General features: G+C 42.8%; 91 protein-coding genes (2 of these 91 cut by a window edge). 48 read left to right on the forward strand and 43 right to left on the reverse strand.

Annotated elements, in window-relative coordinates:
* Both argJ and xthA read right to left on the reverse strand, forming a co-directional pair.
* On the reverse strand, positions 1 to 848 hold the 5' portion of the coding sequence (gene argJ, locus DFP82_RS06360) for a bifunctional glutamate N-acetyltransferase/amino-acid acetyltransferase ArgJ (RefSeq protein WP_110922897.1). 376 nt of this gene lie to the left of the window's left edge; only the first 848 of its 1,224 coding nucleotides appear in the window; it begins with the start codon at positions 846 to 848; its stop codon lies off the left edge, out of view.
* Positions 849 to 1,026: 178 nt separating this feature from the next.
* Positions 1,027 to 1,848: an exodeoxyribonuclease III gene (xthA, locus tag DFP82_RS06365; protein WP_110922898.1), complete on the reverse strand. Its 822-nt coding sequence runs from the start codon at positions 1,846 to 1,848 to the stop codon at positions 1,027 to 1,029.
* A gap of 576 nt (positions 1,849 to 2,424) precedes the next feature.
* Here xthA and DFP82_RS06370 point away from each other — a divergent pair.
* The 5 genes from DFP82_RS06370 to DFP82_RS06390 all read left to right on the forward strand — a co-directional run bounded on the left by DFP82_RS06370 (position 2,425) and on the right by DFP82_RS06390 (position 9,201).
* Positions 2,425 to 2,982 (forward strand): thioesterase family protein, encoded by a 558-nt coding sequence (locus DFP82_RS06370; RefSeq protein WP_181416260.1) that lies wholly within the window; start codon positions 2,425 to 2,427, stop codon positions 2,980 to 2,982.
* A 60-nt stretch (positions 2,983 to 3,042) separates the two neighbouring features.
* Positions 3,043 to 3,882, forward strand: a complete 840-nt coding sequence (locus tag DFP82_RS06375) for an ABC transporter ATP-binding protein (RefSeq protein WP_181416261.1) — start codon at positions 3,043 to 3,045, stop codon at positions 3,880 to 3,882.
* 86 nt (positions 3,883 to 3,968) lie between these two features.
* Positions 3,969 to 4,760, forward strand: a complete 792-nt coding sequence (locus tag DFP82_RS06380; protein ID WP_110922901.1) for an ABC transporter permease — start codon at positions 3,969 to 3,971, stop codon at positions 4,758 to 4,760.
* Positions 4,761 to 5,224: 464 nt separating this feature from the next.
* On the forward strand, positions 5,225 to 6,922 hold the full coding sequence (locus tag DFP82_RS06385) for an AMP-binding protein (RefSeq protein WP_110922902.1): 1,698 nt from the start codon (positions 5,225 to 5,227) through the stop codon (positions 6,920 to 6,922).
* 578 nt (positions 6,923 to 7,500) lie between these two features.
* Positions 7,501 to 9,201 (forward strand): AMP-binding protein, encoded by a 1,701-nt coding sequence (locus tag DFP82_RS06390; protein WP_110922903.1) that lies wholly within the window; start codon positions 7,501 to 7,503, stop codon positions 9,199 to 9,201.
* Positions 9,202 to 9,473: 272 nt separating this feature from the next.
* Here the strand turns inward: DFP82_RS06390 and DFP82_RS06395 are convergent, their stop codons facing one another.
* The 5 genes from DFP82_RS06395 to sohB all read right to left on the reverse strand — a co-directional run bounded on the left by DFP82_RS06395 (position 9,474) and on the right by sohB (position 15,438).
* Positions 9,474 to 10,346 carry an SDR family oxidoreductase gene (locus DFP82_RS06395; protein ID WP_110922904.1) on the reverse strand — a complete coding sequence of 291 codons (873 nt, stop codon included), beginning with the start codon at positions 10,344 to 10,346 and terminating at the stop codon, positions 9,474 to 9,476.
* Positions 10,347 to 10,545: 199 nt separating this feature from the next.
* Positions 10,546 to 11,301: a histidine phosphatase family protein gene (locus DFP82_RS06400; RefSeq protein ID WP_110922905.1), complete on the reverse strand. Its 756-nt coding sequence runs from the start codon at positions 11,299 to 11,301 to the stop codon at positions 10,546 to 10,548.
* A gap of 48 nt (positions 11,302 to 11,349) precedes the next feature.
* Complete coding sequence (locus tag DFP82_RS06405; protein ID WP_110922906.1) at positions 11,350 to 12,594, reverse strand: phosphotransferase family protein; 1,245 nt, start codon at positions 12,592 to 12,594, stop codon at positions 11,350 to 11,352.
* A gap of 249 nt (positions 12,595 to 12,843) precedes the next feature.
* On the reverse strand, positions 12,844 to 14,094 hold the full coding sequence (locus DFP82_RS06410) for an acyl-CoA dehydrogenase family protein (RefSeq protein WP_245905667.1): 1,251 nt from the start codon (positions 14,092 to 14,094) through the stop codon (positions 12,844 to 12,846).
* A 363-nt stretch (positions 14,095 to 14,457) separates the two neighbouring features.
* A complete protein-coding gene (gene sohB / locus DFP82_RS06415; RefSeq protein WP_110922908.1) occupies positions 14,458 to 15,438 on the reverse strand; it encodes a protease SohB in 981 nt (326 codons plus the stop codon).
* Positions 15,439 to 15,817: 379 nt separating this feature from the next.
* Here sohB and aspS point away from each other — a divergent pair, with 379 nt between their 5' ends.
* The 7 genes from aspS to DFP82_RS06450 all read left to right on the forward strand — a co-directional run bounded on the left by aspS (position 15,818) and on the right by DFP82_RS06450 (position 23,751).
* Positions 15,818 to 17,644, forward strand: a complete 1,827-nt coding sequence (gene aspS, locus DFP82_RS06420) for an aspartate--tRNA ligase (RefSeq protein WP_110922909.1) — start codon at positions 15,818 to 15,820, stop codon at positions 17,642 to 17,644.
* A gap of 68 nt (positions 17,645 to 17,712) precedes the next feature.
* Complete coding sequence (locus DFP82_RS06425; RefSeq protein ID WP_110922910.1) at positions 17,713 to 18,678, forward strand: lysophospholipid acyltransferase family protein; 966 nt, start codon at positions 17,713 to 17,715, stop codon at positions 18,676 to 18,678.
* Between the two features lie 204 nt (positions 18,679 to 18,882).
* Positions 18,883 to 19,599: a glycosyltransferase gene (locus DFP82_RS06430; protein WP_425450598.1), complete on the forward strand. Its 717-nt coding sequence runs from the start codon at positions 18,883 to 18,885 to the stop codon at positions 19,597 to 19,599.
* 20 nt (positions 19,600 to 19,619) lie between these two features.
* Positions 19,620 to 20,618: a Stealth CR1 domain-containing protein gene (locus DFP82_RS06435; protein ID WP_110922912.1), complete on the forward strand. Its 999-nt coding sequence runs from the start codon at positions 19,620 to 19,622 to the stop codon at positions 20,616 to 20,618.
* Between the two features lie 56 nt (positions 20,619 to 20,674).
* Positions 20,675 to 21,841: a nucleotide sugar dehydrogenase gene (locus DFP82_RS06440; RefSeq protein ID WP_110922913.1), complete on the forward strand. Its 1,167-nt coding sequence runs from the start codon at positions 20,675 to 20,677 to the stop codon at positions 21,839 to 21,841.
* Positions 21,841 to 22,854, forward strand: coding sequence for an NAD-dependent epimerase (locus tag DFP82_RS06445; protein ID WP_110922914.1), 1,014 nt, complete (start codon positions 21,841 to 21,843; stop codon positions 22,852 to 22,854). Before DFP82_RS06440 ends, DFP82_RS06445 begins: the two co-directional genes overlap by 1 nt.
* Before the next feature lie 129 nt (positions 22,855 to 22,983).
* The gene (locus DFP82_RS06450; protein WP_110922915.1) at positions 22,984 to 23,751 is read left to right on the forward strand and encodes a hypothetical protein; all 768 of its coding nucleotides are present in this window, start codon (positions 22,984 to 22,986) and stop codon (positions 23,749 to 23,751) included.
* Here DFP82_RS06450 and DFP82_RS06455 read toward each other — a convergent pair.
* The 6 genes from DFP82_RS06455 to glnE all read right to left on the reverse strand — a co-directional run bounded on the left by DFP82_RS06455 (position 23,748) and on the right by glnE (position 32,074).
* Positions 23,748 to 24,884 (reverse strand): glycosyltransferase, encoded by a 1,137-nt coding sequence (locus DFP82_RS06455; RefSeq protein ID WP_110922916.1) that lies wholly within the window; start codon positions 24,882 to 24,884, stop codon positions 23,748 to 23,750. The genes DFP82_RS06450 and DFP82_RS06455 overlap by 4 nt on opposite strands.
* A gap of 52 nt (positions 24,885 to 24,936) precedes the next feature.
* Positions 24,937 to 26,028, reverse strand: a complete 1,092-nt coding sequence (locus tag DFP82_RS06460) for a glycosyltransferase (RefSeq protein ID WP_110922917.1) — start codon at positions 26,026 to 26,028, stop codon at positions 24,937 to 24,939.
* A 66-nt stretch (positions 26,029 to 26,094) separates the two neighbouring features.
* A complete protein-coding gene (locus DFP82_RS06465) occupies positions 26,095 to 26,961 on the reverse strand; it encodes a glycosyltransferase (protein ID WP_110922918.1) in 867 nt (288 codons plus the stop codon).
* A gap of 108 nt (positions 26,962 to 27,069) precedes the next feature.
* On the reverse strand, positions 27,070 to 27,906 hold the full coding sequence (locus DFP82_RS06470) for a glycosyl transferase (RefSeq protein WP_110922919.1): 837 nt from the start codon (positions 27,904 to 27,906) through the stop codon (positions 27,070 to 27,072).
* Positions 27,907 to 28,015: 109 nt separating this feature from the next.
* Positions 28,016 to 28,945 (reverse strand): branched-chain amino acid transaminase, encoded by a 930-nt coding sequence (locus DFP82_RS06475; protein WP_110922920.1) that lies wholly within the window; start codon positions 28,943 to 28,945, stop codon positions 28,016 to 28,018.
* 261 nt (positions 28,946 to 29,206) lie between these two features.
* Positions 29,207 to 32,074: a bifunctional [glutamate--ammonia ligase]-adenylyl-L-tyrosine phosphorylase/[glutamate--ammonia-ligase] adenylyltransferase gene (glnE, locus tag DFP82_RS06480; RefSeq protein ID WP_110922921.1), complete on the reverse strand. Its 2,868-nt coding sequence runs from the start codon at positions 32,072 to 32,074 to the stop codon at positions 29,207 to 29,209.
* Positions 32,075 to 32,291: 217 nt separating this feature from the next.
* Between glnE and tusD the strand changes: the two genes are divergently transcribed.
* The 4 genes from tusD to DFP82_RS06500 all read left to right on the forward strand — a co-directional run bounded on the left by tusD (position 32,292) and on the right by DFP82_RS06500 (position 33,834).
* Positions 32,292 to 32,708: a sulfurtransferase complex subunit TusD gene (tusD, locus tag DFP82_RS06485; RefSeq protein ID WP_110922922.1), complete on the forward strand. Its 417-nt coding sequence runs from the start codon at positions 32,292 to 32,294 to the stop codon at positions 32,706 to 32,708.
* Between the two features lie 88 nt (positions 32,709 to 32,796).
* Positions 32,797 to 33,120: a hypothetical protein gene (locus DFP82_RS06490; RefSeq protein WP_110922923.1), complete on the forward strand. Its 324-nt coding sequence runs from the start codon at positions 32,797 to 32,799 to the stop codon at positions 33,118 to 33,120.
* Between the two features lie 22 nt (positions 33,121 to 33,142).
* Positions 33,143 to 33,472 carry a hypothetical protein gene (locus DFP82_RS06495; protein WP_110922924.1) on the forward strand — a complete coding sequence of 110 codons (330 nt, stop codon included), beginning with the start codon at positions 33,143 to 33,145 and terminating at the stop codon, positions 33,470 to 33,472.
* Positions 33,473 to 33,498: 26 nt separating this feature from the next.
* Positions 33,499 to 33,834, forward strand: coding sequence for a TusE/DsrC/DsvC family sulfur relay protein (locus DFP82_RS06500; protein ID WP_181416267.1), 336 nt, complete (start codon positions 33,499 to 33,501; stop codon positions 33,832 to 33,834).
* Between the two features lie 245 nt (positions 33,835 to 34,079).
* Here the strand turns inward: DFP82_RS06500 and DFP82_RS06505 are convergent, their stop codons facing one another.
* Positions 34,080 to 34,652, reverse strand: a complete 573-nt coding sequence (locus DFP82_RS06505; RefSeq protein WP_110922926.1) for a tRNA (cytidine(34)-2'-O)-methyltransferase — start codon at positions 34,650 to 34,652, stop codon at positions 34,080 to 34,082.
* Positions 34,653 to 34,912: 260 nt separating this feature from the next.
* On the opposite strand from DFP82_RS06505, the gene DFP82_RS06510 reads away from it, so the two are divergent.
* Positions 34,913 to 35,053, forward strand: a complete 141-nt coding sequence (locus DFP82_RS06510) for an entericidin A/B family lipoprotein (RefSeq protein WP_110922927.1) — start codon at positions 34,913 to 34,915, stop codon at positions 35,051 to 35,053.
* 122 nt (positions 35,054 to 35,175) lie between these two features.
* Here DFP82_RS06510 and hemW read toward each other — a convergent pair whose 3' ends face one another.
* Positions 35,176 to 36,504, reverse strand: a complete 1,329-nt coding sequence (hemW, locus tag DFP82_RS06515) for a radical SAM family heme chaperone HemW (protein WP_110922928.1) — start codon at positions 36,502 to 36,504, stop codon at positions 35,176 to 35,178.
* Between the two features lie 236 nt (positions 36,505 to 36,740).
* Between hemW and DFP82_RS06520 the strand changes: the two genes are divergently transcribed.
* The 4 genes from DFP82_RS06520 to accC all read left to right on the forward strand — a co-directional run bounded on the left by DFP82_RS06520 (position 36,741) and on the right by accC (position 41,247).
* A complete protein-coding gene (locus DFP82_RS06520; RefSeq protein WP_110922929.1) occupies positions 36,741 to 37,214 on the forward strand; it encodes an EVE domain-containing protein in 474 nt (157 codons plus the stop codon).
* A 360-nt stretch (positions 37,215 to 37,574) separates the two neighbouring features.
* Complete coding sequence (locus DFP82_RS06525) at positions 37,575 to 38,942, forward strand: MATE family efflux transporter (RefSeq protein ID WP_110922930.1); 1,368 nt, start codon at positions 37,575 to 37,577, stop codon at positions 38,940 to 38,942.
* A gap of 358 nt (positions 38,943 to 39,300) precedes the next feature.
* Positions 39,301 to 39,729: an acetyl-CoA carboxylase biotin carboxyl carrier protein gene (gene accB / locus DFP82_RS06530; RefSeq protein WP_110922931.1), complete on the forward strand. Its 429-nt coding sequence runs from the start codon at positions 39,301 to 39,303 to the stop codon at positions 39,727 to 39,729.
* A gap of 156 nt (positions 39,730 to 39,885) precedes the next feature.
* On the forward strand, positions 39,886 to 41,247 hold the full coding sequence (gene accC / locus DFP82_RS06535; protein ID WP_110922932.1) for an acetyl-CoA carboxylase biotin carboxylase subunit: 1,362 nt from the start codon (positions 39,886 to 39,888) through the stop codon (positions 41,245 to 41,247).
* A gap of 172 nt (positions 41,248 to 41,419) precedes the next feature.
* On the opposite strand, the gene DFP82_RS06540 is transcribed toward accC, so the two are convergent.
* Both DFP82_RS06540 and leuA read right to left on the reverse strand, forming a co-directional pair.
* On the reverse strand, positions 41,420 to 42,040 hold the full coding sequence (locus tag DFP82_RS06540; protein WP_110922933.1) for a hypothetical protein: 621 nt from the start codon (positions 42,038 to 42,040) through the stop codon (positions 41,420 to 41,422).
* Between the two features lie 259 nt (positions 42,041 to 42,299).
* Complete coding sequence (gene leuA, locus DFP82_RS06545; protein ID WP_110922934.1) at positions 42,300 to 44,087, reverse strand: 2-isopropylmalate synthase; 1,788 nt, start codon at positions 44,085 to 44,087, stop codon at positions 42,300 to 42,302.
* Positions 44,088 to 44,304: 217 nt separating this feature from the next.
* Here leuA and DFP82_RS06550 point away from each other — a divergent pair, with 217 nt between their 5' ends.
* Positions 44,305 to 44,793 carry an Lrp/AsnC family transcriptional regulator gene (locus DFP82_RS06550; protein WP_110922935.1) on the forward strand — a complete coding sequence of 163 codons (489 nt, stop codon included), beginning with the start codon at positions 44,305 to 44,307 and terminating at the stop codon, positions 44,791 to 44,793.
* 300 nt (positions 44,794 to 45,093) lie between these two features.
* On the opposite strand, the gene DFP82_RS06555 is transcribed toward DFP82_RS06550, so the two are convergent.
* From DFP82_RS06555 to DFP82_RS06570, 4 genes are all read right to left on the reverse strand, one after another.
* Complete coding sequence (locus DFP82_RS06555; protein WP_110922936.1) at positions 45,094 to 46,407, reverse strand: ABC1 kinase family protein; 1,314 nt, start codon at positions 46,405 to 46,407, stop codon at positions 45,094 to 45,096.
* Positions 46,408 to 46,497: 90 nt separating this feature from the next.
* Complete coding sequence (locus DFP82_RS06560; RefSeq protein WP_110922937.1) at positions 46,498 to 47,292, reverse strand: HesA/MoeB/ThiF family protein; 795 nt, start codon at positions 47,290 to 47,292, stop codon at positions 46,498 to 46,500.
* Positions 47,293 to 47,400: 108 nt separating this feature from the next.
* Positions 47,401 to 48,297, reverse strand: coding sequence for a peptide chain release factor N(5)-glutamine methyltransferase (gene prmC, locus DFP82_RS06565; RefSeq protein ID WP_110922938.1), 897 nt, complete (start codon positions 48,295 to 48,297; stop codon positions 47,401 to 47,403).
* A 60-nt stretch (positions 48,298 to 48,357) separates the two neighbouring features.
* Positions 48,358 to 50,277 (reverse strand): AmpG family muropeptide MFS transporter, encoded by a 1,920-nt coding sequence (locus DFP82_RS06570; protein ID WP_110922939.1) that lies wholly within the window; start codon positions 50,275 to 50,277, stop codon positions 48,358 to 48,360.
* Between the two features lie 801 nt (positions 50,278 to 51,078).
* Between DFP82_RS06570 and katG the strand changes: the two genes are divergently transcribed.
* The 4 genes from katG (at position 51,079) to DFP82_RS14695 (ending at position 56,046) form a co-directional block, all read left to right on the forward strand.
* A complete protein-coding gene (katG, locus tag DFP82_RS06575; protein WP_110923093.1) occupies positions 51,079 to 53,256 on the forward strand; it encodes a catalase/peroxidase HPI in 2,178 nt (725 codons plus the stop codon).
* Positions 53,257 to 53,594: 338 nt separating this feature from the next.
* On the forward strand, positions 53,595 to 54,521 hold the full coding sequence (locus DFP82_RS06580; RefSeq protein WP_110922940.1) for a LysR substrate-binding domain-containing protein: 927 nt from the start codon (positions 53,595 to 53,597) through the stop codon (positions 54,519 to 54,521).
* Between the two features lie 328 nt (positions 54,522 to 54,849).
* Complete coding sequence (locus DFP82_RS06585; protein ID WP_110922941.1) at positions 54,850 to 55,851, forward strand: LLM class flavin-dependent oxidoreductase; 1,002 nt, start codon at positions 54,850 to 54,852, stop codon at positions 55,849 to 55,851.
* Positions 55,852 to 55,899: 48 nt separating this feature from the next.
* On the forward strand, positions 55,900 to 56,046 hold the full coding sequence (locus DFP82_RS14695; RefSeq protein ID WP_181416262.1) for a hypothetical protein: 147 nt from the start codon (positions 55,900 to 55,902) through the stop codon (positions 56,044 to 56,046).
* Positions 56,047 to 56,136: 90 nt separating this feature from the next.
* Here DFP82_RS14695 and DFP82_RS06590 read toward each other — a convergent pair whose 3' ends face one another.
* From DFP82_RS06590 to ispF, 6 genes are all read right to left on the reverse strand, one after another.
* Positions 56,137 to 57,168, reverse strand: coding sequence for an ornithine cyclodeaminase family protein (locus DFP82_RS06590; protein WP_110922942.1), 1,032 nt, complete (start codon positions 57,166 to 57,168; stop codon positions 56,137 to 56,139).
* A 67-nt stretch (positions 57,169 to 57,235) separates the two neighbouring features.
* Positions 57,236 to 58,195, reverse strand: a complete 960-nt coding sequence (locus DFP82_RS06595) for an AEC family transporter (RefSeq protein WP_110922943.1) — start codon at positions 58,193 to 58,195, stop codon at positions 57,236 to 57,238.
* Positions 58,196 to 58,453: 258 nt separating this feature from the next.
* Positions 58,454 to 60,349, reverse strand: coding sequence for a tRNA uridine-5-carboxymethylaminomethyl(34) synthesis enzyme MnmG (mnmG, locus tag DFP82_RS06600; RefSeq protein ID WP_110922944.1), 1,896 nt, complete (start codon positions 60,347 to 60,349; stop codon positions 58,454 to 58,456).
* A gap of 239 nt (positions 60,350 to 60,588) precedes the next feature.
* On the reverse strand, positions 60,589 to 61,119 hold the full coding sequence (locus tag DFP82_RS06605; protein WP_110922945.1) for a hypothetical protein: 531 nt from the start codon (positions 61,117 to 61,119) through the stop codon (positions 60,589 to 60,591).
* A gap of 276 nt (positions 61,120 to 61,395) precedes the next feature.
* Positions 61,396 to 61,746 (reverse strand): Grx4 family monothiol glutaredoxin, encoded by a 351-nt coding sequence (gene grxD, locus DFP82_RS06610; RefSeq protein WP_110922946.1) that lies wholly within the window; start codon positions 61,744 to 61,746, stop codon positions 61,396 to 61,398.
* Positions 61,747 to 61,869: 123 nt separating this feature from the next.
* Positions 61,870 to 62,370 carry a 2-C-methyl-D-erythritol 2,4-cyclodiphosphate synthase gene (gene ispF / locus DFP82_RS06615; protein ID WP_110922947.1) on the reverse strand — a complete coding sequence of 167 codons (501 nt, stop codon included), beginning with the start codon at positions 62,368 to 62,370 and terminating at the stop codon, positions 61,870 to 61,872.
* A 274-nt stretch (positions 62,371 to 62,644) separates the two neighbouring features.
* Between ispF and mnmA the strand changes: the two genes are divergently transcribed.
* From mnmA to DFP82_RS06630, 3 genes are all read left to right on the forward strand, one after another.
* Positions 62,645 to 63,871, forward strand: a complete 1,227-nt coding sequence (gene mnmA, locus DFP82_RS06620; RefSeq protein WP_110922948.1) for a tRNA 2-thiouridine(34) synthase MnmA — start codon at positions 62,645 to 62,647, stop codon at positions 63,869 to 63,871.
* Positions 63,872 to 63,983: 112 nt separating this feature from the next.
* On the forward strand, positions 63,984 to 65,387 hold the full coding sequence (purB, locus tag DFP82_RS06625) for an adenylosuccinate lyase (protein WP_110922949.1): 1,404 nt from the start codon (positions 63,984 to 63,986) through the stop codon (positions 65,385 to 65,387).
* A gap of 43 nt (positions 65,388 to 65,430) precedes the next feature.
* Positions 65,431 to 66,078 (forward strand): DUF2238 domain-containing protein, encoded by a 648-nt coding sequence (locus tag DFP82_RS06630; protein WP_110922950.1) that lies wholly within the window; start codon positions 65,431 to 65,433, stop codon positions 66,076 to 66,078.
* A 25-nt stretch (positions 66,079 to 66,103) separates the two neighbouring features.
* Here DFP82_RS06630 and DFP82_RS06635 read toward each other — a convergent pair whose 3' ends face one another.
* Positions 66,104 to 66,289: an NF038104 family lipoprotein gene (locus tag DFP82_RS06635; protein WP_110922951.1), complete on the reverse strand. Its 186-nt coding sequence runs from the start codon at positions 66,287 to 66,289 to the stop codon at positions 66,104 to 66,106.
* Between the two features lie 143 nt (positions 66,290 to 66,432).
* Here DFP82_RS06635 and DFP82_RS06640 point away from each other — a divergent pair, with 143 nt between their 5' ends.
* Positions 66,433 to 67,605 (forward strand): cupin domain-containing protein, encoded by a 1,173-nt coding sequence (locus DFP82_RS06640; RefSeq protein WP_110922952.1) that lies wholly within the window; start codon positions 66,433 to 66,435, stop codon positions 67,603 to 67,605.
* Positions 67,606 to 67,845: 240 nt separating this feature from the next.
* Here DFP82_RS06640 and guaD read toward each other — a convergent pair whose 3' ends face one another.
* The 8 genes from guaD to DFP82_RS06680 form a co-directional block, all read right to left on the reverse strand.
* The gene (gene guaD / locus DFP82_RS06645) at positions 67,846 to 69,288 is read right to left on the reverse strand and encodes a guanine deaminase (protein ID WP_110922953.1); all 1,443 of its coding nucleotides are present in this window, start codon (positions 69,286 to 69,288) and stop codon (positions 67,846 to 67,848) included.
* 229 nt (positions 69,289 to 69,517) lie between these two features.
* On the reverse strand, positions 69,518 to 70,585 hold the full coding sequence (locus tag DFP82_RS06650) for an XdhC family protein (protein ID WP_245905658.1): 1,068 nt from the start codon (positions 70,583 to 70,585) through the stop codon (positions 69,518 to 69,520).
* On the reverse strand, positions 70,578 to 73,148 hold the full coding sequence (gene xdhB, locus DFP82_RS06655; protein ID WP_110922954.1) for a xanthine dehydrogenase molybdopterin binding subunit: 2,571 nt from the start codon (positions 73,146 to 73,148) through the stop codon (positions 70,578 to 70,580). Before xdhB ends, DFP82_RS06650 begins: the two co-directional genes overlap by 8 nt.
* 223 nt (positions 73,149 to 73,371) lie before the next feature.
* Positions 73,372 to 75,009, reverse strand: a complete 1,638-nt coding sequence (locus DFP82_RS06660) for a xanthine dehydrogenase small subunit (protein WP_110922955.1) — start codon at positions 75,007 to 75,009, stop codon at positions 73,372 to 73,374.
* Positions 75,010 to 75,270: 261 nt separating this feature from the next.
* Positions 75,271 to 76,632 (reverse strand): uracil-xanthine permease family protein, encoded by a 1,362-nt coding sequence (locus DFP82_RS06665; protein WP_245905659.1) that lies wholly within the window; start codon positions 76,630 to 76,632, stop codon positions 75,271 to 75,273.
* A 370-nt stretch (positions 76,633 to 77,002) separates the two neighbouring features.
* Positions 77,003 to 77,692 (reverse strand): 1-pyrroline-5-carboxylate dehydrogenase, encoded by a 690-nt coding sequence (locus DFP82_RS06670; RefSeq protein ID WP_110922956.1) that lies wholly within the window; start codon positions 77,690 to 77,692, stop codon positions 77,003 to 77,005.
* An 11-nt stretch (positions 77,693 to 77,703) separates the two neighbouring features.
* Positions 77,704 to 80,955: a bifunctional proline dehydrogenase/L-glutamate gamma-semialdehyde dehydrogenase PutA gene (gene putA / locus DFP82_RS06675; RefSeq protein WP_110922957.1), complete on the reverse strand. Its 3,252-nt coding sequence runs from the start codon at positions 80,953 to 80,955 to the stop codon at positions 77,704 to 77,706.
* 773 nt (positions 80,956 to 81,728) lie between these two features.
* Positions 81,729 to 83,024: an NCS2 family permease gene (locus DFP82_RS06680; RefSeq protein ID WP_110922958.1), complete on the reverse strand. Its 1,296-nt coding sequence runs from the start codon at positions 83,022 to 83,024 to the stop codon at positions 81,729 to 81,731.
* A 487-nt stretch (positions 83,025 to 83,511) separates the two neighbouring features.
* Here DFP82_RS06680 and tolQ point away from each other — a divergent pair, with 487 nt between their 5' ends.
* The 4 genes from tolQ (at position 83,512) to DFP82_RS06700 (ending at position 87,212) form a co-directional block, all read left to right on the forward strand.
* Positions 83,512 to 84,225 (forward strand): protein TolQ, encoded by a 714-nt coding sequence (gene tolQ / locus DFP82_RS06685; protein ID WP_110922959.1) that lies wholly within the window; start codon positions 83,512 to 83,514, stop codon positions 84,223 to 84,225.
* A gap of 13 nt (positions 84,226 to 84,238) precedes the next feature.
* The gene (tolR, locus tag DFP82_RS06690) at positions 84,239 to 84,697 is read left to right on the forward strand and encodes a protein TolR (protein WP_110922960.1); all 459 of its coding nucleotides are present in this window, start codon (positions 84,239 to 84,241) and stop codon (positions 84,695 to 84,697) included.
* A gap of 72 nt (positions 84,698 to 84,769) precedes the next feature.
* Entirely contained in the window at positions 84,770 to 85,783 is a 1,014-nt protein-coding gene (locus DFP82_RS06695; protein WP_245905660.1) for a cell envelope integrity TolA family protein, read from the forward strand.
* 136 nt (positions 85,784 to 85,919) lie between these two features.
* Complete coding sequence (locus DFP82_RS06700) at positions 85,920 to 87,212, forward strand: PD40 domain-containing protein (RefSeq protein WP_110922961.1); 1,293 nt, start codon at positions 85,920 to 85,922, stop codon at positions 87,210 to 87,212.
* Between the two features lie 168 nt (positions 87,213 to 87,380).
* Here the strand turns inward: DFP82_RS06700 and DFP82_RS06705 are convergent, their stop codons facing one another.
* From DFP82_RS06705 to DFP82_RS06720, 4 genes are all read right to left on the reverse strand, one after another.
* On the reverse strand, positions 87,381 to 88,043 hold the full coding sequence (locus DFP82_RS06705; RefSeq protein WP_110922962.1) for a c-type cytochrome: 663 nt from the start codon (positions 88,041 to 88,043) through the stop codon (positions 87,381 to 87,383).
* Positions 88,044 to 88,073: 30 nt separating this feature from the next.
* Positions 88,074 to 89,675 (reverse strand): flavin monoamine oxidase family protein, encoded by a 1,602-nt coding sequence (locus tag DFP82_RS06710; RefSeq protein WP_110922963.1) that lies wholly within the window; start codon positions 89,673 to 89,675, stop codon positions 88,074 to 88,076.
* 166 nt (positions 89,676 to 89,841) lie between these two features.
* Positions 89,842 to 91,341 carry a cytochrome c gene (locus tag DFP82_RS06715; RefSeq protein WP_110922964.1) on the reverse strand — a complete coding sequence of 500 codons (1,500 nt, stop codon included), beginning with the start codon at positions 91,339 to 91,341 and terminating at the stop codon, positions 89,842 to 89,844.
* Between the two features lie 861 nt (positions 91,342 to 92,202).
* Positions 92,203 to 92,814, reverse strand: coding sequence for a flavodoxin family protein (locus tag DFP82_RS06720; RefSeq protein WP_110922965.1), 612 nt, complete (start codon positions 92,812 to 92,814; stop codon positions 92,203 to 92,205).
* Between the two features lie 490 nt (positions 92,815 to 93,304).
* On the opposite strand from DFP82_RS06720, the gene DFP82_RS06725 reads away from it, so the two are divergent.
* Entirely contained in the window at positions 93,305 to 94,561 is a 1,257-nt protein-coding gene (locus DFP82_RS06725) for a YeeE/YedE family protein (RefSeq protein WP_110922966.1), read from the forward strand.
* Positions 94,562 to 94,785: 224 nt separating this feature from the next.
* Here the strand turns inward: DFP82_RS06725 and DFP82_RS06730 are convergent, their stop codons facing one another.
* Entirely contained in the window at positions 94,786 to 95,691 is a 906-nt protein-coding gene (locus DFP82_RS06730; protein ID WP_110922967.1) for a purine nucleoside phosphorylase YfiH/LACC1 family protein, read from the reverse strand.
* 230 nt (positions 95,692 to 95,921) lie between these two features.
* Positions 95,922 to 97,181, reverse strand: coding sequence for an RluA family pseudouridine synthase (locus DFP82_RS06735; protein ID WP_425450593.1), 1,260 nt, complete (start codon positions 97,179 to 97,181; stop codon positions 95,922 to 95,924).
* A gap of 777 nt (positions 97,182 to 97,958) precedes the next feature.
* Here DFP82_RS06735 and DFP82_RS06745 point away from each other — a divergent pair.
* The 12 genes from DFP82_RS06745 (at position 97,959) to DFP82_RS06805 (ending at position 113,970) form a co-directional block, all read left to right on the forward strand.
* The gene (locus DFP82_RS06745; protein ID WP_110922969.1) at positions 97,959 to 99,050 is read left to right on the forward strand and encodes an outer membrane protein assembly factor BamD; all 1,092 of its coding nucleotides are present in this window, start codon (positions 97,959 to 97,961) and stop codon (positions 99,048 to 99,050) included.
* Positions 99,051 to 99,256: 206 nt separating this feature from the next.
* Entirely contained in the window at positions 99,257 to 101,446 is a 2,190-nt protein-coding gene (locus DFP82_RS06750; RefSeq protein WP_110922970.1) for a DNA primase, read from the forward strand.
* A 505-nt stretch (positions 101,447 to 101,951) separates the two neighbouring features.
* A complete protein-coding gene (rpoD, locus tag DFP82_RS06755) occupies positions 101,952 to 103,871 on the forward strand; it encodes an RNA polymerase sigma factor RpoD (protein ID WP_110922971.1) in 1,920 nt (639 codons plus the stop codon).
* A gap of 301 nt (positions 103,872 to 104,172) precedes the next feature.
* A complete protein-coding gene (locus tag DFP82_RS06760; protein ID WP_110922972.1) occupies positions 104,173 to 104,616 on the forward strand; it encodes a MarR family winged helix-turn-helix transcriptional regulator in 444 nt (147 codons plus the stop codon).
* A 16-nt stretch (positions 104,617 to 104,632) separates the two neighbouring features.
* Entirely contained in the window at positions 104,633 to 105,427 is a 795-nt protein-coding gene (locus DFP82_RS06765; protein WP_110922973.1) for a siderophore-interacting protein, read from the forward strand.
* 248 nt (positions 105,428 to 105,675) lie between these two features.
* Positions 105,676 to 107,637 carry an oleate hydratase gene (locus tag DFP82_RS06770; RefSeq protein ID WP_110922974.1) on the forward strand — a complete coding sequence of 654 codons (1,962 nt, stop codon included), beginning with the start codon at positions 105,676 to 105,678 and terminating at the stop codon, positions 107,635 to 107,637.
* A 199-nt stretch (positions 107,638 to 107,836) separates the two neighbouring features.
* Positions 107,837 to 108,763, forward strand: coding sequence for a bestrophin family protein (locus tag DFP82_RS06775; protein WP_110922975.1), 927 nt, complete (start codon positions 107,837 to 107,839; stop codon positions 108,761 to 108,763).
* Positions 108,764 to 108,997: 234 nt separating this feature from the next.
* Positions 108,998 to 109,318, forward strand: coding sequence for a YbeD family protein (locus DFP82_RS06780; RefSeq protein ID WP_181416269.1), 321 nt, complete (start codon positions 108,998 to 109,000; stop codon positions 109,316 to 109,318).
* A 527-nt stretch (positions 109,319 to 109,845) separates the two neighbouring features.
* On the forward strand, positions 109,846 to 112,122 hold the full coding sequence (gene nrdA, locus DFP82_RS06785; RefSeq protein WP_110922976.1) for a class 1a ribonucleoside-diphosphate reductase subunit alpha: 2,277 nt from the start codon (positions 109,846 to 109,848) through the stop codon (positions 112,120 to 112,122).
* Positions 112,123 to 112,173: 51 nt separating this feature from the next.
* Positions 112,174 to 112,818: a hypothetical protein gene (locus DFP82_RS06790; protein ID WP_110922977.1), complete on the forward strand. Its 645-nt coding sequence runs from the start codon at positions 112,174 to 112,176 to the stop codon at positions 112,816 to 112,818.
* A 4-nt stretch (positions 112,819 to 112,822) separates the two neighbouring features.
* Positions 112,823 to 113,029, forward strand: coding sequence for a hypothetical protein (locus DFP82_RS06795; protein ID WP_110922978.1), 207 nt, complete (start codon positions 112,823 to 112,825; stop codon positions 113,027 to 113,029).
* Positions 113,030 to 113,601: 572 nt separating this feature from the next.
* Complete coding sequence (locus DFP82_RS06805) at positions 113,602 to 113,970, forward strand: hypothetical protein (RefSeq protein ID WP_110922980.1); 369 nt, start codon at positions 113,602 to 113,604, stop codon at positions 113,968 to 113,970.
* A gap of 81 nt (positions 113,971 to 114,051) precedes the next feature.
* Here the strand turns inward: DFP82_RS06805 and DFP82_RS06810 are convergent, their stop codons facing one another.
* Positions 114,052 to 114,645: a hypothetical protein gene (locus tag DFP82_RS06810; RefSeq protein ID WP_110922981.1), complete on the reverse strand. Its 594-nt coding sequence runs from the start codon at positions 114,643 to 114,645 to the stop codon at positions 114,052 to 114,054.
* Positions 114,646 to 114,801: 156 nt separating this feature from the next.
* Between DFP82_RS06810 and DFP82_RS06815 the strand changes: the two genes are divergently transcribed.
* A protein-coding gene (locus DFP82_RS06815; protein ID WP_146221329.1) for a hypothetical protein crosses the window boundary here: on the forward strand, positions 114,802 to 115,343 show its 5' portion. It continues 535 nt past the right edge of the window; the window shows 542 of its 1,077 coding nt (coding positions 1-542); the start codon lies at positions 114,802 to 114,804; its stop codon lies beyond the right edge, outside the window.

Genomic DNA, 115,343 nt, shown 5'->3' on the forward strand with positions numbered 1-115,343 from the left:
AACTTAGTCGCACCCTCACCATCACGCACGATTAATTGCGCCAAACGCACAAACACTTCTGTCAACGCCGTGAATACTGACTGATAATGTGGATGTTCTGGGCTATCGATTACCTCTGAGCTAGCAGCGCCAGTAGCTATCAATACACAGCAATCATTGGTAGAGGTGTCACCGTCGACAGTAATGCGGTTAAAAGACTGCTCATTGATGGCACTTAGGATTTCTTGTAACAAGTCAGCAGCGATATTGGCATCAGTCGCCACGTAACCCAACATGGTTGCCATGTTCGGGCGTATCATACCTGAGCCTTTTGACATACCTGTTATGTGATAACTGGTATCAGCTACATCAACTTTTTGACTGGCAAGCTTAGGAATGGTATCCGTCGTACGAATCCCATTCGCGGCAGCAAGCCAGCTGTCAGGGGCTAAAGTAGCAAGTGCATTGTCTAAGCCTTCGATCACTGCGTCGCTATTTAATGGCTCACCAATGACGCCTGTAGAAAATGGTAATACAGAATTGCTATCCACACCAGCTTTATGAGCCAATGCAGCACAGATATCGATAGCACGACGCTTGCCATCAGCGCCCGTCCCTGCGTTGGCATTGCCTGTATTGGTCACCAAGTAGCGAGGGCTGGCTTTAGCGAAGTGTTCGCGCAATACACGCACAGGTGCAGCACAAAAGGTATTTTTGGTAGTAACAACTGCAGTAGTCGCCTTATCCGCTATCTCTATGACGACTAGATCGTCACGATCCTTGTAGCGTACACCCGCTGCAGTCGCACTTAGCTTGATACCTTCGATAGGATAAATCGTATTGGGTACTTCAATATTTCCGACAGCCATCATTACATCCTTATTGTTCAAGTCTTATTATGATCTATAGACTATGTTTTGATCAATACTATAGTCTGTTCAATATAATTTGGATACGAGGAAGCTGAGTAAAAGTACTAAAAACAATAGACCAATCGAAGCTAACACCGTATCCAATTTATAGAGGATTAACTATATAAACGTATTACTATTTTTTTAAGTCAAATGCTGACCAAATTGGCGCATGGTCAGACGGTTTTTCCATAGCGCGCAGATCATAGCTGATACCTGCATCAACACATGCTTCAACTAGGTCTGCGGTACACAAAATATGGTCGATACGCAGTCCACGCTTAGGCTCGTCATTGAAACCACGACTGCGGTAATCAAACCAACTATAAAGCTCAGTACTTTCTGGATAATGCAAACGATACGTATCTGTCAGCTCACGCGACATCAATGCACTATACCACTCACGCTCTTCTGGTAAAAATGAAGTCTTTCTGTTTTTCAGCCAGCGCTTGGCATTGACTTCACCGATGCCGATATCGATATCTTCTGGAGCGATATTCATATCACCCATAATTACAAGCGAGCGGCCTTCTGCTTTTAACGTATCAATATAAGCCATCAAATCTGCGTAATAAGCACGCTTCATTGGAAATTTGGTCGGATGGTCTTGGCTTTCTCCTTGCGGAAAATAACCGTTAAGCACATCGACTTCACGGCCTTCAAACTCATAGCGGGCATGGATAAAACGCTTTTGTGCTTCTTCCTCTTCACTCGGAAAGCCTTTTTGCACAAAAATAGGCGCGACTTTAGACAAGAGTGCAACACCATAATGCGCCTTTTGACCGAAATACTCTACGTGATAACCCAAGCTTTCTATGTTTTCTAAGGGAAACTGCTCGTCATGTACTTTGGTTTCTTGCAGACCCATCACATCAGGATCGATGACGTCTCGCACAGCCTCAAGCTGATGTTGGCGAGCACGAATACCATTAATATTAAAACTGACAAAACGGGTCATAAATTATCCTATACTGATTGATGAAATACGGTGCTAATACGAATAGTTGAGAGGCAAAAGGTACAAACCACTATAGTCGATTCAATTTAAAAGTAGTACAAGGCAACCGAGTGTCGATGTATATCAAATACTTCAAACAAGGTTAACGCAATAATATTCTTATAGTGGAATGACTATATGATAACAGACGCAGAGCAACCTAACTATTGCGTGTCCTGATATCTTAAGCTAGAGTAGCTCTTATTATTAACTGTTATTTCTATAATAGTTTTGAATGACGCTTTATTATCGTCAAAACCCTATTATTAAAAGCAGTATTGTTATTTATTCAAAAGGCAATACTAAGGCGTGTCTTCATTTTAAAGATGGTGATAAAAATGAGATAAATTGCCGTCAAATAAGAAAAATAGCGCAGATAATATCGGGATATTAACCAGCTATTTGACGATGTTTAGCCATTTTTAGCCCATTTAGATGACTAACGAGTGAGTTGAAGACACGCCCTACTCTTTTATTAAGCAAAAACTTTGAGCCATTTCTATTTATTTATACTGATAAAAAATACTGAGCATGATTATGACAACCACTAACAGCAAAAACTCAACTGCCGCATTGACGCCATTATTTGCTAAAGATTATAACGTCTATATTAACCATACTGATGCCGGTGGTATAGTCTACCACGCCAATCATTTGGTGTTTTTTGAAAACTGCCGCCGTGATTGGTTTGGCCAACTTGGTTTGAATGGTTATTTTCTACAGACGGACAATGGTGATATACAGCACTTTGTCGTGAGTCAGGCAGACTTGCAATACAAACGAGCCATTCTCTTAGATGAAGTGATCAGCGTGCGTGTCGATAAAGTCGAATTGAAACCTGCCAGTATGATTTTTTATCAAAGTATTCATCGCCATATGGTAGGTAGCACCGCTACAGACAGCAGCAACAGTTTACTAAGTAGCGGTAAAATCGTTATCGCCTGTGTACAAAATCAAGTTCAAGCAGAGCCTATATCTAATGATAAATCAGATGCTACCGTTGCGAACAATGCACCCATGCGCCCTATCCGTGTGCCACAGAAATTACGTAGTGCTATCGAGCAAGCTATTAGCGAGCAAATGGGTAGTCAATAATCCTAATAGATGAGCGTGCTCCATAACAAAGGTGTGGTTGATAAGGGTGAGTTTGAAGTTATGCTTACATTCGAAAATATTTGGGTACACAGCAGACGTACAGCGACCTCATCTTCTTCTGACAATGCATCTAACAATGTGTCTAATAGTGTCACTAGCGTTCAAACAAACCCCTTTACGCCATCTAATATTTATCAAAAATGGTCTGACAAACTAAGAAAAACAGTAAGGTCAGATCCTATCTTACCTGCTGATAAGCGAGTATTGATAAATGGCGTGACTGGTACATTGCTATCAGGACAAGTCACGGTGTTGACAGGGTCTTCTGGTAGTGGCAAATCTGTGTTGTTACGAGTATTAGCGGGACTATTGCCAATGAGCAACGGTGACGTCTACCTAAAAAACGATGCATCAAATGTCAATGCGTCTCAGAGTATTCACGATACATTACCCACACAATGGCGCACGCAAGTTGCTCTGCTCGCACAGCACCCGCAACTGCTAGAAGGCAGTGTCATTGACAATCTAAAAACACCCTATCGCCTACAAGCTCATCAGCATCTCGATTTTGATATAGATTGGCACATCGCACAGCTCGAACGCTTGCAACGAAACGCTGATTTTTTACAGCAAGATACCTATCACTTATCAGGTGGTGAGCGGCAACTGGTCAATACCTTACGCCTTTTACAGTTAAATCCACAGGTATTATTACTGGATGAGCCTACAGCCGCGTTAGACATTGACACTTCTGCACAGCTGGTACAGCTACTACTGAGCTGGCTACAACTAGATACGCAGCGCACATTACTATGGGTCACTCATGATACGCAAGATATCATGCCACTCGCCAATCATCATTGGCATATGCAAGCAGGCGTATTAACCGAAGTTTTTTAATACCAGCACCCAGTCAACACCTCCCCTCATTTCATATCTTCACTGACTGGTCCTATCTTATATTTATATTACAATAATGAGCACTTATGAGTGATACGGATGACATGCAGATGGTTCTGACTTATGGGGATGTCGCTTTAGCTAGCAGTCTAATTCTCATCGTACTTCTCGTATCATGGCAACTGCGCTTGCATCTCACTAAGATACTATTAACCGCTGCTATTCGTACCGTGGTCCAGCTTAGTTTCATCGGTTTGATATTGGCATGGATCTTTGCACGTGAACAATGGTATGAAGTACTCCTCATTTTAACCATCATGACCTTAATTGCAGGCAGCGCTGCCAAAAACCGGGTCAAGCGTAGCTATAAAGGCTTATTCACCGATACGTTTATCGCAGTCAGTACTTCAGCAGTATTCGTTACGGCAATCGCAATTCTTATTATTTTGAGGGTGCAGCCTTGGTACACCCCGCAGTTCATCATTCCTATACTAGGCTTAATACTGGGTAACTCGCTCACTGCCATTTCTTTGACCAGCAACCAGTTGATTGAATCCTTTCATGAGCAACGCTGGCGCATCGAGATGATGCTCAGCTTATCTGCGCGACCATTTGAAGCCGTACACGAGCCTATACGTGCCGCGATCATCAACGGCATGACGCCAACGTTAAACTCAATGTTAGTCGTTGGTATTGTCAGTTTACCGGGTATGATGACAGGTCAAATCCTTGCTGGCGCCGATCCTACTCAAGCGGTTCGCTATCAGATTGTGACCATGTTTTTGATATGTGTGAGTAGCACGCTCGGTTGTACAATCAATGCATTGCTTATCTATCGACGTTTTTTTAATAAAAAACATCAATTTATCCTACCTTAAATACTGCGGTATTAATGTCTAGTTATTAAAATTACCTCATTTTTTAAACACACCTCTATATATTTAATATTAGCTATATATTTGAGCTCAATTTATGTACTGACCAGTGCTGCAAACCAATATTTCCTTAAGCCACATTCGTGCTAATGTGTTGAATAGATATCTATTTATTTTTGGATACTTCAACCATATAAAATAGACTTTTTTATTATTAAGGCATCTGTTTTTTCAACGCTCTTAATGATAAATTATACTTTCTAAAAATCATTCTCTCGAATGATTTATTTTTTTGAATGATAGCTAGATTCCATTATACAACAATGAAACAAACCCATCAGTCAGTCAATCGATAAGAATTTATCACTCTCAACAGCAAACGATCACGTCAGCGCTGATGAGCATCATTGACACGGATACGACTGCCACATCACAACTTTAAATAGTAAATTTCAAGGACGCTGACTATGACGCCGAATAAACCATGGCTTGCCCATTATCCTAATATTGTGCCTAAGACGATCAATCCCGATAGATACAACAGCATCATAGACCTATATGAAGAGTGCTTTGATCGCTTTCGTTTGCACCCTATGAGCATCTGTATGGGCGTGACTCATACTTATGGTGATGTTGATAAAGCCTCACTGGCAGTTGCGGCATGGTTACAAGCACAAGGTATCCCTAAAGGCAGCGTCGTCGCACTAATGATGCCAAACGTTCCACAGTACTTGCCTACGATGATTGGTATTTTACGCGCAGGATATGTATGTACACCTATTAATCCACTTTATACCGGTCGAGAATTGCGCCATCAGTTGAATGATTCAGGTGCGCAGATTATTTTTGTGGTTGATAACTTTGCCCAAGCACTGGAGCAAGTCATTGATGAAACCAATATCAAGCGCATTGTCCTCTCAAGAATGGGCGATATGATGGGTCTCAAAGGTATCTTGGTCAATACAGTTATCCGTCAGGTCAAACGCCTCGTTCCTAAATATAAGCTGAACGACCCTAAGCACGAATTGACCAAATTCCCTGATGTGCTCAAAAAAGGTAAAGTTCTTCCGTTCCATAAACCAGCCATGCAATTAAGTCAAAAAGCATTTTTGCAGTACACAGGTGGAACGACTGGACTGTCTAAAGGTGCGATTTTGTCGCAGCGTAATATCGTTGCTGCGGCCTTGCAGTCAGAAGCATGGACTCGGCCAATTACCTCAGAGATTAATGAGGTTTATATCAATATGGTGATGGCCCTACCGCTATATCATATATTTGCATTTATGCTCAGTATGTTAGGCATGCGTTCCGGCTACACCTTTATATTGGTACCCAATCCACGTGATATACCAGGATTTGTCAAAACACTATCAAGGCAACCATTCCATATATTGCCAGCAGTTAATACTTTGTATAAAGGCTTACTTGATAATCCAAACTTTAAAAACTTAAATTTCAGTTCCCTGCGTCTCTCTCAAGCGGGTGGTATGGCAGCGACTGAGCAAACAGCTGCACGCTGGCTTGAAGTGACTGGCTGCCCTATGGTTGAAGGTTGGGGTATGACTGAAGGTGTGGCAGCAGGCACGGCTAATATTGTGACGGATCACAAATTTAATGGCACTATTGGTTTGCCGCTCCCGAGCGTTGATATCATTGTGGTCGATGATGAGGGCAATCGTCTTGCTATCAATGAAACGGGGGAGATGTGCATCAAAGGCCCCAATGTCACCTCTGGATACCTTAATAGAGACAGTAGTGAGGACTTTACCAATGATGGTTACTTCCGTACTGGTGATATTGTCAGCATGGATGAAAGAGGCTATATCACCCTACTTGATCGCAAAAAAGACATGATTTTAGTCTCAGGTTTTAACGTATTCCCGAATGAGATTGAATCTATCATGTTGGATTGTAATGCTATCGTTGATTGCGCAGTCATTGGTATTCCAGATGAACATCAAGGCGAAGCCGTCAAGATTTATGTCGTTCCTGCTGATAAAAATGTCACCAAAAGTGATATTAAAGAATTTGCTCTAGATAATATGACTGGCTACAAATGTCCACGTTATATCGAGTTCATTGACGAGCTACCAAAAAGTAATGTCGGCAAAGTATTGCGTCAAAAACTACGTGAAAAACACATATCAGACAATCCAAAACCTTAGATAGAAGTTCTATAATAAGAAAGCGTTCTATATCAATATAGAGCGCTTTTTTGTGCAGAGCTAATAATTGTTATTAAAAAAATTGCAGAATTGTAACAATGACGTCAAAGTAATTATGTAGCGAACTGTTTTACCAGAGAGATACTTGGTATAATAATTTAACAAATTTCTCGAAAATAAACCGTTTATCAGTTTTTTTAACCGTTTATCTCAGTATTAGTTACAACATATATTGTTATTTTTATCAAATTTAAGTATAAACTATCAAGTTCTTGTATTGTCATAACGAAATCAATTGTAGTTATGTTAATGTATCACCAAAATAAGTTACTTCAATTTTTTTGGCAGTAAAGAAATAACCCGCCGTTTAATCTACTCAGATTCTTACCTTTTGCGGTTAAATCAATTTGTAGTTAAAAACTTTATACATGTAAAGGCCACCGTATTCTAGCAGTCTGTGAATCACTATGATGTCACTCGACAATTTATTGCTATTTTAGCGATAATATATTGTTGACACGGATGTGACTACTTTTTTATAGAACCTTAACTTATTTCAACACTTAGGGACTTCAAGTATGACAGTAGATAAACCTTGGCTTGCTCAATATCCAAAAAACGTACCCAAAACCATTAACCCTGATCAATATACCAGTCTTATAGAACTGTATGAGGAATGTTTTGAGCGATTCCGTATGCATCCTATGACCATCTGTATGGGTGTTACTCATACTTATGGCGATGTTGATAAAGCCTCAATGGCGGTTGCGGCATGGTTACAAGCACAAGGCATTCCTAAAGGCAGCGTTGTGGCATTGATGATGCCAAACGTTCCACAATACTTGCCTACGATGATTGGTATTTTGCGCGCAGGATACGTGTGTACGCCTATTAATCCACTTTATACTGGTCGTGAACTGCGCCATCAGTTGAATGATTCGGGCGCTCAGGTTATTTTTGTGGTTGACAACTTTGCCCAAGCACTTGAGCAAGTCATCGAAGAGACCAATATCAAGCGCATTGTCCTCTCAAAAATGGGCGATATGATGGGTCTTAAAGGTATCTTGGTCAATACGGTTATCCGTCAAGTTAAACGACTTGTTCCCAAATATAATCTTAATGATCCTAAGTACCATGTTACTAAGTTTCCTGAAGTACTCAAAAAAGGTAAGCACCTACCTGTTCAGTCACCAAAAGCCACCATGCAACAAAAAGCCATTCTGCAGTATACGGGCGGAACGACTGGACTGTCTAAAGGTGCTGTTTTAACTCAACGTAACATCGTTGCTGCTGCCATGCAGTCAGAAGCATGGTACCGCCCCGTGACCTCAGATATTAATGAAGTCTATATCAATATGGTGATGGCCCTACCGCTATATCATATATTTGCGTTTATGCTAAGTCTGCTCGGTATGCGCTCTGGCTACACCTTTATATTGATACCCAATCCGCGCGATATGCCAGGGTTCATCAAAACTTTATCAAAGCAACCGTTCCATATTTTCCCTGCGGTAAATACCCTATTTAAAGGTTTGCTCGATCAGCCAAACTTTAAAGATTTGAACTTTAGCTCATTACGTATCACTCAAGCGGGCGGTATGGCTGCGACTGAACAGACAGCAGCACGCTGGCTTGAAGTGACTGGCTGTCCTATGGTTGAAGGTTGGGGTATGACTGAAGGGGTAGCTGCAGGTACTGCCAACGTCATCACTGACCGTAAATTCAACGGCACTATTGGCATACCAGTCCCTAGTGTTGATGTCATCGTAGTCGATGATAACGGCAAACGCATGGGGCTGAATGAAGCGGGTGAAATGTGCATTAAGGGCCCTAATGTCACTTCAGGCTATTTCAACAAAGACAGTAGCAATGACTTTACCAGTGATGGTTATTTCCGCACTGGCGATATTATTAGCATGGATGAAAAAGGCTATATCACCCTACTTGATCGCAAAAAAGACATGGTACTAGTCTCAGGCTTCAACGTCTTCCCGAATGAAATCGAATCTGTCATGCTAGATTGTAAGGCTATTGTTGATTGCGCAGTCATTGGTATCCCTGATGCACATCAAGGCGAAGCGGTTAAAATTTATGTCGTTCCTGCGGACAACAATGTCACCAAAAGTGATATTAAAGAATTTGCATTGGAAAACCTCACTGGTTATAAGTGCCCACGTCATATTGAGTTCGTAAGTGAACTGCCAAAGAGTGCTGTTGGTAAAGTCTTGCGTCAAAAACTACGTGAAAAGCATATATCAGACAATCCTCAAACCCTTTAATTTTTAAGCGCTGTAAACTTAAAAATAGAAAGAATAAAAAAAGCCCTTTACCTAATTAGGTAAAGGGCTTTTTTTATTCTGTTTAATACGTTTACTTTAGGGCGTATCATCAATTAGATTGTGAGGCTTAAAATGAGAAAAATTGTAGATAAACAAGGAATAAATTGCCGTTAATATGAACATATTGGCAAAATTACTGACGATGTTTAGCAAAATTTAGCCATTTTAAGGCCACTAAATGTACTAACGTGGTAATTGATGACATGCCCTAGCTACTTGTTTACCTTATTAATCACCTGTAGTGGCATATGCCTCATCGCCTGTCCCACGATCGACCATGGCAAACTTGGTACACAAGCTTCGTCAACACCTGCTTCAATCGCTGCAACAATTGCCTTGGTACCTGTATCAGAATCTACTTCAAACGGCAGTGGCTTCGCATTTTCATTGATTTCAGTGCGAATATAGCCTGGGTAAATAGTAGAAACTTTGATAGGTAATTTAGTTAGTAGCATATCAGCACGAATGCCTTCTGCTAAGTGCGCCAAACCAGCTTTACTAGCACCATAGGCTGTCAAATGCTTGGGCATTCCACGAATGGCTGACATGCTTGATATTACCACTAAATGGCCACTACTCTGCGCCCGAAAAATATTCATGGCGGCTTCACATTGCGCCAATGCTGAGATAAAGTTAATCTCAACTGTGCGGCGGTTCGTCTCAAAACGACCTTTACCAATCCGGCGACTTTCGCCAATACCTGCATTCACAACCACTTTATCGATATGACCAAAATCCGTAGTGAACGCATCAAACACCTCAAATATGGCATCATAGTCACTGACATCTAAAGCTCGGTACTCAATACGAATATTAGGATATTCCGCTACTAGTTCTGACTGTAAGCTCTCTAAGCGATCAGTACGACGAGCACATATCGCAAGGTTGTAGCCAAGCTTAGCGAAGAGTCTGGCCATACCTTCACCCAAACCTGAACTCGCCCCTGTAATGAGTACAGTCTTGTCGTGTCCAACCTGCTGCTTATTTAATTTTCGTAAATAACGTGATGGCTGAACGGCACCGATTATCTGGTCTTTACGTTGTTTAGCGCTTTTAGTGACTAAATTTATCAATCTATTTTGCATGGACAGTCCTTTTCATATCGACATGAGATCAAAACAATAATCTATCATATCGCAAATTTATAGGTTGATTTTGTCAGTGATCAAAATAAATTCATAGTATTCAACAATTACGACGGCTAATCTTAATCGAATAAAAGGTGGCTAACTATTTTAAGTAACTGCTTTACCTTGCTTTTAACTCTATTTACTGGTTGCTAGCTTAACGCCACGTCACAAAAGAATTACCATCAGAGAATAAATGACTATATTCATTGAGTGACATCAAGCGAGTACTTTGATCTTTGAATGTGACCGAGGTTACCCCAGTATTGACCAAGCTTTTATTCAACTGATAAGCCGTCTGACTGCCTTGCTTGAGCAGCTGTGCAGTGATAGCTGCAATGACACCACCTGAGGTGAATACCAACACCGTACTGTCACGACTTAACCCTAAACTTGCTACTTGTGCGCGCACCTGTTCAAGCGCTTGCTGTGCACGGTCATTAAACTGCGGCCAACTCTCAATATAGTCCTGATCGTTATTGCCACCATGCCAGCGCTGCATCGCCTGATCAAATAGCTCAGCCAAACGCGTGGCTGGCATCTCTGACTTAGCCACCTCAGCCGTGATTGCACCTTTATTCATGAAGTCAGGATCAGATTTAATGAATACATCTTTGTGATTAAACTCATCAAATTGCGGCAGGATATAACTATTAGGCTCATTCATATTCATGATAGGCAATACAGGCATATCATCAGCTGCGACAGACAATTGATAACGTGCCAAAAAATGCCGTGCAGAGTCTTGTTGTCTTACCAAACTACCAGTAAATATCGCATCGATACGGCGCTGGGTTGTCGCATAGTGCTGACCCAACATCTGCGCCTGAATACCGCCCAACTCTGAGAGTTGATCATAGTTTTCTTGTCCAAAAGATGCTTGGCCATGACGTGCTAAAAGTATGGTTGTCATAAATTATTACCTTTTATCATATTTGCTAAAGTACGGTTTTCTGAATGCTCAAGCTTCTGGAGAATGAGGTGCTTTTGCAAAATAACCTTTCGGTAAAATACTTTTGACAACTTGTTGAACAGTGCTTGGTAACTGTTCGATAGCAGCAGCATCTACGCTTATGTCTTCTAAATTTGGCTGGACGTACTCATTAAACAGCGCCTCACCTTCGTATTGCGCAATTAATTTAAGACATTTAGCATGCATCACGTGTATGGCAAGCCACGCATTTTTGAAAGCAGAATTGGTCGTTTGCTTGTGGTAATAACGATAATAAATCTGCTGAATAATACCTGACAAGCGGAACAAGCCGAATACTTCATAGAAAGTCCAGTTGTCTATCTCTAATCCAGATTTCTCTAGATAATAAGCAACCACTTCGTCACGTGTCATCATTCCTTCTAGATGGGTGGGCTGACGACGGAACTGCTGCATCACGACATTGTCATCTTCTTCAATCCAATAAGCCAATGCACTACCCAAATCCATCAATGGATCACCAAGCGTTGCCATCTCCCAGTCAAGAACGCCGATGACTTTAGTGGGGTCAGCCACATCAAGTATCACATTATCAAAACGCCAATCATTATGGATAATACAGGTTTTACTATCAGCAGGTGTGTGCTTGGCAAGCCACTCTCTGACTAGCGCAAAGCTGGGTACATTGGGGGTTTTTGCTTTGACATAACGCTTGTCCCAACCACTTACCTGACGCGCGCAATAGCCATCGCCTCGACCCAAATTCACCAAATCAGGGTGCTCGGTATAATCTATTTGATGTAGCTCAACCAAGGCATCTAGGACATTGGTACAAAGTAGACGAGTTTGCTCCGGATCTAGATCGATACCCTCTGGTAATTCTGCACGAGGAATAATGCCTTCCATGCGCTCCATCACGTAAAAATCTGAACCGATAACGGCTTCATCGGTACACAGAGCAATCATCTCTGGTACATAAGGATAGGCTTCTTTTAAGGCTTTTTGAACGGTATGCTCACGCACCATGTCATGGGCAGATTTTGCTTTGGTACCTTTTGGTGGACGACGCAGTATCAAATCTTGGTTTTTGTCGTTGCCTTCGTACTGTAAACGATAGGTCCAGTTTGATGCGCCACCTGAGAACTGAGTGACGGTAGGCTCGCCTACTACATCGATACCTTGGCTTCGAAGCCATTCACTAACTGCTTGGGCATCGAGCTCTTCGCCCTCACGTACCATACCGCCTTGGTCTAATACTTTATTATCAGTTGCCATGAAATATTCCTTATCATGTGGTCTTTTATTTTTATAACAGATATGAGAGCTAGCCCTCAATTCAATTTATCTTATGCTTATTACTATTTTTGAAATGAGGATACGCCCTAGTGATAAAACATCAGTAGTGATGAAAAATTCACTACTAAGTCGTTAATAGTGAATTTTCAATTAGCATTACGATTGGCTTGTTTCTAATAAAGGTTGCATGAGCAGATCAAGACTGACTCACACAACCGTTTGTTAAGATTAAGCTTTGTCAGATTTAGTCGAACGGCTAAAGCCCTGACGTTTGAGTTCTAGTTTGGCAATCATGGTTTTGTGTACTTCATCAGGACCGTCTGCCAAACGTAGCACACGTGCTTGCGCATAGAAATTCGGTAGTAATGTGTCTTGGCAGACACCCATACCGCCATGAATCTGAATCGCCATATCGACGACTTCTTGCAATACAGTTGGTGCCACGACTTTGATAGCAGAGATTTCAGTCAATGCTGCTTTGGTGCCGTGCGCATCCATCTTCTGTGCAGCATATAAGGTCATCAAACGAGCTTGATCAATCTTAATACGAGCTTCAGCGATACGCTCAAAGTTACCACCTAATTGTAGCAATGGCTTACCAAAGGCAGTACGTGACATGCCGCGCTTAACTGCTAACTCTAGAGACTTTTCAGCAGCACCGATACAACGCATGCAATGATGAATACGACCTGGCCCTAAACGACCTTGTGCAATCTCAAAGCCCTTACCTGGTCCACCAATAAAGTGGCTGACTGGCACGCGCACATTTTCAAAACTAATCTCACCATGTCCGTGCGGTGCATCATAATCACCAAATACTTTGAGCATACGCTTGATGTTCACACCCGCCGTTTTGACTGGTACCAGCACCATCGAATGTTGATGATGACGGTCTGCGCGCTCATCAGCGGTATATGCCATGACGATTAGAATATCGACCGCAGGATCGCCAAGACCAGATGACCACCATTTGCTACCGTTTATGACAATCTCATCGCCATCGACTACAGCGGTTGCTTCCATATTGGTTGCATCACTTGATGCCACATCAGGCTCAGTCATGCAGAACACAGAACGCGTCTTACCTTCTAGGATTGGCGTGAGCCACTTGTCTTGCTGCTCTTTAGTACCGTAGCGCCACAATAGCTCCATATTACCGCTGTCAGGCGCATTACAGTTGAATACATGGGGCGCAAGCAAACTGCGACCAGTTAGCTCTGCAATAGGCGCATAGTCAGTTACCGAAAGCCCTGCACCTAACGTATCATCAGGCAAGAATAAATTCCACAAGCCAGCTTCACGGGCCTGTTTACGTAGGCTTTCGTAAGCTTCAGGCCACTCCCAGTTTTCCCAATTACCATCAGGGTTTTTCTTATGACAATCTTCCCAAAATTGCGCTTCGATTGGCTCAATATGCGTTTCAATAAACGCTTTGACTTTGGCATGCATGGCTTGACCATGTTCTGTTGCGGTAAACATTAAATTATCGTTAGACATAAATGACTTCCTTTTCTTTATTGATTGTCTAAATCAAGTGTTGATAAAAAGCTCCATGAGAACCTTATAGTCGATTCAATTTGAAAGTAGTACAAGGCAACCGAGTGAAGATGTATATGTGATACTTCAAGCGAGGTTAATGCAGTAATACTTTTATAGTGAAATGACTATAGTGCACGTACGTATACTGTTTTCTGTATGCTACATTTATATCACAGCAATTATCAATAAACAGCAAAAAGGCGCGACCAGCTAGGCCACGCCTTTTACAAAATACAAACAATGTATAAAAAACCATTTGAACTCTAAAATATTAGAAGTTCACTATCATAATGATATCTAACATTATTTTAGAATATTTAAGCGACTATTTAAATCAAAACGCGCAAGTGCATCAGGCAGTTTATCAACTGCTATACTCAACGTTGCCTCAGCTGCTTGCGCTAGTCCTAGCTTTTCAGCGAGTGTTGGTTTTTGACGTGAATGTAGTGCATACACTTCATTGTCTTCCATGCGCTCTAAAATATAGCTGTCTGATGTTTGCAAGCTATCAATCAAATTAAGTTTTAGCGCATCTTCACCATACCAATGCTCTCCAGTGGCCACTTTTGCCACATCGAGTGTTGGACGGTAGTTATTGACAAAGTGTTTGAATAGCTCATGCGTCTGCTCTAGTTCTTCTTGATATTTGGCACGATCTTCAGCATCGTTCTCACCGAACACAGTAACTGTGCGCTTGTAATCACCTGCGGTAAACATCTCATAATCTACATCATGGTTTTTTAGCCATTTATGGAAGTTTGGTAATTGTGAGACCACGCCAATTGAGCCAATGATAGCAAACGGTGCCGCCACTACTTTATCTGCGACGCAAGCCATCATATAGCCACCGCTCGCTGCAACTTTGTCAACACAGACAGTTAGCTTTAGACCAGCATCTTTTAAGCGAACCAATTGCGCTGCCGCCAAACCATAACCATGCACCACACCGCCGCCTGACTCAAGACGCACGACGACTTCATCGCCTTTATTTGCAGCACTGATAAGCGTGCTGATTTCTTCGCGTAGATGCTTTACTGCCGTTGCTTTGATATCACCATCAAAATCAAGGACAAAAACTTGTGCTTTATCATCAGCATGTTTTTTCTTATTTTTGGTTTTTACTTTTAGCGCCTGCTTGGCTTTCTTAGCCATCGTTTTTTTGAACTGCTTGAGCGCCGCTTTACCTTGCGTGGCTTCCATTAAGTCTTCACGGCGTTGCTCTTGGTTTTTGTTTAGATGAATGACGCGCAATTCAACAGGATTTTTGGCAGGATGAAAAAGCATGAACAGTATTCCTTACATGATTAAGATAACTTTAATAAGATCAATAGTAATAGGATCAATAGAATTTTATAAGTGAGCTTGATATAGGCACAGTCACTCAGGTTTTCAAGCAAAATGACAATTTTTAACCCAATACAAATGTTTGGGCACAAATACATCCGATACCTAAGCATTCCTATACCTCGATTGGACTCAGCTGGTTGTATAACAAGGGCAGATTAGGCATAATACGCGTTTACATTAAATTTTCTGCAGTCGACGTGATGACCATTTGTCTTAATCGCGTTGTTTGTGCGTTTTTTTAGCGAATAGCTTGAATCGCGCAGTAATGGCTGCATTATTGTATTTCGAATTGGGCTGACAACTGGATAACTATATTATGACGCATAGCGAATACCGAGACGAATATTGCGGAGCTGTAACCGAAAGCTTAATTGAGCAAACCATTAGTGTCGTAGGCTGGGTACATCGTCGTCGCGATCACGGTGGCGTGATTTTTTTAGACATGCGTGACCGCGCTGGTATCTTGCAGGTAGTCGTCGATCCTGATACCCCAGAAGCTTTTGCTACTGCTGATGCGGTACGTCCTGAATATGTACTAAAAATCACTGGTCGTGTACGTCGCCGTTATGAAGGCACTGAAAACGCTACTATGACCAGTGGTCAAATTGAGCTACTAGGCAAAGAGATTGAAGTACTGGCCAAGTCTGAAACACCACCATTTCCATTGAACGATGAGAAGACTACCGTATCAGAAGATTTGCGTCTTAAGTATCGCTATCTCGATATGCGCCGTCCGCAAATGCAAGAACGTATGGTGTTCCGAGCCAAAGCGACTTCAACAATTCGTCGTTATTTAGACGATCATGGTTTCTTAGATGTTGAGACACCTATTCTGACTCGTGCGACGCCAGAAGGTGCGCGTGATTATCTAGTACCATCGCGTACTCGCCCAGGTAACTTCTTTGCATTGCCACAGTCGCCACAGCTGTTTAAACAGTTATTGATGGTGTCAGGTTTTGACCGTTATTATCAAATCGCTAAATGCTTCCGTGATGAAGATTTACGTGCTGATCGTCAGCCTGAGTTTACCCAGGTGGATATTGAGACTTCTTTCTTAAATGAAGAAGAAATCATGAATATCAACGAAGGCCTTATCAAGCATTTGTTTAAGACTATGATGGACGTTGAGTTTGAACAGTTCCCTCGTATGACTTACGCAGAAGCCATGCGTGACTATGCATCAGACAAGCCCGACTTACGTATTCCACTAAAATTGGTCGACGTTGCAGATTTGATGAAAGATGTCGACTTCAAAGTGTTCGCAGGTCCTGCTAATGATCCTAAAGGTCGTGTGGCTGCCCTACGTATCCCTGGTGGCGCATCGTTAAGCCGTAAGCAAATCGATGCTTATACCAAGTTTGTTGGTATCTATGGCGCACGCGGTTTGGCTTATATCAAAGTTAATGACGCTAGCAGCATCAACAACGGTGTGGACAAAGAGTCTGGCCTACAGTCTCCAATCATCAAAAACATGACTGATGATGTGCTTGTCAGCCTGATCGAGCGTACTGCTGCAGAAGATGGTGATATTATCTTCTTTGGTGCAGATAAAGCCAGTGTCGTGAACGATGCAATTGGTGCGCTACGTCAAAAAATCGGGCTAGACCTTGAAATGACTACCTGCCAGTGGGCGCCACTTTGGGTCACTGACTTCCCAATGTTTGAAGAGACTGACGATGGTCGTTGGACATCAATGCATCATCCATTCACCAAGCCTAAAGGTTCAGTTGATGAGTTGAAAAACAACCCAGAATCTGCCCTTTCTATCGCTTATGACATGGTATTAAACGGTACAGAAGTTGGTGGTGGTAGTTTACGTATCAATACTTACGATATGCAGCAAGCCGTACTTGAAGCTCTAGGTATCGGCGAGCAAGAAGCTGAAGACAAGTTTGGTTTCTTACTTGATGCATTGAAATTCGGTGCACCACCGCATGGTGGCTTAGCATTTGGCTTGGATCGTTTGATTATGTTGATGGTAGGCGCTGACTCTATCCGTGACGTAATTGCCTTCCCAAAAACCAAAACTGCTGAGTGCCCACTCACTCAAGCACCTGCTGGTGTTGATGGCAAGCAACTGCGTGAACTTGGTATCCGTGTGCGTGAAAAAGCACAGGCTGACACCAATCAACCTGCACAGTAAATAGTTAAGATAATGTTTAGTTCTTTGCTATCTAACTGGTTACGTGATTTATCACCGTGTGAATGGTCATGAATCCGTATCATATTTTCAGAATCGTGCCATTGTCTGTATTGCAGATACTGGCACGTTTTGTTGCGTGGGTGATTATAAAGATACCCAGCTTAAGTATTATACGTACTGTCAGTACCAATATGGCGCTGATTGCCCCTGAATTATCCACTACGCAAAAACAAGCGTTAACCAAAGAAATCATCTATCACCAGTGTTTAACCAGTATTGAATCGATCAAAAGCTGGGCAATGTCTCCTGAATGGAGTATCGCTCAAATTCGTGATGTCCATAATAAAGATATTTTATTAGAAGGACTTGCCGATCCTAACGGTATGCTTGCAATCGTCCCACATCTCGGTACATGGGAGATGATGAATGCTTGGCTTAACCAGTTTGGTTCACCGACCATCATGTATAAGCCCGTCAAGGGCAATATTACCAATGACTTCGTCTTACAAGGTCGTTCACGGCTCAATGCCACGTTAGTTCCTACTGATGGTAGCGGTGTCAAAGCTGTCTTTAAAACGCTTAAGCAAGGTGGTTTTAGTATCGTGCTTCCTGACCATGTGCCTGATCCATCGGGCGGTGTGGTTGTACCCTTTTTTGGGGTAGAAACATTGACCAGTACGCTGGCCTCGAAACTCGCTAGCAAAACCAAATGTGCGCTAGTCGGCATATCTTGTATTCGCCGTAAAGATGGTCATGGGTTTGATATCTATTGTTATAAACTCGACGACCCAGCACTCTACGACCGCAATGCCGAAACAGCTGCTCATGCGCTGAACCAAGCCATGCAACAGATGATTGAGAGCAAATGTAGTCACTATATGTGGGGCTATCGACGTTTCAAGCGCATTCCCTCATTGGGGAATCCTTATAACGCCAATGAAGAAACTTTGGCGAAATTCATTCGCAATAATAAGCAGTCTATTCATCACGATCATAACGCTAGTGATACGGCCAAATCCAATAGCAATGAGTAATAACCGTACAATCAGTTAAGCGTTTAGAGAGGTGGTGAATCGTAGTCGTGCTAATATTAGCTAACTTTTAAATCTTTTATTTTATTAACCATTTTTTATTGAAATCAATATGAGTGCATTATGGCAACTGACGTAACGAAGACCTCATCGACAGACCACACGAAAGCAAAGCTTAAAGTTGCTGATCAGCGTTATGTTATCTGTATGAAATGGGGTGATAAATACGGTCCTGAATACGTCAATCGCCTTTATAATATGGTCAGCCGCCACCTTACCTTAGATTTTCAAATGGTCTGTCTCACCGATGATAGTACGGGCATTGATCCTGCTATTACGTGCCACCCTATCCCAGAGATGGACCTACCAGCAGGTCCTGAGCGTGGTTGGAAAAAACTCACAACGTTTAAACCAGAGCTGTATGACCTTAAAGGGGTCGCGCTGTTTTTAGACATCGATATCGTGATTGTCGATAATATCGATGCTTTTTTCACTTATGAAGCTGCGCATAGAGACAGTGTTGTGATTATTCGTGATTGGAAAAAGCCATGGCGAATGATTGGTAACAGCTCCGTGTATCGCTTTAACATCGGTATGGGCACTTATCCTGATTTGCTTGCAAACTTTGAGCAGAACTTCGACACCATTCGTCAACAAGTGCGCCACGAGCAAGCTTATTTATCCAACTATTTGCGTGAGCATCATCATTTAGAGTACTGGGATAAAACCTGGTGTGTCAGCTTCAAGTACCAGTGCATTGCCCCCATTCCATTCAATTTTGTGCGTACACCTACTCTACCTGATAACGCAAAGATTGTTATCTTTCATGGTGAGATTAATCCACCAGATGCCATCAACGGTAGTGGCGGCAAATGGTATCGTCATGTTAAGCCAAGTCCTTGGCTAAAAGATTATTGGCGATAGGCTCGAACAGAGGATAGACCATGAAGTCAGATAATGAAAAACAAATAGATATTGTCATTGCTTGGGTAGATGGTGATGATCCAGCGCTTAAACAAAAAAGAGCACAGTATCAAAAAACAACGAGCGCTGCCTCTGACGCCGTCAGCTCAACACGATTCGCTAGTAATGATGAGATTTATTACAACATTGCTTCTATTTTAAAATACGTTCCTTTTTGTCGCTATATTTATGTGGTTACAGACCAACAGCAGCCAGCACTTATCTCTGAATTTGCCAATAAAGGTATTTGTGCTAAAGATAAAATACGTATTGTCGATCATAAAGAAATATTTTCTGGATACGAGCAATTTCTGCCGACCTTCAACACCAGATCTATTGAAACCATGCTATGGAATATCTCAGGTCTATCTGACTACTTTATATACATGAATGATGATTTTTTCTTTAATCAGCCTGCGATTCAGGAAGACTTTTTAGACAATGACAATATTATTATTTATGGACATTGGAGAAAAAGTGCTCTTTTACAAGCCAAGCTAAACTATCGGAAATCTCTACAAAAATTATCCGGTAAAGCCGTTCAACCCAAACATACCGTTGCTCAGATGTTAAGTGCTAAAGCGCTTGGGATGAATCAGTTTTTTGAGGTTCACCATTATCCACATGTCGTTGATAAGAATATTTTAAAGAACTATCTACTAGACAACCCTCAGTTGCTGAACGAGCAGATTAGGTATAAATTTAGAGACGTGGCTCAAATAAATCCTATTACACTAATGAATCATTTAAAGATTCAGAAGAACGAAACCTCTCTTAAACCACCGATATCCGTTAACTACCTCAAAAATGAGAATAGTGTTGAAGGTTTTTTAGCTGATTTGCACAAAGAATCAATCAAATATGGCTGCATACAAAGCTTAGACTTACTCGATTCAGGCTCATGCAAAAAAATTAGCGATGCTATGATTCATAAATTTTCAGCGTATCTGCCGCCATCACTATTACAAGCTACTAACTAATAAATGCTAGATAGCAGTCGATAAAATAATAAACAAAATATAATATTGGGATTTTTATGAAAATAACAGTGGTAGGTACAGGCTATGTCGGTTTATCTAATGCTATGTTGCTTGCTCAGCACAATGACGTTGTAGCTGTTGATATCATCGCTGAAAGAGTCGAGCTGCTTAATGCAAAGCAGTCGCCTATTGAAGACACAGAGATTGAAGATTTTTTACTGAATAAAAATATCAACTTTACCGCTACGTTAGATGCTAAATCTGCTTATAAAGATGCTGATTTCATTATCGTTGCCACTCCTACTGATTATGACTCAAAAACCAATTACTTTAATACCAAAAGTGTAGAGAATGTCATTGAGGAAGTGCTTAGTGTCAATGAAACTGCGTTAATCATCATAAAATCTACCGTCCCTGTTGGATACACCAACGAAGTTAAAGAACGTTTTTCAACAGATAATATTGTATTTTCTCCTGAGTTTTTGCGAGAAGGTAAAGCGCTCTATGACAACCTTTATCCTTCTAGAATCATCGTTGGTGAGCAATCTGAACGTGCCAAGCAATTTGCAAACTTACTTCTTGAAGGCGCCGTAAAAAAAGAAGTCCCTCAGCTGTTTACAGAATCTACTGAAGCTGAAGCCATTAAGTTATTTTCTAACACCTATCTAGCGATGCGTGTTGCCTATTTCAATGAGCTAGATACTTACGCCCAGACCTTTGGACTGGATACCAAGCAGATTATAGAAGGTATTGGCTTAGATCCTCGTATTGGCAACCACTATAATAACCCATCATTTGGCTATGGTGGCTACTACCTGCCCAAAGACACCAAACAGCTATTGGCAAATTATGATGAGGTGCCGAGCAATCTTATTAGAGCTATCGTTGACTCAAATAGTACCCGTAAAGACTTCATTGCGGATAAAATCATCGAAAGAAAGCCCAAAATTGTGGGTATTCATCGACTGGTTATGAAAAGTGGCTCAGACAATTTTAGAGCGTCCGCTATTCAAGGCATCATGAAGCGTATTAAAGCAAAGGGTATCGAAGTCGTTGTTTACGAACCTGTATTGAAAGAAAGTAACTTCTTTAACTCGCGAGTTATTCAAGATTTAGAAGCATTCAAATCAATGAGTGACGTCATTGTAGCAAACCGCCTATCTACTGACATAGAAGATGTAGCGGATAAAGTATTCACAAGAGACTTATTCGGGAGCGACTGATGAATATATTAGTCACTGGTGCGGCAGGTTTTATCGGTTTTCACTTAATCAAGGCGCTCTTAAAAATAGAGTCGACTGATCAAAACCATTTCATCGTTGGTATCGATAACATCAACGATTATTATGACGTCAATCTAAAAGCAGAACGTCTAAAAATATTAAGTGACTTATCAGAGCCAGAGAATTTTACATTCATTAAATTGGATCTTGCTGATCGCGAAGCCATATCTAGACTTTTTTCAACCTATCAATTCGATACGGTTATTAATTTGGGTGCACAAGCAGGTGTCCGCTACTCTATAGAAAACCCACACGCCTATGTTGATTCAAATGTGGTTGGGTTTGTGAACATCCTCGAAGGCTGTCGTCACCATGCTATCAAGCATCTGATCTATGCAAGCTCTAGCTCTGTCTATGGTATGAACATCAAGCAGCCATTTACAACTTCTGACTGTGTTGATTTCCCTATTAGCTTGTATGCTGCCACAAAAAAATCAAATGAGCTCATGGCACACAGCTATAGTCACCTATATAACATTCCAACGACAGGACTACGGTTCTTTACGGTTTATGGCCCTTACGGTCGACCTGATATGGCATATTTCTCTTTCACTAAAAGAATACTGGCTGGCGACCCAATTGACGTCTTCAACAATGGCGATATGCAGCGTGATTTCACTTATATTAATGACATCGTAAAGGGTGTCATTCGAATAATAGACAAAGTTCCCGCTCCCCAACATTCCACTATCACTACAACATCAGCCCCTTATAAGATTTATAATATTGGCAATAATCAACCTGTAACTTTACGCCGTTTTATCACTGCTATTGAAAGCGCTTGTGGCAAAAAAGCTCAAGAGAACTTGTTACCCATGCAAGCAGGCGATGTACCGATCACTTACGCAGATATTGACGATTTGGTAGATGATATTGATTTTAAACCTGAGACTAGCATCGAAGATGGGATTGAAAAGTTTGTCACTTGGTATAAACAATATTATTCAGTATGATTAGGTAACTTTCAGTTTGATTAGGTAACTTTCAGTTTGATTAGGGATCTTTCACAAACAATGTAGGCACCTATGTTTCGGACATTTAAGCTCTAATCGCATCATACCTTTTTAAAGGATTTTAGTGACATGACCACATCTACAAACTGGCAAAGAAAACTGCTATTAATATTTCGAAGTGAAAAAAGATTGAATGCGGGTAAAGTTTTTAAAAATTATGATGGCAAAAGCTTTGATGAGATGAAAGCAACAACCATTACTGAAGCATTGTGCGATATTGAAGCGCTAACAGATGAGCGTAAAAGTACAGACTTAGAGATCCATTTAAATAACCTAAAGCATCAATCGTTGGGTGAGTCTGAGCTCTGTTTTTATCACAATACGCTTGTTATATTGATGCGTCGCAAATACAAAACAGATAAAACCTTTGCTGAATTTGAGAGACTTTGGGAGGCAGAAAGCGATTATTTATTAGAGCATCTCTCATTACGTTGGATAGTTTCTGCTTGCGATACTTTCATCGACTATTCAGATGACACTCATAGAGCTGCAATCCTGATGAACGTCATTACTCTAATGAATACCTTGAGAGTGCATGAAACCAGAAGTTTTTTACAGTTAAGTGCTAATGCTGAACCTATGCCACTACTGGATGAAAGAACTGATCAACTTTATGCTGGGGATTTACCCTTATATGACGGGCTTACCTATTTTCGTATAGGTACAGACGATAGCTTAAGAAATATGCGCAAACGCTATAGTAAATTCCTTAAAGTCGACAAATTAGCGACAACCATACTATTGGCTGTATTCGAAAAACTACAAAATAATCAAAGTGCGTTTGCCACGCTACGGCAATTACACAGAGATGATTGGTCTAAATGGTGGTTGGATTAAGCTTTCTTACCTATATTCTCACAATTAGAAGCGAACTCAATATATTTTTTGGCTATCGTGATAGGTAGCAATGCCTCATTAAATTCAGAATGAAATTGCTCTGAATTTTTCATTGCTAAGCTTAATTTAGCAGCAATCGCATCTATATCTCTCATTGGCATTAAGTTGTTTTGAGGCAATAATTCACTTGGACCTGAGGGACAGTCAGTACTAATAACTGGTGTGCCCAACACTTGAGACTCTGCAATCACCAAAGCAAAACCTTCCCAATCAGAAGTTAGTACTTTAAATCTTGCATGTTTTATATAAGGGAAAGGGTTTTCATGGAAACCTAAAAAAACCACCTTATCCTCTAAGTTAAGTTCAACTACCAATTGCTCTATATCATTCTTAAGTTTACCTTTACCTAAAAGCAATAAAGGTAGAGACTGATCTGTCTTAGCATAAGCTCTCAAAAGTACATCATGACGTTTTGCTTCTTTAAAGCTACCCACATGAATAATATAATTCTCATACTCAGGAACGAACGCGTCACCTAGTTTTCGAATACAGTCTCTATCTATTGGATTGTGAATGGCTATCGTTGGTGTAATATCACCAAAATTTTCTAAAAAATCTTTCTGAACGCCATTGCTTACGCAGGCACAAGGGTTTTTTGAGTAAATCTTAGTAAAGTTTTCTTTTTTCTGATGACCAATATCAGCCTGTTGAAACTTATACAATAAAGATAAAGTATTATGAATCACATATACAATATTGGGCAAACGACTATAACTAAAAACGCTGTCTGAGCGATCAAGATTGGATAAAATCACATCAGGCTGACCAATTTTTTTTGTGATATAGCGATCTACAGTACGAGCAAAAAACTTATCTCGACGCTGTGCTCCTGGTATCTTTTTATAAAGCCTGAATTTTAGAACATGATAAATAAGGTTCGGATTAAGGTCATACTCTACCCGAGGTTTGAATCTTAAAACATGTACTTCATATCCCAACTCATAAAAGCCCTGCCCTAATGTAAGTACAACACGCTCAGCGCCACCACCTTGTAGGCAGTTGATGACTAAAAGTATTTTTTTCTTATTTTCTCTGGGTAAATTATTGATTATGCTCGTGGCATTATTAGTCATTTTAAACTTTCTTAAAAGTGAGTGTTTTGAGTATAAAGAGGATTTGACAGTATCACTTTATGACATCTAGTCTTTGAGAGAATTCTAGATATTTCTCAGCTATTTTAACTGGAAGCAGTGACTCATCAAACGGGGCATGGAACTGTTGTGGGTTGCTCATGGCCTGACGCATTTTTTCGGCAATGGCTTCAATATCTCCCATCGGCATCAAGTTGCTTTCAGGTAGCAGCTCACTCGGGCCTGACGGACAGTTGGTGCTTATAACTGGCGTACCTAGCACTAAAGCTTCAGCAATAACTAAAGCAAAGCCTTCCCAGTCAGAAGTCAGTACCTTAAATTGTGCATGTTTGATATAAGGAAAAGGATTTTCGTGAAAGCCTAAAAACACCACCTTATTTTCTAGTTTTAACGCTGTGACTAAATTCTCTATCTCATTTTTATGCTTGCCTTGGCCTAAGAGCAACAATGGCATAGATTGATCAGTCTTTGCGTAGGCTTTTACCAATACATCGTGACGCTTCGCATCTTTAAAACTTCCTACATGTATTATATAGTTCTGATATTCAGGAACAAAAGCATTGGCCTGTTTTTGGATATTGTCTCTATCAATTGGATTGTGGATGGCCGCCGTTGGTGTGATATTGCCAAAGCTTTTGATAAAATCCTTTTCAGCACCCTCACTCACACATACACAAGGATGTTTAGAATAAATCTCGACCATTTTTCTTTTTAATTGCTCAGCATCTTGATTTTTATTGAATTTGTAGAGCAGCGATACGGTGTTATGAATAATATAAGTGATATTCGGTAGCTTACTATTACTCAAGATACTATCTGCACGATCAAGATTAGAAAGTATCATGTCAGGCTGACCGATATTTTGTGAAACATACTTATCGACAGAACGCGCAAAAAGCTTATCACGCCTTTCAGATCCTGGTATGAGCTTGTAAGGTTTAAATTTGAGCACATGATAATGAAGGTCTGGACTCAACTCATACTCTACTAAGGGTTTAAATCGTAGAACATGCACTTCGTAGCCCAACTCATAAAACCCTTGACCTAACGTCAATACCACACGTTCCGCACCGCCGCCTTGTAAGCAATTAATAACAAGTAACACTATTTTTTTGTGCTGTTTCATAAACTACGACCTATCGAGTGATATCTTTGTCCACTTAAAGAAACTTACAGTTATTTGATCGAAAAATCAGCGCTTAAAGAGTCTCGAAAACAGTGATTTGGAAGCACTCGGGCGAGTGACTTTGTTACCAGTGTAGCCTTGTTGAGATTTTTTTGGAAAACTACCGAAAGGTTCAATTCGATAACTGTTTAAATGATATCCAGCGGCAAGTGCTTCATTATAATGCTTATCAAAAAGGTCGACCAAATCTTGTCTTGGATGTGGCATTATTTCACCATCGAACCAATGCTCGAACCCTTCCTCACTCACTCTGGGTAACGAATATTTGTGACTGAACTGCGTTCCCATATCCGAGTAATGCAAGACTTTGATTTCCTCTATCGCTAAGTCTTCACCATCTATACAGTTATAGCTATTTTGATAAGACTCAATCAGCTGAGTATTTTTCTTAAATACCGCCATCATTTCTTTATGGCTTTTAGGATCTTTTTTGAGTTTCTCGATAGGTAAAATGACAGACTTTGCAGCTTCACAATCCCAAACGCAAGTACATAGTCGAGTCATATCAGCATTCGTTTTAGCTGCTACTACGGCCTGTCCTTCGATAGGATGCTGCCATAATTTTGCCAAATCATCTAAAACAACGACATCAGCATCCATATAGATCGCACGTCCAGAATAATTGCAATACTCTGGAATCGCCCATCTAAAACCAGAAAAAGGCGTTGACCACTTGGTGGTATCCCAGCCTTTACCAGTCTCAGGGTTAGAATACCAATAACTATTAGGGTCACGTGAGAGCTGCATCCACACTATCTCTACTGGCACACTGGTATGTTTGTGGATACTATAATCTAGAACCATCATCTGCTCTAGATCACAGTTGTTTGGGTCACAGCCCACAAATACTCTGATGATATCGTTCGTTTTCATAGTTCTATCCGTTCACTGGAGAATACTCTAACCCTAGTCATTTACAAGGCTATAAAACATCAGTATTAATTACGTCTAATGTGATAATACTCAGTTGTAAAGCTAAGCCTACTCCTTCCAGTATTTCTCAATCCAAGTTACTGGCAAGATAAAGTGACGTAAATGTCGTAAAGGGCGTTTCAAGTTTTTGGGCTCAGTAATTCTTTTCAAATGATCTTTAGCATTATTAGCCGCATTTTTATTATACATGCCATCAATTGCATGCGTAGGGTATAAATCACCAGGGAAAATAACCAAACGAGCACCTTTAGGAATCTTTGGCTCTTTAAAATAATTGAACGGAAACGGCTGACGACATTTACGTCTAAAGTGCGCCACCCATGCCTTTGGAAACAGCTTTACACCACCGGGTGCGTTACGTGTGACAAAACGCTGCTCAAAACGATACTCATCAGCGATACCTTGTGGATCTGCCTTGAATTTTTCTTGTAGTGAAACAAGCGAACCTATCTGGAATCTGAAACAAGAAGTTTGTCCCAAACGCTCTAGTGGGTTGCTCGGGTTATAAGATAAAATAACATCGTCCGGCTTGCCATACTCAAAGAAAGGATCGAGGCTATCGACGATAATCACATCCAAGTCTACAAACAGTACTGTACCGGTTAAATCGCCAAGCTTTTCACCCCATAAACGAGATTTTGGCCACTTACCTAGTGTATTGGTTGGCATAGTGACATCTAATGGTGGCAATGCTTGGCATTCGATCTCTGGACGTACATCGGTGGTATCATCTGTAAAGCAAACAAAACGAAATGGCGGCGTAATATTACGAGACACCATGCCATATAGTTTATTGGCATAATCAGCCCCGTACTTTGTACCCCATTTAATACAAATGATTTGTTTGATGTTTTTATTATCTGCTGTATCAGAATCTATTGGCATTGACTGCTCACTTTAACGGTATGAATAAATATGATGGCTATATTAGCATAAAAAAAAGACTGGACAATTATGTTCAGCCTTTTTAGTTTTTCAAAGTAACAGCATTGTATCAGTCAATAAAGCTTAACCAATCCATATATTGCTCATTGCGACCGTGTACTACATCAAAGTATAAAGTTTGTAGCTTTTCAGTCAAAGGTCCGCGGCCACCGTTACCGACCGTGCGATCATCATATTCACGAATAGGCGTCACTTCAGCAGCAGTACCTGTCATAAATATCTCATCCGCTAAGTAAAACTCATCGCGAGTAATACGGCGTTCAACCACTTTGATACCTAGATCATCAGCAAACTGAATGATAGTGCGGCGAGTGATACCATCTAACGCACCACCAGCTAGATCCGGCGTATGCAATATGCCATCTTTTACTAAGAATAAGTTTTCACCTGCACCTTGGCAAACATAGCCTTGTGAATCCATCAAGATAGCTTCGTCATAACCATTACGAGTCACTTCTTGATTGGCCATGATAGACACTGGATAGTTGCTTGACGCTTTTGCCTTACACATTGTCACATTGGTCATATGATGTGTAAATGAAGACGTTTTCACGCGGATACCGTTTTTGATACCTTCGTCACCAAGATATGCACCCCAATGCCAAGCAGCAACCATCGCATTGATACTGTTGTCACGCGAAGACAGACCTAGCTTTTCTGCACCGACCCAAATTAATGGACGAATATAAGCTTCTGCCAAGTTGTTCTGTTTAACAACATCTTTATGTGCTTGCTCTAGAGTAGCGGCATCGAACGGTACGTCCATTTGAAAGATTTTTGCAGAGCCTAATAAACGCTCGGTATGCTCTTTTAGGCGAAAAATAGCAGTACGATTATCAGCAGTTTGGTAAGCACGCACACCTTCAAATACAGCCATGCCATAATGCAAGCTGTGGGTCAGTACGTGAACTTTAGCATCTGGCTGCTCAATCATTGTGCCATTCATCCAAAGCTTACCGTCTTGTGTTGCCATGTTCATTTTGTAGTCCTTATGCTAGCGCTAACGTCTAACTTTTTTAGGTAAATTATATTTCATAGTATTTATCGACATCATATGATAACACCACTGCGTCAAATTTCATTGCTAAAATTCAGCATTATTGTCACTAATAAATGATGAAGAATCGCCAGTAGTATTACGATGTGTGACCGATTATATCACTGGCAGTCATAGCAAATGAACTCTTTTGGTTTGGACCTAGTAGGCTATTATTTATAGTTAAAAAACTGGGGATTCATACTACTCTTGATCTGCTGTATCGACGCCCATCAAATGCTTCCATTGGTCTTGTACCAATGCCCGTGTTTCTTTCCATAATGACTCGTCAACCAACAATGATTGCTCTGACAAGGCCAATTGATGGGTAGCCGCACGAATTCTTAGATAAGCATCTGTCAAATCTTGACAGACTTGCGCCTCCCAAATACCAAGTAGGGCAACTTCCTCAAAGATACGGACGTTGTCACTCCATTTGGTCAAACTTGGATGCTCGTGTGAGTAAGCCAATACCGCAAATTGTGCTAGGAACTCAATATCGATTATCCCGCCCGCATCTTGTTTAAGATGGAACTTACCAGATTTCTGTTGCCATTGATTGGTTCCTAAATGCTTTTGCATCTTGATACGCATACTGGTGACTTCCGTACGTACCTGCTCTAACGTACGCGGCAATGCCAGTACATTTCGGCGAATATCACAAAAGCGTGCTGTTACTCGTCTATCGCCACAAATCGCGCGCGCGCGCACCAATGCTTGATGCTCCCATGACCAGGCTTTATCTAGTTGGTACGTCTCAAAAGCATCACATGACACCACCATCATACCTGCGTTACCTGATGGGCGCAGACGCATATCAATCTCGTAAGCACGGCCATCTCGCGTTTGGGTGTTCAGATAGTTCATCAGCTTTTGCACCAGACGCGCGGCAAACTTCATTCCACTGACAGACTTTTCGCCCGTAGTCATGCCCTGCTCTTTTATCTTGTGTAAAAACACCAAATCCAAGTCAGAAGAATATGACAGCTCCAGCCCACCAAGCTTACCGTAACCAATAATAGCAAAGCCACAATCCGCTTCAGTGACCGGATCGCCATCTTGACCAATGGGATAACCATAACGCCTGACAATCTCTGCAAACGCTCGCTCTAACACCGCTTCTAGTACCACCGCAGCGATATAAGTTAAAGAATCAGACACCTTCATAATCGGACGCGCAGCCAAGATATCACTAGCCGCTACTGCCAAGATTTGGTTCTTTTTAAACAGCCGTACAACGCTGAGTAGTTTCTCTTCATCATTAGGCTCTACGCGTAGTAATTGTTGACGCAGAATGTCACGCAGCTCACGTTTATCAGGCAAATGATGATAGCGCTGCTGTAAAAAAGTATCTAGCAGTACAGGATAGTGGGCCAGCTCTTTTGCTATCCAAGGACTGGCTGATAGCATCGGAATTAACTCAATCGTTGCATTGGGATTTTCTGCAATCATTACTAAGTAGATGGAACGACGACAAATCGCTTCGAGTAACGAGATAAGACGAGGCAACGCTGTATTCGCAAGTTGCTGCTGGTCTTGATGTGCCAGCAGCGCGTGGACGATGACAGGATACGCATCATCTAAGCGTTCTCTGGCTTCATCACTTAAATTGGCAACCAGTTTTGACTGCCAAAAATTCTCTAATAGATCTCGGTTTTTTTCCGTGAGTACGTTATCCAATCGTGCAATCTGCTCATCCAGATCTTTTGGCTCGAGACTAGCATCTTCTTGATCCGGTACTTGACGTTCGGTGACCATACGCTCGAATGGGACGTTTACATTATTTCGATGCTGATTGAGCGTGCTGAGTAGCGCAGCCCAATCCTCAAACCCAAGGGTGATAGCCAGATTATATTGCCACTGCGTATCGTGTGGTAAGCGCTGGGTCTGTTGATCGTTAATCGCCTGAATCGCATGTTCAAGCCGGCGCAAAAATCGATAGGCAGCTTGCAGTTGCTTATAGGTCGAAAGCTCTAGATATTTAAGTTGATATAGCACCTTCATCGCGTCCAGACAGGATTTAATCTGTAGCTGAGGATGCCTACCGCCATAAATCAATTGAAAAGCTTGTACGATGAACTCAATATCTCTGATACCACCTGCACCAAGCTTGATATTGTCTAAATCTTCACGCTGTGCCACTTGGTTTTGAATAAGAGACTTCATCTCTCTCAATGCTGAAAAAGCACTGTAATCGACATAGTAGCGAAAGACGAATGGCTTGATGAGTGCTTGTAATTCATCATAGAACGGCTGATCCAACTGACCAACCACACGGGCTTTTAGCCAAGCAAAACGCTCCCACGCACGACCATGTTGAGAAAAGTATTTTTGTAGCGCAGACAAGTGAATGGCCAAGTCGCTACCGTCGCCCCACGGACGCAGGCGCATATCAACGCGAAAGACAAAACCATCTGCTGTTTTATGATCCAATAACTTGATAATACCTTGACCCAGTCGAGTCATAAAGCGCTTGTTGTCTATACTACGGGTACCTTTGTCCTTATCACCATTGGTTTCACCTAGCGCCTGATGGACAAAAATCAAATCGATATCACTTGATAGATTCAACTCGTGGGCACCAAGTTTACCCATAGCCATGATGGCCATATCGTCAATTTGCAAATTACCTTTGGCATCAATAAAAGTCGGCTCACCATACTGCTCAATCAAATGCTGATAGGTATAATCCTTGGCAAAAGAGATACAACCCCCTGCAAACTCAGAAAGCTCATCAGTCAATTGCTCAAGTGAGATCAGCTGTAAAGCATCTTGCCAGATCCAACGCATCATTAGCAGAGTACGCAAATCACGTAGTCCTTTCATTACCTTGGCTTCATCAGCGATCTGATAGTTCTCATCCAAAGTATAGTCTTGTATCAGATCGTCAATTTGCTGGCGCGTTAGGGTCTGATCTAATGGATAGCTGCGCAAAAAAGTTTGACATGAGACCGTACGGCTTTCCCAAATCTGATAAGCAAACTCACTCGCCGTCTGCAATACTTGCAGCTGCTCTACTGTAGGCTGACTATCTGTACCATGGGTCTCGCGTGAAGGCATAGCAGGTAACATAGGTAAATAAACTCCTTGCATGGAATGATAAGACTACGTGAACCTAGCGCATAATATTAGCGTTTTTTCTTACGAGGTAGTCACCGAATCTGACAACCATACTAATATATGCCAGTATTTATGATAAAACCACTTTTAATCACACTGACGCACTTTGCTTTTGAGCGCTTTATGGTAGCATAAACACCTTTAGCATTGATGATCGACAAGAATCCTTATGACAACCATGCCCCCTTTACTTTTGATTACCGCTGATCCCAGTCATCCACTGGGCTCTCTAGCGCTACGTTATGCTCGTGCTTATCTTAAAAATACCTCAAACGAAGAAAACACGAATAGCAGCGAAACGTTAAATGTCTTTTTTTATGGAGATGCTGCCCATACTGCCAACCGCTTACGCTGGCAGTCAGCAGAGCAAGTTGATTTGACCAAAGAATGGCAAAACCTTGCCGAGCAGTATCAATTATCGCTACCCGTCTGCGTCAGTACTGCTCTCAGTCGCGGGATTAGTGACACGGATAACAGCTCACGCCATCAGCTCAATGGTGACAATCTTGCAACAGGATTTTCGCTGGTCGGCCTGAGTGAGCTTGCTATGATGATGCAGGAAGACTGTCGCCTGATTCAATTTTAACAACGCATCGTTTTAAGATATTTTGGCTTGGAAGATATAATTGCAAAGACGGCAATCATCACGCAAGTAATCAGATTAGGATTTCACCATGAAACTATTAATTCAGTTGCACACGCCGACTGAAATGGCCAGCTATGAGGGCTGTGCGCTGGCGCTAACGCTAGCAACGTTTGGTCATGACGTACAACTATATTTGGATGCCCCTGTCTTTGGCCTATTGATGCAGTCTGAATCGCGTTTGCATGGCATGATTCAATCACTGGAGCTGTACGACATGCCAGCGGCTTGGCTGCCTGATGATGTCTTCAGTGGATGGGTCACAGGTATGCTGCCAGCAGATCTGGCGTCACAACTGACCTTGATACCAGAAGTCGTCAACTCTCAAGACTTTGAGCAGATACTGACCTTTTAACTGATCAGATAGGAAGAACCAAATGGCAACGTTATATCAATTGCACAGTCCGATGGATACACTGAGACGCGGTATTGACGAGATGTCACGCACGTGGCGCACGGGTGACAGTATTTTACTGCTAGGCACTACTGTTGCCTTTATCGACTGGTTAGACGCTTATTTGGGCGATATTGAAATTGATGGTATTGCTGGTATTTATGCACTAGCCGATGATGTCGCGCAACTGACGACCAATACGACTCTCAAGCTTAATTTAGAGGCCAAATTGAGTAGAATATTGACAGACAACGAGTGGGTCGAGCTGACTCAAGATACACAATTTGATAAAGTCGTGACCATTGCCTTATGAATAATAATGATGCTACTACCCTTGCTATGACACCTAATAATATTGAAATAAGTGTTGAATTAGATCAAGACGGTCATCTATGTGACCATACTATCTGGACACCTGATATCGCACAGCAACTGGCCGACACGTTAGATGTCCAGTTGGAAGCTGAGCATTTGCAGATTTTGCAGCAAGTACGAGCATTTTTTGCCAAATTCAATCACGCGCCAGCCACGCGCCCATTGATTAAATGGCTACAAAAAACCTTGCCTGAGCACGATATTAGTAATCAAAAACTACAGCAGCTATTCAAAACAGGGTTGGTCGCCCGACATGTCAATCGCCTGTCAGGTCTACCTAAGCCACCCAATTGTTTGTAGTGGATGAGTAACTGCTACATCAAGTCGCTCTGAACGTCATTCTGAACAAAGCGACCTACTAAAAACACCTACTAACTATTGGGATAAATTTTTCGCTTGCTGTGTTGATGCAAACATAAGCTATCAAATACTTATCCCAACAGTACATCATTAAAGGTATAGCTCATTAGAGTGGTGCTACACCTTGATCTAAATATGGATACCTTGCTGTATATTCAGTATTTCACTAGTCAGTAAAAACAACGCTATTTGGGATCATACACCGTCAAGGTTTCATAGCCGACACTACGTCCTTCATCACCAGTGAATCCTTGCTGACGCCATATTTCATATAGACATATCGCAACACTGTTAGATAGGTTTAGACTGCGCGAATCAGCCAGCATAGGTAATCTTAACCAATTATCAGCGCCAATATCTTCACGTATATCATCTGCCAGACCTGCCGTTTCAGAACCAAATACTAATGCGATATTGGGCATTTTCTTAGCTGCCTGAACACTATCCAAATTTTCAGTAGCCTGCAGCCCACTAAAATCATAATCGTAAAATGGTTTGCTCAGTTTGGTAGTCAATGCTGTGACCACATGGCAATCGGCAACGTTCAATGCCTCTCTTGCGGCTGCCCAGTCATCATGTACTTGCAGATGTGCGTATTCATGATAATCCAAGCCTGCACGGCGTAGCTTTTTGTCATCAAGCTCAAACCCTAAAGGTCTGACCAAGTGCAGCTGTGCCCCGCTATTGGCACATAAACGAATGATATTGCCAGTATTACTGGGCATTTTAGGGGCTACCAACACAATATGGATGGTCATACTAACTCCGTCAGTGGTCAAAACTTATTATTTATATTTATCATCGATGCGTAATCGAAAGTTACAGTTTACTGCCAATAATTACATTTTGATACTGTGCACCGTTTTTAACTTTCACTATGATGTCTGTAACGGATAAAGAGATAGTTATTACTTATAATTATCTCTCTATCTAATAAACCTTCAGTGAGTGTTAAGCATTGCGCTTGGCATCGCTGTTATTATTTATAACAATCCATTTATTTTTTGAGGATACTATTATGAAAAAATTAATCATCGCATCTTTGACCGCTATGTTTGTATTAACTGGTTGCAACACTTTTAAAGGTCTAGGCCAAGACGTATCAAGCGCTGGTAATGCTGTCACTGGTGGCGCACAAGACGTACAAGATAAAATCTAAGGTTTGATTTTTTTAGATTTTAGAAAGGGCTTATCATTTATTTGGTAAGCCTTTTTTTATTCCTTTATTTGATGCTTATCTTACGCTACTACTTTTTTCTGAAAGGCCATAAAAATACAGTGCTATAAAAACTCTCGTAATATTTGATTGAGATAACGCTGTCCTAATTCTGTTGGCTGTAACCGCTCAGCACTGTCTGTCAATAAACCTTGAGCTACGAGCTTATCTACTGATGGTGCAATACTATTAGCGCTTAGTCCTGTTCTTTCTTGAAACAGCGACCAAACCACCCCGCCATGTAAGCGCAGTGCATTTAGCATAAACTCACTGACCAGCTCATCACTGTCAATTTCTTGCCAGCCCACCATCTTAGGTGTGTTTTGGCTTACGATAGATTGCTCATTAGCCTCTAAATTCCCTACATAGTCTTTAGGTAATCGCGACTTACTAAAACGATAAATACCAGACTGTATTAACAACTCGCTCTTTAACGTTTTATTCGTTTCTGCTGTTTCACTAGCTTTGTGATGCATCGTCGCTTTATGACTAATTGTCACTTTGCCATGTGCACCAGCCCCAATGGCCAAATAATCCCCAAATTGCCAATAATTGACATTATGACGACACGGCTGATCGGATGTGCCTGACCAAGCGGACACTTCATAATTGTTGTAGCCCAATTGCTGCAATAGCGCCTGACCTGCTTGTTCAATATCTGCCAAATTGTCTTCGTCTGGCAAAATAGGCTGACTACGATAAAACACGGTATTGGGCTCAATCGTCAGCTGATACCAAGAGATGTGCGTCGCCCCTGCATCGTGAGCCATTTGAATATCATCCAACGCTTCGCTCATCGTTTGTTGTGGCAACCCATGCATCAAATCGACATTGACGCGCTCAAAGCCAGCAGCACGTGCAGCATGAATGGCAGATAGGGCTTGAGCAGGATCGTGTATGCGTCCAAGCGTGGTCAACTTATCAGCAGCAAAGCTCTGTACACCAATCGACAGACGATTGATACCAACGTCTAGGTATTGAGCAAAGGGTGCATGCTCTAGCGTGCCAGGATTGGCTTCCATAGTTACTTCTATATCATCAGCGAATATAAAGGTATTACGCAAGCTAGCGAATAGTCGACGATACTGTGTAATAGGTAGTAGCGATGGCGTGCCTCCACCGATAAACATCGAACTAATCTCGCGCCCTTGAGCTAGTGATTGCTGCATGCTTGCATCTAGCAACAATGCATCTACGTATTCGTCATACATCGATATCTGACTGTCTATCGGTAACTCATGCGAGTTAAAGTCGCAATAGGGACATTTTTTTACACACCATGGAATATGAATATATAGTGCTAATGGAATGGCACTCACTTCTATTTCACTAACAGTAAAGTCATTAGAGGTATCAGTGTGCTGTGAATCGTTAACGATATTGATATTTGACATAAAAGGATTTATCTATAAATGCGTTGCTGCTGTCATTAGCAGAAAGTAGCGCTAGGATAACGCCTAAATTCAGTAAAAAAAAGACTCTCTTAAAGAAAATCCCTGCAATAACAAAATCAGTAACAAACACTCATGTTAACTACATCCTCTTATTGGCAAAATAGCTACTACTGTCATCGGTTGACGTCTGGTGACAACACCCCTAACAAAACCATAATAATTAACAGGATAAAAATATGGCTTACTGGTTGATGAAATCTAATCCAAAGTTTTTTGGTATTGATGATTTGCAACGTCTAAAAACGGATCGTTGGGATGGCGTACGTAATTATCGTGCGCGCAACTTTATGCGCGATGACATGAAAGTCGGTGACCAAGTAATTTTTTATCATTCTAGCGCCAAACCATCAGGCGTGGCTGGCATCATGACTATTAGCAAAGCGGGCTATCCTGATCCCACCCAGTTTCATCCTGAACATCGCCACTACGATCCTATTGCAACCGAAGATGAGCCACGCTGGTATATGGTAGACGTCGAATTTGAGCAGGCCTTTACCGATGTCATACCACTACTAGATCTTAAGTTTTTACCCGCGCTTGAAGATTCATTGTTACTCAGAAAAGGCTGTCAGCAGTTAACGGTCATTCCGCTAGAGCCAAAGCATTGGCAAGCAATTATGGACATGGCAGAGACGCTGGATCTCATATAAAAGGTCATGTTTTTCTTTCTTTACATTTCTTTATAGTTGTCTTGTATCCACCATCATTGCTCGCCTCTGAAACATTGACATTACAGCCTAGCTTCTTTACCATCTTATTTATTTATGACCTGTCAATCTACCCTTTGGATTGACGGGTTATTTTTATTTTAGTGCCGTCACTTTTTTTCATACTCTATGTATCTACTTAGGCAACATTATAGGCTTGCTCATATTATTTATCGGAGTATTATCGTCGGCACTATCCTTATCTCATTGTTTCGTTTTATCTCCCTGTCTCGCTATTAGTTTATTGATGGCAGGTTTTGCTCGTTCCTAATAAATACCGTAAAGAATAAAAAGTTGCTCACTATGGTTTTCCCATTATCCTTTAGAGATTTTAAAAGCTACAGCTTACGCTTAGGTGTGCTCGCGCTACCTATTCTGATTACTCAGTTTTGCCAAGCGGCACTTGGTGTAGTCGATGCTATTATGGCAGGTCAAGTCTCTGCGCTCGATTTGGCTGCTGTTGCCGTTGGTTCTGGTATTTGGCTGCCATTATTTTTATTAGCCACTGGTATTTTAATTGCTACCACACCGCTCATTGGTGAGGCAATTGGTCAAAACAAGCATGACCAAGTGCCTCATATCACGCAGCAATCCTTATGGACTGCTGGTGTCATTGGTATTATTGGCTTTATTGTAGTTAATTTGGCCCCAAACGTACTTGGAATCATGGGGGTGCCTGAAAACATCCAGCCAATCGCCACACAGTATTTGCATGGTGTATCGTTTGGTTTCCCTGCACTGGCTGTCTATGCCGTCCTACGCAGTTATTGCGAAGCGCTTGGGCGACCTGAGCCTGTCACCGTCATTAGTATCATTGGTCTATTGGCAGATATTCCGCTTAACTATATTTTTATTCATGGTTTATTCGGTATGCCTGAGATGGGCGGCGCAGGCTGCGGTGTCGCGACGGCCTTAGTATTATGGATAAATGTATTACTACTTGCGGCTTATACCAGCTTCACTAAACGACAGCAGTTTGCCAGCACACGGTTTTTTTATGGTTTTGCCAGTCCCAATCGTGAACAGATCAAAAAACTGCTGAAATTGGGTATTCCAATTGGTATCTCGATATTTTTTGAAGCAAGCCTATTTAGCTTAGGTGCCCTAGTTATCAGTCCCTTAGGTGAGATAGCAACAGCATCGCATCAAGTAGCATTGGCGGTAACCTCTCAGCTGTTTATGATACCCATATCAGTCGCCATGGCGCTGACTATTATGATATCCAATCGCTTCGGCGAAAAAAACCTACTGGCATTACGACAAGTACAAGCCACAGGGCTGATTTGGACCGTATTGATTGCATTGACTTGTATGCTTGGCATATGGCTGTTTAGACCACAACTGGCAGCAGCATTTACTGACAACCCAGTGGTCAGAGCACAAGCCATGCACTTGCTCATCTTCGCATTGGCTTATCAGTTATTTGATGGCTGGCAAGTCAACATTGCTGGGATATTACGCGGCATGCAAGACACGACCATACCAATGTGGGTCACGCTATTTTGCTATTGGTTAGTCGCTCTACCGCTCGGCATTTACTTGGTGCGTTTCACTGACGTTGGCGCCCAAGGGTTTTGGATGGCATTAATCACAGGGTTGTTTTTATCGTCTATTCTACTGACGCTGCGACTACGCTATCAACAGAGACGCTTAACGGCAAAGTGGGCTTAATAGACTATCTAAACCATGTTTATCTAACATATAGTTGATTCAAACAATTTCGATACAAGGAAGCTGAGTGCAAGTTATACATTAGTATGGTTAGTGAGGATGACGATGTAGCGGATTTATATGGATTTGACTATAGTATCTGGTAACCATCACTGGCGCTATATGGTCACATAGACTATGATAAATCATTGAGCATTTCTTACGCATAACATATGCGTACGTCATAATATGTAAAAAATCTCAGTTAACAACTGTACATCGATTGCTCATTGACGTGAATATAGGTATCATTAGCAATTATCTGCACAATATTTAGTTACACTATTTCTCGAATTTAGTACAAGGCAAAATTAAAACTATGGATATTGAAAAAATACGCACTCTGATCGCACTCATGGAAGAAAGTGAACTGGTTAATTTAGAAATCAGCTCAGACGACGAACACATTAGTTTGACTCGTCACTATGATGCCCCTGCACCAACGATGATGGCTGCTCCTACTGCGAGCGCGGCTCCCATTGCTGCCGAAGCAAAACCTGCGGTAAAAGCTGGTAGCGTTGAGACATCACCAATGGTTGGCGTTTACTATTCAGCGCCTAGCCCTAATGACCCACCTTTCATCAAGGTTGGACAAAAGGTACAGGCTGGTGACACGCTCGGTATCATTGAAGCCATGAAAATCATGAATCCGCTTGAGGCAACTCAAAGTGGCGTCATTGACGAAATCTTAGTCGATAATTCTGAAGTAGTACAGTTTGGCCAACCTATCGTACGCTACAAAGCATAACGATAACTTTCGCCACACTTTATCTCATTATGATTGAGACCTCGTTACCATTTGGCATCTGAGTTTGAGTTATGGTGCATTAACTATAATAACTTAGCGTCACGATGCCAAAATAGCGACTCTATCAATGACTGCCGCTTCGACAAGGATGACCCCATGATAAAAAAACTGCTCATCGCCAATAGAGGTGAGATTGCCCTACGTATCGTTCGAGCGTGTAAAGCGCTTGGCATAGAGACCGTCGGTGTCTATTCCACGGCTGATGCCAACTTGATGCACTTGCGTTTTGTTGATGAGGCAATCTGTATTGGCAAACCCAATGCCAATCAAAGCTATCTTGATATCAATACTATTCTAACTGCTGCTGAAATCACTGGTGCCGATGCCATTCATCCTGGCTATGGTTTTTTATCAGAGAATGCTGAATTCGCTGAACAAGTTGAAGAAGCAGGTTTGACTTTTGTTGGTCCTAATGCTGATCATATTCGCTTAATGGGCAATAAAGTTTCTGCTATTAATGCCATGAAAAAAGCAGGTGTGCCTACCGTACCCGGTTCTGTTGGTGCTGTGACGCTACATAATGCCGAAGAACAAGCGCGCAATATCGGCTTTCCCCTATTGATCAAAGCAGCTTCTGGCGGCGGTGGTCGCGGTATGCGTGTCGTTGAGCGCTTTGAAGAAGTGATCGGACAAGTACAAGCCGCCAAACAAGAAGCTGAGCTGTGGTTTGGCGATGATACGGTCTACATGGAACGCTACCTACAAAACCCGCGCCACGTAGAAGTACAGGTACTTGGTGACGGTAACGGTAACGCTATCCATCTATATGACCGTGATTGCTCATTACAACGTCGTCATCAAAAAGTGCTAGAAGAAGCCCCTGCACCGGATATCCCTGATGACGTACGCGAGCCTATTTTAAGAGCCTGTGTCAAAGCGTGCGAGCTCGTAAAATATCGCGGAGCGGGAACTTTTGAGTTTTTATTTGAAAATAACGAGTTCTTCTTTATTGAAATGAATACTCGTGTACAGGTTGAACATCCTGTAACCGAAATGATTACTGGTATTGATGTGGTCGTTGAGCAGCTTAAGATTGCAGCTGGTTACGGCTTGTCTTATCGTCAAAGCGAAATTGAAATCCAAGGCCATGCGATTGAATGTCGTATCAATGCTGAAGATGCTGCGACCTTTGTGCCTTGCCCTGGCACCGTTAGTCAATTGTTTGCGCCAAGTGGCTCAGGTGTGCGTTTTGACTCGCATCTATATCCTGGGTATGAGATACCGACTTATTATGATTCATTGATCGGTAAGCTTATCTGTCATGGTCAAACACGTCAGCAAGCGATATCTAAAACGTTGCATGCACTCGATGAATTAGTGATTGAAGGTATCAAAACCAATATACCGCTACATCGTGATGTGATTTTGGCAGATGATAACTTTGTTCATGAAGCGCAAAATATTCATTATCTTGAAAGAGAGCTTTTGACTGCGAATAAAGAAAAAGCCAAGTCATAAGTTATTCAACTGGTTCAGAACCTAAAAAACCGCTATCTAAATAGATAGCGGTTTTTTTATTTGTATAAGTAATAGAGTTAGGCGAAGTGATTCATGCTAGATAGCTATATGGTGATGCATATAGCCATATGTAGAAATCGATGAGCGGTGATAGATGATAAACACCTGACCTCTATGGCAACACTTTATGAAAATTCATAAAACATTCCTTTCCTTCAGGATCTGCACACCACTGCATCTGATTACCATCGTGATTCAAAAAAGCAATCAAGGCTTCACCAGTCTGGTCAACTTGATTACCAGAGCAGTCTATTTCATTATTGTCAGAGACCGTTCTAATCGCAATGACTGGTAGCCCTTCCTCTCGGTGCGTGACCAGATAACGACTGTAAGTCCGCTCTTTACCACTCACTGCCCACATCTCATTGTCAGCCCCAAAATTATACAACTCGCGGCACTGATTTGGCTTTTTCGCAGATGCGCTCAATGTTGTATTCATATTAGGCTTGATATCAAAAACACGATTTTCACTTTGCGAGAAAATACCGCCCTCTGTACTAGCCATTACTTTAGGTTCAGTACTTTCTGCCTGTTGGGGAGATTTCAGCGTATCTTGCTCCGCTTTGGCTTCTTTTGTCATCGTAATTGGACTATCTAAGTCGATCTCCCATTGTCCTGCAATAGCTGGACTAATATGGGTAGTAATGGTCGGCTTAGTGATAATTTCACCATTCGCTGGCACTGAAGCCAGAATAGATGCCAATGTCACTGAAGCAAAGGATAGAGGTTCCATGATTAACCTTATGTTTATATTAATATTATAATAGTTACTATATACATTAGCGTAAGTCTTAGACACCAAAAACACAAGTAATATTATGCTATTGGTCTTAGCACGCTAAGCAGCTCAAATATAGACTGTGTTGCAGTAGCACGCTCTAAAATGGCTTTTCTTTTTCTTATGCAAAAAAATAACACCACCCCTTTACTTGCTATAAATAAGCAAGAAGCGATGATGTTATTTGTTATCTTAAACTTAATGTCTTTTAGTATTAAGCAGTAGTCACAGTACCAAGTGCTTGTGCAAAGGCTGATAGTGCGCCTTTTAGCATGGCTGACACGGTGCTACTACAAGTACCAATACCTGAGTACACCTCACCATCGACATTTAGCTGAATGTAAGCTGCTGCGTTGGCATTGGTTTTGTTATCACGATTGGTGTCATCGTCGATGCCATCACCGCTATTGTGCTGCGGATTGATCGCATGTTCAGCATAATTGATAACATGTATCGACTTGCCTGTATGCTGAGCAAGACCATCGATGAATGATGACAATGGACCGTTACCCGTACCATCAATATTGATGGTTTCGCCATTCATTTGTACTTGACCGTCAAAGCACACTTCACCCGCTTTATTATTGACACTATAATCTAATAGCTCAAACTCACCTTGCTGTAGATAGGTGTTTTCAAAGGTCTGTAAAATCTCGTCATTTTGCAATTCACGTGCTGCACTTTCAGCTTGCTTTTGTACCACACCACTAAAGTCAATTTGCATCCAACGCGGTAAGTTAAAGCCATAATTACGCTGCAAGATATAAGCGACCCCGCCCTTGCCCGACTGACTGTTGATACGTACCACGTCTTGATAGCTACGGCCAATATGTGCCGGATCAATCGGCAAGTAAGCCACATCCCACACGTTGTCTGTTTCGTCTTGATGCTTTTCATTATAGTCGAGAGATTTTTTGATGGCATCTTGATGCGAGCCACTGAAAGCCGTAAATACTAGCTCACCGACATAAGGATGACGCGGATGCAAAGGCAAATTATTACATTCGCTAACGACCTGAACGATTTCACTCATATTACTAAAATCAAGATCCGGATCGATACCTTGGCTAAACAAGTTCATTGCCATGACCATGATATCCATGTTACCAGTACGCTCGCCATTACCCAATAACGTCCCTTCGATGCGATCCGCGCCAGCCAATACACCCAATTCAGCAGCAGCAACCGCACAGCCACGGTCATTATGCGTATGCAAGCTGACAATCACGTGCTCACGCTGGGCAAGATGACGGCAGAAATACTCAACTTGATCAGCGAAGACGTTAGGCATAGACGCTTCAACCGTCGCTGGTAAGTTAAAGATTACTTCTTGGCCATGTTGTGGTTGCCATACGTCACAGACTGCATCACAGACTTCTACTGCATATTCAGTCTCTGTTTGGCTAAAGCTTTCTGGTGAATACTGAAAAACCCATTCTGTCTCAGGATATTTCGCGGCATATTGCTGCAATAGCTTGGCGCCTGTGATAGCAATCTCTTTAATTTCAGCTTTGTCTTTGCCATAGACTTTTTCACGTTGAATGCGGCACGTTGAGTTATACACGTGGACAACAGCACGCTTTACACCTTTTAATGATTCAAAAGTACGAGCAATTAAATGCTCACGAGCTTGTACCAAAACTTGCAAAGTCACATCGTCAGGCACATGGTTTTCTTCAATAAGTTTACGAGCGAAATCGAACTCAACTTGCGCAGCTGATGGAAAACCAATTTCAATCTCTTTAAAACCCACATCGACTAGGGTTTCAAAAAAGCGCATTTTTTGTTCGATAGTCATCGGATCAATCAGTGCTTGGTTACCATCACGCAGATCCACACTTGCCCATATCGGTGATTTCTCAATTGTTTTGCTCGGCCAAGTACGATCTGGCAACGATGGTGCAAATGCAAATGGACGATATTTTTTATAATCAAACGCGGCATTTTTGGGTGTAACCTTTGCAGTCGTAGCGGCTACAGTGCGTGTGGCTTGGTCAGACATAATCAATCCTTAGAAAGTATGGGAATTTATGTTGTAGCTAAATGGTTGATGACTAGGTCAATCTTTCTCATACGAGATAACCAATGTTTATGTCATTATAATATCAAAGTTTGCAAGATAGAAATCGGCTTTGTTTTATATAATTTTAGGTTTTTTTAGTGGAAAAGTTTACATTGATAAGTATAATTAGATGAATTCACTAATAAGGTCATAAATTATGCCAAGTAGCCCTTTTGATAGCACCTCTTTGGCTGATATAGATGAGACCGATAGACAATTATTACGCTTATTGCAGACTCAGGCACGTATGAGCATCACAGAGCTTGCTGAACACGTGAACCTTTCAGCCACGCCTTGTGCTCGCCGTATCAAACGCTTAGAAGATGCTGGCGTTATCACTGGCTATTACACCAAAACGGATGCGCAAAAGCTTGGCTACCCGCTGGCCGTGTTCATTGCTATCAGTATGGATCGTCATACTGCCGAGCGCTTTGAACAGTTTGAATCTAAAATACAGAGCTTTGATGAAGTCATTAGCTGCAGTATTGTCACAGGACGTTCTGAAGACTATCTCATCAAAGTCAGAGTACGTGACATGGCGCATTACGAGGAGTTTTTATTGCATAGATTGAATCGTATCGAAGGCGTTGCCCAAGTACATACCAGTTTTGAGTTACGAGAGGTGTTTAGTCGTAGCGTGGTGTAAACAACTACTGCTCAATTCATGAGTAAGCACAGGCAGCATAGGAAAAGACAGCTTTTAAAGGACATCATCATAATAGAGCTGCTTTTCGGCAATAAACACAATCCTTTGTCGGCAATGAAAACAAAGCTCTCTGTATCAGGGTATGCAAATAATATCGGACGTATTGAGAGCACAGCGGTTGTATAGAATTGAGCAATGCCTGTCAACGACACTCTATACAACCTCGCATTAAAAGCGACAACATATTCAATATAGCTGATGAGGTTACATCCGTTTAATCGCGTCTAATACCACTTACTTTTATGCTTGCCCTAACATTTGCACACGCTGATCGCTAAACATATCCATATCTGGAGCTAGCGTACGCATGAACCGATCAAAATATAGCATCTGCTTGGTCAATAAGGCAAAGTCACGTGGGAAATGAATACCATGACGCTTACCTACTTCCACAATCTCAAGCATCATTTGATTCAGCTCATCGGCTTGTTCTTTACTATTAAAAGGTACGCCGCTCGTAAAGGCTCTGTCCTCTGCCATGATGGTCTTCATCATACGCTGTAGATCATCACCCAGTGCCACCACATCGACCTGATTGCCACCATGCGTCATCTCCATATCAATCATATGACGCGCCATTGCTTGATAGTCACTGTCTTGCATGGCCTGCATCATGCCCATACACGCACGCCAGCTTTCCGCTTTTAGCTTACCTACGATACCAAAGTCTAAAAATCCAATGCGGCCATCAGTCAATAACATCAAATTGCCCGCATGCAAATCCGCATGAAAACTATTGCACAGCATCAAACTAGCAAACCATGTGTTCAATGTATCTGCCATAACTTGTGCAGGATCAGCACAGTACTGACGCATGAGCGACTCATCGACCATAGAGACACCATACAAGCGACTCATGGTCAGTACACGCTTAGTGGTCAACGCTTCATATACGGTCGGAGCCACCACACGAGTATTGCCTGATACGGCTAAGAACTGCTGAAAGTCACGGATATTCTGCGCTTCAGCGATAAAATCTGTTTCTGCTAGCATACGCAGACGAATCTCATCGATAATTGGCGCAATACTGGCAAACTTCATCGATGGCATAAGGATTTCAAGTAATTTGGTCACGCCATGCAATACGCCCAAATCCGTCTGCATGATGGTCTCAACGTTAGGCTTTTGCACCTTTAACACCACTTCATCGCCATTGTGCAAGCGTGCAGCATGCACTTGGGCAATAGACGCTGAAGCCAATGGCTCTGAGTCGATATAGGCAAACTTGTCATCCAGTGTCATGCCGTCAACCGCCAATTCCTCTGTCAAAACCTGCTCGATATAAGCATAAGACAATGGCGTGGTTTGATCTAAGCAGCTTTGAAAAGCTTTTACGTATTCGCGTGGAAATAAAGACGGTGTGCTAGCGATGAACTGACCAATCTTGATATAAGTCGTACCTAATTGCTCAAATGTTTCTTTTAATAGCATCGCGTCGGGCTTTTCCCCTCTCGCGACTCTGAGCGCTGACAGACCAGCGACACTCGCTGTTTGGCGAACACGATTGACAACATTGAACGTATGTTTTAATAAATGTGGACGGTGAATTTTCATAAGAAACAACTATGGTCATAAAAAGGATGTGGGAAAATAGACGGTAATATATGCAGATGAGCCAAGTAGCCACTAACTCATATCTACTGATTAATGATTGCTACAGATAGGACACTCTGCATCTTGGCGATAGCCCATTAGCCGTTGTTGCATTTGGCTACCATCCCATATGAGCAGCTTATTTGTCAGTGGATTTTTGGTTAATCCAAGGTATTGCAGGGCGGCATTGGCTTGCAAATTTCCCATAATCGCAGTCGTACTAGCAAGCACACCTGAGTTGGCACAAGTACGCTCATCAGATTCTGTATCACTCACCACCGAACCAAACACGCAATGATAGCAACCCGTGTTTAACTGTGGCTCATACAGAGCTAACTGCCCTTGCATCGCAATTGCCGAAGCAGACAACAATGGAATCTGATAACGCACACTAATACGATTGATCACATCACGTGTGGCAAAATTATCAGTACAGTCTAAGAGTAAATCAGGCTTACCGGTCGCCATATCAAGTAACTCATAAGCATTGTCTTCATTCAAACGTGCCACCGTGCCGCGAACAGTAATTAAAGGATTGATCTTCTCTAACATCTGCGCCGCTGCTATCGCTTTAGGCTTACCGATATCTTCAGGTAAAAACAATGTCTGACGCTGTAAATTACTGGCCTCAATCTCATCGTCATCGATTAGGTGGATGTGCCCAAGTCCCGCCCGCACTAGCGTCTCAGAAGCAGGACAACCTAGACCGCCCGCACCTATCATGACCACACGAGACGACTTCAAGCGTATTTGAGCATCGATATCCCAGCCATCGAGTAATACCTGCCGTGCATAACGCAGCAGCTCATCATCCGATAACTGCGCTGTCTCTAATGAATCTGCCATATTTAGCCCTTATCCACTACTGTCTAAAATCTATTCTCAAACAAAAAAACCAACACTAAACAACTCAGTAAGCGGTTCAGTACAATATCTGTTTACTGAATCTATCTATTAAATTTGCCCTAGTGTCACACGATCATTATCACCGTAGTCTTTTACCGTATGAACAGACTCAAAGCCATTATCCAGAAACAGCTGTCGAACAGCCAATCCTTGGTCAAAACCATGTTCAATCGCTAATAAGCCGCCTACACGCAAGTATCGTGATGCCCTCTGGGCGATATGTTCGATATCAGCCAGTCCATGATTGGGGGCACTTAATGCGCTAATAGGTTCAGCGACTAAACGAGCCAAGTGCTCATCTTCTTCATCGATATAAGGAGGATTAGAGACAATCACATCAAACAACTGACCGTTATCAGTGGACAGACTGTCGTACCAGCTACTCTGTATAAAATCAATATCAGCAACATGATTGGCTGCCGCATTATACTGTGCGACTTTTAGTGCGTCTAATGACAAATCAACCGCCACCACTTGCCAGCCATCTGATGTACTGCCAATATTACCTTGCTGCAGCTCATGTGCCAGACTAATCGCAATACAGCCTGAACCGGTACCCAAGTCAAGCAAACGATTCGGTTGATTATCACCTGCACGATTTGATTGCGTAGCTATCCAGCCCAATACTTGTTCAATCAACACTTCCGTGTCGGGTCTAGGAATCAACGTATGCTCATTAACAGTAAACGTCAGCGACCAAAACTCCTGCTGACCCGTCAAATACGCAAGCGGTATTCCCGCCTGCATCTTGGCAACACCTGCATTGAATTGCTCAAATTCGCTATCTGTTAGCTGATAACCTTCATCTGTCATCAACGCTATCGCAGGTTTACCAACGACATGCAACAGCCAATCCGTCAGCCAGAATGACGGTAGCTTGCTGTTTATAGCATCATTCATCAATTGCTGAATGTGCTGCTTCATCTGATGAATGGATACTGTCATAGGTAGCTCTTAAAAATAGTATATACGCATGGTGAATAAGGCAAAAACTAGCGCCACCCACTACTCTGTAGCACGTGGTGGCTCTTTGGTATCGGACAGACTTGGATTAGACTTAGTTAATTTATCCCCCATACCATTACTACTGTTTCCATCACTGTTGTCATCATCGCCATAAATGTCATCGTTGTCACCAATGACGATATGCTTATCAACAAAGTAAATCAGCGCCAGAATCGGAATACCTATCGCAAAGGTAAAAATGAAGAAAAATGGATAGCCCATATTATCGACGATAGCGCCTGAATATCCGCCCATTACTTTAGGGATCAACGTCATGAGTGATGAGAAAATAGCGTATTGTACTGCCGTAAAACGAATGGAGGTCAACGCTGATAAAAAAGCAATAAACACTGCACTGGCCAGTCCTGCTGCTAAGTTATCAAATATGACTGCAACATACATAAACGGCAAACTGCCTGGGTTGTAAGTTAGTATCACAAATAGCAAGTTAGTAGCACACGCAAGAATTGCGCCAATCATCATGGCATGCATCATACGAAAACGCTGTGCTAATAGCCCACCTAAAAACCCACCCGCAATCGCCATAATCACACCGACGAGTTTCACTGCATTGGCGATATCTGTTTTACTAAAGCCCATGTCTTGATAAAAGACGTTGGAGATCACGCCTGCCACAATGTCTGAAATACGATACAGGCCAATGAGTGCCAGTAATAAAAATGCCTTTTTACCATAGCGTCTAAAGAAATCTAAAATAGGCTCAACCCAAGTGGCCATCGCCACTTCTTTTTTGACCAACCCTACTTGTACAAGCGCATAACCTGCAGCCATCGCCACACCCAAGCTTATCAGCAGATGCAATGTTTCTACAAAGAAGCTAGAAAACGCGCCTTCGAACTCTGGAAATAATGGTCCAATCAAGACATAAGCCATGACAAACGCAACGACAGAGAATACAAATAGCAATACCAATCTTACGTAATCTTCGCGAGTTTCAGCAACTAATGGGGCTTTATTGATAATTTTAGGTTGGTTGATAATGAAGTACAACAGTAATAAAGGCGCACAAGCGACCAATGCCAAAAAGTAAAATTTAATCGCTGGCATGGCCATTAACGGTATCATCGCTATGGTACTGCTAAATACTTTATTGACCAAAATATTGATTAGATATATCAAACTAAAAATCAATCCCGGTATTAGTAGCAAACCAGAATAAATCAGAAATACTTTAAGATTGCTCTTTTGCTTTTTGTGTTGCAACGTCTCAGCCGTTGGCTCATAGCTGGCAAACGTGGTTAATACCCCTAACGTCATGACCCCTGCCATAATGTAGTAAGTATTACGCCATGCCTCATAACTATAAAAAGTCTCATTCGAGCCAAAAAAGTCAGCCAAATATAAAGCGCCTGCCCCAGCGACAATCATACCGATGCGATAACCTGACACATAAATAGAAGATAGAATCGACTGCATCGATGGCGGTGCCAACTCAATACGGTAAGCATCAATCACGATATCTTGTGTGGCAGAAGAGAAGCCCAACAGCACCGCAGCCCCTGCCATATAGACTAAAACGTCTTCACTAACAGGGTTTACATTTGCCATCAAAAAGATAGCCAATATGATAAGTAGCTGCGATACCACCATCCAACTACGGCGTCGGCCCAACCACTTGGTCAGAAATGGCACAGGGAGCGCATCGATTAATGGTGCCCATATAAACTTAAACGAATAGCCAAGTGCGGCCCAACTAAACATAGTCACGACGCTACGATCAATGCCAGCTTCTCTTAGCCATAAGGACAAGCTTGAGAAAATAAGCAGTATGGGAATACCCGCTGAAAAGCCCAAAAACAACATGATAATGACACGGGGGTCTAAATAAGCTTTTGCAGCCTCTCCCCATGATTTTTTGACAGCCGGTTGATTGGGTGGCACAGATTTGACAGCAGACATAATAACTCACCAACAATTCAGACAAAGAACACAACCGTGCACAATTTTTATCAATCTTTAGAATAAGTTACAAACGAAAGGATCGATAAAAATTGCTCTACGTTGCACTAATATTACGATTACAACAAAATTCAGTTATGGTACTTGAGAACCTTTATTTTGACTAGATGTTTTTGCATTAACTTATGGCCCGTGGCCTTTGTACAGTAGACTATCTTTCTAAGTAGTAACGCAAATGGTAGTAATATTTCACTAGGGTTAGTTTGGCTTTCTTTTTTCTTACTAGCACCCCTTTTTAAAGGGTTCTAATAATGGCATTATCAATGGGCAACATGTAATAGATAGGCAATATATAAACAAAAATGGAATGGATGCCTGCTTGGTAGGTTTGCCGTATGTTCAACCAGCTGTTATTAAACCAATAGTAATGAGCGATGGTACTAACAACGATTTTAATAAACAAAACATCAAACTTCTTATGATTGATAATTTAAAACATGTAATTCTTATATATTAGTTTTATAAATCTACTAAGTTTGGTTATGCTCTTTACATAAACAACGGTTACCAAGATTAACGGTTTGTTCTTTTCGATTATCACAACCCAGGAGTAATACCATGTCTGACTCAACCAATACTTCAACTGACAATAAAAACACAGCAGATAATAGCGGCTGTCCTGTAGATCATAAAGGCAGCAATACTGCATCAACCAATACCACCTATGATCAAGGTGATGGTCAAGGCCCAACGATCCATAGCGAAAACGTTGATAACTCGTACGAGCCTCAGCGTCCTAGCATGGGTGGCTGCCCAGTTATGCATCAAGCACATACTACCACTTCATCTGCTGCGACAGATTGGTGGCCAAACGCGCTTAATCTAGATATCTTACATCAGCAAGATTACAAAACAGACCCAATGGGTGCAGATTTTGATTACGCTAAAGCATTCAAACAGCTAGACTTAGAAGCAGTCAAAACTGATTTGAAAAATCTAATGACAGAATCACAAGAATGGTGGCCAGCAGATTGGGGTCATTATGGCGGGTTAATGATTCGTATGGCATGGCATTCTGCCGGCACCTATCGCCGCGCTGACGGCCGTGGTGGTTCGAATACTGGTAATCAACGCTTTGCCCCTCTAAACAGCTGGCCAGACAATGTCAACTTGGACAAAGCACGTCGTCTACTGTGGCCAGTCAAGAAAAAATACGGCAATAAACTATCATGGGCTGATTTGATGATTTTGGCAGGCAACATGGCTTATGAGTCTATGGGCTTCAAGACCTTAGGTTTCGCTGGTGGCCGTGCTGATATCTGGCATCCAGAAAAAGATATCTATTGGGGTTCTGAGCGTGAGTGGCTTGCCGCTACCAAAAACCGTTACGACAATGATGAAGAACGTGAATCATTAGAGAATCCTTTAGCCGCTGTGCAAATGGGCTTGATCTACGTCAATCCAGAAGGCGTCGATGGTAATCCTGACCCAATCAAAACGGCACAAGACATCCGTACTACGTTTGGTCGTATGTCGATGAATGACGAAGAGACGGTTGCTTTGACAGCGGGTGGTCACACCGTTGGTAAGTGTCACGGTAATGGCGATGCCAGTCTATTAGAAGATGAGCCAGAAGGCGCTGAGATCAAAGAGCAAGGCCTAGGCTGGCGCAACCCTAAAGGCACAGGTAATGCTGGCGATACAGTTTCAAGTGGTATCGAGGGCGCATGGACCACGAATCCAACCGAATGGAACTATGAGTATTTTGACCTATTGCTCAATCATGAGTGGGCATTAACGAAAAGCCCAGCAGGTGCGTGGCAATGGGAGCCAGTCGATATTAAAGAAGAAGATCGTCCTTTAGATGCGCATGACCCAAGTGTACGCCGTAACCCAATCATGACTGACGCTGATATGGCGATGATTAAAGATCCTATTTATCGTGAAATTTCAGAGAATTTCCACAATAACCCAGAGTACTTCGACGAAGTATTTGCAAGAGCTTGGTTTAAACTAACCCATCGCGATTTGGGACCAAAATCTCGCTACTTAGGTGCAGATGTACCATCAGAAGACTTCACGTGGCAGGATCCAATTCCAGAAGGTAATGCTGATCTGAGTACTGATGATATCGATCGCCTAAAAGCACAGATATTAGACAGTGACATTGATCATCGCGAGCTTATTATTACCGCATGGGATAGCGCTCGTACCTTCCGTGCTTCAGACTATCGCGGCGGTGCCAATGGTGCTCGTATCCGTTTAGCCCCGCAAAAAGACTGGTTAGGTAATGAGCCTGAGCAATTAGCACGCGTACTTGTAGCGCTTACGACTATTCAAACGAACTTTGATAAAGAAGTAAGCATAGCGGATCTAATCGTATTGGCTGGTAATACCGCCATTGAAAAAGCCGCAGCTAATGCAGGTGTTGAGATTGAAGTACCATTCAATGCGGGTCGCGGTGATGCTAGCGACGAGATGACAGAAATCGAAAGCTTCTCTGATCTTGAGCCTATACATGACGGTTACCGTAACTGGATTAAAGGTAGCTATGTGGTCTCTCCTGAAGAGATGCTATTAGATCGTACTCAGCTAATGGGTCTAACTGCTCCTGAAATGGTGGTGTTGGTCGGTGGTATGCGTGTCCTTGATACCAACTATGCTCAAAGCCAACAAGGCGTCTTCACTGAGCGTGCAGGTACGCTTAGCAATGACTTCTTCGTGAATTTGACTGACATGAGCTACACTTGGAATCCTATCAAAACGGATAATAATGAAGCCACGACACTATACGAATTACGTGAGCGCGCTACTGGTAACGTGAAATGGCAAGCCAGCCGTGTCGACCTCGTATTTGGATCTAACTCTATCCTACGCGCTTATGCTGAGCTCTACGCACAAGATGACAACTTAGAGAAATTCGTTAAAGACTTCGTTAATGCTTGGAACAAAGTCATGAATGCAGATCGTTTCAGCTAGAGGCAGCCGCAAATCGTATCATTATTGAAGTTGTAAGCTAAGACAGTCATCGAAAGGTGGCTGTTTTTTATGTTTGTATCATATTATCTTAGGGTATGTCCTCATTTCAAGGATCAACAACCCGCTGACAAAAGATGCTATGAATACCTTTAGAGATTCAAAAACAACTTCCAATACATATTCTTTATACTTATATTCCAAAAATATATAAATAGATATCTATTTAGTATATACAAGAATAACCACTTTGTTTTACACTGTTCTCTTACTATATATTGATACATTTTTATTTTATGTATACGGACAGGGTTTGTATATTTATATAACAGGACTAAGTTATGGCAATCGATGTAGTGGTCAATCAGCGACATTTACAGATTCAGCTCAAGCAGCTGGAAACAGTATGGCATACAGTGATTAATGGCTATAACTTAAGTCAAGCAGCGACCGTGCTACATACCAGCCAATCAAGTCTGTCAAAGCATATTGCGGCGCTTGAAAATCAGCTAAAGACTGAGGTTTTTGTGCGTCAAGGCAAACGCCTGACAGGTCTGACGACGATGGGCACAGCGCTCATGCCTCACATTGAGTCTATCTTCGCTGAAATTCGTACCATTGAAAATCTTAGTCTTGATTTTAATAACCCAAATATCGGCACATTGACCATTGCCACTACTCACACGCAGGCACGTTATGTATTGCCGCAAGTGGTAAAAGAGTTTAAAGAGCGCTTTCCAAAGGTCAATCTAATCTTACAACAGGCAGATCCAGAGACCATCGCCCAGATGGTTATTCGCGGGCAAGCCGACATTGGTATCGCAACCGAGTCTTTGCTACACAATAACTATCTACGCTGTTATCGCTATTATGATTGGACGCATCGGGTCATCGTACCAAGCGACCATGAACTTGCCAATCAAGAGTCTATTGATTTACCGACTCTGGCTAGCTATCCGATCGTGACCTATCACGGCGGCTTTACTGGACGTGGTGCGATTGACAAAACGTTTGAAGAAGCAGGACTAGAGCCAGATATCGTGCTAGCAGCACTTGATGCCGATGTTATTAGTACTTACGTTGGTCTGGGTTTAGGCATTGGTATTATCGCAGAGATGGCGTTTGAGCCAAGTCATTATCAGAACTTGACCGCGATACCAGTCGATCATTTTGGTCGCTTTACCAGTTGGATGGCAGTACGTGATGATGCAGAAATTCGTCAATACGGTCGCGCCTTTATGGAATTGTGTCAAAAGCAGTTTAGTTAAAAGCTACCTTAGCTAAGAAGCGTTGTTGATTCAAAAGACAAATTGGCTAACATTTCTATTCATACAAAATTCGACCGCACCCTTGTCACTAGATAAGGGTGCGGTTTGCTTTTCATACTGCCATTTCTGTTAAGAACTGACTCTCAATCTTCTCCTCTTGTATTCATATCACATTATTAAGATTTGTTATCGTCTCCATCTCTGACCTTTATATTCAGTAGAACTGCCCCATCATGTTAAGGGTCAAGCACCCAACGTTTTTTATAAGCAGCCTATAAGACTGTCAGAAAAACAATGAATGCTTTTAAACTGACCAAACAGGTGATTTATGAGTAAAACCATTCCCTTATCTTTTTTAGACCTCGCCCCCGTACCTCAAGGCAAAACCATCGCTGAAGGTATTGCCCAGACCGTTGACACTGCACAGCAAGCAGAAAAATTCGGTCTGAACCGTTACTGGATGGCCGAGCATCACAACATGCCCGGTATTGCTAGTGCGGCAACTTCAGTACTATTGGCTCATATTGGCAGTCAAACCAAGCGTATACGTATCGGTGCAGGCGGTGTCATGCTACCCAACCATGCGCCACTCGTCATCGCTGAGCAATTCGGCACTTTGCAAGCATTGTATGGCGATCGCGTAGATTTGGGTCTAGGCCGTGCACCCGGTACTGATGGTGCTACTTTTCAGGCATTACGCCGACAAATGAAAGATGCGGAGCGTTTCCCGCAAGACGTACAAGAATTGATGTACTTCTTAGGTAATGATACAGATGGCAGTGCTGTGCAAGCGTTCCCTGGAGCAAAATCAAACATTCCTATTTGGATATTAGGGTCGTCTCTCTTTGGAGCGACGCTGGCTGCACATTTTGGACTGCCTTATGTATTTGCCTCTCACTTTGCCCCGCAAATGCTTGAGCAAGCAATTACCGCTTATCGTGAGCAGTTCAAGCCATCCGCTTATTTAGACAAGCCTTATGTCATGTTAGCCGCGAACTTGTTACTGGCAGATGATGATGCGACTGCACAGTATCACTTTACTTCAGCGCAGCAAAGCTTTGTACGCTTGCGCCGTGGTGAAACAGGTCAAATGCCAAAGCCTACTCACGATATGGATAGCATCTGGAGTCAAGCAGAAAAAATGATGGTAGATAATGCATTGTCAGTATCGTTCATCGGCTCTGTCGAAACCGTCAAACCAAAACTTGCTGCATTTCTCGCACAATATGAGCCAGATGAGCTGATTGTGACTGCCAACATCTATGATCAGGCAGCTCGTTTGCGTTCACTTGAACTTACATCTGAGCTAAACTTGTTTACTTTACAATGATATAGGACAATTGCATAATTATTGATAAACCCTAATAAGACAAGTGCTATGGAAACTTCTACTTTGATTGGTTCATCGATATTTTTGTACATTGTCGCGTTTCTCGCCGTGATGGTCGTTGGCGGTTATTTGACGTACCGCACTAGCCCAAAACGCAAGCAGCGTAGAGAAGACAAACGCAATAAAAAAATTTGAATTCATAAAAAAAGCCTCCTTCTCTTATTTGAAAAGGGGGCTTATTTAATTTCGCGAATCATCATTTATCATTTTAAATGATAAGCAGTTTTACCAATCTACTGAAGAACCTAGACTCTGTTGTTGGGCTTGTTTTGCCACATATAATGCAACTGCCGCATCGAAACTGGCCGCACCAACCGATTTAAATAGCGTAATACCTTTATCGCTCTTAGCACTTTCTTGTTTTGGTGCTGCTGTGACTAGCGCTTGCAAGTCACCGCTCAGGTCATCCCATACCCACGTACAGTCATCGCTGTCATGCGCCTGAATTAAGTCACCCGCTTCGTGATGGCTGCCAGCCAAATCATCCACGATGACCATCTTACTATTAGCGATAACATCATTACTTATCTCTTTCATCGAAGGCTGATAGGCCCCGACTGCATTGATATGTACGTCAGATTTTATTTGAGCAATGCTAAATAAACCTTCTGTGGCTCGGGTTGCTACATTAATAACATCTGCATCATGGACGGCATCGTCTAACGCTTCGCAGACCTGAATATCTACATTCCATTGGGCATAATCACGGGCAAAACGCGTTTTAAATTGCTGTGCACCTTCATGATTCCTATTCCATAAATACACCGTTTTAATCTCTGGACATACCGTTAGCACTGCATGCAATTGCTCATAAGCCATGCCGCCACAACCAACCACTGCGACACTCTGGCAATCGGCTTTTGCCATATACTTAGTCGCGATACCTGACAATGCGGCGGTACGTACCTGCGTAATATAGATGCCGTCCATAACTGCTAATATAGCGCCAGTATCGTTATTCGATACGGTAACAATAGCTGTAGTCGTTGGCATGTCGCGACTGGGATTATCAGGACAGATAGTCACTAGCTTTACGACCGTGTATTCGTTCTCACCATCATACATCGTGGCTGGCATAGATAAATGTGAGCCTGAACGATGACTATCAGAATCAGTAAAGGTACTTATCACCAAACGCTCAGGAGATTTAATCCAATTAGGATGTGCTGCTTGCTGATGTAACAATGTCTCAATCGCATCAATGGCTGCCTGCATATTAAGGTGTTCCGTCACGACTGCTTTATTTAACAATTGCACTTTTAATGCTCCTACTTATGAATTTATTATTTAACTCGTGTGTCATCTTATAGCCCCAAAACAGAGCTTACATCATACCCAATCCGCGTAAAGTTGCCGCGCCAATTGCCATGCCAAACATACCGACGACGGTGGTAAACGCTAGAATATTGGCCGCGAGTATGTCATTACCGCCCATCGCTTTTGCCATCACGTAACTGGCTGCGGCGGTTGGGGACGCCACCATCAAAAACAGCACACCCATGTGTACGCTAGATAGACCAAATGCCAAGCCAATGGCGATAGCAACAATTGGCGCAATGACGATACGTCCTATACTGGCCTGCATAGACAGCCCTGACGGATGCAACATGGACTTCATGTCGATGCTCGCACCTGCGCAAATAAGTGCTAATGGCAAGGCTACTGCTGCCAATAAGTCACCGGTAGTATGAATGACGCCAGTGATAGGCGGCAATGGCAGCGCTTTATAAACAAAAGCACTGACCAATGCTAGAATTAGTGGATTGGTCAGTAGTTTTTTGACAATCATAATGCTGCGACTGGACCATGTATCATCCACACTTTTAGACACACGGCTGAGGGTAATCACGGCTAAGATGTTAAATAATATCGTGACGACTCCCATGTAGACGGCCCCGATACTTAAACCTCGCTCTCCATAGGCGTTGGCAACCGTAGCCAACCCTATAATCGCCATATTACTACGGAACACACCTTGCACAAATACGCCTTGGTCAGCAGGTTTGCTCACAAAATACTTGGCGTAGATTTCCGCTCCGACAAACAAGAGGAACGTCACTAAGATACCGGCGATAATCAGTGTGATTTGCTTGGCATAATCGACATCACTGTCGACCACACTGAAAAATAGCAGGCAAGGCAAGCAGTAATTAAAGACAAAACTAGAGGCTTGATCGATAAACGTCTTACTCGCTTCGCCACGTCTTTGCATAAAAAAACCCAACCACATTAAGGCAAGGTTGGGTAAGACGATAGTAATAGCAAATACAATAGCATCAATCATAAATAGGCTCAGTTCGATGACAAGCCCATCATAATATGGACATCAGCGAGATAAATTAACAAGTAATGAGAAAGTTTCTGACCTAGTATAGAGACAAAGTAGCAAGTAAGACAAGGTCACATGCTCCTTTCTTTCAAAACCAACTATAATTCTAACAAACAAAAGCCCGTAACGATGTCTCGGTACGGGCTTTTGCTTATTGTAAGTACTTTGTTATGAAAGGCTTTGTTAGGCTGTCATCAAAAATTAATACGACTATTATGAATCTAGCGCAGCCTTCGCTTTTTTCTGTTTTTTGACTGTCATGGCTAGCAGCTGAATGGCGGCAGGTGTAACCCCACTCACTCGTCCGGCTTGGGCTAAAGTCGAAGGACGGACTTGCGTGAGTTTTTGCACAATCTCGTTTGATAGACCTGACACCACACTATAATCAAAGTCCATCGGTAATGCGGTATTCTCTAGACGTTTCATCTGATCGATGTCTTCTTGCTGGCGATCGATATAGCCTGCATATTTGACAGAAATCTCTATCTGCTCGCCTACTTGCGTATCGACCTGCGAATCAGTAATAGCGGCGATGTCAGCAAAGTGAATCTGCGGACGTTTGAGCAAATCAAAGGCTGTCGCTTCTTTGCTAAGCACCTCTCCTGTTTGCTCTGTCACTTTTTTGCCTAGCGCATTTGCAGGGGTTGCCCACATGTCTTTTAGGCGTGAAGTCTCTGTCGTAATCGCTTCCATTTTTTCTTGATAAGCCTGCCAGCGCACATCATCAACCAAGCCAAGCTTGCGACCCGTTTCAGTCAAGCGTTGATCCGCATTGTCTTCACGCAACAGCAAGCGATATTCTGCGCGGCTCGTAAACATACGATAAGGCTCAGTCGTACCATGGGTAATCAAATCGTCAACCAACACGCCAAGATACGCTTCATCACGGCGCGGTGTCCACACGTCAAATTCACTATTATTAGTGGTCACGAGTGCCGCGTTTGTACCTGCCAACAAACCCTGTACGCCCGCTTCTTCATAGCCCGTCGTACCATTGATCTGACCAGCAAAGTACAGACGATCGATAGACTTGGTTTCTAGCGTTGGTTTTAGGTTTTGCGGATCAAAGTAATCATACTCAATCGCATAACCTGGACGGGTAATATGCGCGTTTTCTAACCCTTTCATACTATGAATAAAGTCTAACTGCACATCAAATGGCAAACTGGTTGAGATACCGTTTGGATATAGCTCATGCGTCGTCAGACCTTCTGGCTCGATAAATATCTGATGGCTATCTTTATCCGCAAAGCGATGAATCTTGTCTTCGATAGATGGGCAATAACGTGGACCCACGCCTTCGATTTTGCCAGAGAACATCGGCGAACGATCTAAATTCTCACGGATGATGTCATGGGTACGCGCATTGGTATGCGTGATATAGCAATTGACCTGCTCTGGATGCATAGAGACGTCACCCATATAGCTCATGACTGGCAACGGTGTGTCACCCGGCTGTACGGTCATCACACTAAAGTCGACGCTACGCGCATCAATACGCGCTGGTGTACCTGTCTTTAGACGACCGACTGGCAGCTTAAGCTCACGCAAACGATCGGCCAACTTGATAGACGGCTGATCCCCTGCACGCCCACCTTTGGAATTCTCTAAACCGATATGAATCACACCACCCAAGAAAGTCCCTGAAGTCAGTACCACTGTTTCAGTCTTAAATATAATACCAGTAGAGGTAACCACTGCCGTTGCGCGGCCATTCTCGACCAAGATATCATCAGCGGCTTGCTGAAATAAATCAAGGTTTGGCTGGTTTTCTAGCGTATGACGGATAGAGGCTTTATAAAGAATACGATCCGCTTGCGCACGTGTGGCACGAACGGCAGCCCCTTTACGGCTGTTCAATACACGGAACTGGATACCAGCTTTGTCCGTTGCTAGCGCCATCGCACCACCTAATGCATCAATCTCACGCACCAGATGTGATTTACCGATACCACCAATCGCAGGGTTACAGCTCATCTGCCCGAGTGTCTCAATGTTATGCGTCAACAGCAAGGTCTGCGCGCCCATACGTGCGGCCGCCAGAGCAGCTTCTGTGCCAGCATGACCGCCACCGATTACTATCACGTCGTAATGTTTTGGGTATTGCATATATGCCTCACTTGACTCATAACGCTACCGATTGCCCTATTCTATTATCAAACAATGTGATTATAGAACAGTATAGCAATCAGCAAATAAACGTCAGTCGAATTTAAAAAAGTTAACGACTCAGATAAGTCGTTGGTAATTGGTTAGATAACCCATCATTATAACAATTTTTTGATGCTTAAAAAACGTCATAGCAAAAACTATTCACATTAAGTGTTAAGCATCATCGAACTTAATAACTAATTGCCCGGGCTCAGCGGTACGATCTGATCGAATTGACCACTAGACAGCATATGATGGCTACCATAGCCTTCTGGATTGATCTGCAGATACGCATTCATCTGACCAATCGCATCGCCGTCATCACTGGCTAAAATCTGCTCTTTAATCAGTTCAACAGGCGGTAACAGTAAGTTTTTAAGCAATGCCAAGCGCTGTTGGTTATCACCTTTATTAGCCACCAACTCAATCAGTTGGCGCGCGTCAATTGGTAGATCTGGTGTGTTTTGTGCCAGTAATGCCAAATGATAAGCACCTGCCGTATCTTGATCGGCAACAATGCGCTGTTCAATAGCAATATACGTCGCTTCTGTCGCGCCGCCTGCCACACTAAGCTGATGGATACACTTCAGTGCTGAGTTTGACTCACTACTGGCAATCTCGATAATGCGCGTGGATTCATTTTTTAAATGCTCGCGGCGTTTCTCTATTGCTGCTTGCTCAGCAGATACCCGTTCGGCCAATTGTTGTTCTGTTGGTTGATTACTCATAATATTCTCTCACTATTTATGTTTTTATAATATTTGCTGTTGAGCCATATATGGGGTCAAGACTGACAAAAACAATAAAAGCCCGAGCGACCAATTAAGGACTGACTCGAGCTTTTATTGTTAAAACTTACCAGCTTGATATAGTCGATTCAATTTAAAAGTAGTACAAGGCAACCAAGTGTAGATGTATATATGATACTTCAAGCGAGGTTAACGCTGTCATACTTTTATAGTGGAATGGCTATAATAAAAAAGCTTAGATAAGTGTTTTTAGCATTAAGCAGCTGGGCTGTTTGCTTCAACCAATGGCTTTAGCTCACCTGATTGATACATCTGCAAGATGATGTCTGATCCACCCATCAACTCACCGTCAATCCATAATTGTGGGAACGTTGGCCAGTTCGCCACTTTTGGTAAAGTCGCACGAATTTCTGGGTTTTCTAAAATGTTTACAAAAGCAAATGGGCGACCGATCTGAGTAAGAACTTCAATCGATTTAGCAGAAAAGCCACATTGTGGAAACTGCGGTGTGCCTTTCATATAAATAATAACTTTATTGTCACGGATTTGATCACGGATCAATTGTTCAACGTCGTTTGCAGCAGTGTTTGGGGTTTGCTCAGTCATAAAAGCTCCTATTGATAAAGCGGTTCATTGAAAACAGTAATTAATATTACAAAATAATTGAGTAAAGAGACGGCTGATACATGGGGCAATCAACACGATATTACAAGTATGATTATATATCGGTTAAACATCAACTCTATGAGGCACTAATAATACCACGGCATTGGCCATGATGCCCTCTTGACGACCTGTAAACCCTAACTTTTCAGTCGTGGTAGCTTTCACACTGATATTGCTAATATCCGTTTGCAAATCACTGGCGATATTATCACGCATTGCCTGACTGTGCGGCGCCAGCTTTGGACGTTCGCACATCACAGTAATATCAGCATTGCCTAACCGATACCCTGCTTCTTGTACTTTGCCATAGACATAGCGCAGCAAGACTCGCGAATCTAAACCTGCATGTGCCGCATCGGTATCAGGAAAGTGCTGACCGATATCGCCAAGCGCCAATGCACCAAGCAGCGCGTCAGCCAATGCATGTAACACCACATCACCGTCAGAATGTGCAAGCAAACTGTGAGTATGCTCAATGGGCACGCCTGCTAATATGACATATTGCTGCTGCTGACCATTATTATGGAAAGCATGAACATCGATACCTTGTCCAATTTTTATCATTAGTATTCCAAATAAAATAAAGGCGATTAAAATAATTTAAAACTACTATCTGAATTTTCAAAGCAGTTTTACGAGCAGTAAGATGCCATAGGTCGCCACCAGTTTCAATTAACTGGTATAATATGACGCTTATTTTATCATAATACCAAATCTGAAAGATGAGATGACAGTGTCAATGTGGTCAACTTACTAAATCTATTAACTTTAGTAAGCAGCACTAGCTTATATGGTCATATCAAATTTTGAATTAAGGTATAAATAGTTGAGCCGTCTTATGTCAGCCATCCCAAATACATCAAGCATACCCGTTTCTGATTCTTTCAGCGCCCAGCGTACTTTGACGCTTGCCGATATTGATAATCCTAGCACCAAGCATGTGATTGTCGGTATGTCAGGTGGTGTTGATTCTTCTGTATCTGCCGTCCTACTCCAGCAAGCAGGGTTTAAAGTAGAAGGCCTGTTTATGAAGAACTGGGAAGAAGATGACGGTACGGAATACTGTACGGCGATGGATGATTTGGCAGACGCGCAAGCCGTGTGTGACAAAATTGGTATGAAGCTGCACACGGCCAACTTTGCCATGGAATACTGGGATCGTGTTTTTGAGCACTTTTTAGCGGAATATAAAGCAGGACGCACCCCAAACCCTGATATTTTATGCAACAAAGAAATCAAATTTAAGGCATTCTTAGACTATGCCTTGACCCTGGGTGCTGACTACATCGCTACTGGTCACTATACACGGCGCAGTGTAAATTATACCAATGCTGACGGCGATGAGGTTGCTCAGCTCTTACGTGGTCTGGATAATAACAAAGATCAGAGCTACTTCTTACATGCTGTCGGTGGCGACAAAATTGCCAAGACATTGTTCCCAGTCGGTGAGCTCGAAAAACCTGTCGTGCGCCAGATTGCAGAAGAGCATGATTTAGCAACGGCTAAAAAGAAAGATTCTACTGGTATCTGCTTCATCGGTGAGCGCCGTTTTAAAGACTTTTTACAACAGTACTTGCCTGCCCAAAAAGGTGATATCGTGACCGACGATGGACATACCATCGGCACTCATGATGGCTTGATGTATTACACCTTAGGTCAACGTGGCGGTATTGGTATTGGCGGTGTGAAAGATCGTCCTGAAGAGCCTTGGTTTGTATTGGCAAAAGACCTAGACAAAAACCGTTTGATCGTCGGTCAAGGACACGAACATCCAATGATGCTCAGTAATGAGCTGACGGCTTATAAAATGGATTGGGTCGACGGCCTGCCACCTGCAGAAGTATTTACGACAGAAGGTTTACTCTGTATGGCAAAGTCTCGCTATCGTCAGCCAGATCAAGCGTGTCGTGTATTTGCGACAAGTGCTGACGGAAACGATGTCCGTGTGGTGTTTGACGAGCCACAACGTGCCGTCACTCCGGGTCAGTCAGCCGTATTTTATATCAACGAAGTGTGTCTAGGCGGCGGCGTGATTGCCTCAATTGATGCGCCATGCGGCTTCTAAAAGAATTATAGTGTTACTTTCGAGAACCGCGACACCATTATTAGATTATTTTTACTATTGTACTTAAAACGATTTATTTCACTACAATCACTGACTAAGCTAAAGGATATCTATGACCACCTCTTTTTCTGCCTTGACAGCCCTTTCTCCAATCGACGGTCGCTATGCGTCTAAAGCCGACAGTTTACGTCCTTATTTATCTGAATTCGGTCTGATAAAAGCTCGCGTCACCGTTGAGATTCGCTGGTTACAGTCATTGGCTGATAATAGCGCTATCGGCGAATTGGCAGCATTTGATGAAGCAACGAATGCTTTTTTAAATGCTATCGTTGATGATTTTAGTGAAGCCGATGCCCAAGCTATCAAAGACATAGAAGCCACGACCAATCACGATGTAAAAGCAGTTGAATACTTCATCAAAAACAAATTCCGTGGTCAGGACGCACTCATTGATTCGCTAGAGTTCATTCACTTTGCTTGTACCAGTGAAGACATCAACAACTTGTCATATGCCTTGATGCTCAAAGACAGCCGCGAGATTGTGGTTGCCAAAATGCAGCAAGTGACTGATAGCATCGTTGATTTGGCCATTACTCATGCCGAGCAACCTATGTTGTCGCGTACACATGGCCAGACAGCCAGCCCAACGACCCTTGGTAAAGAAATGGCAAACGTGGCCTATCGCCTAGCCCGCCAAATCAAACAAATCGGTCAAGTTGAGCTATTGGGTAAAATCAATGGCGCGGTTGGTAACTATAACGCTCATTTTTCAGCCTATCCTGATGTAGACTGGCAATCACATGCCGAAACCTTCATCGGTGAGCGTCTTGAGCTAACCTTTAACCCTTACACCACTCAGATTGAGCCGCATGATTATATCGCTGAGCTATTTGATGCCGTCAAACGCTTCAATACTATCTTGATCGATTTTAACCGTGATATTTGGCAATATATCAGCTTAGGCTATTTCAAACAGCGTCTAAAAGACGGCGAAGTGGGTTCTTCTACCATGCCACATAAAGTCAATCCGATTGACTTTGAAAATTCAGAAGGCAACTTGGGCGTTGCAAATGCGATGTTGGCACATTTGGGCGAAAAACTGCCTATCTCACGTATGCAGCGTGATTTGTCAGATTCAACCGTATTGCGTAATATCGGTGTTGGTCTGGCACAAAGCATGATCGCTTTTGACGCTTGCTTAAAAGGTGTGGGTAAACTTGAATTGAATGCGCAGCGTTTGAATGATGACTTAAACAATGCACAAGAAGTATTAGCTGAGCCGATTCAAACCGTGATGCGTCGCTACCGTGTGGAGAACCCATATGAGAAGCTTAAAGCATTGACCCGTGGTAACGCCATGACTCGCGAAGCCATGCTAACGTTTGTTGAAAGTGATGAATTGTCTGCCGTGAGCGACGCTGATAAAGCACGCCTACGTGACATGACACCGGCCACTTATATTGGTAATGCCGCGGAGCAAGCCCTTACCATTAAAGATTGGATTGCCAAGCTTTAATAATTGGCTGCTATTAATAGCTAGCAAAAAATAAGCGGGCAAAATGCAGCGACATTTTAAATCTGTGGTTGTCAGTACCATTGCGGTATTCATCGTAATGGTGCTGGCAAGTATTGAGCCTCTAGAATGGTCAAGCTACCTACTACATCAGTTGGGTACCTTGATTTTTTTAGGGTTTATGCTGCTAGCCTATCGTTATTGGCATATTAGCTCACGCTCCTATATTCTCGCTTCAATATTTCTATTCATTCATATTATCGGTGCACGTTATCTATACTCATATGTGCCCTATGATGATTGGACACAGCTCATATTTGGCGCCAGCTTAAACGATTTTTTTGGTTGGCAGCGGAATATGTATGACAGGCTCGTACATTTTAGCTATGGGCTTTTGCTGTTCTATGCGATGGTTGAGAGCTCAAAATTTATCTTTAAGATATCATCCATCAAACTTTTGATAGCGATTGCACTCATGATTAATATGTCGTCAAGTTTGCTCTATGAGCTATTAGAATGGGGAATTGCAACCACCTTATCGCCAGAAGCAGCAGAAGCTTATAATGGTCAGCAAGGTGATGTTTGGGATGCCCACAAAGACATGGCATTAGCACTACTCGGTGGGCTAATTGCTGCGGTGATTACTCTATTTCAAATTCGTTACGATAGGGCTATGATCAACATGATCAAGTAGCCGAAAATAACAGCCGAATAATAAACTAATCATCTTTTTTGTCGTCATCACTATCGCCCGGTATGATGGCTTTACCCACTGCGACCGTACCTTTTACCACGCCTTTAGTAGTTTTATAAGCAATCTTAGCAGGGACAGTCACAAGCTTATGTATACAGCCTTGCAATAAGAACACACTGGCGATAATGACAATAAAATGTAACTTTTTCATAAATTTCCTACGATTAATGAGAGGCTCCGATAGCAAGTATTATACTCGCTATTAGATAGGTGATAATCATAAACTATTAAACCCCTCCTATAAAGCAATCCTCATTATTAATCTTATACCTACCCAAAGACACGGATTTACTCATGACCTCTACACCTCTATGCTTGCCAGCCTCTATCACTGCTGAACAGTTCCTAGCAGAATACTGGCAAAAAAAACCGCTCCTTATTAAGCAAGGCTTACCACAACTCATCGGCATGTTTGAACCTGATGACATGCTAGGCCTAGCACTAGAAGAAGAAGCCTCAGCACGCCTACTGATCCAGTCTGCTACCAAGACCGAAGGCCAAGCACAGTGGCAACTCAAAAAAAGCCCGCTGACTGAAGCTGATTTTGATAACTTGCCTGAGCAATGGACAGCGCTCGTACAGAATCTAGAGCAATGGTCACCTGAGCTTGGTCAACTGTGGCAAGCTTTTGACTTTATACCTCAGTGGCAGCGCGATGACATTATGGTCTCATATGCGCCAAAAGGCGGCTCAGTGGGCAAACACTATGATGATTATGATGTATTTTTGGCACAAGGTTACGGTCATCGCCGTTGGCAGCTAGGCAAATTCTGTGATAAAAGCACAGAGTTCGTCGCCGATGAGCCAATCAGGCTTTTTGACGATATGGGCGAGATTATATTTGATGAGATATTAGAAGCTGGCGATGTACTGTACGTACCACCTAAATTATCGCACTTTGGCGTTGCACAAGATGACTGTTTGACGTTTTCTTTTGGCTGCCGTCGCCCAAACTTGATGCAAATCATCGATAATATGGCTGATATCGCAACCAACGACAGCGATTTGTTTATACCGATGCTACTGCCACAAGCGCTACAAGCATCAGGTGAGCTACAAGCTGACAGTATCCAAGCGATCAAAAACCAGCTATTGCAGATGCTACAGTCTGATCGTGGTGACGACATGATTCGCCAAGCAGTGTCTGAAGTGGTTAGCAAGCGTCAATATGATGCCCTCGTACCAGAAGAAACTTTGGATACAGATGAGCTGATGCAAGCTTTGGCTGAAGGCGCAACACTGCAAGCAGACTATAACAACCGCTTGATCTACAGCCACACTGCTGATGGCATCCTACTATATGCGAACGGTCAACGTATTGATGGTCTAGATGATGTGTCAACGACGGTGTTGATACGCTTAGCCAGTGGCGAGCATTTAACAAGTCAAGATATCGCGGATATTGATCCAGATGAATTGAGTGAATGGTTAGAAAACGGCTGGGTTTGGATTAACTATCCTGAATAATGTGCTAATGCTGGTATTTAACTAAAGCTTAAACAGCATTCATAACAGAATCCGCTCAGTGCCTATTTACAAAGTAACTTTAGTAAAATAGACACTGGGTGCCATTAAAATAAAGGCTATTAAAATAAGAGCCATTCAAATAAAATCCATTCGAATACAGGTATTTAAATGCTGTCGTTTGAAGCGCTATACTTTGTTAAACAAACCATATTTTTATTACTCATTCTACAAACACTTATCCTATAAAACCGTAGATCTTTTATAGCGACTCACGCCAGCGATAACGGTCTGCTCAATCACTCTATCATCGCCTAGCATCATCAATACAAACAACTGCTCTTCAAGTGACTTAGTCTGTGTCATGCGCCTCTCAAGTAATTCCGTACCGTCCATATTTATCACGACAAAATCAGCTTCTTTGTTCGGCATGAAATTACCAATCTTATCATCCAACAATAGCGACTGCGCATTGCCCAATGTAATCTGATACAACCCTTGATGGGCTGATAGTGATTTTTTCTGTAATTGCTGAACCTTATAAGCCTCTGATAAAGTCGTCAGCATCGATAAGCTAGTACCCGCCCCCACATCAGTCGCAATACTCACGCCGGTATAACTCAAGGTTTTGGACAAATCGAATAGACCACTACCCAAAAATAAATTGGAGGTTGGACAGTGCGCTATTTGAGTGCCTGTATCACGTAACACTTCGTACTCTGGGGTTTCAAGGTAAATACCATGTGCCAGTGTGGTTCGTCTGCCCAGTAAGCCCATATCATGATAAACATCCAAATAGCCTTTATGATTGGGATAAAGCTCACGTACAAAAGCCACTTCATCAAGGTTTTCGGCCAGATGTGTTTGCAGATAAACACTATCATAACTACGGTATAGCTCACCTGTCATTTGTAATTGTTTTGGCGTCGATGTAATCGCAAACCTTGGGGTAATGGCCACATGCTGACGTCCACGCTCATGCCATTTATCGATGATATTTTGTGTATCTCGGATACCTTGCTCAGTGGGCACACACAGATTCTCAGGCGCATTTTGATCCATCAGTACATTACCAGTAATCATGCGTGTGTTCAGTCGAATACTTTCACTAAAGAAAGCCTCTACCGATTGCGGATGACTGGTCGAAAACACCAATGCACTCGTCGTACCGTTGGCCAATAACTGGTTTAAAAAGAATTGGGCAGTATCATGGGCAATTTTTGGATTACCAAAATTCGCCTCGGTGACAAAAGTATAATTATTGAGCCAATCGAGTAACTGCTCTCCAAAAGCAGCAATCATATCTATCTGCGGGTAATGCACATGAGTATCGATAAAACCTGGCATGATGAGATTGTGCTTACAATTATAAATCTGTACTAGTGCTTTGTTTTTATGCTCGCTGTTGTTGCCATACTGCGACATCATTGATGCACAATGTCCGTAATCCACGACTAGACCTGTCGCATCATCGACTACGAGTGCACCGTCTGCAATATACTCAGGATAAACGTTCACGCCTGCGATGACAGGTAATAGTGAGGTACTGCTATCCAGCTCTATGGTATTTAGATACTGGGCATTGTCTGAATCTTTTGCCGCAGCCTCCAATTCTTTTGATCGGATAGCAATATCATTTTCGGTAAGGTAATGCAGTAATTGGGCTTGATAAATATGTATGGCCATAAAAAATCTCACATTAATGGATCAGCACTTTGGCACAAGATTAGGCCGTGTTAAACACTCAAACATGACGAGCATATTTTGAACACAAAGTGACTGAGTGCAGCCTATATATCGTTATGGCGTACAAAGATAAAAGATGAAAGTAATGTCTGAATAATAGAAAGTTAAACAGTAAAGTTGAACAATAATGCAAAGTTTATGGGTCAATACCAGTTATGACCTATGACACTTATGCACGATGATAAAGCTGCAAAATTTGAGCAGCGATAGATACCGCAACGGCCATAGGCTCTTTGCCACCAATCTCAAGTCCTATTGGCATGGTTAGCTGGGCAATCGCTTGCTCACTATAGCCGCGCTGAAGCAAACGAGTTCTAAAACGATTTTCTTTGGTTTTCGAGCTGATACAGCCTAGATAGGGCATGGATTGTAATGCGCTATCGTCGGTATTGGCCTCATGAGCATCGGCATTTATATCTAGAGAAGCATCCAACGTCGCACGCACCAAGTCAAAATCAAGACTATGATCATGAGTCATGACTAATATAAAGTGTTGATACCCTTTATTGGCTGCTGTATTCCGGTGGCTGTTTGCAATGAATGGGCGTACAAAGTCCACAGGATCTTCTTCGATATGTGGACGAATATGCGCAGGCAATTGATAAGTGACTTGGTCATCTATAGCATTAGCATCCTGCGTCACATAACGCTCGAACATTTCAGCGCGGCTATCTACCCAATCCACCTGACAAGGTAAATCGGCAAGTATAGTCATTAATGCCGCTGCGACATGCCCTGCCCCAAAAACCAATAACGACATGAGCGGTGTCACATTAAAACATTCAAACATAACCGTGACGCTACCACCGCAGCACTGCGCTAACTTGGCACCCAATGGGTAATGCTTTGTATAAACAGCGTCACGGCGTACTGTTTGGGCTTTTTCAGACTTACCTTCTTTTGATGGTTTGGAGCCTTTTGAGTCATCTGTATCTAGCTCACCTTTGAGTAGCTTCCTAGCGGTTATCGTCACATCATGCTCGAGACTACCGCCGCCCAAGGTGTCACAGCAGTCATCAAGCGTTACAATCATTTTAGACTGTAACTCTCGAGGCGCTGAACCATTGACCGCAACGACAGTGGCCAAAACATGCGCGATACCCTGCTGCTGATATTTTGCCAGTCCATCATACCAACGCATCGAGTGTACAGCTGAGCACGATAACATTTGTGGCTCAGATACGTGTGGCTCGGATATTTGTGATGCTGGTGTTTGTGGCGCTGATAGATTACTCACCGTGCGCAGGACCTCTAGCCGTTGATACGTTTGGATCTTTTATCGCCTCGGGCTGATCGTCGAATAACTGGCCTTCAGTTTCTGTCGGATTAATATCTTTGCCATGAGGTACTTGCTGCGGCTGTACTCGATCATCATCGATACCGTAATTATCGTCAACAGACGTTAAGCTCTCAATAGTGTCCGTATCTACTTTATCAGCAATCTCCCATGCTTGGCCTTGCATGCGCATCACAGATTTTAGTACGGCTTCTGGCGTGGCTGGCATGGTCAACTCTGGGTTTTTCTTATAACCTCCTAAGCTTGCGACTGCATTGTTAATCGCACACCAGACGCTGGCAGCCAACATAAATGGCGGCTCGCCCACTGCTTTAGAATTATAAATAGTCTGCTCTTCATTCTTGCGATCGAACAGTTTCACGCTCCACTGCTTGGGTAAGTCATGAGCCGTTGGAATCTTATAATTCGCCGCGCTATTGGAGGCGAGCTTGCCCGTCTTATCCCAAATCAGCTCTTCCGCCGTCAGCCAGCCCATCCCTTGAACGAAGCCACCTTCAATCTGACCAATATCAATATCTGGATTAATGGATTGACCGACATCATGCAAGATATCGCAGCGCAGTACTTTATACTCGCCCGTTAAAATATCAATCTCGACCTCAGAACACGATGCACCTAGGGCAAAGTAGAAGAATGGACGACCCCACGCTTTTGAGCGATCATAAAAAATCTTTGGCGTTTTATAATAGCCAGTCGAAGACAAGCTAATACGATGCTGGTAAGCCAGCAATGTTAATTCAGCAAAAGTAAGCGTGGCTTTATCGGCAATATAAACATGATTATTCTCAAACTGAATGCTTTCTGCAACAACTTCGAAATGCTCAGCAGCAAACTCAACCAAGCGCTCTTTAATGGTAATACAGGCATTTTGTGCCGCTTTACCATTGATATCTGTACCCGATGAAGCTGCTGTTGGTGAGGTGTTCGGCACTTTGTCCGTACGTGTCGCCGTAACTTTTACAGTATCTAAATCTACATCGAACTCATTGGCGACAATTTGAGCAATTTTTACATATAGCCCTTGCCCCATCTCAGTACCACCATGGTTGATCTGGATAGTACCGTCGGTATAGATATGTACCAGCGCCCCTGCTTGATTCAAATGCTGTACGGTAAACGAGATACCGAATTTGACAGGCGTCAATGCAAGACCTAAGCGCTTATCACTGCCCTCGGCTTCTGCTTTTTTATTAGCCTCTGTAACCTGCTGACGACGTTTATCGTACTCGTTGTCATCAGCAAGCGATGTCATAATCGTTGCCAAATCAAAATGCTCAATCGGCTGTCCATAATGGGTGCTCTGACCATCTTTATATAAGTTCGTTAATCGTACTTCTAGCGGATCTTTCCCCAACGTATAGGCGATATGATCCATCATATACTCAGCCGTTAGTAATCCTTGCGGACCACCAAAACCTCGATATGCCGTGTTAGAAACGGTGTGTGTCTTACAGCGATGACCTGCTACCTGTGCCGCTGGATAGTAGTAGGCATTATCACAATGGAACATCGCACGATCGACGATAGCATCAGACAAATCAGGCGAATAACCACACAGTCCTGATAATTGCATATCCACGCCAAGTATTTGACCTGCATCATCGACACCCACATCATATCGGTTGGCAAACTCGTGGCGCTTACCCGTCACCACCATGTCATCCTGACGGTCTAGACGCATACTCACTGGCACATTATGGCGTTTGGCCACGATACCGCACAGACAAGCCCAAGCAGCGGCTTGCGTTTCTTTACCGCCGAAACCACCACCCATTCGACGTACCACGGTAGTCACTGCATGAAAAGGCAGATCGACTACTTCAGCAACGAGCTGCTGTACTTCGCTAGGATGCTGCGAGGAAGTGTAAACCTCCAGACCACCATCATCACAAGGCACCACATATGACACCTGACCTTCGAGATAAAAATGCTCTTGCCCTAGCATATGAATATGACCAGCAATACGAGTAGACGCAGATTCAAGTGCTACTTGAGCATCCCCGCGCGTCATGAAATGGCTAGGACGCACAAACTGCTCTTGATTTAATGCGTCTTCAATAGTCAATATCGCTGGTAATGGCTCATATTCTATAATTGCTTTGAGCGTGGCTTTTTTGGCCGCCCGATGACTGGTAGCAACGACGACAAATAGTGTCTGACCCACATATTCTGTGACTTTATCCACCATCAGTGGATCGCCATCAAAGACAGGGCCGATATCAGTTTTAGCCGGTATGTCCTCAAAGGTAATAACATCTATCACCCCATCGGCTGCTTTCACCATGTCCAGATCCATGCTCAATATGCGTGCATGTGCATGAGTGCTCTTGCCGATGGCTAAATGCAAAGTGCCTTGAGGCTTTAGCATATCATCGACATAAGTGGCAGTGCCCATCACATGACTGATCGCACTATCATGCTTTGCGCCAGTACCGATTTTGTTTTTAGGTGGACGTACACGACGAATACTGTAGCTGTCAAATAATGAAGAATGATGGCTCATGATGATGCTCTCTTATATTTTTGGTCAAACCTGTATTTTCGGCTTCTAGCGTTTTGACGGTATGATAAAAGCTATGTTGCGAACGGCTATATTGAAAGTTAAATCAGACGCTAAACTTAATAATGCTACTGTCAAAGGCACTGTCGCAAAATCACAACGGTTATAAATATCTATATTTGGGGCAAAAGAAGTTTAGAGCCACTTTAGATATTCACTGTCTCTATCAAGCGCTTATCGTTTGCAGCTCTGCTATTAATTGCTTACCGCACTTAGTGAGTAATCGCTGCACCACATGCATACGGTACTCGCGACTGGCTCGTACATCCGTCATTGGCGATACATCCATTGGTAGCATTTGTGCAGCCTTCTCAAAACTATCGACTGCCACAGATTGTCCTATCAATACTTGCTGAGATTTTTCTGCTAATAAAGGAATAGCAGCCATTCCACCCAGCCCAAATCTTACATCTTCGATAGTCATGCCATCTGCTGATATATCCAGTCTTGCTGCAAGTAGACAGGCGGAAATATCATCTTCATAGCGCTTACTAATTTTATGGATGTATAGATATTGATTGTTTTGCAGAAGTGGTATATGAATGGCAACCACATAACTGCCCGCACGCAGCTTGGTTTTTTTATAATCTAAAAAGAATGCTGATAAAGGTATTATCTCATCAGTATCAGACGCTTGAGATTCACCGCTATGGTTAGCCATATCACAATGGCGCAAATGAATATGTGCATCTAACGCTAATAAAATCGGAGGTAGATCACCAATAGGTGACGCATTGGCAATATTGCCACCGATAGTACCCATATTCCGGATTTGCGGTGAGGCAATACGCTCAAACACCGCTGCAAAGGTAGGAAAATACTGCTCAAGCACAGGCAGCATTTTCTTATAGCTCATACCAGCGCCTAGCACTAATGATTTGGGTGTCGTTGGCGCTGCATTGTTATGTTCACCTGACTGCGCACTTTCTGTCTCACTGGTATCAGTCAACGACCAAGATTTTAGCTCATCAATGGCTGACAGCTGAATAATAACGTCATGATCGACCAAGTGCTGCGTCACACTCAGACCCAAATCTGTGCCGCCTGCCCAAATAGTCGCATTTGGATTGGCTGCTAGCACTTGATTCAGCTCATCAATTGACTGTGGAATAAATAATTGCCGTAAGTCTTGTGTCAATGCAGGTTCAATAGCATTGTTTTTCGTTGAATCAGATACCCTACTAGCTGCCATCGCATCTGTAGCTAAGGTTATCGTAAGTGCTTTCGCTGCTGTCTGCTCGTCATCTCGTTGCTGACCAATCTTCTCCATTGCCAGACCAGCTTCGATAATCGGTCGATAACCTGTACAGCGGCATAGATTTCCTGATATTGAAGCGACGATATCATCGTAACTCAACTCATCTACCGCGCCAGTTTCTGCTTTTGTCAGACGATGGTTTTCATAAACACTCGCTAGCGACATCACAAAACCAGGTGTACAAAAGCCACATTGCGAGCCATGACAGTCAACCATTGCTTGTTGGGCAGGATGTAACGAGGCACGATCTGGATGATTCTCAGGATTATCCGCTAGATAAGCTGCAGTCATAAGATGATGACCATCCATCAATGATAGCAACGTAATACAGGAGTTTAGCGTATAAAAAGGAGTGGTATTAGAAGGCTCATTGCCATTAGCAGGTAACTGCTGCGCCATGACGGTACAGGCACCGCAGTCACCACTAGCACAGCCCTCTTTTGTATCGGTCTGTCGTTCGTGCAAGCGCAAATACTCAAGTACCGTTGTATTCGGATTGAGGTGAATTATCTCATGGTGCTTTCCGTTCAGATAGAAACTAATCATAGCAATACTCGGCTAAAAAGTTGGGCTTTATAAAATTAGACGGCTCTTATAAACCGCTAACGTAAACATCTGCTAAATGGCTCGAACCAATCAATCTATATTTGATAAATATCAAATAATAATCTCATTTAATAATGCTTTTTGTCTATATAGTTGACTCAGTTTAAAAGAGAGTCAAGGCAACCGAGTACAGATGTATATGTGATACTTCAAACGAGGTTAACGCTATATCTCTTTTATAAAGGACTGACTATATTTTTATTATATATCAGCGTCCTGAGTATCCACTGGTAAAAACAAACTCAATGCAATCGCTGTGATAGCACCGATTGCGACAGGTGATATCAGCACGTTACGTATCAATTCAGGTACATGTGATAACACCTCAGGCACCATAGAAACCCCAATGCCCATTCCGACAGAAGTCGCGACAATCAACATATCACGACGGTCGAGCTTGGCGGTCGACAATACCTTGATACCAGCCACTGCTACTGTGCCGAACATCACCAAGGTTGCACCGCCCAGTACGGGCTGAGGCATGGTTTGTAATAAGGCGCCAAAGATAGGAAACATCCCAATGATAATCATAAGAGCTGCAATATAAATCCCGACATGGCGACTGGCAACTCCGGTAAGCGCTATAACGCCATTGTTTTGGCTAAAAGTCGTCGACGGCATACTGTTTAAAGTCGCGGCAATCATAGAGTTCACACCATCTGCCAATACTCCACCTTGAATGCGATTGAGATAGACAGGTCCTGTGACAGGCTCTTTTGACACTACAGCATTTGCCGTTAAATCGCCTGTCGTCTCAAGCGCACTTACACAATACAGAATGGCTAATGGAATAAAGGCGGCGATATCAAATTGAAAACCAAATCTAAAGGGAATAGGAACTGTTACGAAGCCAACATTGCTCAGTGAAGAGAAATCCAACCTACCCATAAAAAAGGCGGCTAGCATACCTAAAACTAAAGCAATAACAATCGAGGAAAGTCTTAACAAGGGATTTTTTGAGCGGTTAAAGGCAATCACTGATACCAGTACAACCATACCTAAAAACAGATTCTGTAAGCTACCAAAATCTTCGGCACCAAAGCCACCTGCAATATCGGTCATGGCCACTTCGATCAAAGGAACACCAATGAGAATAATAATAGTACCAGTGACAACAGGCGTAAATATTCTTTTTAATTTATGAATAAAACGACTCAGTACAACTTCGACAAAGGCAGCGCAAAAACTAACCCCAAAGATGGTGGCCAAAATATCTTCTGGTGAACCACCACGTCCTTTTACGATTAGGCCAGCAGAAATAATCGCTGTCAAAAAAGCAAAGCTGGTCCCTTGTAGACTTAACATACCAGCGCCTACGGGACCTATTTTTTTACATTGAATATAAGTGCCAATACCAGAGGAGATTAGAGCACAGCTAATCAAATAAGGGACATATTCACCCAACCCCAAAGTCCCAGCGACAATCAAAGTGGGTGTAACAATAGCAACGATACTGGCTAGTAGATGTTGCAAAGCGGCGAAGCTTGCCGGCCAAAAACTAGGATTGTCATTGAGCTGATACATCAACTCGCTGTTTTTCTGAGACTCTATAGATTCAGGCACTGTTAATCATCCTTGATTAATATATTTTTAAGTCTACTAAAACTCCTTGATAACAGGTGTCCGCAGCCTCGCTAATGGTTTTGGTCTGAGTAATTTGGCGTTAGTAATAACACCACCTTGAAAGATGACCATTTGGTCAGGTTTTATGATAATAGCACTACTGTTGTTTGCCGACAAGCGATAAAATAGCGTTCATAAGTCATAAGATTTTAAGTATTCACCGCCTAAAATATGAAATACTTGAAAAGCAGCCATAAAAAAAACGGTCAATGCTCATTTTCTAAGAGTTTTGAAGCTCTTGAAAACAAACATCAACCGTTATTCAAACAATGCTAAGTAGCGTCTTACTACCTAGCACATTTAATTTTTCTTATGTACCAAGCTCAAGTAAGCTAGCATTACCACCGATAGCCGTGGTATTGATGGTTTTAACACGCTCGGTAACGAAACGATGCAGATAATCAGGCGTTAGCATCTCTGACAAGCCTTCCATATCCGTCACGCTGATCACCTGCGTCAAAATACCATCAGTCTTAGCCAGCTCTTGGCTGATTGTCTGTGCATCAGCTCGGCTACCAGACACCGCCACTTGTGCAAGACGATCGATATACAACAAAGTAATAGTCTGTGAGTCATTAGCTACGCTCAACACATCTTCGCTAATACCCGTTTCATAAAGCACTTTTGCTGCTTCAACACACATCTCATCTTGGCTTGGGCAATGCAATATGACTTCATTGCCTGTCAATAGTGCTGCAACCAGCTGGCCTAGTACGGCCATTGCACGGGCAGACTCACCGCCCACAACCATCGTCTTACCGCGGCCAGTGACGTACAAGTCGTTCGACTCACCAGTGGCACCAACCATACGATGCATCTCATCCAGACTAGGTGCTGCACTCAACAGATGATTGAATAAGCGCTTGGCTTTGTTGGCATCACCAGTTAGCAGCGCAAGCTTTGGAATAGCTGCCTGTAGATAGGTTGCACGGTTTACTGCGCCCAGTAATCTCCAAGACTCACAGACCTGTGCATGATTTTTTTTGAATTCAGTCGCCATGATGCTACTCCTTATGCAAGTTCTGTTTGAGTGGTGGTTTGGGCTTGACTATTGCTAGCCTCGATATCAGTCGCTGGCTCTGAGACTAGCTGCATGAGGCGTGACACATAGTGTGGACCACCCGCTTTAGGGCCAGTACCAGACAGACCACAGCCACCAAATGGCTGGACGTTGACCACAGCACCAATCTGGTTACGGTTGATATAGGTATTACCGACGAACGCGCGACGCTCGATGTTCTCAGTGGTGGTTTCGATACGACTGTGGATACCCAAAGTCAAACCAAAACCTGTCGCATTAATCGCATCAATCAGCTTGTTTAAATCACGAGCTTGGTAACGCAGTACATGCAAAATAGGGCCAAAGTGCTCACCACCGATGACATCGATGCTTTTGACTTCAATAGCCGTTGGCAGTACAAACGTAGACTGATCTTGGCTCACGACTGAGGTTGAGCTCATTGGCGTCTGTGCCAAAATCGTCGCGGTTGGCTCTGCTTCCATACGCGCGATATGCGCCTCTAGGCCTTGCTTCGCATCCGCATCAATCACTGGGCCCACATCGGTAGCAGCATAAAGTGGATTACCAACAGACAGTTCTGCCATGTTGCCTTGTAGTAGCTCAATCAAATCATCTGCCATCTCTTCTTGCACACACAAGATACGGCAAGCTGAACAACGTTGACCCGCTGAACCAAACGCTGATAATACCGCGTCTCTAACAACCTGCTCTGGCAGTGCCGTTGAATCAACGATCATCGCGTTCTGACCACCGGTTTCTGCGATAAATACTGGCAGCTCACCGCTGGCTTGGGCATGGTCGTTTAGGCTTTGATTGATACGCTGCGCGGTTTGAGTAGAGCCGGTAAAGATCACACCTGCGATGTTGTCAGCTGCCGTCAATGCACCGCCTACATCACCTGCACCAGTGACCAATTGTAAGGCCGCTGCTGGAATACCCGCTTGATACATTAATTGTGCAGCAAAGTGAGCAATCAAACTGGTTTGTTCAGCAGGTTTGGCCACTACTGTATTACCTGCAGCTAATGCCGCCACGATTTGACCGGTATAGATTGCCAATGGGAAGTTCCATGGACTGATACAGACAAAAGTACCACGTGCTTTGTAGACTTGACGCGCTTGTTTACCAGACAAATCGGTAAACTCATAAGCAGTCGCTTCTAAACGCTCGGCTTCGTCTGCATAAAAACGGCAGAAATCAACCGCTTCTTTGATCTCATCAATACCGTCTTGCAGAGTCTTGCCCGCTTCAACTTGGCACAATGCCATCAATTCAGCATAGTTCTCTTCGTATAACTCTGCAATCTTACGCAAGATCTCAGCACGCTTCGCAGCTGATACATTTTGCCACTCATTTTGACCAGCAACAGCAGCATCAATGGCTTGGCGAGCCAATTGGGCGTTAGCGTATTTGACGTCACCAGCGCTGACTTCATGGTTCCAAGGTGCACGTACTGTCTGAGCATCCAGCTGATGTGCCGTGCCATCTACTTCGTAATCATTAACAGCTTTGCCATTGATGATAGGTGTCGCTGACCAAGACTTGTCTAAGTAGCTATCGATAGCTGCTGTAAACGGAGCCCACTGCGAGTCAATAAAGATATTAGGACCAAAGCTGGCACGACGTTCACCATAGATTCCTGATGGTAATGGGATATCTGGGTTGTTCAACGTGGCATTGGCTAGTAGCTTGTCATATGGATGTACAGTTAGCTTATCGATTGGATAAGACTTGTCTAATAACTGATGGACAAACGAGCTGTTTGCGCCGTTCTCAAGCAAACGACGTACTAAGTACGGCAGCAAGTCTTTGTGCGCGCCGACTGGTGCATAGATACGTACTGGAATCTTATACGCATCTAAAATATGATCATAGAGTGCATCACCCATACCATGCAAACGCTGGAACTCAAAGTCTCTGTGCGCGCTCATCGTAATGATTGACGCTAGCGTATGGGCATTATGCGTGGCAAACTGTGGCCAGATTAGCCCGCGCAGATGATCTGATAATAAGAAACGCGCACAAGCGAGATAGGCGGTATCCGTGCCTTCTTTACGAGTCCACACAGGATAACCTGATAGACCTTTTTGCTGTGCCAGTTTGATCTCTGTATCCCAATAAGCGCCTTTTACCAAGCGTACTGGGATGCGGTCGCCTACTTCACTTGAGAGACAAGCCAACCAAGCGAGGACTGCGATAGCGCGTTTAGAGTAACCCTGTACAACGATACCCAAACCATCCCAGCCAGCCGTCAAGTTATCACGGTACAAAGACTCAAACAGTTTTAGAGAAATCTCAAGACGATCCGCTTCTTCAGCATCAATACTCAGATCAACATTGACCTCACGTGCCGCTTCGATGAGCAACATGCAGCGTTGACGCAGCAGTCCCATGACTTGCGTTTCTTGCGTGGCTTCATAACGAGGATGCAGTGCTGATAGCTTGATCGACACCGATGGCTTTGGCATGCCGTCTTTAACTTTGATGCTCGCAGTGGCTTTGATGGCATGCAGATAATCGTTGAAGTATTTTTCAGCATCTCTGTGCGTGATGGCGGCTTCACCTAGCATATCAAATGAGTAGGTGTAACCTCTATTGCGATACGGCTGGCTGTTCTTATTAGCGTCTTCAATGGTTTCGCCCAATACGAACTGATGACCCATGATACGCATGGCTTTTTGCATCGCACTACGAATGACAGGCTCGCCCATCTTTTTGGTCATACGGTCTAAGAAACCTGACGCTGTCGTGCTGCTATCAATGCTCACGACGCGGCCCGTCATCATCATGCCCCAAGTGGAGGCATTGACCATAAAGCCATTATCATTCTTGATGTGCTTTTTCCAATCAGCCACACTCATTTTGTCATGAATCAAGGCATCAGCTGTATAGTTATCTGGCACACGAATCAAGGCTTCTGCCAAGCTCATGAGCAAGATACCTTCTTGGGTATCAAGGCTATACTCAAGCAACAACGAATCGACCATTTTGACGGCTTTGCCGTCATTACGCACATGCTCGACCAATTTACGCGTTTGCTCAGCAGCAGCATCGCGCTCTTCATCACTAGGTTTGGCAAGGGGTAACAGCTCAGACAACCAACGCACTTCATCCACACTATATAGCGGTGAAATACGGGTATGTAGCGTTTCTAATGACTGGGTAAGATATGCCGGATTCAGCAAATCAACAGCAGAAAACAAGATAGGCTCTTGCGGGGTAAACTGGTCTACTGGGTTCATAATAACTCCATAACTATCGTTTAAAAACCATAATAAATGGTGCTTTAGGAAGTCTGATCGTTCTGTGTGACGGCTCACAACCGCTATCAAATTGAATAGTGGTTATTAACGGATACTCACAGTAATAATCAAAAGACCAAACGGCGCCATCACAAAACTAAAAATCCAGCAGAGGCTGGAGACGGTTAAGTAGGTCGTTCGACTGTTAAACGGGTACGCTAACAATACAAAGGCAACAACGCAAAGCTAAGCGGCATTAGTGCCTTCTTCTTGTTAGTAGTGAAAGGAGTATGATGGTCAGATACCAGTTTATCGAAACGACATACGGTCGCTTTAATAAACACAAATCTATCATCTTAGGTGACGCTAATTCACTGTAAGAAAAACCTCTACGGCGTTGATTGAGGTGATGCGCTTAACGTGGCTATAATATCATGAAAAAAAAATTCAAACTAACGATTTTTCTCATTTTTATCAATAAATAATTCTTTATATAACAATAGCTTATAACTTAATTGATGACCATGACGCTTTGGTTACGTTTTTTTGTTTACTATTGCCGATTGATTGTCATTACAGCGCTAGATATCAGTATCAAAAATACTAGCGTATGCCTTCAATTCACGCGATAGTCATCTCAATAGGCTAACACTCGGTATAGCACTTATATTAAAAAAACCCCTCCTTATCTGACATAGATAAGGAGGGGTTTTTATTGCAAGCTAAGCTAAAACTGTATCGTTTAGCAAAGACTGCTGACTGGCTTTAAACCGTTAAACAAAGACAATTTTTGCCAATAGTACGAAAGTCAATATCCATACTGGAATGCTAATGTCAGAAAACTTACCCGTCAATGCTTTGGTTGCCGTATAAGTGATGAAACCAAGTGCGATACCATCTGCGATAGAGTAAGTCAGTGGGGTAAATAATAATACGACAACGACTGGCGCTGCTTGAGTCAAGTCAGACCACTCTACGTCTTTTAGAGTGCCTAACATCAATACCGCCACATAAAATATCGCGCCTGCTGTTGCATAAGCAGGGATCATACTGGCTAATGGCGCAAAGAATATACTAAGCAAAAATAGCACGCCGACAGTCACAGCGACCAATCCAGTACGACCACCTGCAGCAATACCTGAAACGCTTTCGATATAACTGGTTGTCGATGACGTACCAAGTAAAGTCCCTGCTACTGTCGCAGTAGAATCTGCAAACATCGCTTTACCCATGTTCTTAACTTTACCATCTTTATCTACCAAGCCTGCCTGTTGCGTGGTTGCAATCAACGTACCAGCTGTATCGAATAAATCGACGAATAAGAAAGCAAAGATAACGCTGATCATACTCACATCAAACGCGCCAGCAATATCAAGCTGCATGAATGTAGGTACAATCGATGGCGGTGCAGAGATAATACCAGTGAAATGCGTATTGCCAGTTAATAAGCTGACCAAAGCCACAAGCAAGATACCAATAGTCACCGCACCAGGGACTTTCTTATAAGACAAAGCGAGAATAACAATAAACCCAACAGCAGCCATCGCCGGTCCAAAGCTTGTCATATCACCTAAGCCAACCAACGTAGCGTCATGATTGACGATGACGCCTGAGCTTTGTAATGCAATGAACGCTAGAAATGCACCAATACCAGCGACCACGCCCTGCTTGAGCGACACGGGAATAGAATTGATGATCATTTCGCGAATTTTGAACAGACTCAACAGCACAAAGATACAACCAGACAAGAACACTGCGCCAAGCGCAACTTGCCATGTGTACCCCATACCAAGTACCACGCCGTAAGTAAAGAAGGCGTTAAGACCCATGCCAGGAGCCTGAGCAACAGGTAAACGAGCATAAAGTCCCATGATCAAACACCCGATTGCTGCTGCCAAACAAGTAGCAACAAACACAGCGCCTTTATCCATGCCAGCATCTGCTAGCACGTTGGGGTTAACAAAGATAATATAGGCCATCGTTAAAAAAGTGGTCAAGCCAGCAAGAATTTCAGTTCTTACCGTGGTGTTTTCACCGTTAATCCCAAAATAGCGTTCGATTGCATTCATAAGTGTCGCGCCCAGCTTGCTAGTGAAAGAACAAATTTATTAATGCCTAGAGTAAACATAACGTCAGCAGACAAATCGTGACGTCATCTATAGAAAGGCAGCAGTAACGAAGTGTAACATTCTAGAGAAATTACACTATAAATTCAATCACTACCAGTACCCGAGGCGTACAAACACGATTTCTCCTGCTACTTAGAAATCATATTTAGACAGAATTTTAGGTAAATACAGAACATGTTCATGATATCTATCGATAGATGCACAAACAGAATTTACCTTTTGAATAAAACAACATAGATAAACATCCATTAATTATTTGGTATTTAACACTTTAATAAATGACCTTTCCTTCATTTAGCAGTACACTAGGCGGTTAATATAAGTGTGCAGAATTATTGCTCCACCATGTTTTTATGTTATCGAATACCCTATTTGGCCTGCGTATTGCACCATGCCAGCTCTTGTCCATTATCCGTGAGTTCATTACATGCCTGAGTCATTAAATATTATTGATCTTATTACCCAAGCCAGTCTATTGGTGCAGATTGTGATGGCACTATTATTATTAGCGTCTTTATTCAGTTGGATCATTATTTTTCGTATGAGTGCGCGGCTTGGTACGGCTCAAAGTTTCGATCAACAGTTTGAAACTTGGTTTTGGTCAGGTGAAGATCTAGCCAAACTATATCAAGGTGTGCAAGGCTCACCTGAACGCCAAGGACTTGAGCAGATTTTTTATGTTGGGTTTTCAGAGTACCTAAGAATGCATAAAAAGCGCCAGCCTAAAGATGACATTATCGATGGCGTTGAGCGTAAGCTACGAGTTGGGCTAGGTCGTCAACAGCAACTGCTCGAATCAGGGCTGACGACGCTGGCCAGTATCGGATCAGTGGCGCCTTATATCGGATTGTTTGGTACGGTCTGGGGTATTATGAATGCCTTTTTAGGATTGTCGCAGACAGAACAAGCCACCCTAGCCTCTGTTGCGCCTGGTATCGCCGAGGCCTTAATCGCCACTGCCATGGGTCTATTTGCAGCGATCCCTGCTGTACTGGCTTACAATCACTTTACGGCAAAATCTAGCCGCTTATATGACTCACGGGCGCTGTTCTGTGATGAGATGACTGGCATGCTCCAACGTGAGACCAGTGCAGCAAACCCTGTCAGTAGAGAAACGCAATCTACCACCAGTCAAGCATAAGGACGATGAAGCCATGAAGCAAAGTCCCTATCGCCGTGAAAAGAAAGCGCTAAATGCGGAGATGAATGTCGTTCCTTACATCGATGTGATGCTGGTATTACTGGTCATATTTATGGTGACTGCGCCGATGTTGATTACAGGTGTTGATGTCGATCTGCCAAAAGAGCAAACCAACACCATGAGCCAAAGCCAGCTACCGGTGATCGTATCTCTAACTGGTAATGGAGAGATTTTTATCAGTTACGAAAGTAATGTCGATTTGCCAGTGAGCGAACCTGAACTGATTAACACCTTGTCTAATTTGCAGACTCAAAACAGTGATGCCGGAGCGTCACCCGTACAGGTGATGATAAATGCCGACCAAAACAATCAATATGGTGCAATCATGACGCTAATGGCGACGTTGCAACAAGCTGGTATTCAAAAGGTGGGACTACTAACAGGCGCTCCTCTACCCACGCCTTCACTGTAATAAACAGATTAATAAGCACCACATTCGATCAAGCTTATAATAGAATCGTAGTCAACCCAATGAACCACGTTCATGAGTATAAATATTATGCATAATGCTCCTGCCGTCTATGTGCCTACCCAACCTGAAGGCAATGGGCTGACCTTGCCTACGCTACTCAGTTTACTCGCACATGGCCTTGTGATTGGCCTGCTCGTTTATAACTATCAACACACTGAAGTAGACATGACTGGTAGTCTCGAAACGGTCATGGTGTCACCTGAGCAGCTGGCTGATATGCAAGGTCAGATACTGGCCAATCGTGCTGCCGCGCAAGCTCAAGCAGCCAATGCTAGCAGCAGCTCATCGACAGTTACGCAAGCGAATGAGTCTAACAGTAACAATGCCAACCAAAACAGCAGCCAATCAAGCTCTCAGCAAGTACCTAGTTTTAGCCGCCCTGATGACACTGCTGGGCGTCCTTTGCTCATGAGCGAAGAGCATCATCAACGCTTACTTGAACAAAATAGAGAGTATGAGCAGCGGATGGCTGAATGGGCAGAGGAATTAGATGAATCAGTGACAGAAAAGCACGATGCGATTGAGCGAGACAAAAGAGATGAGCAAGTAGAAGAGCAACAAAGGCTCCAAGAGTATCGTAATAAGCCAAATGACACTCCCAAAATTGTACGTCCTAATAATAAAAGCACCAATATAGAATTTGAAAGTAATGATTCTGATGGCACACCTAAGAATTACAGTCTAGCAAAAGGTGACTCTGTCGTATCTAGCGATACAACAAGCACCACAAAAGAAAGCAGTCGTTCAGCAGCAGGTGGCAATCGCGGTGCTAGCAACAATGAAATTATCAGCTTAATCAAACGTAACTATAATCCACCGACAGGAGCGAAAGGCACGACTCAGCGCGCGACTCTAACGATTACTGTAAATGCTAGCGGCAAGGTAACCAATGTCTCAGTTTCAGGACCTGATAGTAGAGTCAATGAGGCAGCCAAACAAGCAGCTTGGGATGCGGATAGCTTCCCAATAGATACTAGCGATCCCAAATATCCTACTTTCGATATACAGTTTAGGGGTAGTAACTAATAAGTTGCTCATGTCTCACATTATTGATAACGTTACCTTAATAATCTTATACTGTTGAAGGTATTCCCATACCTTTATGGTTGATTGATTACTTGTAGAAATGATCACTATACTTTTTCAGGAGCTTGAATTACTCATGCGTACTCACAAAAAACTACTCACATCTTTACTTGCCAGTGCCTCAGCTTTGCTTGTCGCTCCAAGTATATTTGCAGCTCCTGTCGTTCTGGAACTAGATTACGACATTCCTACTCAACAAAACCAAGCCGCTTTTGTTCCCTTCGCTGGTGACACCGTCATGTCTTCTATTATCCTAAATGACTTAGGTAAAACCGAGCTAAAAGTGACTAGCGAAAATTTGCCACAGCAACCGCATAGTAGCAACGAGTTAGCAGGTACACTACCCGTATGGCAAAGTATCGGTATTCCTTACCTAGTCGTCGGTAGCAGCAGTACCAATCGCGGTAAAGTGACCACCAACTATGAAGTTATTGAAGTAAAGTCAGGGCGAATACTAGCAGGCAAACAAAGTCTAACGGCTAATAACGATAAAGAAAGTATGCGTTATGCTGGGCACGTCATCGCAGATAAAATATATGAGTTGATTACCGGGACGCCAGGAGATTTTTCAGGACGTATTGCTTATATTGAAGAGGAATTAAGCGGTAAGAATAAAGTCTCACGCCTAAAAATCATGGATGCTGATGGTGAAAATGCGAGAACACTTGCTGAAGTCAAAGGGTCTATCTTTTCACCCGCTTGGTCACCAGACGGTAAACGCATTGCTTACTCTGTACAACGTGATCAGTCTTATCAAGTCATCTACGTACAAAACGTTGATGGCGGCGGCGCAACCGCATTAACGCCATTTCCTGGTAGTAACTTGAGTCCATCATTCTCACCAGATGGCAGCAAAATATTATTCTCTAGCAGCTTTGAAGGCAGTGCTGATATTTACGAGATAAGTGCCAGTGGCGGTCAACCTAAAAGACTCACTAGCTGGCCAAGCAGTGAAGTACAGCCAAGCTATGCGCCTGATGGTCAATCTTTTGTGTTCGTCAGTGACCGCGCAGGTTTCAATAAGCCACAAATCTATCGTTATGAGTTTGGCTCAGGACGTACTACGAAGCTATCAAATAGTGGTTATGCGACTAGCCCGCAGTTCAATAGCGATGGTTCACAAATTGCCTTTTTGAATGGCTCATCAGCCGCTATCATGAATAGCAATGGCGCAATAACGGCTAATTTGGGCAATACGGGCATTGATGAAGCACCGAGCTTTTCGCCTAACGGTAAGCGCGTAGTCTATGCTTCAAAACAGGGTGGTAAAGGCATTATTACAATAAAATCACTAAATGGTGGTGAGACGTTTGGCAAGTCTGGACAAGGTATTATTCGCTCACCAGTATGGTCAGCCAGTCCGAAGTAAATAATCCACTTGCTGTCTTTCTCAATCCATAAATCCTTGTATATAAAAAAGCGCCTAACTATCTGTTAAGCGCTTTTTTTGTTTTCTAAGGGCAGTAGTGAAATAGTAAAGTAGTTTTTATACTAGATATTTTTATTTAACAGCCATTAGCTAAAAGTGTAAACAGTATTAATCATCACTCGGATCACCTGCTGGTGGGTTGTCATGACGCAGTTTTGCCACGTCTTCAGCCGTTACCGTCTCAGTAAAGCCATTCAAATCACTGACCACATATTGAGTAACCGCAGCCATCTGCTCATCATTCATCATCCCATGAAATGACGGCATACCGCGAAAACCATTCATTAAGATATCAATGATGTAATACTTTGATTGCATCTTACTGTTATTAGCCAGTGGTGGATAATAACCTGCGCCGTAAGCACCCTCACCTTTATGCATATGACAGGCTGCACAGGAGTCGTGATATAGCTTTTCACCATCTGTTGTCACAAATGCATTGGTGCCTTCAAATTTTGCTTCCCACTTAGTAATACTTGGGTCATTTTCCATATTGGGCAGTGAGCTGTCATCGACGATATTTGTAGAAGGTTTTGCAAGCTCATCACGACTCATATGGACTGCACCCCAAGCGCCTGTATTACGGCTGGCTTGATAATCAGCAGGTTGCGTAGCTTCTTTCTCTTGTACACTGGCTATCGTTTGTGCATCATCCGACCGCTGACTACAACCTAGCAGTGCCGCACTACTCACCACACTCAGCAACATCATAGTCAGCAGTTTGGGTGTCATGTTTTTTATGACTGTCTTCTTCACGATTGCATTATCCATGATAGCCTCTGAATTTTATAGTTATTCGTATTAACCCAGCATTTTTGCTTTTTTATGTAGGCGCTTCGCGGCATCCATACCAGATAGAATAGCGCCTTCCTGCCATGCTGGAATGTGTGAACAATGCTCGCCTGCCAGTACGATACGATTATCAATGCTGCACAGGGTATCGTAATGCTGCCGACGGGTCGACTCATTCCAGATGCCATAGCAGCCGAGCGTCCATGGGATACGGTGCCAGACAACTGACGTACCTGCGCGAAATTCTTTGGGATACTGAGGATGGATATATTTACCATAGGCAAGCGCAACATTGATACGCTCTTTCGGCGTTAGGGTATTGAACTTATAAGATGTCGGGCCGTAACCATAGGCGCCTAGCAACACCCCTGTCCCATCTTTGAACATATTTTGTGACGGATAGGCAATCTGAGCAATGGGCATGTCGGTATAAGTCAGACCACCAAATATCCACTCATCCTCTTCCCAAAATCGGCGGTTGAACTCTAAGCCGACTTTATAAGAGGTTTCATAAGGCACAGCGGCCATCGCCTGTTTCATAGGTTTTGAGACATTGATATCCATCTGCGTCAATATCGTTAGTGGGATATTACAGACGCACCAATCTGCACGGATGGTCTTAGTGGCGCCATCTGGACTATTGCTGTCGACATAATCGACCGTCACACCACTTTCGTCTTGATGGATTTTGGTGACTTTTGCATTAAACTCAATCATATCTCGGCATTCGCGGGTGAATGCGTCACCTATTTTACCCATACCACCCACTGGCTGAAACATGGTTGGCTGATGCCCATAAGTCATATGATTGCTATAGATATCTGCCCACATACCCGACTCTAATATCTCACTGATAGGCAGTGGCTTTGATGGGGTCGCGTCAGGCATCAAGCCGCCACCCGGAAACACACTAAAACCGCGATGCTTGCTGGTCTCATTGCTGGCACGGTAGCGATAGTCTTTATCGAGCACGCCCCAACCTTTTAAGCCTTCTAACAGTTTTTCCTTGTCTTCTCTATTCACAGAACGATCAAGAGCACCGACATTAACGGACTTCGATAACAACTCCGCGACGTGACCTTGGATGTCGTTTTTTACATCACCCAAACGTTGGGGCACACCGCCAAAATGAGTACTACGATGCAAATACGCACGATCATTGGTCTGAATAAATGGCTGCAGCTCAACACCGAACTGTTTGCAATAATGGAAGATGGCATAGTGATGACTGGGCAAACGCCATGGCCCACCATTAAAATAATTGCCTTCTTCAAAATCACAAGTGACTTCTTCACCGCCAAGCTCTGTATATTTATCACCGCTGTTCAACGTCCAGCTGCGACCACCGCCACGGTTCTGATATTCGAGAACCTTGACATCATAGCCTGCTTTACGTAACTCATAAGCCGCTGTCAGTCCACCAAGACCAGCACCGAGAATGACAATGCTAGCACCCGGAGGTGCACCTTTTAAATCCATGGTCTCTTTGAAACTCGACTCTGAAGCAAATCCTAATGTCGTCATTGCCTGATACATCGCCGTTGCACCCGCTGTCTTACCAATCATCGAGAGCAGTTGGCGCCGCGTTGGAGACTGAGGCATGTCTTTCATAATAAAGTCCTTAAAGTAGGCGTTCGTGCAAAACAGGAGGCATTGAGACGATGAATCAGCTTGGCTTAGTTTTTCATTTTGTTGTTTAAGCTGTCGTGCCTTACCGTGTTGCCTTTAACGCCTTTCTTGTCATAAGTATTTAAATCGTATTTATAAAGTCACTGGATTAACGGCGACGCCTAGCACGCAAGATTGCTCGTATGATAAATACAATAATAATGACGGCCACGATAATGCCGACTATTGCCAACAGGCCCGCATATTTGATTAAAAATGGCGTATCAGCACCCGTCGTTGCGATGCGATCGACATCATCAGCGCTCACCTCACTACTCGTAAGGCCACCAAAATTCACACGTACATAATTGGTGATACCAGCGATTTGCTCGCTATTAAGCTCATCTGAAAACCCTGGCATAATAGGCGAAGTATTGGTCGCTCCTTCTACCCCATGAAAAATCATGTTCACGAGCGCATCAGGTTTGTCGCGACGAATACTGCTGAGTCCGACGATAGGCGCATAACGTGCATCAGGCTGTCCATTACCATCGACACCGTGACAACTACCACAAGCCGCCAGATATAGCGATTCTGATGAATCACTGCTGTTACTTACCTCTGCTTTAGCTTGAGTCAAATACTCATTTTGGGCGAGTAAATCATGCGTAATGGACTCGTTGATTGGTATTGGTAGACGAGAATTATCAACGGCTGCGAACTTATCCTCTGTCTGAATCGCAGGGACGGCTTTTAAATAAGAAGCAATGGCACTCAAGTCTTCATTTTTGAGATAGCGGGTGCTGTGCGCAACTGCCTCGCCCATCGGCCCACCCGCATAAGCTCGTTGGTCAAGCTCGCCGGTACGTAGATACGTGACAATATCTTGCTCACTCCAATTGCCAATACCACTTGACTCGTCAGGCGTGATATTTGGCGCATGCCAATGACCAAGCTGAGCGCCTGATAGATATTTTTCTTTATCAAAACCCATGGTGCTATTACGCGGGGTATGGCAAGTGCCACAGTGCTCTAGGTTATTGACGATATATTCACCGCGTTGCTGTGTTTGGGTGAGTCCATCACGGTTCTCAGTAGAAGGGACATTTAAAAAGTTCCAGCCCAGCATGAGCGTACGAATGTTAAAAGGAAATGGCAATTCAGTTTTTTGCGTTGGTGCTTCATCGACTACTGGTACAGTTTGCAGATAGGCAAATAACGCGCTGATATCTTCTTCCTTCATGCCGCTATATGCAGCATATGGCATGGCAGGATATAACATATGGTCGGGTGCTCGACCTTTTTGCAGCGCATTCTTCAAATCCATCTCGGTATAGTCACCGATACCATAACGCTTAGACGGGGTAATATTGGTTGAATAGATACTCCCCATCGGAGTGTCAATCGCTGTACCGCCAGCATAATCTTCACCGTGGCACGCCATACAGTCAGCAGCACGAGCAATATAGGCACCGCGGTTGACGATATCGCTATTAGCGGGACGCACATTAGGCAAACTGGCATTAGATAGACTAGAATCAGCTAATGTGGTGGTGGGCAAGCGAGCACTGGCCGTGCTTGTATCAGGAAGGCTTGTTCCTTCAGCCATCACAGCACTGGAGGTAATACCCATTACGAGCATCGATAACATCATAGGAATTGGCTTCATAATATCCTCATATAGCTGGTACCTAGGGTATTTCACAGAGAGGTTTGACGACACATTCGATACCGAGCAGCGTCTTTATATCTATTTATTTTTGCAGCTCTAGGCTTCAGTCATCAAACATCAAACAATTCATTAAAAAACAAAATAACGAGCAAACTATCTTTATAGAAGACATCTAACAAAAAAGCACCTAGTAAAGAAAGCATCTAGCAAAAATAGTTTCTAGATAATGTCTACTCACCTCACCAATGTAAGACTTTTTCGCTACTATTACTTGAATGGTAACTTATTGGTCTAAAATTTTTACAAAATTTAAAGAACTGTCTGACGGCCATCTATTTCCAGCAAATTATCATGTATTTTTATAGGGTAATAATACGTATTTCAAAAAACCCTTTAAAAACAATAGCTAAATAGACTGTTTAACAATATTACGTCTTCTATAAATGATGTATCACTATGAGGAAACATTGCAAATGAGCGATATTTACTATCATTATTCGTTTGGGCTGTACATAATGGATACATAGACCGAAATCAAAATCGTCCAATTATAAATAATATTTTTATGGTGATATGACACATAGTTATTGCACCTCACCATATTTTGTTTATGATAGGCGCTATTTCCACGTTGCCAATCGCCGCCTGAGACATCATTATGAAGTCATTAACGCTTACTTATATACTCACATCTATTCTGTTATTAACAGGTTGTCAGTCGTTCCAGTTTGTTGATAGTCCGATTCCTGTCACATCGAATTTGACTCAATCGAATGACCAGTAATAGAATTGAGAGACACAAAAAAAGCAGACTATAAAGTCTGCTTTTTTATTCAGGTTATGGTCGATAAGGTTATATTAACTCTGTGTATTGGCTGGCTGATGCTTGATAATGGTTTTGGCCAGATGATCACCAAACCAAATAGCGGTGTCGATATCTCCAGATCCTGGCGTTTCTTCAGGTGGGCCATCGAGTGACTGCGTCATTAAACCCAAAAAGCTAGATAGACGATTTAGGTCATGAGTTTCATGACCTGTCGGCATCAATGGTAGTCCAATCCAATTCATCCCATGCTGCATGGCATATAGAGAAATCTGCTGTAATACTGCAAGTTTGTCACCGCTTAATCCGCCAGAGTTGGCAAAAGCTGCTGCCCACTTCCCTTCCCATTTACGGTGATACCAACGCTTTGAGGTTTCATCCATAAAAGTCTTAAATTCAGCCGTAACACTACCCATGTATACGGCACTACCAAATACCAGCAGATCTGCTTGATCTAAAAAATCCCAATCCACCTCATGGACATCTACCGCTTTGGCTTGCGATTCTGGTAACTGCTGACGAGCACCTGTCACTATGGCCTCAGCCACACGCTTGGTATGACCATAATTACTATGATAAATAACCGCGATAGATAGATTATTGGCTTGGTGAGTGACAGTTGAAGCAGACGATATAGATGTAGTCATACGGGCTCTAGTAATGAATGAATTGATGAATAATGAGTCGCTAAATAATAGTAACGTTTAGAATTTTCTGAGTAATTACAGCCATTATAGCCTGTAATCATATCGTTAGTACCGGATAGCTGTCGTTAATGACGCTATCGTCAGGTGCAAAGATAATCACACTACCTATTAACAGACTGTCATAGAGTAGCAATATTCAACGAATTATCAACTCACTTATGTAAATCGAAACTTTGTCGAACGTTATGTAGCACATCTTGTGCGTATTAAATAAGAAAAAATAATCGTTAATAATTACATTTATTTATTCCATATACGCATATGTTAATTCCAGCTTTTCTTTCAGGCTTGTTTCTATTTTTACCGTAATAGGATTATGATGTAGCGCTTATTCCTAAGTTACGCATAAATACAATTAATGAATTAAAAAAATCATAAGAAAGCTATAAAGAAATCACAATCAAATCGATAAGCAGAGGAGACTACTACTGTGACAACGTTAAGAGTTCAACCCGTAAACGAGGCGCGAGATCCAATCGTAAGAGACAGTCTTCGCTTGAATGATCCACAAAAGATGCTGGTAGCAGGCGGCGCCATTGTGAGCTTTCTCATGCTGGTCTATTTGCTAGATACGCAACATATTTCTCAGTCACTATTGCTCGGCATTGGCTTGCTGTTGGGCTATACCCTCTTTCATGCTCGCTTCGGTTTTACCTCTGCATTTAGGCGGTTAATGTCAGTCGGTAATGGACAAGCGATGCGCTCACACATGCTGATGCTGGCCATTGCTGTGACGCTGTTTGCCCCTATTCTAGCCTTTGGTACGACCATTTTTGGTGGACCAGTCGCAGGTTATGTCGCGCCAATCGGTGTGAGTCTCTTCGTTGGCGCATTCGTCTTCGGTATTGGTATGCAGCTTGGTGGCGGCTGTGCTTCTGGTACTCTCTATGCAGTCGGTGGTGGCCGCTCAGTGATGTTCATCACGTTTATCTTCTTTATCGTTGGTGCCACTATTGGTGCTTACCATCTGCCATTTTGGACAGAAGAGCTGCCGAGCTTTGAGCCGTTTTCTTTAGCTACCTCTACCGGTCTTGGTTACAGCGGTGCTTGGATGGTCTCTTTGGCGCTTTTTGCTGTAATCGCATGGATAACTTTGGTCGTTGAAAAAAGAACCAAAGCCCCTAAAATGGCGCCTGTTCCTTCTGAAAAAGGCTGGAAACGTATTTTCCGTGGTTCTTGGCCGCTATTTGCAGCAGCGATTGTACTGGGTGTACTGAATGCATTAACGCTAGCAACACGTGGTCAGCCTTGGGGTATCACATCTGCATTTTCATTATGGGGATCTAAAATTGCGAGTGCTTTTGGGGTTGATGTCGCGAGTTGGGGCTATTGGCAAGGCGCAAACGCAGCAGCGCTAAATGCGTCTATATTTGCTGATTCAACGACGGTACTAAACATCGGTATCATTATTGGCGCTTTCATTGCGTCAGCGGCTGGTGGCTTATTCAAATTTACGACCATTACTAAAGGCAACTTTGCAGCTTCAGTAATTGGTGGTTTGATGATGGGTTATGGCGCACGTCTAGCATTTGGTTGCAATATCGGTGCTTATTTTGGTGGTATCGCTTCTTTTAGCTTACACGGCTATATCTGGGGCATACTCGCGATGGCTGGCACGTTCTTGGCTCTGTATTTGCGTCCTTTATTCGGCTTGTCAGTGCCAAAGTCTAGCGACTCAGTCTGTTGATATAGTCAATCCTCTATAAAAGAGTGACAGCGTTAATCTCGCTTGAAGTATCACAGTTACATCTGCACTCAATTGCCTTGACTCTCTTTTAAACTGAATCAACTATATATAGACTTATTAATACTCAAATAAAAAAACAGCAGATTAAAATTAACCTGCTGTTTTTTGTTATATAAAGCATATTGCGTTACTCAGACAACACTCATTTCACCATCACTACTTTTCTAGCTATCACTGCTCTGCGTACTACGGGCAATCACTAATGCCATACGTCCCGTGGCTGGCTGCTGCAAATGTGTCTGACGACGATACGAGTAATAACGACTGTCGGCATAACTACAGTCTACAGGTAAGTCATTAATGACCGTCACGCCAGCAGTCTCTAACTGCATAGCTGCAAGCTTTGGTAGATCCAGCTTAATTTTTTCATCTTGAGATGGTATAGAAAAGAGCGCCACAAAATCATCGAGTTGTGTCTCTGACAGTGCTTGGTTTTCTTTGCACCCTGCTAATAGCTTGTCGCGGACGTCTGTATTCACCTCATAATTCGCCTGACTAATACAAACACCAATCCAAGCTTGAATCGGCATCGTACTATCAAACCTATTCACTGTTTTTTTGATAACACCGCAAGCTAAGCCTTGCCAGCCTGCATGAATCGCGGCTATCTGTCCTGTCGCTGGCTGGTACAAAACAATCGGCACACAGTCAGCCGTCATTATGGCCAGTCCGATACCTTGTTGCTGACTAACCATCGCATCAGCTGCTACGGGTGTCATACTGAGCGTGGTGGCATCGACATTGTGAACGTTATTACCATGGACTTGACTGACCCAATGCAAACGTTTAATTGGCACGTATTGAAAGCGCTTTGATGCTAAAAATCTTTCATTGATGCCAGACAGTAGACACATACGATTGTGTAATACCTTTGCCGCATCATCATTGACATGCAAACCTAAGTTCAGCTCACCATAATTCGCCTGACCTACTTGAAAATCTGCTGTCTGTTCTGCAGGTTGACTGGTTGAGTCAAGCTCATTGAGCACATCGGTCAAAAAAGCCGCCGTTTGAAAAACAACAACATCATCAATTTGCGCTAGCAATGTCATAGGAATCTTATTAATCATGACTGAGACCTACCATCTTAATGAATCATGTATATGTGGCTGACAATATTTCAATACTTGGTTTTATAGTTAGTTCTATAGCTTATATAGCGTAGATAATAAAGAGTCAGATTTATGTCAGGCTAGTGTCGTCTACTGTTTGTAGTACTTTCACTCGCCTGTCTAGCCTCTTCTGAATTCTAAACCATATTGAACACACGATACTTTACACAACTACTCTGAATAATTGCTTATTCAGCATCATAACCATCACTAAGCACGGCTATGAGTTGTTGCATATCTTCAGGCAGCGGCGTGTTGACTTCCATATCTTCACCTGTCGTTGGATGTACAAAACCTAGCGTATAGGCATGCAAGGCTTGGCGCGGGAAGTTGTTAATCGTTTGACGCTGCGCTTCTGTGAGACCGGCTCGCAATTGACGACGACCACCATAAACGCGGTCACCCACTATCGGATAGGTAATATGGCTTAAATGCACACGAATCTGGTGAGTACGACCCGTCTCCAGTCCTACATCTAATAGACAGTAGTTACCATTAAGCGGTGTCACATTTAATAGATGAGTGACGGCCTCACGTCCTGCTGTCATCACAGTCATTTTGGTACGTTGATTGCGGTGACGACCGATTGGTGCGTCAATATGACGATGGCGCGTTAGGCTTGCCTTATCACCTGCCACCACACACTGATAGTGGCGATAGACTGACTTGTCTTTTAGTTGCTCCATCAGTGCCATCTGAGCAGGTTTGGTTTTGCCGATAAGCAACAGTCCAGAAGTATCTTTATCAATTCGATGCACCAGACCTGCACGTGGCAGATGGTGCTGCTGTGGATAGTGATACAGTAACGCATTGACCAACGTACCCGTCTGATTGCCAGCACCAGGATGCACGACCATGCCAACAGGCTTATTGATAACCAATACGTCGTCATCTTCATAGACGACATCGATGTCTATATTTTCTGGTTGGTCTTCACTATGCTGCTCTAACGTTGTCGATAGATGCAACACATCATCAGCTTTGACACGAACCTTTGGTTTTTGCACACTACCGTTATAGAGTAAGCTACCGTCAGTGATCCAGCCTTGTATCTGCACACGCGAGAAGTCTTTGAATGCTAGCGAGGCAACCTTATCGATACGCAGACCTGACTGATCTTCTGTGACAGTATGGGTCAACTCTATCGCTACTGGGACGGCTGGACCCGAAACTGAAGACTCATCATCATCGCTATCGTCAATGTCGCTATCATCAATATCACCATCATCGATGTCATCTGCATCACTGTCCGGTAGCATCACTTCTTCTGAAATCGCATCATCATGCAATTGCTCATCAAGCGCTGGCTGATTGTCGTCAAGTAACTCACTATTTTTTAAAACGTCATTTGTCATCGGTGACTCTTGTGCTGATGAATCAGTATCTAACGATTGATTCGGTGGTAAATGGGTGGTTATAGCATTATTATTCATAATAAATTGATACATAGCAAAGCGCCTAACCTCATTCTGTCAGGCAACTTTTTGAAAATTTTACAAAAAATCAGACTGCCGGTCACGTATTTATTGCTTATCATAATAGCAATCATCGTCAAAAAAATCGGCAGCAATATCGCGATAGTGTACCATGCCGAGTGCTTAAGCCCTATAGAAGCTGCTCGTTATCTGTCATTTTTGATGATAACTTATAAACACTCAGTATCATCGGTTAACTCTCTAAAATATGACATTGCTGTAATTTACTGTATATTTATCGGTATCAGCGACATTCGATATCGCTCGTGATAGCCGCTCATGCTAAAATGCCGAACTGAAATCAGATATTATGTGGCTTTTTGCTAGCCGTATTGCCAGCCATATCATAGATACTAGCACTATAAGTACTGAGGCTCGGCAACCATGACCTGACTTAGATCTTGCAAAAACAATCTTTGCCACTGTCATGGTCGAATATCCAATACGATAGATTGCACATATCGAAAAAATAGACGAAGCAAACGTTATTCTATAAAGTATGACTATGTTTTGCTGTATGCTATTGCACTGAATTAAAAAATAACGTTTTTATTAGGGTCTATTAAGCCCATACACCATTACAATAAACTGCATTCAATAAAAACCATGTTGATGGTGAGGCTGCTCGACGATGAGTATTCTTGATACTAGACAGTTAGCGGATGCCTCAAAGCATCGTTTTTTATTATTAACCTTTTATGTAGCATAATAGCGCTGCTGTTATTATGCGCCTCGTGTCGGAGAAGAAGTATGCAAGCTGTTGGCAATACGTTTATCAAACTGTCCTCAATAACTCTACTTACGCTAAGTGTAAGCCTAGTCGGTTGTCAAACTTTCAAGAACCTGACTGGCGGTGCTGACGTCGATGCGGTAGAAACCGCTCAAAAATCAGAGCAAAGTTATTACAACGATGCCATCGAACAGCTTGATAAGAGCCACCACACACAAGCTATCGAAGAATTGACCAACTTACGTACCTTTTACCCTACCGGGCAATATGCTGAACAAGCACTACTCGATATGATGTACGCACAATATGAAGGCGGTAAATATGAAATGGCAGCGGCAAGCGCTGAACAGTTCATTCGTCTATACCCTTCTAATCCGCAAGTAAGCTACGCCTACTATGTGCGCGGTGTGGCAAACATGCAAGGATCATCAGAAGGCTTAAAACTGTTCAAAATGAACCAAGCCGAACGTGATACTGCTTATTTGCGTATTGCTTTTGCCAACTTCCAAGAGCTGGTTAATAAATACCCAAACAGCCCTTATACACCAGATGCTGCACAGCGCATGACTTTCATTTACAATCAGTTTGCTGAAAGCGAAATGAGTGCTGCCAACTGGTACATCGAGCGCGAAGCTTATGTCGCCGCTGCCAATCGTGCCAAATGGGTATTCCAGTACTATCCACTCAGTGAATCCATTCCAAAAGCCCTTGCCACGCTAGCTTACAGCAATGAAAAGTTGGGTCTAACGGATTTGGCAAATGAGTACAAAACCCTATTACAGATTAATTATCCAAGCTGGTTGACCAGTGATGGCAGTGTGAAACTAGAGACCAAACGTGATAGCACTTGGCTGAACAAAATCACCTTTGGTAAGCTTGGTCGTTCAAGCGTAGACGATGAGTCAGTAGCGTCAGGCAACTACAATGGTGCAACCAAAACACAGATGATTCGTAATGCTAGCCAGCTAAGATTGCCCAGCGCAAATGCTGCTTCTGCCAATGCGCCAGCAAGTAATGCTGCTCCTGCACGTGGTACAAATGGCAATCTGCAAAACAGTCAGCCACCACGCGGCATCACCCAACCAAACCAAGATGCGCCTATCATCCCATAGTCTGTCAATCCATAGTCGTTTCAACCACATTCTGTCAATGTGAATAATGAATGACTTAGAAGCTGTCTCATAAGAAATAAGGCCAACGCTCATGTTGGCCTTATTTTTCTGTTTCTATTTATCTAATACTTTATCTACTGTCAGCTATTACTACTCGCTGATTTTGGATGCCCAACATAATTGACCTATGGTAAACTGTTTTTTGTATGAGCATTCCTAACCATATCCTTGAGCAACTAAATAGCCAAGCTGACTTAGTCAGTATTATTGGGCGTCATACTACGCTCAAAAGAGCGGGTGGTGAGTTTAAGGGTTGCTGCCCTTTCCATGGTGAAAAATCACCCTCTTTTTATGTCAATCCACAAAAAAACATCTATCACTGCTTTGGCTGTAGTGTCGGTGGCAATGCCATTAGCTTCTTACGTGATTATGAAAACCTCACCTTTATCGAAGCAGTCAATGAGCTATCCAAGCAAACGGGCATCGAAGTACCTAAAGAAGAGCGGCAAAACGTTAGCTATCAGCGTAGTGCACCCAAACCTGCTGTTCCTAAACCTACCACGCCCAAAACTAGTGCGCCTAAATCGAATTCACCGCAGTCTGTGCCTAGCTCAGCTGTCGACCAAAGCAACTTAAGTCAGAACAGCACAGACCAAGGCGGTGTAGAACAAGGCGGTATAGAACCAAGCCATGTGGCACAGGCTAGTTATGATGATGCTCATAGCTACGACAATTATCCACCGCTAGATGCTTACGACTCTGCGCCTTATCCAACAGATGCTTATGGTTCAGAGTATCCAGACGATACGAGCTACCCACCAGCTTGGCTCAGCGACAGCGATGAGACAATCAATCTACACGGTATGGATAATAGTGCCGATGCTGATGGCAACCTATACGATCTGTTAGAGCAAATTCAGCAGTTTTATCAGAATAGTCTGACGACTCACCCTCATGCCAAACATTACTTTTTATCGCGCGGTATCACTGAAGATATCTTTGAAACGTTTGGCCTCGGCTATGCGCCATTTGGTTGGCAGCATCTTGAGCATCAGTTTCCGCAGGATATTGAAGGACTCAAAGCCTTGGGCTTAGTGCGCCAATCAGAGTCTGGACGCGATTATGATCTACTACGTGATCGAGTTATTTTCCCGATTAGAGACAATCAAGGTCGTACGATTGGCTTCGGTGGTCGAGCACTAGATGATGAAGTAAAGCCTAAATACATCAACTCATCCGACTCGCCTGTTTTTCATAAGCAACATGTACTGTATGGCTATTATGAATCTCGCCAGCAGCGCGCCAACGACTGGCTCGTGGTCGAAGGCTATATGGATGTCATCGCCCTCTATCAAGCGGGCATTTATGGTGCCATCGCGTCGATGGGCACAGCGATTAATGAAAGCCAAATATCACGATTACTGACCTTGAACCCAACGCTAACCTTGAGTTTCGATGGGGATAGTGCGGGACAAAAAGCCGCTTGGCGCACCCTAGAAGTTGCGCTACCTGTACTGGCCGATGACAAAGAATTACGGTTTTTAACCTTGCCGAACAATCATGACCCTGATACTTTTATCAAAAGTCAGGGCGGTGATGCCATGCGTGCACAAATCGCCAATGCCATGCCTTTGTCGCAGTATATCTTTGCGTATTTAAGTGAGCGCTACGATCTGACCTTGGTAGAAGGTAAAGCCAAGCTCATGTCTCAAGTACGCGCATTGACCATGGCATTGCCCAAAGGCAGTAGTTTTAAGTATTTGCTTAACAATGACATTTACCAAAAGCTGGGCGGCAAACGCAGTCAGAATATCGAAGCCAAGGATGCCCTGCTAGATTTTGATGGTGACATGACCATCAGTCAGCAGTTGCAGCTGTGCTTTTTGTTCCAACCACGCACCTTGCTCGAAGATCCCATTGAGTCGATTTGGCAACAGGCAGGTATCAGTGACTTACAACTGCCTGCACATATCAAACAAAAAGCTGCGAGCGATACCTTGCGGCCGCTTGCTTGGGAAGATTTGCAAGATACCGACCTACTAGATATTGTCAGTACGATTAAGCGTTGCTTAAGGTATTTACCAGCAGACGCTAACGCAGCGGCGCACTTTATATTGTCCAACGTGCGACCGATGACTCAAGAAACCCTCAGCCGTAGTTGGGGTGGGTTTTATAAAACCTTGACGGCAAGAAATATTTTAAGCCTTGATGAATTGGTCGAAAACTTAGTCATGCAACTGCTCAAACTACATCTGCAAAAAAAGATGCAGGAGCTGATCAAAAATCCTGATCATATTAAGCTGGCGATTGTCCGTAAGCAATCACAGCTGTTAAATGACTGGCTACGTGCACAGCAAGCCGAGCAGTCAGCGCAAATGACCACGGTTAAATCTTGACATTGACCTTCATTTTTGATGAATAAAATATCAACCCTTTAAAAATACAGTGGCTGCCCCCACTACTAATGATTATGCCGAGTAGTCAAAACCGAATCTAAAAGAATGTTAAACATTCAACTGATAGCAAATAATCAGTAGAAAATGATCGGTAAGTCTCACTGTCTCGTGCTTGATTACTGTGGTCTGTGTTAAACTATGCGGCTGTATATTTGCAGCATTGCTTAGCGAACTATCATAAGCACGCATCATCAGGCACAAATTTTAGGTATTATTTTTGAGTAGCAGTTTTCAACGAATGCTATTTTGAAGTCTTTTTTAATGTTTAGCTGTTTTTCAGCATTGTTATTGTAGTGTTTTGAGCCTTTATTCATATCCACTCATTTTTGATATTATTGACAACCTCTACGCCATATTTTGATCAATCGACTGATAAGATCAACGCACCCAGCCAGCGATAGCGCGTCACGATATAAAAATGTCCGATGCAAGTAAGCGAGTATTTATGAACGATAAGTCAGTTTCTAAGTCCACATCTCAACTGGCCACCTTAATCCAAATGGGTAAAGAGCAAGGTTATCTAACCTATGCTGAGGTGAATGACCAACTGCCCGACTCTATTACCGAAAGCGATCAGATCGAAGATATTGTGCAAATGCTAACCGACGTTGGCATCAAAATCTTTGAGTCTGCCCCTGATGCCGATGACATCTTGATGAACGATGATTCAAGTGATGATGACATGGCAGCAGATGAGGCAGCGGCAGTATTAGCCTCTGTTGAGACTGAGCCTGGTCGCACCACTGACCCAGTACGTATGTATATGCGTGAAATGGGTACGGTTGATCTACTGACTCGTGAAGGTGAGATTGCCATTGCTAAGCGTATCGAAGAAGGTATTCGTGACGTACAGCATGCCATGTCTTACTGGCCTGGTACGGTACAGTTCGTCCTTGACGAGTATCAAAAAGTACAAGATGGCGACAAAAAACTCTCTGACGTCATCACTGGTTTCTTAGATCCTGAAACCGAAGCAGACAAAATCGCTGCTCAAGAAGCAAAAGAAGCGGCGAAAGAAGAAAGAGAGCGTATCAAAGAAGAGAAAGAAAACCCACCACCAATCAAGCCAAAAGCCAGTGCAAAAGCTGCACTTGATGATGACGATGAAGACGAAGATGGTGATGAAGAAGAAGCCGAAGAAGAAACCAGCGGTATCGATCCAGAAGAAGTACGCCTACGTCTAGAAGAAATCGAAAACCTATTCATCAAAGCCAAGCAAGCCCTAATCGATTATGGCCGTGGTAGTGTACAAGCAGATACCGCTTATGCCCTACTTGCTGAACGCTTTATGATGCTGAAGCTGAACAATCGCTTATCAGATCAAGTCATGGCCATCATGCATGATGTCTATGATGATGTGCGTAAGCAAGAACGTCAAATCATGCGTTTGGTGATTCGCCGTGGTCGCATGCCGCGTGAAGAGTTCCGTAAAACCTTCCCTAGTAATGAAACCAATGTTGATTGGCTCATTGAGCGTATAAGCGGCAAGCCTGCCTTTGCTGCTACGTTAGAGAAAGTCACTGATGACGTGATCTTATTACAACGTAAGATTCGTGATTACGAGCAAAAGCTCGATATGAAAATCCACGATATGAAAGACGTGGCGCGCCGTATGGCTGTCGGTGAAGCAAAAGCTCGCCGTGCTAAGAAAGAAATGGTCGAAGCCAACCTACGTCTGGTTATCTCTATCGCGAAGAAATACACCAACCGTGGTCTGCAGTTCTTGGATCTGATCCAAGAAGGTAACATCGGTCTGATGAAAGCCGTTGATAAGTTTGAATATCGCCGTGGTTATAAGTTCTCGACCTATGCGACATGGTGGATTCGTCAGGCAATCACCCGCTCTATCGCTGACCAAGCGCGCACCATCCGTATTCCTGTGCATATGATTGAGACGATCAACAAGATAAACCGTGTCTCACGTCAGCTGCTACAAGAAATGGGACGCGAGCCAACGCCTGAAGAATTAGGCGAACGCTTAGAGATGGACGAAGTCAAAGTCCGTAAAGTGCTTAAGATTGCTAAAGAGCCTATCTCTATGGAAACCCCTATCGGTGATGATGAAGACTCACACCTAGGTGATTTCATCGAAGATGGTACGATCTCAAGCCCTGTCGATGACGCGACGGCTGCTGGTCTACAAGAAGCCACTCGTGATGTACTCGGCAACCTGACTGAGCGTGAAGCACGGGTCCTAAAAATGCGTTTCGGTATCGATATGCCTACTGACCATACTCTTGAAGAAGTCGGTAAGCAGTTCGACGTAACGCGTGAGCGTATTCGTCAGATTGAGGCAAAAGCACTACGTAAATTGCGTCATCCATCACGCTCTGAGCATCTACGTTCATTCCTTGAAAATGACTAATATCCAAGTAAGCTAAGTACTAATAAAAAAGCCGAGTATATCTCGGCTTTTTTGTGCCTGTTAATTACTGATTTTCTTAATCACAAAGCTCGTTCATTATAGAGGCCCTTAATCACAAAGGCCTCTACCATTCTTTTCTCTACTCCTTATCATGCGTGCCTACCATGCTTACTTATAATACTTTCTTATCTAAAAATATCTAATCATAGACAAAGCACTCCCTTTAAGAACAACTTTATAGTTGACACTATCAACCTTATTATATATAGTTGCTTATATCAACTATATTAAAGACTCTATTATGTCAAATGATTCATTGAGCGAAACACTACATCAATTAAAGCACACTTATACCAATCTATTATTAGAAGGTATTCGGCAGCAAGGTGTGGATTTGTCCGTGACAAACATCCGAACACTAAAAGGAGTTTGTTACAACCCACAGAGTACTGCACTATCCATCTCTAAGCATATGCAACGAGACAAAGCGCAAATTACTCGCGCATTGAATGACCTGTTAGCGGCTGAGCTGATTCTTAAGACAGACAACCCACTCGACGGTCGTAGCCAGTTATTACAGCTAACGCCCAAAGGCGAGGCAGTTATGACCAAGTTGAATGCAGCAGAAAAATGGACCAAAGAGCAACTGACTCAAGATTTGAGCCCTGTCGATATTGCCCTGTTCTTTCGCGTCAGTCGCACCATGATAGACAACGTTAGCACCAACAAGACTACCGACAAATAAGTAAGGAAAAATTCGTATGAACAACACAATAAATCAAAAACCCGTACGAGAAATCATGACCGTTGCCCATAAACAAATGATTACCCCGCACTATATTCGTATATACCTGACAAGTCAGGCAGAGACGATCGCCAATATTGCCACCATGACAGTCGGCGCCAACAATAAAGTACTCATCCCTAAAGACAAGACGCAGCCTCTCGACTTAGAGGACAAATCTACTTTCGTTATCCGTACTTATACGCATCGCGGTGCCGATGTCGAAAAACAACAGATATGGATTGATTTTGTCGCTCACGGTGATGAAGCGCCTGCCTCAGGTTGGGCAACTCATGCTCAAATTGGCGATGAGATTGGTATCTTAATGAAGCCAAAAAATAAAGCGCTTTGCCCTGCTACAGATAACATTCTGCTAGTTGGCGATGCCACTGCCATACCCGTACTTGGCTCGATACTAGAAACCTTACCTGAGAACGCGACCGGTCAATGCATCATCGAAGTGCATGGTGCAGAAGACGAGCAAGAGCTGCCCACTCTAGCCAATATCACCATGACATGGCTACATAACCCACATCCTATGCAAGGCAGTCAGCTAGTCGATATGGTTAAATCTCTCTCCTTACCAACTGCTGAGCAAAGCCGTTTCGCTTATATCGCTAGTGAGTTTTCATCTGTTAAAGCCCTGCGTCATTACTTAAAAATCGAGCAGCAGTGGTCAAAGGATGAGCTATATGCTTTTTCTTATTGGAAAGCGGGCGTAGCTGAAGACCAATCTGTGAGCGATCGACAAGCAGAGAAAAACACAGACTAACCAACCGCGCTTCGTTACGATAGGAAAATAACTATCGCTGCAGAGCTGAGGTTTTGCGTATTGAATACGTCAACAAAAACATCATTACTATAGGGCGTGTTGAATCCTCAACACGCCCTAATCTGTTTATGTTCAATCATATACTTGATGGTTCAAAAGTTGCGACGTCCCAGGTTTACTTTGTGTGTCCACAGGGTACATAATAAGTTTTGAGTCTTTAGATTCTTTCACCTGCTAAGGGGATTACAATGAAAAATACCAATGACAATCAAAAACAATTAGACCGCTTCCCACATCAGCCAGATGCTAATAAAGACTATCCACATCATACCCCTCAAAACACCCTACCATTTGCTGACAAAATCGGTAATTATCAACGCAATATTGGCAGACCAACCAACGTTTATAAAGACAGCAAGGTCTATATTATCGGTGCTGGTATTGCTGGTTTGTCGAGTGCTTACTACTTCATTCGCGATGGCAAAATACCGGCAGAAAACATCACCTTTTTAGAGCAGTTAGATATATCAGGCGGGTCGATGGATGGCTCAGGTAATGCTAAGGATGGTTACCTGATACGCGGTGGCCGTGAGATGGAATTTACCTATGAAAACTTTTGGGACGTCTTTCAAGACATACCTGCAGTAGAAATGCCCGAGCCTTACAGCGTGCTAGATGAATATCGCCTGATTAATGATGACGATCCTAACTACTCTATCGCTCGTTTACTACACAATCAGGGGGAGATTCAAGATTTTAGCGGGTTTGAACTTAAGAAGTCAGACCAATTGGCCATCATACGTCTATTGCTCAAACGTAAAGAAGCACTGGATGATGTGAGAGTTAATGAATACTTTAGCGACAGCTTCTTTGAGAGTAATTTTTGGATATTTTGGAGTACTATGTTTGCCTTTGAAAAATGGCATAGCTTACTCGAGTTAAAATTATATATGCACCGTTTTTTGCATGACTTAGATGGCCTGCATAATATGTCGATGCTCGTATTTCCAAAATACAATCAATATGATGGCTTTATCGTACCACTGCGCAACTATCTCATCGAGAAAGGCGTCACATTTCAATACAACACTTCAGTGACCGATTTAGATATTGAGTTTGAGCAAGCAGATAACAGTGCGTCAGTGGCAGACTCAGCGCATGAGCCCACCAAAATGGTCAAAGCCATCCTTGCAGAAGTAGAGGGTACGCCCACAACCATTGCCATCACTGAGAATGACTATGTTGTGGTGACCACAGGAACCATGACAGAAGATAGCCGTTATGGTGATAATCATACGGCACCAAATTTAGACACTGTCTTAGGTAATCAAGGTCAATCAACAGGCTGGACACTTTGGAATACTCTTGCCAATAAATCGGCTGTCTTTGGTCATCCTGAAAAATTCAACGGCAATGTCGCTGAATCTTCATGGATGTCAGCGACGTTGACCTGCAAACCATCTGCATTGATAGATATACTCAAAACGCTTTCTGTGAATGACCCCTATTCAGGTAAAACGGCGACTGGCGGTATCATTACCTTTACTGACTCTAACTGGATCATGAGCTTTACCTGTAACCGTCAGCCACATTTTCCAGATCAGCCCGATGATACGTTAGTGCTCTGGGTCTATAGCCTACTGATGGATAAAGAAGGCAATTATGTTAAAAAACCCATGCCAGAGTGTACAGGCAATGAGATTTTAGCAGAGCTTTGTTACCACCTTGGTATTATTGATCAGTTAGACCACGTGGTTGAGAACACCCTAGTCAGATCTGCCTATATGCCATATATCACCTCACAGTTTATGGCACGTGCACATGGCGACCGCCCCGAAATCGTGCCCCAAGGCTGTACCAATTTGGGCTTGGTAGGACAGTTTGTTGAGACAAAAAATGATGTGGTATTTACTATCGAAAGTTCTGTGCGTACCGCCAGAGTTGCAGTATATAGCTTGCTTAATGTTAAAAAACAAGTACCAGACATAGACCCATCGCAATATGATATTCGTCATTTATTACGTGCAGCAAATACATTAAATGATGGTAAAGGATTTATTGGAGAAAACTTATTGCGCAAGCTCCTAAAAGACACCTATTATGAGCATATCTTGCCGCCCGCTCATTTAGATAGTCAGGAAGAGAGCAAGCGTAATGATTTTATTTTTTCAGAATACTGGGAGTCTATCAAGGGGCTTTGGCATAAATAAAATACTTGAACATAAATACATCTGTTTCGTTTGAAAAAATGATGGTCGCTTAGCGTTTAAGTGGCCACTCTTTATTTCTGGCGTTTCGCAGTCTTCGTTAAATTCATGGCGATTGGGGCTTTACAGATTCTTATTCTATATTAGAATCATACCCTGCACTTCATCGTGCATCTATATACCTCATCGCTAGGAAACTGACATGATTGTCCGGCAAACACCAAACGCCCTTAAGATATTTCTTACCCTGCGTGGATCAGTCATTCCGAAAGTCTATCCGCAAATTTTACTTATCGCCATTCTCAGCACACTCATAACGATTGTGCAACATTGGTATCCTGACTCTTTTCCTTATTATGGTATGGCCCCTTTTACCCTGCTAGGGATCGCATTGTCATTGTTTCTAGGGTTTCGGAACAATGCCAGCTACCAACGTTGGTGGGAAGCACGAGGGCTATGGGGTCAACTGGTCTATGACTCTCGCAGCTTTGCCCGCCAAGTGCTTTCATTTGTAGATGATGACACCGAAGCTGGCCGCGATGCCCAACGTTCGATGATTCATCTGACAATCGCCTTTTCTCACGCTGTGCGCCATCGGCTGCGCGGTACGTCTCCTTGGCAAGATGTCGACCCTTTTGTAGCAGCGACCTATCATGACAGTATGCGTCAATCGAGGAACCTACCTAATTATCTGATGCGCCTCTTAGGTAAGCAGCTTGGTGATGTGCGTCGTCAACAGTTATCATCGGAACTTATGGTACAAAACATGGACGAGCGCTTGACGTCTATGACGATTGTATTGGCAGCCTGCGAGCGTATTCATTACACACCACTGCCGTTTGCTTACATGTTGCTAGTGCATCGTACGACTTACCTGTATTGTATTACGTTGCCTTTTGGCTTGGTGGCCTCACTCGGTTGGGCGACTCCCCTCATTTGTGCTGTCATTGCGTATACCTTTTTCGGTTTAGATGCCCTTAGTGAAGAGCTAGAGGAGCCATTTGGTTTTGCGTCTAATCAACTGCCACTTATGGCATTGTCACGCACGATTGAAATCAACTTATTAGAAGCGATGGGAGAGACGGACCTACCGCCTGAGATCACACCTATCAACAGTTATTTGCAGTAGCTGTTTGCGACAGAGAGTGATAATAAGGTGGTGGCGTTCCCTATCAAAGTAATTGTGGTGCCCTATCACTTGAATAATAAGGTCAGCACCACTATAAATAGCCAATAAACCTCTTAACTTAATAGCTCACATTTTAATAAAAGCGAGGCACACATCATGAGTGATGATTCAAAAGACACTGATAATCAAAACAGTACCAATCAAAGCACCAACCAAAACGCCAAAGACGTCACGATGACGGATATGACACCCAATGAAGGCGTCTTAAAAGGCAAAAGAACCGACATTCAAAATCTAGATCTTTGGGACTTTCCAATGAACTACCCATTGAGCATCATTGGTCATGAAGGCGAGCATGAGGGCTTGCTTAATGAAGTGAAGCTAATCCTCGGTAGCCAGTTCCCTGATTTTGATTTGGCTTCTATAGAAGTCAAACCGTCTAAAACGGGTCGCTTCCATTCAGCACGCGTCAATTTGTACCTCACAGACGCCGATCAAGTGAATACACTTTATGCGTCATTGGACAATGCCAAAACAGTTCGCATGGTCCTATAAACAGGTAATGGGTGTTTAGAAAAAAACAACCCCTTTTCCGTCTAAATCGTCACTCATATGGGTGGCGATTTTTTGTGGTTTGGTGTACAATCTGCGCCCGCATTATCGCCAGTACGATCACTATTATCAGTCGACAATAACCGATAAAATAAAAATCAAACCGTCACGATATTTTTACAAAAAATTTATAATGAGCGCATTTGCGTCTAACCCTTATCCCATCGTCCTTTGCCAAAATTTGGACAACACACAAGCCCTCAGCAACATAGTTTCACTCTAAAATCAATATAGTATTTTCAAAATTTTCCCGCTATATTGTGCCTACCAATTAATAAACACGCTATATGTAGTACTCAGTGATTTTAATCGTCACTACGAGTATTGGGTATTTTTTGCCTAAAAAAAGAGCAGCTAACGCCAGCAGTTACCATGTTTAGATAGCGTGTTTAGATAAGCAGTACGATAAAAAACGTTGAGCGGGCTTTACCGTTTAACGAATAATATAAGCAACCAAAATAGAGGCCAGCATGACACATATCGACAAAATCAAAGTGACCAAACGTGACGGACGATTAGAACTTATTGATTTAGATAAAATTCATAAGGTAATCGAGTGGGCAGCTCACAATTTGGATAATGTGTCGGTATCACAAGTTGAGCTAAAATCGCACATCCAGTTTTATGAAGGCATCAAAACTCGTGATATCCACGAGACCATTATCAAGTCGGCTGCTGACCTTATCTCTGAAACCACGCCTGATTATCAATATCTAGCGGCGCGTTTGGCTATTTTCCATTTACGTAAGATTGCTTACAACAAATTTACGCCGCCGCATCTGTATGATCATGTCAAAACGCTAACTGATGCTGGCAAATATGATGAGCATATCCTAGCTGACTATAGCCGTGCTGAATTTGATGAGTTAGAAGAATACCTTGATCACTGGCGCGATATGAATCTTGCCTATGCCGCTGTTGAGCAAATGGCAGGCAAATACCTCGTCCAAGATCGCGTGAGCAAAACCGTCTTTGAAAGCCCTCAGTTCTTGTACATGCTGGTCGGTATGTGCTTGTTCAGCCGTTACGAAAAGTCAGAGCGTATGAACTATGTGAAGCGCTTCTATGATGCGACCTCACAATTCAAAATCTCACTACCAACGCCTATCATGTCTGGTGTACGTACGCCATCGCGTCAGTTTAGCTCGTGCGTATTGATCGAATGTGGTGATAGCCTAGACTCTATCAACGCGACCACCAGTGCCATCGTACGCTATGTATCACAGCGTGCTGGTATCGGCATTAATGCGGGTCGCATCCGTGCCCTTGGTAGCCCTATCCGTGGCGGCGAGGCACAACACACTGGCTGTATCCCATTCTATAAACTGTTCCAAACTGCGGTTAAATGCTGCTCACAAGGTGGCGTCCGTGGCGGTGCTGCGACATTGTTCTACCCACTATGGCATTTAGAAGTTGAGTCATTACTGGTACTCAAAAACAACCGCGGTGTCGAAGACAACCGTGTCCGTCATATGGATTACGGCGTCCAGTTAAACAAAACGATGTACACGCGCCTCATCAAAGGCCAAGACATCTCGCTATTCTCACCAGGTGACACCCCAGGCCTCTATGATGCGTTCTTTGAAGATCAAGACAAATTCGAAGAGTTATATACCAAGTACGAAAATGACCCAAGCATTCGTAGCCGTCAAATTCCAGCAGCCGACTTGTTCAGCCTAATGATGCAAGAGCGTGCCAGTACGGGTCGTATCTATATCCAAAACGTCGATCATTGCAACACGCATAGCCCATTTGACGCGACGGTTGCGCCGATTCGCCAGTCAAACCTATGCATGGAAATCGCCCTACCGACCAAGCCACTTGATAATATCAATGACGAAGAAGGCGAAATCGCGCTTTGTACGCTATCAGCGGTCAACTTGGGTAAAGTCGAAAACGTCAGCGATATCGAAGAGCCAGCCGAGCTAATCGTCCGTGCACTTGATGCCCTGCTCGATTATCAAGACTATCCAGTCAAAGCGGCTCAAAACGGCAGCATGCGTCGCCGTACGCTCGGTGTGGGCGTGATTAACTATGCTTATTACCTTGCCAAGAATGGCGTGCGCTATTCAGACGACAGCGCGCTTGGTCTAACCCATCAGACATTTGAAGCATTGCAATTTTATCTCTTGAAAGCGTCAAACAAATTGGCAAAAGAGCAAGGCGCTTGCCCTGCGTTCAATGAGACTACCTATTCACAAGGTATCTTACCGATTGATACGTACAAAGCCGACTTGGACAAAATCTGCCAAGAGCCGCTACATCTCGATTGGGAAACGCTACGTGGCGAGATCACTGAGCACGGTCTACGCAACTCTACCCTAACCGCCTTGATGCCGTCTGAGACCTCTAGTCAGATCGCCAACGCGACCAATGGTATCGAGCCACCACGTGGTCTGGTTTCTATCAAAGCGTCAAAAGATGGTATCTTAAAGCAAGTCGTGCCTGAGATTACGACGCTAAAAGATCAGTACGAGCTACTATGGCAAATGCCAAACAATGACGGTTACCTAAAGCTGGTCGCTGTCATGCAGAAGTTCGTCGATCAAAGTATCTCTGCCAATACCAACTACGATCCAGTCCGTTATGCTGGTGGCCGTGTGCCGATGAAGATATTGCTAAAAGACTTGCTAAACGCTTATAAAATGGGTGTGAAGACGTTGTACTACCATAACACTCGTGATGGTGCGAACGATGCCCAAGCGGATATGGAAGATGATTGTGCTGGCGGTGCATGTAAGATTTAGGATTTCTCTAGATGTACGATTTTTCTTGAACATAATGGAGATTATAATTCCTTGATTTCTAATAGTTTTAATCGCTATGACTGTACTAATAAAAATTCTTGCTCTACGTTTTCTGATGAAAGAATAGAAAATGGGGATGGTGGAAAAGATCATTCAAGGATAGATGATTGGGCAGCTAAGTACGATATAAGTATTTCTATATTGAGAGAAGAATATTCACAAGGTACTCTTAGACTTAGAAATGTAGATGAAAAAGCTAATAAATATTTACTAGTGATTTCTATAATCTTTACTGGGCTATTTGTTGTACTTTCGAGTTCAGCTATAGAAAGTTTGGTATTTAGTTATAAAGTTTCGTTGATGTACTTTATATTGACTCTAGTCTTTGTAACTACTTTTTCAATTGGTTCAATATTTGGCTTTCTAACTTTCCGAGCAGTTTTAAAGTGCTTCGATTTAGTTGAACTGCAAAAGATGCCCAGTATTCTAAATACTCTTGAAAGTACAAAAATGAATAATTCAGTAGAATATAAGCACTACTTAATTAGTTGTTTTCAACTAGTAATCGATGCTACAGACAAAACAGTCAGTAGTAAGCAAAAACATATTATATCAATATCGAAGAATATTAAGTTTTTCATAGCATTAATAACATTCTCTTTAGCAATTTTAATCTCATTGAAAATATTAGGATAATAATATGAGCAACAATAAGCCAAATCCAATTAACAAGAAGATTAATATTGGAGACAGCAGAAAGTCTAATTTAGATATAAACTCAGACATGCCTACAACCGATGTAAAACCTTCATTTATAACGATAAATGAAGGACGTTCACCAGAAGCCAATTCTCAAAATAACCGGGATAATTCTTACATGGAGCTTATCGTTAATAAGAAAAAATAGTCAGTGTAGGGTAAGTTAGTTTTCCAAATTGTCGTAGAGAATGACGGTAAAACGTAATATACCATCTATGTATTTACTATATTGTTGATGGTTCACGCTTTAGCTAACTCACCATAAACCTGTTTATAAAATACAGCAAACGTAGGTTATGTAAAGCTTGCAACACCTAACAGTTAGATAGATATTAGTTGTAGGGTGCGTCCAGCACACCGATTATATAGAAATTGTGTTTAAAGGTGCGCAAAGCACACCCTACGCCTACTACGTCAAAATATTGGTCTTTGAATCAAATCATGAATAGAGCAAATAGCACTTGTGATGAGTGCGAATCATCATACTTTATAGATAGCTCAAAGATGGCAAGTTTATGCCCTAATTGCGCTCACAAACTTTATGGCTATTTAAATTGTAGCCATCATTTTACAGATGGTGTTTGTGTAGAGTGTGGTTGGAACGGTCAAGAGTCTAATTATGTAAAAGACTTATAAAGTGCGCTTAGCATATCGATTTTATAAAATAATTGAAAAGATGCATGGAATTTACCCTATGCCTACTAAATAGGTTAGATAAAAATGCAGCTGTCTTCACCAATCAGTTATAAATGCTCTGCTAATGCAACAACTTACCGTGATGGTGGCTCGCTTGAATTAAGATTCACCGCAGATGACGACAGAAATTATTGTATATTTATGGAAGTCGTTCATGACTCGCCAAATGATTGCAAACGTTACCATCCGCCGTTGCTGTTCAAAGACTCATTTGACATAAACAACAGTAAGCCTGAAGACTTTATCGATTACTTAACTTGGCAACAGATTAAAGGCTTGATTAGCGAAATTAGAATGGATATCGGTCAAGATTTCGAGAAACATGCTGATTGTGCACATCTCGGATTAATTGAAAATATCGCGAATAATAATGGCTGGCTTATTGAATCGTAAGGTGCGCCCAGCGCACCGATGATATGAACAATGTACGCTAAGGTAAGTGAGCAACTGCCTAACCTACTCCGTGCTTTATAATTATTTTGAATAGGTGTAGCCATGATCTACCATGCAGTTCACTAGATACGTTGTTATACTATCCATCGCTTCTTGATCACTGTAAATAATATTTTCAACTTTTTGTTTTTCTTCAGCAGATAGCCCTGCTTTATTTAACGCATCGAAAGAGTCATAAGAATAACCTTCTTTTTTTATCTTAGGAAGCGCAACCAATTCAATAGCAGGTTTAAGACAATTATCGACATCGTTATCAGCATTATTATTTACCGCTTTCCACGAACTTCTTTCAGATGTTTCCTGAAAACTATATTTGCTCAAATGCTTTACTGAATAGTTAGTCGGCGTTAAAAAGTCTATTGATTTATAACCGTTTTGGTTATTAGCATAATTTACATCTCGTTCAGCTATGTTGTTGTTACTGCTACTACGTTCAGCAGAATCTATACTAGCTGGTTCTTCAAGAGTATCTTCAGAGGTTAGTTGTGGTGTTGATATTGGTTGAGAGGTTTCACTAGCAGGCTGGCTCGGATCTGATATAGAGGTATTATCAGCACACCCTATTAGAAAAATTATAGACAATGATCCTGAAAAACGCAGTATATTTGATAGCATAAATTTAGCCCTTAACTTGTATTGGCAGACGATTCTATAGTATTAAGAAGACGTTATAAATATATAATCATAACTATAATAACAAACTTAAGTTGTAGGGTGCGCACCGATAAGATAACAATCTAATATTTACGAGAATGACGAGAGAGTACCACTATGAAAATAAGTAATATATCACTACTCTCTTGTCTACTCATGATCCCTTTGTTATCTACACCAGTGAGTGCTCAAAATTTTGGAGAGGTTGATAGCTCATTAACAAACAGCTCAGCCAAGTCAAAGCTTGCTGATCCAATTTATAAGATAGACGATAAGTATAAAAATATAGAGAATAATTTAGTTGGACACTATACGTTATCTTTTGGACAAGGGTCTAAAGCGGAACAAAAGCTAATTACACTTTCTAAAAATCGAAAATATACAATAATTGGCTCCAGCTTTACTACCCCTATTAGGATTGGTGATTGGCGAGTGGTAGATGGTAAATATTTACACTTACTGGCTTATGACGCTTATCCTTTCAACGTCTATGGTCGTCATACCACTGAGTTGAATGAGACTAGTCGAGTAGTTTTTAATGGTATTTATTTTAGCCATAATACGTTCATAAACTACGATAATGTATTGAATGAGATGCCAACGCTGACGCCTATTTTGAATAAAAATATTGATCGCAGTAAAAGACCTTATATTAGCAA

Origin of the sequence: Psychrobacter fozii (genome assembly GCF_003217155.1) — a bacterium.
In the GTDB taxonomy this organism is placed as follows: domain Bacteria; phylum Pseudomonadota; class Gammaproteobacteria; order Pseudomonadales; family Moraxellaceae; genus Psychrobacter; species Psychrobacter fozii.

Excerpts from the sequence above, each read along its gene's own strand:
- xthA (WP_110922898.1), bottom strand. The coding sequence starts at position 1,848 with ATGACCCGTTTTGTCAGTTTTAATATTAATGGTATTCGTGCTCGCCAA.
- DFP82_RS06370 (WP_181416260.1), top strand. The coding sequence starts at position 2,425 with ATGACAACCACTAACAGCAAAAACTCAACTGCCGCATTGACGCCATTA.
- DFP82_RS06375 (WP_181416261.1), top strand. The coding sequence starts at position 3,043 with ATGCTTACATTCGAAAATATTTGGGTACACAGCAGACGTACAGCGACC.
- DFP82_RS06380 (WP_110922901.1), top strand. The coding sequence starts at position 3,969 with ATGAGTGATACGGATGACATGCAGATGGTTCTGACTTATGGGGATGTC.
- DFP82_RS06385 (WP_110922902.1), top strand. The coding sequence starts at position 5,225 with ATGACGCCGAATAAACCATGGCTTGCCCATTATCCTAATATTGTGCCT.
- DFP82_RS06390 (WP_110922903.1), top strand. The coding sequence starts at position 7,501 with ATGACAGTAGATAAACCTTGGCTTGCTCAATATCCAAAAAACGTACCC.
- DFP82_RS06395 (WP_110922904.1), bottom strand. The coding sequence starts at position 10,346 with ATGCAAAATAGATTGATAAATTTAGTCACTAAAAGCGCTAAACAACGT.
- DFP82_RS06400 (WP_110922905.1), bottom strand. The coding sequence starts at position 11,301 with ATGACAACCATACTTTTAGCACGTCATGGCCAAGCATCTTTTGGACAA.
- DFP82_RS06405 (WP_110922906.1), bottom strand. The coding sequence starts at position 12,594 with ATGGCAACTGATAATAAAGTATTAGACCAAGGCGGTATGGTACGTGAG.
- DFP82_RS06410 (WP_245905667.1), bottom strand. The coding sequence starts at position 14,094 with ATGTTTACCGCAACAGAACATGGTCAAGCCATGCATGCCAAAGTCAAA.
- sohB (WP_110922908.1), bottom strand. The coding sequence starts at position 15,438 with ATGCTTTTTCATCCTGCCAAAAATCCTGTTGAATTGCGCGTCATTCAT.
- aspS (WP_110922909.1), top strand. The coding sequence starts at position 15,818 with ATGACGCATAGCGAATACCGAGACGAATATTGCGGAGCTGTAACCGAA.
- DFP82_RS06425 (WP_110922910.1), top strand. The coding sequence starts at position 17,713 with ATGAATCCGTATCATATTTTCAGAATCGTGCCATTGTCTGTATTGCAG.
- DFP82_RS06430 (WP_425450598.1), top strand. The coding sequence starts at position 18,883 with ATGAAATGGGGTGATAAATACGGTCCTGAATACGTCAATCGCCTTTAT.
- DFP82_RS06435 (WP_110922912.1), top strand. The coding sequence starts at position 19,620 with ATGAAGTCAGATAATGAAAAACAAATAGATATTGTCATTGCTTGGGTA.
- DFP82_RS06440 (WP_110922913.1), top strand. The coding sequence starts at position 20,675 with ATGAAAATAACAGTGGTAGGTACAGGCTATGTCGGTTTATCTAATGCT.
- DFP82_RS06445 (WP_110922914.1), top strand. The coding sequence starts at position 21,841 with ATGAATATATTAGTCACTGGTGCGGCAGGTTTTATCGGTTTTCACTTA.
- DFP82_RS06450 (WP_110922915.1), top strand. The coding sequence starts at position 22,984 with ATGACCACATCTACAAACTGGCAAAGAAAACTGCTATTAATATTTCGA.
- DFP82_RS06455 (WP_110922916.1), bottom strand. The coding sequence starts at position 24,884 with ATGACTAATAATGCCACGAGCATAATCAATAATTTACCCAGAGAAAAT.
- DFP82_RS06460 (WP_110922917.1), bottom strand. The coding sequence starts at position 26,028 with ATGAAACAGCACAAAAAAATAGTGTTACTTGTTATTAATTGCTTACAA.
- DFP82_RS06465 (WP_110922918.1), bottom strand. The coding sequence starts at position 26,961 with ATGAAAACGAACGATATCATCAGAGTATTTGTGGGCTGTGACCCAAAC.
- DFP82_RS06470 (WP_110922919.1), bottom strand. The coding sequence starts at position 27,906 with ATGCCAATAGATTCTGATACAGCAGATAATAAAAACATCAAACAAATC.
- DFP82_RS06475 (WP_110922920.1), bottom strand. The coding sequence starts at position 28,945 with ATGAACATGGCAACACAAGACGGTAAGCTTTGGATGAATGGCACAATG.
- glnE (WP_110922921.1), bottom strand. The coding sequence starts at position 32,074 with ATGTTACCTGCTATGCCTTCACGCGAGACCCATGGTACAGATAGTCAG.
- tusD (WP_110922922.1), top strand. The coding sequence starts at position 32,292 with ATGACAACCATGCCCCCTTTACTTTTGATTACCGCTGATCCCAGTCAT.
- DFP82_RS06490 (WP_110922923.1), top strand. The coding sequence starts at position 32,797 with ATGAAACTATTAATTCAGTTGCACACGCCGACTGAAATGGCCAGCTAT.
- DFP82_RS06495 (WP_110922924.1), top strand. The coding sequence starts at position 33,143 with ATGGCAACGTTATATCAATTGCACAGTCCGATGGATACACTGAGACGC.
- DFP82_RS06500 (WP_181416267.1), top strand. The coding sequence starts at position 33,499 with ATGACACCTAATAATATTGAAATAAGTGTTGAATTAGATCAAGACGGT.
- DFP82_RS06505 (WP_110922926.1), bottom strand. The coding sequence starts at position 34,652 with ATGACCATCCATATTGTGTTGGTAGCCCCTAAAATGCCCAGTAATACT.
- DFP82_RS06510 (WP_110922927.1), top strand. The coding sequence starts at position 34,913 with ATGAAAAAATTAATCATCGCATCTTTGACCGCTATGTTTGTATTAACT.
- hemW (WP_110922928.1), bottom strand. The coding sequence starts at position 36,504 with ATGTCAAATATCAATATCGTTAACGATTCACAGCACACTGATACCTCT.
- DFP82_RS06520 (WP_110922929.1), top strand. The coding sequence starts at position 36,741 with ATGGCTTACTGGTTGATGAAATCTAATCCAAAGTTTTTTGGTATTGAT.
- DFP82_RS06525 (WP_110922930.1), top strand. The coding sequence starts at position 37,575 with ATGGTTTTCCCATTATCCTTTAGAGATTTTAAAAGCTACAGCTTACGC.
- accB (WP_110922931.1), top strand. The coding sequence starts at position 39,301 with ATGGATATTGAAAAAATACGCACTCTGATCGCACTCATGGAAGAAAGT.
- accC (WP_110922932.1), top strand. The coding sequence starts at position 39,886 with ATGATAAAAAAACTGCTCATCGCCAATAGAGGTGAGATTGCCCTACGT.
- DFP82_RS06540 (WP_110922933.1), bottom strand. The coding sequence starts at position 42,040 with ATGGAACCTCTATCCTTTGCTTCAGTGACATTGGCATCTATTCTGGCT.
- leuA (WP_110922934.1), bottom strand. The coding sequence starts at position 44,087 with ATGTCTGACCAAGCCACACGCACTGTAGCCGCTACGACTGCAAAGGTT.
- DFP82_RS06550 (WP_110922935.1), top strand. The coding sequence starts at position 44,305 with ATGCCAAGTAGCCCTTTTGATAGCACCTCTTTGGCTGATATAGATGAG.
- DFP82_RS06555 (WP_110922936.1), bottom strand. The coding sequence starts at position 46,407 with ATGAAAATTCACCGTCCACATTTATTAAAACATACGTTCAATGTTGTC.
- DFP82_RS06560 (WP_110922937.1), bottom strand. The coding sequence starts at position 47,292 with ATGGCAGATTCATTAGAGACAGCGCAGTTATCGGATGATGAGCTGCTG.
- prmC (WP_110922938.1), bottom strand. The coding sequence starts at position 48,297 with ATGACAGTATCCATTCATCAGATGAAGCAGCACATTCAGCAATTGATG.
- DFP82_RS06570 (WP_110922939.1), bottom strand. The coding sequence starts at position 50,277 with ATGTCTGCTGTCAAATCTGTGCCACCCAATCAACCGGCTGTCAAAAAA.
- katG (WP_110923093.1), top strand. The coding sequence starts at position 51,079 with ATGGGTGGCTGCCCAGTTATGCATCAAGCACATACTACCACTTCATCT.
- DFP82_RS06580 (WP_110922940.1), top strand. The coding sequence starts at position 53,595 with ATGGCAATCGATGTAGTGGTCAATCAGCGACATTTACAGATTCAGCTC.
- DFP82_RS06585 (WP_110922941.1), top strand. The coding sequence starts at position 54,850 with ATGAGTAAAACCATTCCCTTATCTTTTTTAGACCTCGCCCCCGTACCT.
- DFP82_RS14695 (WP_181416262.1), top strand. The coding sequence starts at position 55,900 with ATGGAAACTTCTACTTTGATTGGTTCATCGATATTTTTGTACATTGTC.
- DFP82_RS06595 (WP_110922943.1), bottom strand. The coding sequence starts at position 58,195 with ATGATTGATGCTATTGTATTTGCTATTACTATCGTCTTACCCAACCTT.
- mnmG (WP_110922944.1), bottom strand. The coding sequence starts at position 60,349 with ATGCAATACCCAAAACATTACGACGTGATAGTAATCGGTGGCGGTCAT.
- DFP82_RS06605 (WP_110922945.1), bottom strand. The coding sequence starts at position 61,119 with ATGAGTAATCAACCAACAGAACAACAATTGGCCGAACGGGTATCTGCT.
- grxD (WP_110922946.1), bottom strand. The coding sequence starts at position 61,746 with ATGACTGAGCAAACCCCAAACACTGCTGCAAACGACGTTGAACAATTG.
- ispF (WP_110922947.1), bottom strand. The coding sequence starts at position 62,370 with ATGATAAAAATTGGACAAGGTATCGATGTTCATGCTTTCCATAATAAT.
- mnmA (WP_110922948.1), top strand. The coding sequence starts at position 62,645 with ATGTCAGCCATCCCAAATACATCAAGCATACCCGTTTCTGATTCTTTC.
- purB (WP_110922949.1), top strand. The coding sequence starts at position 63,984 with ATGACCACCTCTTTTTCTGCCTTGACAGCCCTTTCTCCAATCGACGGT.
- DFP82_RS06630 (WP_110922950.1), top strand. The coding sequence starts at position 65,431 with ATGCAGCGACATTTTAAATCTGTGGTTGTCAGTACCATTGCGGTATTC.
- DFP82_RS06635 (WP_110922951.1), bottom strand. The coding sequence starts at position 66,289 with ATGAAAAAGTTACATTTTATTGTCATTATCGCCAGTGTGTTCTTATTG.
- DFP82_RS06640 (WP_110922952.1), top strand. The coding sequence starts at position 66,433 with ATGACCTCTACACCTCTATGCTTGCCAGCCTCTATCACTGCTGAACAG.
- guaD (WP_110922953.1), bottom strand. The coding sequence starts at position 69,288 with ATGGCCATACATATTTATCAAGCCCAATTACTGCATTACCTTACCGAA.
- xdhB (WP_110922954.1), bottom strand. The coding sequence starts at position 73,148 with ATGAGCCATCATTCTTCATTATTTGACAGCTACAGTATTCGTCGTGTA.
- DFP82_RS06660 (WP_110922955.1), bottom strand. The coding sequence starts at position 75,009 with ATGATTAGTTTCTATCTGAACGGAAAGCACCATGAGATAATTCACCTC.
- DFP82_RS06670 (WP_110922956.1), bottom strand. The coding sequence starts at position 77,692 with ATGGCGACTGAATTCAAAAAAAATCATGCACAGGTCTGTGAGTCTTGG.
- putA (WP_110922957.1), bottom strand. The coding sequence starts at position 80,955 with ATGAACCCAGTAGACCAGTTTACCCCGCAAGAGCCTATCTTGTTTTCT.
- DFP82_RS06680 (WP_110922958.1), bottom strand. The coding sequence starts at position 83,024 with ATGAATGCAATCGAACGCTATTTTGGGATTAACGGTGAAAACACCACG.
- tolQ (WP_110922959.1), top strand. The coding sequence starts at position 83,512 with ATGCCTGAGTCATTAAATATTATTGATCTTATTACCCAAGCCAGTCTA.
- tolR (WP_110922960.1), top strand. The coding sequence starts at position 84,239 with ATGAAGCAAAGTCCCTATCGCCGTGAAAAGAAAGCGCTAAATGCGGAG.
- DFP82_RS06695 (WP_245905660.1), top strand. The coding sequence starts at position 84,770 with ATGAGTATAAATATTATGCATAATGCTCCTGCCGTCTATGTGCCTACC.
- DFP82_RS06700 (WP_110922961.1), top strand. The coding sequence starts at position 85,920 with ATGCGTACTCACAAAAAACTACTCACATCTTTACTTGCCAGTGCCTCA.
- DFP82_RS06705 (WP_110922962.1), bottom strand. The coding sequence starts at position 88,043 with ATGGATAATGCAATCGTGAAGAAGACAGTCATAAAAAACATGACACCC.
- DFP82_RS06710 (WP_110922963.1), bottom strand. The coding sequence starts at position 89,675 with ATGAAAGACATGCCTCAGTCTCCAACGCGGCGCCAACTGCTCTCGATG.
- DFP82_RS06715 (WP_110922964.1), bottom strand. The coding sequence starts at position 91,341 with ATGAAGCCAATTCCTATGATGTTATCGATGCTCGTAATGGGTATTACC.
- DFP82_RS06720 (WP_110922965.1), bottom strand. The coding sequence starts at position 92,814 with ATGACTACATCTATATCGTCTGCTTCAACTGTCACTCACCAAGCCAAT.
- DFP82_RS06730 (WP_110922967.1), bottom strand. The coding sequence starts at position 95,691 with ATGATTAATAAGATTCCTATGACATTGCTAGCGCAAATTGATGATGTT.
- DFP82_RS06735 (WP_425450593.1), bottom strand. The coding sequence starts at position 97,181 with ATGTATCAATTTATTATGAATAATAATGCTATAACCACCCATTTACCA.
- DFP82_RS06745 (WP_110922969.1), top strand. The coding sequence starts at position 97,959 with ATGCAAGCTGTTGGCAATACGTTTATCAAACTGTCCTCAATAACTCTA.
- DFP82_RS06750 (WP_110922970.1), top strand. The coding sequence starts at position 99,257 with ATGAGCATTCCTAACCATATCCTTGAGCAACTAAATAGCCAAGCTGAC.
- rpoD (WP_110922971.1), top strand. The coding sequence starts at position 101,952 with ATGAACGATAAGTCAGTTTCTAAGTCCACATCTCAACTGGCCACCTTA.
- DFP82_RS06760 (WP_110922972.1), top strand. The coding sequence starts at position 104,173 with ATGTCAAATGATTCATTGAGCGAAACACTACATCAATTAAAGCACACT.
- DFP82_RS06765 (WP_110922973.1), top strand. The coding sequence starts at position 104,633 with ATGAACAACACAATAAATCAAAAACCCGTACGAGAAATCATGACCGTT.
- DFP82_RS06770 (WP_110922974.1), top strand. The coding sequence starts at position 105,676 with ATGAAAAATACCAATGACAATCAAAAACAATTAGACCGCTTCCCACAT.
- DFP82_RS06775 (WP_110922975.1), top strand. The coding sequence starts at position 107,837 with ATGATTGTCCGGCAAACACCAAACGCCCTTAAGATATTTCTTACCCTG.
- DFP82_RS06780 (WP_181416269.1), top strand. The coding sequence starts at position 108,998 with ATGACGGATATGACACCCAATGAAGGCGTCTTAAAAGGCAAAAGAACC.
- nrdA (WP_110922976.1), top strand. The coding sequence starts at position 109,846 with ATGACACATATCGACAAAATCAAAGTGACCAAACGTGACGGACGATTA.
- DFP82_RS06795 (WP_110922978.1), top strand. The coding sequence starts at position 112,823 with ATGAGCAACAATAAGCCAAATCCAATTAACAAGAAGATTAATATTGGA.
- DFP82_RS06805 (WP_110922980.1), top strand. The coding sequence starts at position 113,602 with ATGCAGCTGTCTTCACCAATCAGTTATAAATGCTCTGCTAATGCAACA.
- DFP82_RS06810 (WP_110922981.1), bottom strand. The coding sequence starts at position 114,645 with ATGCTATCAAATATACTGCGTTTTTCAGGATCATTGTCTATAATTTTT.